The organism is Pelomonas sp. Root405 (assembly GCF_001425165.1).
In the GTDB taxonomy this organism is placed as follows: Bacteria; Pseudomonadota; Gammaproteobacteria; order Burkholderiales; family Burkholderiaceae_C; genus Pelomonas.
The window spans coordinates 620,169-730,727 of record NZ_LMDU01000001.1; the positions used below are offsets into that span (position 1 = coordinate 620,169).

The following is a 110,559-nucleotide window of genomic DNA, read 5'->3' on the forward strand; positions in this document are numbered from 1 at the left end:
CTGGGCGTCGAACTGCTGCTGCAGTGCGTCTCGCATGTGCTCGAGGTGACCGCCGAGCAGGCCGATCTCGTCCTGACGCTTGTGGTCGAGCTTGGCGCTGAAGCGGCCCTCGGCCAGGTCGTTGGCAAAGCCGCCCAGCTCACGCAGCGGGCGGAACAGGCGCGAGTTCAGCAGCCACAGCACCAGCGCCAGCGAGGCCAGCAGCTGCCCGCCGACGGTGGCGCCGTAGAGCCAGCGCTGGCGCAGCACGGCCGTCTTGCTGAGGTGGTCGTCGATCTCGATCTGGATGTGGCCGATGCGTGTGGCGCCGCGCAGGATGTCGCGTTCACCGGTCAGCGTGTCGCCCCGGCGCCGCTCGGGCAGATGGCTCTCGATGAAGGGCAGGCCCTGCGACGCATCGCTGACGCTGACGCGCACGACCTCCGGCGACTTGACGATGGCCGACACGACCTCGCGCGCGGCGACGGCGTCGAGGTTCCACAGCAGCTCGGGCAGGCTGCTGGCCAGCACGTCGAGCTTGGCGTCGAGGTCGCGCTGCAAGGACTGCTCGGCCACCTTGGATTCGCGCAGCCCGATGAAGAGCCCGCCAACGATGAGCGCCGGCAGCAGCAAGCCGATGCTGGCGCCGAGGGCCAGTGCGGCAAAGAGCGATGACGAGGGCTTGCGGCTCAAGATGCGGTCATGCTGCCACAACAACGTGCTGCGCAAAGCAAACCGCGCCACGGCGCACAGGCGGCGTGACGCGGCTGATGGAACATGGCCGTATCAGCCCTTGCCCAGCAGTTGGGGCTTGAGTGAGGAATCGACCGGCTTGTCGCCCAGCCAGATCTTCAGGATGGCGTTGTAGAAATTGACATCCTTCATCGGTTCGCCCAGCGGCTTGCCGTTGTAGGTCATGACGGTGCCGGTATCGGGAACCCAGTCCACGGTGATGACATCGCCCTTCTTGCCCTGGGGGATGCTGACGAAGGCGTCGCCGAACTGGGCAAGCTGGTTCACGTATTTGGAGCGCTCGGCCTTGTCGGTGTTGGCCGTGATGCCGGCCATGAAGGCCTGCCCCAGGTCATCACCGGTCACCTCGCGCAGCAGGCCGAGGCTGAAGCGGCGCGGGCCCTGGGTCTCCAGCACGCCGGCTGCGGTGTCCTTCTTCTCGGGCAGGTACAGAACGAGCGAATAGACCTTGACGACGATGCGCGTGCGCACGCCGGCGCCGTTGACCTTGAGCTCCTTGCCGGCGACCCTGACCGTGTCATCAAACTTCAGGCCGCCGACTTCGATGGCCTGTGCTGCGCCGCCCAGCCCCAAGGCGAGGCCCAGGCCGGCAATCCATCGGATGGCGTTGTGCGTCTTCATGCAGTCTCCTGATCTTTTGGGGGGGTGGGGTGTCCGCGCTTCAGCGCGAGGCCTCAAGCTTGAAGAGGCTGACGACCTCTTCGAGGCCATGGGCCTGAGCGCGCAGCGAGTCAGCTGCGGCGGCGGCTTCTTCCACCAGCGCGGCGTTCTGCTGCGTGCTCTTGTCCATGTCGTGGATGGTATGCGTGACGCGCTCGATGCCGGTGCTCTGTTCAGCGCTGGCGTGAGTGATCTCGCCCATGATGTCGGTCATCCGTTGCACGCTCGCCACCACGCCCTGCATGGTGCTGCCGGCCTTGGCCACCAACTCGCTCCCCTGGGCCACCTTCTCGACCGAGTCGCCGATCAGGCGCTTGATCTCCTTGGCGGCATCGGCGCTGCGGCCGGCCAGCGAGCGCACCTCACCCGCGACGACCGCGAAGCCGCGGCCCTGTTCGCCGGCGCGGGCTGCTTCGACGGCGGCATTCAGCGCCAGGATGTTGGTCTGGAAGGCGATGCCGTCGATGACGCTGATGATGTCGACGATCTTCTTGGACGACGCATCGATGCTGCCCATGGTCGTCACGACCTTGGCCACCACCGCGCCGCCTTCACCGGCCACCTGGGAGGCGGCCTTGGCGAGTTGATTGGCCTGCTGGGCGTTTTGCGCGTTCTGCTGCACCGCGTCCGTCAGCGTCTTCATGGCCGACAGGGTTTGCTCCAGTGACGCCGCCTGCGCCTCGGTGCGCACCGACAGGTCCATGTTGCCGCTCGCAATTTCGCTGGAGGCCGCGGCGATGGACTCGGTGCCCTCGCGCACGCGGCCGACGATGCCCTTGAGGCTTTCGTTCATGTCGTGCAGGGCCTGCATCAATTCGCCGGTCTCGTCGCGGCTGCGCACCTCGATCTCGCTGGTCAGGTTGCCGGAGGCCACCTTGCGCGCCACGCTCACCGCGCCGCGCAGCGGCACGACGATGCCGCGCGTGACCAGCACGCCGGTCAGCACGCTGGCGATGATGGCCGCCACGGCCAGGCCGGCCAGCAGCAATTCGGTCTTGCGGGCCACGCCATTGGATTTCAGGCCGGCGGCATCCATCGCCGCATTGCGGGTCTCCACCAGCTTGTCCAGTGCGGCCAGGTACCGGATCTGGGCCGCGCGTACCGAGAACTGGAACTTCAGCGGCGCGCCCTCGGTATCGCCCGAGGCCACCGTCTTCACGAAAGAAGCCTGCGCCGGCACGAACTTGGCACGGGCCTCCTTGACGACCTTGAGTTGCTCCAGGCTGGCCTCGTCGCGCAGCAGCGGCTCCAGTTCGGCCATGGTCTTCTCGTGAGCGGCCATCAGGGCGGCAACCGTATCCAGTTCCTTCTTGATCTGCTCCTCGCCCGTCATGATCAGCGTCGTCATCATGCTGCGCGAGGCGTCGCCCAACTCCGCCTTGGCCTTGTTGGCCAGCGCCACCGCCTTGTAGTCACTGCTGATCAGCTGGCTGACCTCGCGATTGAGCGTCTGGATGCCGTAGTAGCCCAGCCCGGCCATGGCCATCAGGCAGGCGATCACCACCGTGAAACCGGCGGCGAGGCGCGCGCCGATGCGCATACGGGACAGGAAGTTCATGGGCGCCTTCGTTGGATGTGAGAACGCCGCTGTTGCTGGAAGCGCAGACGCGGCTGTAACAGCCCGAAATTTCAGCAGAAATCGCCGCGCCCCATTCGTTATGAGCGCGCTGTCAAAAAGGCTTGCCGTGATATGTGCGGCAAAACCCTGCCGCGCGTCCCAGCTGTGGCGGCGTCTCCCTCTGGCGCCGGCCGCCAAGTCATGCGCGCAGACCGCTGCCCTCTGGGCGCGTCACTTCAACTGAAACTTTTCAATGCGCCAGCAAGTCCTTATTTTTCAACGTTATTTTTTCTTCGGCTGTATATATAAACAGTTGTCGCTAAGTGATTGATTTCATTGAAAAAACTTGTGCGCAACCTTGACCCGGTGGGGTGCGGCACTTAAAGTGGGAGGAAGTGTCGTACGGTGGTGAAAAGTGTCGGAAATAGTCTTTCAGGGGGCCTCCAACTTGGCGTTAGACGCCAAGGGTCGTCTGAGTGTGCCCAGCCGACACCGCGAGGTACTGCAGCTGATCTGCCAGGGCCGGCTGACCGTCACCAAGCATCCCGACGGCTGCCTCATGCTGTTCCCGCGCCCGACCTGGGAGGCCTTCCGCGACAAGGTGGCCGCGCTGCCGATGTCCGCCGCCGGCTGGAAGCGTGTTTTTCTCGGTAACGCGATGGACGTCGACATCGACTCGGCGTCGCGCGTGCTGATCTCGCCCGAACTGCGCAAGAGCGCCGGTCTGACGAGCGATGTGATGTTGCTCGGCATGGGCAGCCACTTCGAGCTGTGGGACGCGCAGGCCCACGCCGCCCACGAGGCCGAGGTGATGGCCGGGCCGCTGCCCGAAGCGCTCAAGGACTTCAGCTTCTGATGGGCGCCGACGTGAACCCGAGCGCCGAGTTCCGCCACACCACCGTGCTGCTGAACGAGGCGGTCGACGGTGTGCTTGCGCGCCCGGACGGCGTCTACGTGGATGGCACCTTCGGTCGCGGCGGGCACTCGCGCGCGTTGCTGGCCAAGCTGGCGCCGCAAGGGCGGCTGATCGGCATCGACCGCGACCCCGAGGCGGTCGCTGCGGCGGCCGCCATCCAGGACCCGCGCTTTTCCATCTGCCACAGCGCGTTCGCCGACATGGCCGATCAACTCGCGGGCATGGGGGTTCATCAGGTGGATGGTGTGCTGCTGGACCTGGGTGTGTCCAGCCCACAGATCGACAACCCCGAGCGCGGCTTCAGCTTTCGCTTCAGCGGCCCGCTGGACATGCGCATGGACACGACCCGTGGCATCAGCGCGGCCGACTTCCTGGCGCGCGCCGACGAGCGCGAGATTGCACGGGTGATCAAGGACTATGGCGAAGAACGGTTTGCTTCACAGATTGCAAAGGCGGTTGTTGCTCGCCGGGAAGCCGGCACGCCGCTCACGCGCACCGACGAACTGCGCGAACTCGTGGCTCGCACGGTCAAGACCCGCGAGCCCGGCCAAGACCCGGCCACGCGTACCTTTCAAGCCCTTCGGATTCATGTCAATGGCGAGCTTGAAGAACTTGAGCAAGGGCTGAGCGCGGCGCTGCGCCTGCTGGCTCCCGGCGGGCGGCTGTCCATCATCAGCTTCCACTCGCTGGAAGACCGCCGCGTCAAGCAATTCATCGCCGAGCACAGCAAGGCCGTGTTCGACCGCCGTGCGCCTTTCGCGCCAGCCGCGCCGCTGATCCTGAATGCGCTGGACCGCATCAAGCCCAGCGACGCCGAGGTGGCCGCCAATCCGCGTGCGCGCTCCGCCGTGCTGCGCATCGCCGAGCGCACCGACGCGCCCCTTCCGCCGGTCACGTCGCGGCGCTGACATGGCAAAGCTCAACCTCATCCTCATCCTGGCCGTGCTGGCCACCGGCCTCGTGCTGGTGCACAACGCCTACGAGGCGCGCCGCCTGTTCGCCGAACGCGAGCGCACCAAGGCCGAGGGTCAGCGGCTGGCCGCCGACGCCGAGCGCCTGAAGGCCGAGCGCCATGCCCAGGCCACCAACCTGCGCGTCGAGCAGGTCGCGCGCGAGCGCCTGGGCATGCGGTTGATCTCGCCGGCCGTGGTTGCCTCAGGGGTGCCCCAGTGATCAAGGCGCCCAAGTCCGGCGCACGCTCCCTGGGTTCGGGCCGCGGCGTCACCTACTCCACCAGCCCGCTGCTGGCGTCCAAGACGCCGCCGTGGCGCTCGCGCTTTCTGGTCGCCCTCGTCGGCTTGGCTTTTGCCGGCCTGCTGGGCCGCGCGGTCTATGTGCAAATCCTGCACACTGAGTTCTTCCAGAAGCAGGGTGAGGCCCGCTACGCCCACACGCTGGAGCTGCCGGCCAGCCGGGGCCGCATCAACGACCGCAGCGGCCAGGTGCTGGCTGCGAGCGTGGCGGTGCCATCGATCTGGGCCATTCCCAAGGAAGTCGACGCCGACCCCGAGAAGCGCCAGGCTCTGGCCAAGGTGCTGGGCATCAAGCGCAGCGAGCTCGAAGCCAAGCTCAACCCCGAGACGCGCTTCGTCTGGCTCAAGCGCCTGGCCGATGACGAGACCGCCGCCAAGGTGAAGGCCCTCGGCCTCAAGGGCATCTTCCAGGACCGCGAGTACCGCCGGAAGTATCCCGAGGGCGAGGCGGCGGCCCATGTCGTCGGCTTCACCAATGTCGAGGACCGCGGCCAGGAGGGCATCGAGCTGGCCTTCCAGAAGGAGTTGCAGGGCCGCGACGGTTCGCGCTCCGTCGTGCGCGACCGCCTGGGCCGCGTCGTCGAGGATTTCGGCGACATCGTGCCCGCCGCCAATGGCAGCGACATCGATTTGTCGGTCGACTCCAAGGTGCAGTTCTTCGCCTACCAGCGCATCCGCGACGCGGTGGCGGCCAACAAGGCCAAGGCCGGCTCGGTCGTGGTGCTGGACGTGCAAAGCGGCGAGGTGCTGGCGCTGGCCAACTTCCCAAGCTATGACCCGGGCAACCGCAAGAACCTGTCCGGCGAGCAGTTGCGCAACCGCGCGCTGACGGATGTCTTCGAGCCGGGCTCGACGATGAAGCCCTTCATCGCCGGCCTGGCGCTGGAGACGGGCCGCGTCAAGCCGCAGACCCTCGTCGACACCGGCAATGGCCGCTATCCCTTCCAGGGCGCGGTCATCAGCGACACCAAGCCGCACGGCATGATCACGGTGCACGAGGTCATCCAGATGTCCAGCAACATCGGCACGACCAAGCTGGCCATGCAGATGCCGCCGCGCGAGATGCACGAGATGTTCACGGCCATCGGCCTGGGCCAGCGTCCGCAGATCAGCTTCCCCGGTGCGGTCTCCGGCAAGCTGCGGCCCTACAAGACCTGGCGGCCCATCGAGCAGGCCACGATGAGCTATGGCTACGGCCTGTCGGCGTCACTGTTCCAGCTGGCGCGTGCCTACACGGTGTTTGCGCGCGACGGTGAGATCATCCCGGTCAGCATGCTGCGCCAGCCGCATGACCACCCGGTGCCGGGTATCCGCGTTTTCAGCCCCGAGGTCGCGCGCGACGTGCGCAGCATGCTGCAGGACGCTGCCGGCCCCGCCGGCACCGCGCGGCTGGCCCAGGTGCCCGGCTACAGCGTGGGCGGCAAGAGCGGCACGGCGCACAAGCAGGAAGGCCGCGGCTACACCAACAAGTACCGCTCCTGGTTTGTCGGCGTCGCGCCCATCAACAAGCCGCGCATCGTCGTCGCCGTCATGGTCGACGAGCCCACCGCCGGCGTCTATTACGGCGGCGCCGTCGCCGGCCCGGTGTTCAGCCAGGTCACCGCGCAGACCTTGCGCTTGCTGAACGTCGCGCCCGACCTGGACGTGAAAAGCCAGATCGTCGCCAACCAGAAGGCCGTGCCGGTCGAGGAAAGTTTCTGATGCTGACTCGACTCAAGTCCCCCGAAGCCGCCGCCCGCTGGCTTGCCGAATGGTGCACCGGCACGTTGCGCACCGACAGCCGCCAGGTCCAGCCCGGTGATGCCTTCATCGCCTGGCCCGGCTATGCGCGCGATGGCCGCGAGTTCGTCGCCGCCGCGCTCGCCGCCGGCGCGGCCACCTGCCTGGTGGAGGATGCCGATGTCGAGCGCTTCGGCTTCGTCGATGCCCGCGTCGCGTCGCTGCCCGGCCTGAAGGCCCGTACCGGCGAGATCGCCGCGGCCTTCTTCGGCAAGCCCACCGACACGCTGGACGTCATCGCCGTCACCGGCACCAACGGCAAGACCTCGTCGGCCTGGTGGATCGCGCAGGCGATGGCGCAGCTGGGCAAGCGCTGCGGCGTGGTCGGCACGCTGGGCATCGGCGAGCCGCCCAAGCTCGACTACAACGGCCTGACAACCCCTGACCCCGTGCTGCTGCAGGCGGCGTTTGCGCGCATGCGCGACGACGCCTTCGCGGCCTGCGCCATCGAGGCGTCCAGCATCGGCATCGTCGAGGGCCGCCTGGCCGGCAGCGCCGTGCGCGTGGCCGTGTTCACCAACTTCACCCAGGACCATCTCGACTACCACCGCACGATGGACGCCTACTGGGCGGCCAAGCGGGCGCTGTTCAGCTTCCCCGGCCTGCGCGCGGCGGTCGTCAACCTCGACGATCCCAAGGGCGCCAGCCTCGCCGCCGAGCTGGCCTCGCTGGATGTCTGGACCACAGGCGTCGACCGCACTGATATGCCGATGAAGGCACGCCTGTCGGCCCGCGACCTGCACTACACCGGCGATGGCCTGGCCTTTGCCCTGCAAGAGGGCGCCGAGTCCCTGCCCGTGCAGACCAGCCTGATCGGCGACTACAACGCGGCCAACCTGCTCGGCGTGGCCGGTGCGCTGCGCGCGCAAGGCGTCGCGCTGGCCGATGTGGCCCGCGTGCTGGGCCGTGTGACGCCGGTGCCGGGCCGCATGCAGCGCGTCGGCAATGGCCGCGAACTGCCCCAGGTCGTGGTCGACTACGCCCACACGCCGGACGCACTCGACAAGGCCTTGTCCGCCCTGCAAGGCCTGGCCCGCGCACGTGGCGGCGAGCTGGTCTGCGTGTTCGGCTGCGGCGGCGACCGTGACCGCGGCAAGCGGCCGCAGATGGGCGCCATCGCCGCGCGCCTGGCCGCACGCATCGTGCTGGCCAGCGACAACCCGCGCACCGAGCCGCCCGCCCAGATCCTGGCCGACATTGCCGTGGCCGCCCCCGATGCCGTCGTGCTCGAAGCGCGCGAAGAGGCCATCCGCTTCTCGATCACGCAAGCCGGCTCGCGCGACATCGTGCTGATCGCCGGCAAGGGCCACGAGGACTACCAGGAAGTGAATGGCGTGCGACGGCCCTTCTCCGATGTGGCCGAGGCGCGCGCGGCGCTGCTGGAAAGGGCGGGGCTGTGAGTCATTTCCTCACGCTGGCCGAGGCGCAGGCGCTGCTGCCGGGATCGATCCTGGTCGGCGACGGCGCGACCGCTTTTGCCCGCGTGCACAGCGACACCCGCACGCTGCGCGCGGGTGACCTCTTCGTCGCGCTGCGTGGCGAGCGCTTCGACGCCAACGACTTCCTCAGCGAAGCCCAGGCCGCGGGCGCCGTGGCGGCTTTGGCCGAGCGCAACCTGGGCGCGCTGCCGGGCCTGTTGGTGCCCGACGCCAAAGCCGCCCTCGGCCAGCTCGCCGCCGCCTGGCGCCGCCAGCAGCAGCTGCCCGTCATCGCCGTCACCGGCAGCAATGGCAAGACGACGACGACGCAGATGATCGCCAGCATCCTGCGCGCCTGGGTCGGTGATGCCGCATTGGCGACGGAAGGCAACTACAACAACGACATCGGCGTGCCGCTGACGCTGCTGCGCCTGCGCCATGACGATGAGTTGAGCCACCGCGCCGCCGTCGTCGAGCTGGGCATGAACCACCCCGGCGAGATTGCGCCGCTGGCGGCGATGACGCAGCCGACCGTGGCGCTGGTCAACAACGCCCAGCGCGAGCATCAGGAATTCATGGCCACGGTCGAGGCCGTCGCCCGCGAGAACGGTGCCGTCATCGAGGCGCTGGGCCTGACCGGCTGCGCCGTCTTCCCGGCCGAGGACGCCTGCGCGCCGATCTGGCTGGAGCTGGCGGGCTCGCGCCCGCACCTGAGCTTTGCCTTGCGCGGCGAGGCGGACGTCACCGGCGAGGCCGCCTGGATGGGCACGCACTGGGCGGTCGAGATCCACACGCCGGCGGGCAGCGTACCGGTCGCCCTGCAGATGGCCGGCGAGCACAACGTGCGCAACGCGCTGGGCGCTGCTGCCTGTGCGCTCGCGGCCGGGGCCCCGCTGACAGCCATTGGCCAGGGGCTGGAGTCCTTCCGCGCCGTCAAGGGTCGCTCCGAGCTGAAGCGCGATGCGCGCGGTCGCACGTTGATCGACGACAGCTACAACGCCAACCCCGACAGCGTGCGCGCCGCCATCGACGTGCTGGCCGGCATGCCTGGCGACGGCTGGCTGGTGCTGGGCGACATGGGCGAGGTCGGCAACGACGGCCCGGCCTTCCATCGCGAGGTCGGCGCCTATGCGGCCGAGCGCGGCATCGCCCACTTCTGGACCGCCGGTGCCGCGGCTCGCGATGCCGCTGCGGCTTATGGCTCGAACGCCCGCGCCTTCGACGACACGGGCGCGCTGATCGCCGCGCTCGCCGAGCAACCCGACGCGGCCCAGACCCTGGTCAAGGGCTCGCGCTTCATGAAGATGGAACAAGTGGTCGCCGCACTGCAGAAGAACAACACCGCCAACGGAGGCGCGCATGCTGCTTAGCCTGGCCCAGTGGCTGCAGGGGCTCTACCCCGACCTCGGCTTTCTGCGCGTCTTCCAGTACATCACCTTCCGTGCGGTGATGGCGGCGATGACCGCGCTGCTGATCGGCCTGGCCTTCGGGCCCTGGGTCATCCGCAGCCTGACCGCCATGAAGATCGGCCAGCCCGTGCGCAGCTACGGCGTGCAGGCGCATCTGGCCAAGGCCGGCACGCCGACGATGGGCGGCGTGCTCATCCTCATCGGCATCGGCGTCTCGACGCTGCTGTGGTTCGACTGGAGCAACCGCTTCGTCTGGGTTGTCATGCTCGTCACGATGGGCTTCGGCGCCGTCGGCTGGGTGGACGACTGGCGCAAGGTCGTCGACAAGAACCCCGAGGGCATGCGCAGCCGCGAGAAGTTCTTCTGGCAATCGCTGATCGGCCTGGTCGCCGCGCTCTACCTCGCGTTCAGCGTGTCGGAGACGAGCTTCCTCGGCGTCGTGCAGCTGTTCTTCCGCTGGGTCTCCAGCGGCTTCTCGACCGAGCTGCCGCCCAAGGCCGACCTGCTGATCCCCTTCTTCAAGACCATCAGCATGCCGCTGGGCGTGTGGGGCTTCGTGGCGCTGGCCTACTTCGTCATCGTCGGCACCAGCAATGCGGTGAACTTCACCGACGGGCTGGACGGCCTGGCCATCATGCCGGTCGTGCTGGTGGGCTCGGCCCTGGGTCTGTTCGCCTACCTGACCGGCTCGTCGGTGTTCTCCAAATACCTGCTGCTGCCCTACATCCCGGGCGCCGGCGAGCTGCTGATCTTCTGCGCCGCGATGGCCGGCGCGGGCCTGGCCTTCCTGTGGTTCAACGCCCACCCGGCGCAGGTGTTCATGGGCGACGTCGGCGCGCTCGCTTTGGGCGGCGGCCTGGGCACACTGGCCGTCATCACGCGCCAGGAAATCGTGCTCGGCATCATGGGCGGCATCTTCGTGGCCGAAGTGTTGAGCGTGATGCTGCAGGTCAGCTGGTTCAAGTTCACGAAGAAGAAGTTCGGCGAGGGCCGGCGCATCTTCAAGATGGCTCCGCTGCACCACCACTTCGAGAAGAGCGGCTGGAACGAGACCCAGGTCGTCATCCGCTTCTGGATCATCACGATGCTGCTGTGCCTCGTCGGCCTGGCGAGCTTGAAGCTGCGGTAGCCGCATGAAGCTGGACCTGCCGCAATTCGCCCAACAGCGCGTGCTCGTGCTGGGCCTCGGGGACTCCGGTCTCGCGATGGCCCGCTGGTGTGCGCGCTTCGGCGCGCAGGTCACCGTGTGGGACTCGCGCGAGCAGCCGCCGCAGTTGGCCGCGCTGGGCGCACTCGGTGATGCGGCGGCCTCCATCACCGGCGAGCTGACGGCAGAGATCGCGGCGGGCTTCAACGCGGTGCTGAAGAGCCCCGGCCTGTCGCCGCTGGACGCGCGATTGGCAGCGGTCTATGCGCACGGCCCCGCGGTGCGCGGTGAACTGGATCTGTTCGCCGACGCGTTGGCGGCGGCCAAGGCGCAGCACGGCTATTCGCCTGCCGTGCTTGCCATCTCGGGCACCAACGGCAAGACGACGACGACCTGCATGACCGGCCTGCTGGTCGAATGCGCGGGCAAGCGCGTGGCCATCGCCGGCAACATCGGCCCGACACTGCTGGACACGCTGACCGAAGCGCTGGACAAGGAGCCAGATCCGGCGCCGGTCGCGACGCCGGTGGAAGTCACCGCAGCCGAGGTCGACGACGCGCCTGTCGAGGAAGAAGGGGCGGATGAAGCTGCCGTGCTGCCCGATGAGGATGCGCCGCTGCCCATCGATCCGCCGCCGCCACGCGGCCCGGTGTTCGAGACGCTGCCCGAGGTCTGGGTGCTGGAGCTGTCCAGCTTCCAGCTCGATGGCGTCGTCAGCTTCGAGCCGACCGCCGGCGCCGTGCTGAACCTGACCCAGGACCATCTCGATTGGCATGGGGACATGGCCGGCTACGGCCGGGCCAAGGCGCGCGTCTTCGGCCGCGAGTCGGTGCTGGTGGTCAACCGCGATGACGCCGAGGTCGAAGCGCTGGTCCCCGCGCCCGTCTTGGTCAAGGGCAGCCGCGGCAAGCCCGGCCGCACCGTGTCACGCCGGGTCGTGCGCTTCGGCCTGAACCCGCCGCGCTCGGCCGGCGACTTCGGCCTGGTCGACGAGGGCGGCCTGACGTGGCTGGTGCGCGCGCTTGAGCTGGACCCGACGATCAAGCGCAAGAAGGGTGAGGAAGCCGAGCCCCTCATCATCCAGCGACTGATGCCGGCCGACGCGCTGCGAGTGCGCGGCCGGCATAACGCCGCGAATGCACTGGCTGCGCTGGCGCTGGCGACGACCGCCGGCTGCGAGCTGGCACCGATGCTGCACGGCCTGCGCGAGTACCGCGGCGAGCCGCATCGCGTCGAGCCGGTCGGCAGCATCGACGGCGTGGAGTTCTTCGACGATTCCAAGGGCACCAATGTCGGCGCCACCGTCGCTGCGATTTCGGGTCTGGGCGCCGACCGCACACCGGCCAAGCTGGTGCTCATCCTTGGCGGCGACGGCAAGGGCCAGGACTTCGCACCGCTGGCGGCGGGCGTCGAGCGTCATGTGCGCGCCGTTGCGTTGATCGGCCGTGACGCCGCGCAGATCGAAGCGGCGCTGGCCAACACCGGCGTTCCGATGCAGCACCACGCCACGCTCGAAGCGGCAACCGCCTGGTGCCTGCAGCAGGCGCAGCCAGGCGACAGCGTGCTGCTGTCGCCGGCCTGCGCCAGCCTGGACATGTTCCGCAACTACGCCCACCGCGCCGAGGTCTTTGTCGCGACGGTGCAGCAGCTGGCCGACGAGCGCGGGGTGGCCCTGTGATCGCCGTCTTTACCGAGCGTCTGCAAGGCCTGTTCAAGCGCGGCGGCGACGACGCCGGCGCCGCCGTGCCGGTGCGCGACTGGGTTTCCACCTCCGCCGGGCGCCCCACGCAGCTGCAGGGTTTCGACATCACGATGGTCTGGGTCGTGCTCACACTGATGGCCGTGGGCCTGCTGATGGTCTATTCAGCCTCCATCGCGCTGCCCGACAACCCGCGCTTCGCGAAATACCTGCCCACGCATTTCCTGACGCGCCACATGGTGGCCATCGGCTTCGCGCTGACCGCCGGCCTCATCACGGTGCAGATCCCCGTTGCACTGTGGGAGCGTTATGCGCCCTGGCTCTTCGTCATCTCGCTGGTGCTGCTGGTGATCGTGTTGATCCCGGGCGTCGGCAAGGTGGTCTATGGCGCCCGGCGCTGGATTCCGCTGGGCGTCATGAACTTCCAGCCGTCTGAGCTGGCCAAGTTCGGCATGGCGCTGTACGCGGCGAACTACATGATGCGCAAGATGGATGCGCGGGAGAACTTCTTCCGCGCCGTCACGCCGATGGCGATCTCGCTGGCCTTCGTCGGCCTGCTGCTGCTGGCCGAGCCCGACATGGGCGCCTTCATGGTGATCGCGACGATTGCGATGGGCATCCTCTTCCTGGGGGGCGTCAATGGCCGCATGTTCCTGCTGATCACGCTGGTACTGGTGGGGGCCTTCGTACTGATGATCAGCTTCAGCGAGTTCCGCCGCGAGCGCATCTTTGCCTACCTCAACCCCTGGGATGAGAAGTATGCGCAGGGCAAGGCCTACCAGCTGACCCACAGCCTGATCGCCTTCGGCCGCGGCGAGTGGTTCGGCCAGGGCCTGGGCGGCAGCGTCGAGAAGCTGCACTACCTGCCCGAAGCCCACACCGACTTCCTGCTCGCCGTCATCGGCGAGGAACTGGGCTTTGCGGGAGTGGCCGTGGTGATCCTTGCGTTCTTCTGGTTGACCCGCCGCTGCTTCCTGATCGGCCGCCAGGCCATCGCGCTGGACCGCGTGTTCGCGGGCCTGTACGCGCAAGGCATCGGCATCTGGATGGGCGGCCAGGCCTTCATCAACATGGGCGTCAACCTGGGCGCGCTGCCGACCAAGGGGCTGACGCTGCCGCTGATGAGCTTTGGTGGCTCGGCGATCTTGATGAACTGCGTGGCGTTGGCGGTGGTTCTCCGCATCGACCTGGAGAACAGGCAGCTGATGAGAGGAGGGCGTTCGTGAGCGGTCGCCACCTCGTCGTCATGGCCGCCGGCACGGGCGGCCACGTCATTCCCGGTCTTGCGGTGGCCGAGGAAATGCAGCGCCGCGGCTGGACCGTGTCGTGGATCGGCACGCCGCACGGCATGGAGAACCGCCTGGTGCCAGCGCGCGGCATCGAGCTGGACGCGCTGCCCTTCGCGGGCCTGCGTGGCAAGGGGCTCAAACACACGCTGCGCGGCATCGTCGGATTCTTCAAGTCGCTGGGCCAGGCGCGGCGCGTCTATGAGCAGCGCCATGCGACGGCCGTGCTCGGCATGGGGGGCTATGTCTGCGTGCCCGCCGGCCTGACAGCCGCGCTGACCGGCCGGCCGCTGATGTTGGTCAATGCCGACGCGGCGATGCTGAAGAGCAATGCCGCGCTCAAGCCGTTTGCGCGCCGCATCGCCTTCGGCTTCGACGGTGCGGCCGCGGCGTCGACGCGCGGTGCCATCGTCAGCGGCAACCCGGTGCGCGCCGAGATCGAGGCATTGCCGCTGCCGGCCGAGCGCTTCGCCGACCGCATTGGGCCGCTGCGCCTGCTGGTGCTGGGCGGCTCGCTCGGCGCGCGCGCGATCAACCAAGCGCTGCCCGAGGCGCTGGCGCTGTGGCCGGAGGAGCAGCGCCCGCAGGTGCTGCACCAGTCGGGGCAGGACCACCTGGGCGCCGTCTGGCAGGCCTACTCCGACGCCGGCCTGTCGGCCGAAGTGCGGCCCTTCATCGACGACATGGCGGCGGCACTCGCCTGGGCCGACGTCGTCGTCTGCCGCGCGGGCGCCATCACCGTCAGCGAGCTCTGCGCAGCCGGCTGTGCCGCGGTGCTGGTGCCGCTGGTCGTCAGCACCACGTCGCACCAGCGTGACAACGCCGTCTTCATGGCCCAGCACGGCGCCGCCATCCACCTGCCGCAGACCGAGCTGACGCCGGCCAGTCTGCACGAGCTGCTGAGCGCCCTGGACCGGAGCGCGCTGCTGGCGATGGGCGAGAAGGCTCGCGCGCTGGCCAGGCCCCGCGCGGCCGCTCGGGTGGCCGACGAAATCGAAGGAATGTTGAAGTGAAGCACGCGGTTCAACGGCTGCATTTCGTGGGCATCGGCGGCGCCGGCATGAGCGGCATCGCGGAAATCCTGCACAACCTTGGCTTCACGGTCAGCGGCTCGGACGCCGTCGAGAGCGCGACGACCGAGCGGCTGCGGGCCCTGGGCCTGCGCGTCGAGATCGGCCATGCGGCGCCCAACATCGGCGAGGCGCAGGCCCTGGTGACGAGCACCGCGGTTGCGGCTGACAACCCCGAGGTGCAGGCCGCACGCGTGCGCCAGCTCCCCGTCGTGCCACGCGCCATCATGCTGGCCGAGCTGATGCGGCTGCGCCGCGGCATAGCCATCGCCGGCACGCACGGCAAGACGACGACGACGTCTCTCGTCACCGCCATCCTCGTCGAGGCGGGCCTGGACCCGACCTTCGTCATCGGCGGCAAGTTGAACGCCGCCGGCGCCAACTCGCGCCTGGGGCAGGGCGAGTTCATCGTCGTCGAGGCCGACGAAAGCGATGCGTCCTTCCTGAAGCTCAGCCCCGTGCTGGCCGTCGTCACCAACATCGACGAGGACCACATGGACACCTACGGCCATTCGGTCGAGCGCCTGCACGAGGCCTTCGTCGAGTTTCTGCATCGCATGCCTTTCTACGGCGCGGCGGTGGTCTGCGCGGACGACCCCGGCGTGCAGGCTGTGCTCGGCCGCATCGAGCGCCCGGTCGTCAGCTACGGCCTGTCGGCCGGCGTCAGCGTTCGCGCGGTCGACGTGCAGGCGTTGGCCGATGCGCAGATGCGCTTCACCTGTCAGCGCGAAGCATGCGAAGACATCGAGGTGCTGTTGAACCTGGCTGGCGAGCACAACGTGCGCAACGCGCTTGCGGCCATCGCCATCGCGACCGAGCTGGACTGCGCGGACGCCGACATCCTGAAGGCGCTGGCCAACTTCTCCGGCGTGGGTCGCCGCTTCGAGAAGCACGGTGAATGGCCGGCGGCGGATGGCGGGCGCTTCGCATTGATCGACGACTACGGCCACCACCCGGTGGAGATGGCCGCCGTGCTCGCCGCCGCCCGCGGCGCCTACCCGGGCCGCCGCCTCGTGCTGGCCTTTCAGCCACACCGCTACACGCGCACGCGGGACTGCTTTGCCGACTTCGTGCGCGTGATGCGCGGCGCCGATGTCGTGCTGCTGACCGAGGTGTATTCGGCGGGCGAGGCGCCCGTCGAAGGCGCCACTGGCGCGGCGCTCGCCGAGGCCGTCGGCACGCCGCATTTCGTCCCCGGTGTGGCCGACATGCCGGCCGCGCTGGCGGCGCTGACGCGCGACGGCGATGTCGTCATCGGCATGGGCGCGGGCTCGATGAGCTCGCTGCCGGGGCGGGTTGCCGCGCATTTCCCTGAAGGAGCTTCGGCATGAACCCGCCGATCGACCTGAACATCGATGCCAAGAGCCTCGGCCGCGTCGCCGTGCTGCTGGGCGGCCACAGCGCCGAGCGGCCGGTGTCGCTGATGAGTGGCGGCGGCGTGCTGGCCGCGCTGCAGGCTGTCGGCGTCGATGCCCACGCCTTCGATCCCGCCGAGCGACCGTTGCAGGCGCTGAAGGACGAGGGATTCGCGCGTGCCTTCATCGCACTGCACGGCCGCGGCGGCGAGGACGGCACGATCCAGGGCGCGCTTGAATGGTTGGGCATCCCCTACACCGGCTCCGGCGTGACGGCTTCCGGCGTCGCGATGGACAAGACCATGACCAAGCGGCTGTGGGCCGTTGAGGCCCTGCCGACGCCGCAATATCTGGCGCTGTCGCGCGCCGAGCTGACGCGCGAACGCATCCGAACGATTCCCGACGAGCTTGGCCTGCCCGTCGTCGTGAAGCCGCCGCATGAGGGCAGCAGCATCGGCATCACCAAGGCGGCCGGCTACTCGGACATGCAAGGCGCCGTCGAGCTGGCGCTCGGCTTTGACGACGAGTTGCTGTTCGAGCAGTGCATCGAAGGCCCCGAGGTCACCTGTGCCGTGCTGGGCCAGGGCACCGATGCGGTCGCGCTGCCAGTCGTCGAGATCCGCGCGGAGGGCGGCGACTACAGCTACGAGAACAAGTACGTCTCCAACGACACGAAGTACCTGTTCGGTACGTTGCCCGCTGCGCTGGAAACCGAAATCCGGCAACTGGTGCTGCACGCCTACCGCCTGCTCGGCTGCCGCGGCTGGGGCCGCGCCGATCTGATGCTGCGCAAAGCCGACATGAAGCCCTTCCTGCTGGAGATGAACACCAGCCCGGGCATGACCTCGCACTCCCTCGTCCCCAAGGCCGCGCAGGCCGTGGGCATCGACTACCCGCACCTGTGCCTGTGGCTGCTCGCCCAGGCGCGGCTCGACCGCGCGTGATCGACTGGATGAACTCCGCCGCCGCCACCGCGCTGCCGTCCGACGTCCGCTTGATGAATGCGGTGTCGGCGCTGCTCGTGTCGGCCCTGTTGGCGACGGCGGCCTGGGCCGCCATCCGCTGGGTGGTTGGCCTGCCGGTGTTCAACTTTCGTGCTGTCCAGGTGGAAGGCGACGTCAGCCGCAACAGCGTCGCGTCACTGCGCGCCAATGCCCTCTCGCGTCTGCAAGGCTCCTTTCTCAGCATGAACTTGGCAGAAGGTCGCGCTGCCTTCGAGGCCGTGCCCTGGGTAAGGCATGCGCAACTCACGCGCGTCTGGCCGATGCGGCTCAAGGTCACGCTGGAAGAACACCGCGCCGCCGCTTACTGGGAGGCGCGTGCCGATGGCGCTGACTCGGCGACGGAGTCGGCGGCCGAGCGCGCGCTGGTCAACAGCTTCGGCGAGGTCTTCCACGCCAACCTCGGCGATGTCGAGGACGAGGCCTTGCCGGTACTGGCCGGCCCGGCCCATGCGGCCGACAGCATGCTGAGGATGTGGCGCGCGCTCTCGCCCGCCGCGCAGACGCTTGGCGAAAGCATCGAGCGCCTGGACCTGTCGGGGCGCGGTTCCTGGCGCGCGAGCTTCGGCAACGGCGCCGTCGTCGAACTCGGCCGCGGCAGCGAGCCCGAAGTCGTCGATCGGTTCGGCCGCTTCGCCCGCTCCATCCCGCAGGTCAGCACGAACTACGGCAGCCCGCTGCTGTCGGCCGACCTGCGCCATCCCGACGGGTATGCGGTCAGGCTGCGCGGCGTGACGACCCAAACACCGGGTAAACCCGTAAATAAGAAACGCTGAGGACGATATGGCCAAGGAATACAAGGATTTGGTCGTCGGGCTGGATATTGGGACTGCCAAGATCATGGCGGTCGTCGCCGAGGTTTTGCCGGGCGGGGATTTGCGCATCGCCGGGCTCGGTGTTGCGCCGTCCAACGGCCTCAAGCGTGGGGTTGTCGTCAATATAGATGCGACCGTGCAGTCCATCCAGCAGGCCCTGAAAGAGGCCGAAATGATGGCCGACTGCAAAATATCCCGGGTTTACACGGGGATCACGGGCAGCCATATCCGCGGCCAGAACTCCACCGGCATGGTCATCGTGCGCGACAAGGAGGTCACGCCGGTCGACGTGACCCGGGTTGTCGAAACCGCAAAGGCCATCAATATCCCCAACGATCAGCGCCTGTTGCTGGTCGAGCCGCAGGAATTCGTCATCGACGGCCACGAGGTGAAAGAGCCCATCGGCATGAGCGGCGGGCGGCTAGAGGTCAAGGTCCATATCGTGACCGGCGCCCAAAGTGCGGCGGAAAACATCGTCAAATGTGTACGCCGTTGCGGTTTGGAGGTCGACCAGCTGGTTTTGAACCCGAGCGCTTCCAGCCATGCGGCGCTGACGGCAGACGAGCGCGACCTGGGGGTGGCGCTGGTGGATATCGGCGCCGGCACGACCGATGTTGCGATATTCACCGGCGGCTCCATCCGGCATACCGCCGTCATCCCCATCGCCGGCGACCTGATCACCAGCGATATTGCGATGGCGCTGCGCACGCCGACCAAGGACGCCGAGGAAATCAAGGTCGAATATGGCGTGGCCAAGCAACTGCTGGCCGACCCGTCGGACCAGGTGGAAGTGCCCGGCTTGGGCGACCGCAGCCCCAGGATGCTGTCCAAGCAGGCGCTGGCCGGCGTCATCGAACCCCGCGTCGAGGAAATCTTTTCCTTGGTTCACCAGGTCATTCGCGAGAGCGGGTATGAGGAATTGCTGTCCAGCGGCATCGTCCTGACCGGCGGTTCGGCCGTCATGCCGGGCATGGTGGAACTGGCCGAGGACATTTTCCTCAAACCTGTCCGGCGCGGTCTGCCGACCTATTCCGGCGCGCTTTACGACATGGTCGCCAACCCGCGTTCGGCCACCGTCATGGGATTGTTGGAGGAGGCTCGGCTGTCGCGCAGCCGGGGTTTCAAGGCCGCGCAGCAGGCCGGCTCGGTGCAAACCCTGCTCGGTCGCATCAAGGATTGGTTCATGGGGAATTTTTGACCCCCCAAAACCATGACTTGCCATGAAAAATTTGTTTCAGCAACTGGTTATTTTTTTTGTGCCACGGCACAATTGCCGCAGTTAGGAGATTGATATGCCCATCGAGATGATCGAAGAGTTTGACCAAGGCACCCAAATCAAGGTGATCGGGGTCGGTGGCGGCGGCGGCAATGCCGTCGACCACATGATCGCCCAGGGTGTTCAAGGTGTTGAATTCATCTGTGCCAATACCGACGCGCAGGCGCTGAACCGCTCCAAGGCGGACCAGTTGCTGCAACTCGGCACCTCGGGTCTTGGCGCTGGCGCCAAACCCGAAATGGGCCGCTCGGCCGCCGAAGAGGCCGAAAATCGCATTCGCGAATCCATCGCTGGCGCCAATATGCTGTTCATCACCGCCGGCATGGGCGGCGGTACCGGCACGGGCGCTGCCCCGGTGATTGCGCGCGTCGCCAAGGAAATGGGCATCCTGACCGTCGGCGTCGTCACCAAACCCTTTGAATTCGAAGGCGGCCGGCGTGCCAAGGCGGCTGACGCCGGCCTGGCGGAACTCGAAGCCAATGTCGACTCGCTGATCGTCGTGTTGAACGACAAGCTGCTTGATGTGCTGGGCGACGACGTCACGCAGGACCAGGCCTTCGCGCACGCCAATGACGTGCTGAAGAACGCCGTTGGCGGCATTTCCGACATCATTCACATTCCCGGCCTGGTCAACGTCGACTTCGAAGACGTCAAGACGGTGATGAGTGAACCGGGCAAGGCCATGATGGGCACCGCCCAGGCTGGCGGCCCGGACCGCGCGACCAAGGCTGCCGAGGCGGCCGTGGCCTGTCCGCTGCTGGAAGGCATCGACCTGTCCGGTGCGCGCGGCGTGCTGGTGCTGATTGCCGCGAGCCGTGCCAACTTCAAGCTGAGCGAGTCGCGCAACGCGATGAACGCGATCAAGCGCTACGCCTCGGATGAAGCCCACATCATCTACGGCACGGCCTACGACGAAAGCCTGGGCGACCAGCTGCGCGTCACCGTCATCGCGACGGGCCTGACGGCCGGCCGCGCCCGCCAGCAGGCGCCGCTGCAGGTCATCCAGACCCAGCCGGTCGTGCGCAATGGCACCGATGGCATGCCCGTGCTGACGCAGGCCGTTTCCATGGCGACACCCAATGCGCAGCAGGCCAATGTCGGCCTGGGCCTGGGCGATTTCGCCAATGCCAACGTGCCGAGCGTCTGGCGCCATGGCCGCTCGGGCAGCGCGGCCGCCAAGGTCGAGGCACTGTCGTCCAACGGCATGGACGAGATCGAGATCCCGGCCTTCCTGCGCAAGCAGGCCGACTGAGCGAACCTGCTCAACAAACGGGGCGAGCCGCAAGGCTTGCCCTTTTGCTTTGTCAGGACGCGCTGGCGACGCTGGCCGGCCGAGCCGCCGCCGAGATCAAGGCCAGCACGCCGCCGCCCGCCAGCACCAGCGCTAACGCGTCCATGCGCGCACCGGGCAGCGTCGCCGCAGCCGTCGTCAGCAGCGCAGCCGCTGCCATCTGCAAGAAGCCCAGCAGCGCCGATGCCTGGCCGGCCTGGCTCGCGAAGGGCGTCAACGCCAGCGCCGTGCCGGTGGGTGACACCAGCCCCATGCCGAACAGGAAGATGCCGACGGCTATGGCAAAGCCGACCAGGCCGGCGGCACCGCCCACCAGCATCGCCAGGCCGCCCAGCGTTGCCAGCGCGGCACCGATGCGCAGCACCACGGGAGCGCCCCAGCGGGCGGACCAGCGCGGTGCCGTCTGGCCGGCCGCGAAGACGACGAATACCGAGCTCGCGAAGAACAGGCCGACCTGCAGCGCCGAGAACCCGAAGTCGCCCGCCAGCACCAGCGGGGCCGTGCCGAAGAAGGCGAACAGCGCGCCGAGGATGGCGGCCGTCGCCAGCGCCGGGCGCATGTAGCGCGCATCGCCGAGCAGCGCGACATAGCCACGCACCAGCGCGCCCACCGGCTGGTGCCGGCGCCGCTCGGCGGGCAGGGTCTCGCCGACGATGCGCGCATAGGCCAGCGCCAGGGCCAGCCCCGCCATCACCAGCACGACGAACAACGCGCGCCACCCCCAGGCTTGCTGCACCAGGCCACCCAGCAGCGGCGAGAAGCCCGGCGCCGCGGCCATGACCACCATGATGCGGCCGAGCAGTGCGGCCAGTTGCGGCCCTTCAAAGCGATCCCGCGCGGCGGCGCGCGCCAGCACCGAGGCGGCAGCTGCGCCAACCGCCTGCAGCGCGCGGCCCGCCAGCAGCAGCGGCAGTTCGCCTGCCAACGCGCAGACCAGGCTGCCGGCGATGAACACGGCCAGCCCACCCAGCACGACAGGCCGGCGGCCGATGCGGTCGGACAGCGGCCCGACGATCAACTGCGCCAGCGCGAACACCGCCAGGAAGAGGCTGAGCACGGCCGTCATCGCCGCTTCGCTCGACCCCAGCGCCTTGGCCATCACCGGCAGGGACGGCAGCAGGATGTTGGTAGACAAGGTGGCCAGCGCGGCCAGTGCGGCAAGCGTCAGCAGCCAGGGGCGCGGGACTGCGCTCATTGCGACCGCCCGGCGGCGACGAAGTCGACGCTGCGGGCAATGACGTCGGCGTCGGCGAGCAGGCGCCGGTGTCCCATGCCCGTGACCGTATCCAGCTGCGAACCTTGCCAAGCGGCATGCAAGGCCTGCGACGCCGCGAATGGCACGGTGCGGTCCTCGGGGTCGTGCACGATGAGGCCGGGGTGGCGCAGGCCGTGCTGCAACCGCTCCAGATCGACATAGGTCAGGCGCGTGCCGATGAAGCCCTCGACCCAGCCGGCGAACGCCGCGGCGTCCTCCGGCCGCAGGCCCTGCGCTTTGGCGATGCCCTTGACCATCGGCGTCAGCGACGACGGCCCGGCCAGGTGCACGCTGCGCCTGACCTGCTGGCCGTGGGCGAAGGCCAGCAGCGCGGCGGCCGAGCCCATGGAATGGCCGATGACGGCATGGACCTTGCCGATGGCCGTCATCACTGCCCGCAGCGCACGGCCGGCGTGGACGACGCTGGACGCATGCCCGCCGGAATCCCCGTGGGCCGGCAGGTCGAACAGGGTGACCGAGAAACCGGCCTCGACCAGGGGCTGGGCAAAGCCCAGCAGGTGGGCACCACGGCTGTTCCAGCCATGTACGAGCACGACGCGCGGCCCCGCGCCCAAGGTCCAGCGCGCCAGCTTGATGCCTTCATGGCGCAAGGGCGGCTCGGCTGCGCCGGCCAGCAGGGCGCGCTCACTGGCGCTCAGCGCGATGCGCTCCGGCGTTGAGAAGGCGTGGCGCGCGGCTGCCAGGCGGCCGTCGAGAGGCGCCGTCATCGGAGCGGCAAGGGCAGGGGACTCGACCATGGCGTTCTCCTTTCGAAGCTCTCAGGCGGCGTAGGCCGGCGCCGGCGTGGACAGGCTCTGCTTGACCTGGCGGCTGAGCTCGTCGGCCAGCACTTCGAAGGCGCCGGCCTCGATGCCATCGAGGGCCAGGCGGGCGACCTCGGCGGGCGAGGACTTGGGCGCGTCCAGGCCGCGCGTCATGTCGGTGTCCATGTAGCCGACGTGCAGGCTGGTCACCAGCGTGCCCTGCGCCTTCAGCTCGTTGCGCAGGCCATTGCTCAGGGCCCAGGCCGCCGATTTGCTGGCGCTGTAGGGCGTCAGGCCGGGCAGGGTCAGCCAGCTGAGCACGGACAGCACGTTCAGCACCGCGCCGCCGCCGTTGGCTTGCAGTGCTGGTGCAAAAGCCTGGGTGAGCGCCCAGACGCCGAAGAAGTTGGTCTCGAAGTGCTGGCGTGCCGTGGCGATGGCGTCGGCGGCGAGCACACGCGCACCCAGGGAGACGCCGGCGTTGTTGATCAGCAGCGTCACGTCGGTGCACTGCAAGGCGGCTGCAGCCACCTGGGCCGGGTCGGTCACGTCCAGTGCCACCGGCACGACGCCGGGCAGCTCAATGCTGCCGGGGTCGCGCGCGGCGGCATAGACCTTGGCAGCGCCCGCGGCGAGCGCGGCTTGGGCAAAGGCACGGCCGAGGCCGCGGTTGGCGCCGGTGACGAAGACGACGGCGTTCTTAAGCTGCATGGTGTTTCCTTCACGTCTGTTTATTCATGTCGACTGACATGATTGAGTTAAATGTCGTTCAACATATAAAATCAGTCAAGCCCACCCGCGAGAAACCCGAGGAGACCGCCATGAAGGTCAGCCGTGCCCAGGCCGAAGAAAACCGCGAACGCATCCTCGACAGCGCCGCGCAGCTGTTCCGCGAGCGCGGCTTCGACGGCATCGGCCTGAACGACCTGATGCAAGCCGCCGGCCTGACGCGCGGCGGCTTCTACGGCCATTTCGAGTCCAAGGAAGACCTCGCCGCACAGGCCAGCCGACGCGCGCTGGCGGCCAACCGCGAACAGTGGCAGCAGCAGGCCGAGCGCAATCTCTCGGGCTGGGTCAAGGCCTATCTGTCCGACGCGCACCGCGACCACATCGGCGCGGGCTGCGGCCTCGTCGCTCTGGCGGGCGATGCAGCTCGTGGCGGGCCGGCGGTGCAACAGGCGTTCGCGGAGGGCGTCGAGAGCATGGCGGCGACGCTGGCGGCGCAGATGCCGGGCGCTGATGACGCGGAACGCCGCAGCCAGGCATTGGCGATGCTGTCGACGCTGGTCGGGTCGCTGCTGCTGTCCCGTGCGGTCGGCGATGTGGCGCTGTCGCGCCAATTGCGCGATGCCGCGCGCAAGAGCCTGCCGGTCGGCGCCGGCTGAACGGTCGCACAGGCCGCCCGGGCGGTCATGCGGCGGTGGGACGGCGGCCACCCCCTGTGGCATGCTCGCGCCCCATGTCAATGCCTAGAAGACTTCATAGGGATGCGTGAGTTAGGCCACACGCTGCGCCGTTGGCTGTTGCTGCTGCTCTTGACGGCCTGTCTGCCGGCGCTGGCGCAGCGCCTGCCCCAGCCCAGCACGCGCATCGCCGGCGACGATTCGGCGCCCGCGGAACTCGCGACCAGTGCCTGGACGCGCGCCCAGCTCGACGCCTGGTGGGTCGCGTTGCGGCAGCACACGGTGGCGGGCGGCGCCCATCTGGCCCTGCCTGCAGAACTGCTCCCGCCTAGCGACGCGGCGGCCTGGCAGCCGGTGGCCATGCCCGACGTGCGTCCGCGCCCGGGCGCCGCCATCGTCAGCAATGCGCGTGGCTACGAGATGCGCTGGTATCGCCTGCATGTGCCGGCCGGCGGCGAAGAGGCGATGGCCCTGTACATGCCCCGCCTGGTCACGCTGTCGGCCGCCGTGCTGGCGCGCACGGACCAGGGCTGGCAACTGCTGCTGGACAACCAGCATGCCGAGCGCGAGCAATGGGTGCAGCCCATCTGGCTGCCCCTGCCCGGCGTGGGGGCGCAGGGGCTGGACATCGTCGTCGCGCTGCCGGTGCCGGCGGGCAGCTTCCACACCGTGTCGCGCATGTGGGTGGCGCCGCGCGACCAGTTGGAGAAACGCTGGCTGTGGCGGGTGCGTGCGCAGACGGGCCTGCCGCAGGCCGTCAGCCTGACGCTGGCCGTGCTTGGCCTGTTTGCGCTGACGCTTTGGGTGCGCCGGCCCGCCGAGGCCATCTACGGCCTGTTCGCGCTGGGTTCGGCGGCCTGGCTGGTGCGCAACCTGCACTATTACGTCAGCCTGCCCGCGTCGCCGGTGGGGCAGGACTGGTTCTGGTGGGCCACGCATGCCTCCATGGGCTGGGTCATGCTGACGGCGCTGCTGTTCGCGCTGCGCTTCGCGAGCCGGCGCATCCAATGGCTGGAATGGGCGCTGATCGCCAGCGTGGTGACCGTCAGCACGCTGAGCATGCCGCTGTGGCTGCGACAGCTCGACATGGTGGTCTTGCAATACGCCGTGACGGCCGGTGTGGCCGCCATCGGCACGGCCTGGGTCGCCTGGCTCGCCTGGCGCGAGCGCCGCACCGAGCTGCGCGTCATGGCGCTGGCCTTGATCATCGGCGTGGTCATCGGCGCCCACGACCTGGCCGTGCTGGCGGGCTGGGCCTGGCCGGAGCATTTCTTCCTGATGCCGTTCGCGACGCTGATCGTCATGCTGAGCTTCCTGCACGCCGTGCAGCGCCGCTATGTCGGTGCCGTCGAGCAGGTCCAGGCCGAGAACAGCCAGTTGCAGGAGGACCTGGACGAACAGGTGTCCGTGCTGCATGCCCAGAACGCCCAGCTGCGCGAGGCCGAGCGCCAGCAGGCGCTGCTGCTGGAGCGCCAGCGCATCATGGCCGACATGCACGACGGCCTGGGCTCGTCGCTGTTGTCGGCGCTGGTGGCGATGGAGCAGGGCAGCATGTCGCACGAGCAATGTGTGGAGGTGCTGCGCGAATGCGTGGACGACCTGCGCCTGGTGATCGACTCGCTGGAGCCGGTCGGCCATGACCTGGTCTCGCTGCTGGCGACCATGCGCTACCGGCTCGGCAAGCGCCTGCAGATCGGCGGCCTCAAGCTCGACTGGGACGTGCAGGACCTGCCGCCGCTGCCCTGGCTGGAGCCGCCCGACGCCCTGCACGTGCTGCGCCTGATGCAGGAGGCGCTGAACAATGTGCTCAAGCATGCCCAGGCCAGCCGCGTGCGCATGGTCACGCGCCACCACGACAGCTATGTCGAGATCCGCGTCGAGGACGACGGCGCCGGATTCGACCTGCAGACCATCCAGCACGGCCGTGGCCTGAAGAGCCAGATCAAGCGCGCCCAGCGCCTGGGTGGCAAGTTGCGCATCGAGTCCAGCCCCGGCATGGGCACGCGGCTGTCGCTGCGATTGCCTGTGGAGCGAAAGGCCTAGGGTCTTCCCCGACAATTGCGCGCATGGTCAAGCAACGCACCCTGAAGACGATCACGCGCGCCGTCGGCGTCGGCATCCACAGCGGCCAGAAGGTCGAGCTGACCTTGCGCCCGGCGCCGGTCGATACCGGCATCGTCTTCCGCCGTGTCGACCTGTGCCCACCCGTGGACATCCCGGTCGGCGTCATGTCGGTCAGCGACACGCGCATGGCCACGACGATCAGCCCGGGGGGCGATCCGGGCGGCCCCAAGGTGCAGACCATCGAGCACCTGCTGTCCGCCTGCGCGGGCCTGGGGCTGGACAACCTCATCATCGACATCAACGCCGACGAAGTGCCGGTGCTGGACGGCTCGGCGGCCAGCTTTGTCTTCCTGCTGCAGTCGGCCGGCATCGTCATGCAGGACGCGCCCAAGCGCTTCCTGCGCGTGAAGAAGCCTGTCGAGGTGCGGCAGGGCGAAGGCAAGAAGCTGATGTGGGCGCGCCTGGAGCCTCACCACGGCTACACGCTGAGCTTCGAGATCGAGTTTGACAACCCGGCCGTGGCGGCCACCGGCAGCCAGTTCGTCTTCGACATGGGCTCCGGCACCTACAAGAAGGACATCGCCCGCGCCCGCACCTTCGGCATGACCTCGGACATCGACCTGATGCGCTCGCGTGGCCTGACGCTGGGCGGCTCGATGGACAACGCCATCGTCGTCGACGACTACAAGGTGCTGAACGCCGGCGGCCTGCGCTACGACGACGAATTCGTCAAGCACAAGATCCTCGACGCCATCGGTGACATGCAGGTCGCCGGCATGCCGCTGCTGGCCGCCTACACGTCCTTCAAGGGCGGGCACGCGCTGAACAACAAGCTGCTGCGCGCGCTGCTGGCAGACGAGTCGGCATACGAAGTCGTCAGCTTCACCGACGAGCGCGAGGCGCCCAAGGGTTTCGCCGAGCTGGCGCCGGCTTGGTGATCAGATGCTGATCGCCCGCCTCGTCATCGGCCTGCTGCTGTTCTCGGCCGTGGTCTGCTTTGCGCTCTCCATCGCCACCGGACAGCTGCGCTGGCGGCGGATGGGCATCGTCATCATGAAATGGACGCTGATCGCCGGCCTGGCCTTTTTCGCCGTGCTGATCCTGGAGCGGTTGGCGCTGCTGTTGTGAAGGGCGTCACGCCTGGTGATGCCGCCCCCTCGGCTTGCGGGGATGGCAGCGCAGGGCGACGTGTTCAGAATGACTTCATGGTCGCTGATCGAGTAGCAGCGGCCTAGCCCGGGTAGAGCAACAAAGCCTGGGCGCCACGCGCGGAGATGGCCGGGGGGCCGGGGAAGCGCAGTGGGTTTGACAGAGAGAGATCGTTGGACGTGATTGGGCCGCTCCTGCCGGGGCGGCCCTCTTTTTTGCGCGCACGCCACAGCGCGCGGCTGTCGGCAAGCTGTCGCCGTGGTGCCGGTCAGGCGCCCGCGCCCAGGTAGCGACCGCGCAGGTGGGCTTCGAAGTGGGTGGGGTTCAGCGCCTCGCCGCTGGCCCGCTGCACCAACTCGGGCGTTTCATGGCGGCTGGCCGCCTGCCAGACGTTGGTCGCCAGCCAGTCGAATACGCCGCCCAGCTCGCCGCGCGCGATCTGCTCGTCGAGCGCCGGCTGCCGGGCCCGCATCGTGGCGAACCACTGCGCCGCGTACATCGCGCCCAGCGTGTAGCAGGGGAAGTAGCCGAACAGCCCGGCGGGCCAGTGCACGTCCTGCATCGGGCCGTCCTTGAAGTTGCCACGCGTGTCCAGGCCGAGCAACTCGGCCATCTTCGCGTCCCACAGCCCGGGGATGTCATCGACCTCGGCAGCGCCCTCGATCAGCGCGCGCTCGATGTCGAAGCGCAGCAGGATGTGGGCGGGGTAGGTCACCTCGTCGGCATCCACGCGGATCAATCCGGGCTGTACCCGGGTCAGCAGCTTGTGCAGGTTGCCCGGCTCGAACGCGGGCTGGTGGCCGAAATGCTTGACCAGCAGCGGCGACAGCAGGCCCGCGAACGCGGGGTGGCTGCCCAGCTGCATCTCGAAGCTCAGGCTCTGGCTCTCATGGATGCCCATGGAGCGCGCGCGGGCGATGGGCTGGCCCAGCAGTTCGCGCGGCAGGCCCTGCTCGTAGCGGCCGTGGCCGGTCTCGTGGATGGTGCCCATCAGGCTGGGCAGGAAGTTGTCTTCGCGGTAGCGCGTCGTCATGCGCACGTCCTCGGGCACCCCGCCGCAAAACGGATGGGTGCTCTCGTCCAGGCGGCCGGCGCTGAAGTCGAAGCCCATCAGCTGCATCGCATCCAGGCCGAGCGCCTTCTGCGCTGCCGTTGGGAAGGGGCCGACCGGCTCGATGACGGTCTCGTTGGCCTGCCTGGCGATGACATCGCGGATGAGCCCTGGCAACCAGCTGCGCAGCGGCGCAAACGCACGCTCGACATCGTTGGCGCGCATGCCGGGTTCGTACATGTCCAGCAGTGCGTCGTACTTGGACAGACCCGTGCTTTGCGACAGCAGTTCGGCCTCCTGGCGTGCAATGGCCAGCACCTCGCGCAGGTTGGGCGCAAAGCCGGCCCAGTCGTTGGCCTGGCGCTGGCTGCGCCAGGCATGCTCGCAGCGGTTGTTGGCCAGGCTCTTGGCCTCCACCAGCGCCTGCGGCAGCGCATTGGCCGCGCGCCAGGCACGGTGGATCTCGCGCAGGTTGGCGCGCTGTGTGTCGTCCAGCGGTTCGGCAGCGGCGGTATCCAGCAAGCCGGCCAGCGCCGGGTCGGTGGCCAGCTGATGCATCAGGCCGTCCATCTCGGCCAGGGCCAGGCTGCGCGCCTCGTTGCCCTTGGCCGGCATGTTGGCGGCCTGGTCCCATTGCGCAATCGCCTGCAGGTGGCCGAGGCGGTGAAGGCGCTGCTGGCGAGCGGCGAGGTCTTGGTAGGCGGGAGTGGTGTTCATTGCAACCAGGTTTCCGGGATGAGCCACAACAAGGCGGCGGTATAGATCAGAAAGCGCAGGAACTTGCCGAGCGCCATCCAGCCCACGCAGGGCCAGAACGGCAGTTTCAGCCAGCCGGCGACAGCGCAAAGCGGGTCGCCGACGATGGGCAGCCAGCTCATCACGCAGGCCTTGGGGCCGAAGTGCTGCAGCCAGCGCATCGCGCGGGAATGCGAGGGCTCGCGGTGCTTGACGGCCTCGACCGCCTTCTCGACGCCATAGCCCATCCACCACGACACCGCGCCACCCAGCGTATTGCCGACGGTGGCCACGGCGATGACCGCCCAGAACATGCCCGGGTCGGCCTTGACGACGAGATAGACGGCCGGCTCCGAGCCCAGCGGCAGCAGCGTCGCCGACACGAAGCTGATGACGAAGACGGCGACCAGGCCGATTTGGGGCAGAGCCAGGGCGGCCAGCAGGCCGCTGATGAACTGCGAGAGCCAAGCTTCCATCGCGGCATTGTCGATGCGGCCGGCTGGCTACAATCGCGCCTCATTTTTGAGCAGACCTCCGTGCACATCGGCCCCCACCTCCTCCCCAACCGGCTCTTTGTGGCGCCGATGGCGGGGGTGACGGACCGGCCCTTCCGCCAGCTCTGCCGGCGCCTCGGCGCGGGCTATGCGGTCAGCGAGATGGTGACGTCACGCAAGGAGCTGTGGAACAGCCTCAAGACCTCGCGTCGCGCCGACCACAGCGGCGAGCCGGGGCCGATTGCCGTACAGATCGCCGGCACCGATGCGGCCATGCTGGCCGAGGCCGCGATGCACAACATCGACCGCGGCGCCCAGATCATCGACATCAACATGGGCTGCCCGGCCAAGAAGGTCTGCAACAAGTGGGCGGGCTCGGCGCTGATGCGCAACGAGGCGCTGGCGCTGGAAATCGTCGAGGCGGTCGTCGCCGTGTGCGCGCCGCGTGGCGTGCCGGTCACGCTGAAGATGCGCACCGGCTGGAGCGCCGACGAGCGCAACGCGCTGCGCCTGGCGCGCCTGTTCGAGGCCGCCGGCATCGCCATGCTGACCATCCACGGCCGCACCCGCGAGCAGGGCTACAACGGCCTGGCCGAGTACGACACCATCGCCGCGGTGAAGGCTGCGCTGGCCATTCCCGTCGTCGCCAACGGCGACATCGATTCACCGGAGAAGGCGCGCGACGTGCTGGCCTACACCGGCGCCGATGCGCTGATGATCGGCCGCGCGGCGCAGGGCCGGCCCTGGATCTTTCGCGAGGTGGCCCATTTTCTGGCGACAGGCGAACACCTAGCCGCGCCGACCGTCGCGGAGGCGCGCGACTGGTTCACCGAACACCTGCACGACCACTACGGCCTGTATGGCGAACTCAGCGGCATGCGCAGCGCGCGCAAGCACATCGGCTGGGCCGTGCGCGGCCTGCCCGGCGGCGAGGACTTCCGCCAGCACATGAATACCCTGGAGCACTGCCAAGCGCAGTTGCAGGCGCTCCGCGACTGGTTCGACGAACTCGGCCAGACCCATGACCGCCTGCCCCGCGCCGCGGCCGCCAACGACGACGAAGCGCAGGCCGACGAAGCCTGTGTCGCCTAACCACGCTCCTGTCATGAGTGCCCAGAAGAACACCACGCCCAACCCCATCGACGCCTGCGTGCGCGACAACCTCGAAGCCTTCTTCCGTGACCTGGACGGCCAACAGCCGCATTCGATGCACGAGATGCTGATCAAGCTGGTGGAGAAACCGCTGTTCGAGATCGTCATGCGCGAGGCCGGCGGCAACCAGAGCAAGGCCGCGCAATGGCTGGGCATCAACCGCAACACCTTGCGGCGCAAACTCAACGATCACGAACTCGGCTGAACATGACCCAACTCACCGCCCTGCTGTCCGTCTCCGACAAGACCGGCATCCTCGAATTCGCCAAGGCACTGCACGCCCTGGGCGCCCGGCTGCTGTCGACCGGCGGCACCGCCAAACTGTTGGCCGAGGCCGGCCTGCCGGTGACCGAAGTGGCCGAGCACACCGGCTTCCCGGAGATGATGGACGGCCGCGTGAAGACGCTGCACCCCAAGATCCATGGCGGCCTGTTGGCGCGCAGCGACCTGCCCGAGCACGTGGCCGCGATGCAGCAGCACGGCATCACGCGCATCGACATCCTGGCCGTCAACCTCTACCCGTTCGAAGCCACGGTGGCCAAGCCCGGCTGCACGCTGGAAGACGCCATCGAGAACATCGACATCGGCGGCCCGGCCATGGTGCGCAGCGCGGCCAAGAACTGGCGTGACGTGACGGTGCTGACCGACGCGGCCCAGTACGCCGGCGTGCTCGACGAGCTCAAGGCCAACGGCAGGACCAGCGACAAGACGCGCTTTGCCTGCAGCGCCGCCGCCTTCAACCGCATTGCCCAGTACGACGCCGCCATCAGCAACTACCTGTCGGCGCTGAACGAAGACGGCAGCAAGGCCGAGTACCCGGCGCAGATGAACGCGACCTTCGTCAAGGTGCAGGACCTGCGCTACGGCGAGAACTCGCACCAGAGCGCGGCGCTGTACCGCGACCTCTATCCGGCACCCGGCTCACTTGTCACGGGCAAGCAGCTGCAGGGCAAGGAGCTCAGCTACAACAACATCGCCGACGCCGATGCGGCCTGGGAGTGCGTGAAGAGCTTCGACACCCCGGCCTGCGTCATCGTCAAGCATGCCAACCCCTGCGGCGTGGCGATTGCGGCCAGCGCGGCCGAGGCCTACAGCAAGGCCTTCAAGACCGACCCCACCAGCGCCTTCGGCGGCATCATCGCCTTCAACCGCGAGGTGGACGGCGCGGCCGCCCAGCTCGTCGCCAAGCAGTTCGTCGAGGTGTTGATGGCGCCGGCTTTCAGCGCCGAGGCGCTGGACGTCTTCAAGGGCAAGGCCAATGTGCGACTGCTGCAGATCGCGCTGCCGCCGGGCGGCCCGCGCCCGTGGGATCAGGGTCGCAATGCCGGCGACAGCAAGCGCGTCGGCTCGGGCCTGCTGCTGCAGACCTCGGACAACCACTTCCTGAAGAAGGAAGACCTCAAGATCGTCACGACGCTGCAGCCCACGGCCCAGCAGCTCGACGACCTGATGTTCGCGTGGACCGTCGCGCAGTACGTCAAGAGCAACGCCATCGTCTTCTGCGGCGGCGGCATGACCTTGGGCGTCGGCGCCGGCCAGATGAGCCGGCTGGACTCCGCCCGCATCGCCTCGATCAAGGCCCAGCACGCCGGCTTGGCGCTGACGGGTTCGGCCGTCGCCAGCGATGCCTTCTTCCCCTTCCGCGACGGCCTGGACGTGCTGGCCGATGCGGGTGCCAGCTGCGTCATCCAGCCGGGTGGCTCCATGCGCGACGACGAAGTCATCGCCGCTGCCAACGAACGCGGCATCGCCATGGTGCTGACGGGCGTGCGGCACTTCAGGCACTGAGCGATGGCAAGCCGGCCGACGCCGGGTAGCCCGGGCGAGCAGGGCGACGCGAGCGAGGAGGGGAGCTGGCCCGGTGACGGCGGCCCCACCCACCGCTTGCGCGACGACGGCCGGATGCGCTCGGTGGTGCTGACTGCGCTGTCGGCCAGCGAAACGGCGGCCTGGCACACCGACCTCGTCACGCGCGAGCGCTGGTGGTCGGAGCAGATGTTCGCCCTGCACGGCCTGTCGGCCGATGCGCCCGTGCCGGCCGACTACATGGAACTGGTCCTCCCCAAGGACAGGTCGGCCGTCGAGAACGCGTTCCGCGAGTCCATCACGCAAGGCTCGCACCGCGTGCAATACCGCGTCGTCTGGCCGGACGGCTCGGTCCACTGGCTCGAAGGCCGCGGGCATGCGCACCGCCGGCAAGGCCAGCCGGCCGAGATCAGCGGCGTGTGTCAGCTCATCGACCACCGAAAGCGCGAGGAGGCCGACCTGGCCTTCCTGGCCGCCGCCAGCCTGGAGTTCGCGCGCAGCATCGACTATGAGGACACCTTGCGGCGCATCGCTGCGATGGCCGTGCCCCATTTCGCCGACTGGTGCGCGGTCGACCTGCTTGACGACGAAGGCCTGCTGCGCCGCGTTGCGGTGGCGCATGTCGACCCCGCCAAGGTCGAACTGGCACAGACCCTGCACCAAGCCTACCCGCCCACACCGGACGACTCGAGCGGCGTGTGGCAGGTGCTGCGCAGCGGCCAGCCCGAGCTGGTGGCGCAGATCCCCGACGACATGCTGGTGCAAGGCGCTGCCGATGCCGCCCACCTGGACATCCTGCGCCGGCTGGGGCTGCGGTCCTACATGGGCGTGCCGATCACCATGCAGCAGGGCGTGGCCGGCGTGCTCACCTTCGTCTCGGCCGAGTCCAGGCGCGTCTACGGCAGGCGCGACCTCGACGTCGCGACCGACCTGGCATCGCGCGCGGCGGTCGCGATCAGCAATGCGCGGCTGTTCCAGGAGTTGCAACGCTCCCAGCGCCGGCAGGCCTTCCTGCTCAGGCTCACTGATGTGTTGCGCGCCAACGGCAGCACCGCGCAGGTGCTGGAGCAGGTCAGCGAGATGGTGGGCCGGCATTTCGGCGTCAACCGCGTCGGCTACGGCCATGTCGACGAGCACCTGGACCGCATCGACTTCGACATCTGCTGGACAGACGGCAGCGTGCCCCCGCTTGGCGGCCGCTTTCCGGCAAGCGCCTTCGGTCCGCAGGTCATCGCCAGGCTGCGCGCCGGGCACACGGTGGTCATCGCCAATGTGCGCGACCACCCGCTGACCAGCGAGCCCACGACGGTCGAGACCTCGCATGAGGTGGACACCCGCGCCATCCTGGTGGTGCCGCTGTTCAAGGCGGGCCGGCTGCGCACCATCGTCTATCTCAACCAGCGGCTGGAGCGCCACTGGGCGAGCGACGATGTGACGCTGATGGAGGAGGTGGCCGAACGCACCCGCGAGCTCATCGAGCGCGGCCGCACCGAGGACGCGCTGCGCGGCAGCGAGGCGCGCTGGCGCGGGCTGTTCGAGCGCATGAACGAAGGCTTCTTCGTCGCCGAGGCCATCCGCGACGAAGCCGGCGAGATGGTCGACTTCTGGTTCCTGCAGGCCAACCCGGCCTTCGAGAAGCTGACCGGCGTCGCCGCAGCGGCCGCCATCGGTCGGACCGTCAGGGAGGTCATCCCGGGCGTGCCGCAAGGGCTCATTGACACCTATGGCCGCGTGCTGGCCGACCAGGCGCCGCACGAGTTCGAGGTGCACGTGCCGGCGTTGGACAACCGCTGGTACGAAGCCCGGGTGATGCCGCTCAGCGCCGAGCAGTTCTCGGTGCTGTTCGTCGAGATCACCGACCGCAAGCGCGCCCAGCAGGCGCTGGAACAGAGCGCGCGGCGCTATCGCACGCTGTTTGATTCCATCGACGAAGGCTTCTGCCTCATCGATGTGATGTTCGATGCCACGGGCCGGGCCGTCGACTACCGCTTCGCCGAGGTCAACCCGGCCTTCGAGCGCCAGTCCGGCCTGGTGGCCGCCCAAGGCCGAACGGTGCGCGAGCTGGTGCCCGACATCGAGACGGCCTACATCGACACCTATGCCCGGGTGGCGCTGACCGGCGAGTCGCTGCGCTTTGAAAGCCATGCCGCCTCGCTGCAGCGCTGGTTCGACGCCTTCGCCTTCCGCGTCGGTGAGCCGCAGGACCGCCGCGTCGGCCTGCTGTTCACCGACATCACCGCCCGCAAGCGCATCGAGGCCGCGTTGCGCCTGGCCGATGCACGCAAGAACGAGTTCCTCGCCACGCTGGCGCATGAGCTGCGCAACCCGCTGGCCCCCTTGCGCAACGGCTTGATGATCCTTCGCAACGCCAACGCAGCCGATGCAGCGGCGATCCGGGCGCGCGAGGTGATGGACCGCCAGCTGTCGCACCTGGTGCGGCTGGTGGACGACCTGCTGGATGTGTCCCGCGTCAGCCAGGGCAAGGTGACGATGAAGAAAAGCGCGACCTCGCTGCAGGCCGTGGTGGAGACGGCGCTGGAGACTGCGCGCCCCCTCATCGACGCGGCCGGCCACCAGCTCAGCGTCGAGCTGCCGGCCCAGCCCGTGCCGCTCGACGTCGACCCGACGCGCATCGCCCAGGTGCTGTCCAACCTGCTGAACAACGCCGCCAAGTACACGCCCGCCGGTGGCCGCATCCAGCTGCGTGCCACGGTGAGCGAGGGGCCGACCTTGCGCATCGAGGTCGAGGACAACGGCCTGGGCGTCCCGGCCCACATGCTCGACGACATCTTCGAGCTCTTCACGCAGGTGGGCAGCGCGCTGGAGCGGGCGCAGGGCGGCCTGGGCATCGGGCTGTCGCTGGCCCGGCGGCTAGTCGAGCTGCACGGTGGCAGCATCCACGCACGCAGCCCGGGCCCCGATGGCGGCAGCGTCTTCGTCGTCGAGCTGCCATTGCCGCCTGACGTGGACTTGCAACAAGGGTCGGTCGGCGCCGCCAGCGATGTGGCGGGTTCGGGCGAGCAGCAGCGCTGCATCCTGGTGGTGGACGACAACGTCGACGCGGCCGAGAGCCTGCAGATGCTGCTGGCCCTCAGCGGCCACGATGTCCATGTCGCCCATACCGGCGCCGCAGCGTTGGCGGCTGTGGCCAGGCATGCGCCGGACCTGGTCTTCCTCGACATCGGCCTGCCCGACATCACGGGCTACGAGGTCGCGCAGGGCATCCGCGCCCAGCCACAGGGCGCCGGCATCGTGCTGGTGGCGCTGACCGGCTGGGGCAGTGCGCATGACCAGCAGCGCGCGCGCGAGGCCGGCGTGGACCTGCACCTGACCAAACCGGTCGCGGCCAAGGACCTGGCGCATGCGCTGGGTTTGCAGCGCGGCGGCTAGCTTAGACGCCGGCCTCTAGACCGCCGCCGGCAGCGCGAATCGCGGCGCCCTTGGGTTAGCCTTCCGCACTCCAACAGAGTGCCGGAGACAAGCCCATGGACACCGCGCTGCAGGAACGCCTTCATCTGGCGCTGCTCGCACAGCGCCGCGCCTTCGAGGCCGAGCGCATGCCGACCTACGAGGTGCGCCGCGCCCGCCTGCAGCGCCTGCTGGCCATGACGCGCCAGCATGGCGAGGCGCTGGCCAGCGCGATGGCGCAGGACTTCGGCCACCGCGCCCGCCAGGAATCGCTGCTGGCCGACATCTTCACCGTCGAGGCCGGCACGCGCCATGCGCTCAAGCATCTGCGCGGCTGGATGAAGCCGCGGCGGGTTTCGACGCCACTGCACTTCCTGCCCGGCCGCAATGTTCTGATGCGCCAGCCGCTCGGCGTCGTCGGCATCGTCTCGCCCTGGAACTATCCGTATTACCTGGCCATGGAGCCGGCCGTCGCGGCACTGGCCGCCGGCAATCGGGTGCTGATCAAGCCCTCCGAGCTGACGCCGGCCACGTCCGAGCTGATGGCCCGCATCGTGGCCGAGCGCTTCGCGCCCGAGGAGATGCAGGTCATCACCGGTGACGCCGAGGCCGGCAAGGCCTTCACCGGTCTGCCGTTCGACCACCTCTTCTTCACCGGCTCCACCGCCGTCGGCCGGCATGTGGCGCAGGCTGCCGCGAAGAACCTGACGCCGGTGACGCTGGAACTGGGCGGCAAGTCGCCGGCCATCGTCGACCGCAGCTGCGACCTGCAGCTGACCGCCTCGCGCCTGGCCTTCGGCAAGCTCTTCAACGCGGGCCAGACTTGCGTGGCGCCCGACTATCTGCTGGTGCCCAGGGAGATGGTCGAGCCGCTCGCCCAGCAGATCCTGGCCGAGATGCGCCGCATGTACCCGCGCATCGCCGGCAATGCCGACTACACCAGCATCGCCACGCCGCGCCATCACGCGCGGCTGCAGGGGCTGATCGCCGATGCAGCCCAGCGCGGCGCGCGGGTGCTGCGCAGTCATGACGAGCAGCCTGCCGACCGCCGCATCGTGCCGGCCCTGCTGCTGGACGTGCCGGCCGACGCCACCGTCATGCAGGAAGAAATCTTCGGCCCGCTGCTGCCCGTCGTCGGCTACGAGCGCGTGGACGAGGCGCTGGCCCACATCAACCGCGGTGACCGGCCGCTGGCCCTGTACTGGTTCGGCCAGGACGGCGCGGCGCGCGACCACGTGATGCGCGAGACCCATGCCGGCGGCGTCACCGTCAACGACTGCCTGTGGCACCTCGGCCAGGAAGACCAGCCCTTCGGCGGGGTCGGCGCCAGTGGCATGGGCTCGTACCACGGCGAATGGGGCTTTCGCACCTTCAGCAAGGAGAAGCCGCTCTTCATCCAGTCGCGCTTTGCCGGCACCAAGCTGTTCCAGCCGCCCTATGGTGCGACCTTCGAGCGCCTGCTCAATCTGTTGAAGAAAGTGGTGTGATGCAACGCCGTGGATTGTTGAAGTTAGGCCTGGGCGCTGCCGTCCTCATCGGCGTGGCCGGTGCAGGCATCGCGCTGGTCAAGCCGGGCCTGGTGGACGGCAAGCTCAGCCCCGGCTCGCGCGAGCTGATGCGCGCCGCCGCGCAGGCGGTGCTGGGCGACCTGCTGCCCGCCGCAGGGCCGGCGCGCGAGGCCGCCCTGGACGCCCAGCTCACGCGGCTCGACACCTTCATCGCCGGCATGCCGGCGCACACGCGCAAGGAGCTGTCCGATGCGCTCGGCCTGCTCGGCACCGCGGCGGGCCGCTATGCCCTCGTTGGCCTGTCCAAGCCCTGGGGCGAAGCCAGCACCCAGGACGTGCAGCAGGCGCTCGACGCCATGCGCCTGTCGTCGTCCAACACCAGGCAGCAGGTCTATCACGCGCTGCGCGACCTGAACGCCATCGCCTTCTTCACAGAGCCGGGCAACTGGCAGACCGCGGGCTACCCGGGCCAGCGCCACATCCCATGAGCTCTTTGCCTGATCCCATCCTTGACGGCCTGCAGCGTGGCTGGAAGGTGCACGGCGGTCCGCATGCGGCGCTGCCCGCAGCGCTGGACTGCGACGTCGCCATTATCGGCAGTGGCGCCGGCGCCGGCATCACGGCCGAGATGCTGGCCCGCGCCGGCCTGAAGATCGTCATCGTCGAAGAAGGCCCGCTGCGCTCCAGCAGCCAGTTCAAGCAGCGCGAGCTTGACGCCTACACCGAGCTCTACCAGGAGTCCGGCGGCCGCAAGACGGTCGACCAGGCGATGAACATCCTGCAGGGCCGCTGCGTCGGTGGCTCGACGACGGTCAACTGGACCGGCTCCTTCCGCACGCCACCCGACGCGCTGGCGTACTGGGGCGACAAGTTCGGCCTCACCGACTTCAACGAGGCCGCCATGGCGCCCTGGTTCGACCAGGTCGAGCGGCGCCTGAACATCGGCGACTGGCTGACCGAGCCCAACGAGAACAACGACGTGCTGCGGCGTGGCGCCGACAAGCTCGGCATCCCGACCAAGATCGTGCGCCGCAACGTCAAGGGCTGCTGGAACCTCGGTTCCTGCGGCATGGGCTGCCCGACGAATGCCAAGCAGTCCATGCTTGTCAGCACACTGCCCGCGGCCCTGGACCTGGGCGCCACGATGTTGGTGCAGACGCGCGCGACGCGCTTCGAGCTGCAGGGCGGCCAGGTCACGGCGCTGATCGCCGAGCCGGTGGCACTGGACGGTGGCGTTGCCGGTGCGCCGCTGCGCATCACCGCCAAGCACTATGTCGTGGCCGGCGGCGCCATCAACTCGCCGGCCCTGCTGATGCGCTCGGGCGCGCCGGACCCGCACAGCCTGCTCGGCAAGCGCACCTTCCTGCACCCCACCGCCGGCGGCGTCGCGCTGTTCGACCACGAGGTGGCCGGCTGGTCCGGTGCGCCGCTCTCGGTGTTCAGCGACCACTTCCTGCACCAGGGGCCGGTGGACGGGCCGGTGGGCTACAAGCTGGAGGTCGCGCCCATCCACCCGGCCTTTGCGCTGACCAATGGCGGCGGCATCGGTGCCGAGCTGGCCCAGCGTGCGCGTGACATGCCACGCACCCAGCTGATGATCGCCCTGCTGCGCGACGGCTTCCATGCCGAGTCGGCGGGTGGCGCCGTCAAGCTGCGCGGCGACGGCACGCCGCAGCTGGACTACGCGCTGACCGACTATCTGCTCGAAGGCACGCGCCGCGCCTACGTGACCATGGCCGAGATCCAGTTCGCCGCCGGTGCCAAGAGCGTGCGCCCCGTGCACGAGCAAGCCGAGGCCTATGCCAGCCTGGCGGCGGCCAAGCAGGGCATCGCCGCGCTGACGATGAAGCCCTTCCTCGCCACCATCGGCAGCGCCCATGTGATGGGCGGCTGCACGCTGGCGGCCGACGCGGCCCGCGGCGTCGTGCGTCCGGACGGCCAGCATTGGCAGCTCGCCAACCTGTCGGTGCACGACGGCTCGCTGTTCCCGACCAGCCTGGGCGCCAACCCGCAGCTGACGGTCTATGGCCTGGCCGCGCGGCTGACGAGCGGGCTCATTCAACGGCTGGGTGGCAAGCCGCTGCCTCTCGCCTGAACATGATCCTGGAGATCGCCCAGCTGCAGGTTCGTGCCGGGCAGGACGCCGCGTTCGAGACGGCCTTCGCCGAGGCGCAATGCATCATTTCGGCCATGCCCGGCTACCTCGGCCATGAGTTGCAGCGCTGCCTGGAGCGGCCCGGCCACTACATGCTGCTGGTGCGCTGGCGGACCGTCGAAGACCACGAGATCGGCTTCCGCCAGTCGGCCCAATACCCGCAGTGGCGTCAACGGCTGCACCACTTCTACGACCCCTTCCCGACGGTGCTGCATTACGAGCGCATTGCCGGGGCCGGCCTGGCGCACGGCTGACCGGTGCGAACATGCGCACATGCCCAGCGCGCCCCTGATCCGTCACGCTACCCCTGAAGACGCCGCCGCGCTCGCCGCCTTCGCTACCCAGGCCTTCACCGACACCTACCTCGGCCTCGACGACCCGCAGGAGATTGCCGACTACGTCGCTGAGCACTTCCAGCCCGAGGTCATGGCCGGCGTCATCCGGGACCTGGCCTGCACGACGCTGCTGGCCTGGGTGGGCGAGCAGTTGGCCGGTTATGCCATCGTGCGCGACACACCGCCACCGAACTGCGTGACGGCGCCAGCGCCGCTGCAGCTGTGGCGCCTCTACTTGGGCCAAGGTTTCATCGGTCAGGGCCTGGGTGCAGCGCTGATGGCCGAGGTGCATGCCCAGGCCCGACGGCGCGGCGCGCGCACGCTGTGGCTGGGGGTCTATGACCGCAACGTGCGCGCCGTCGAGTTCTATGGGCGCTTCGGCTTCGCCCAAGTCGGCACCAGCCAATTCCTGTTTGGCGGCCGCTACTACGCCGACCCCATCTACGCCGTCACCGTCAAGGAGTTCCCATGATCGAAGGTTCCTGCCTGTGCGGCAGCGTCCGCTGGCGTTTCAACGGCCAGCCCGATGGCGCGACCGCCTGCAACTGCACCGCCTGCCGCCGCTACGGCACGCTGTGGGCTTACGACCATGTGGACGAAGGCATCCACGTGAGCGGCCCGACGCAGGCCTATGTGCGCGGCAAGGCGCTGGAGTTCCACTTCTGCCCGACCTGCGCCTGCGTGACGCATTGGCGTGGCCTGCGGCTGGAGGACGACGGCCGTCGCCGCATCGCCGTCAACCTGCGCCTGGCCGAGCCGGCCGCCGTGGCCGACATCCCCATCGACCACTTCGACGGCCTGGACAGCTTCGACGACCTGCCGCGCGACGGCCGCTGCGTGCGGGACTACTGGTTCTAGGCGCCGCCTGAGGGGCGGCACCCATAATCCCGCCCATGACGCCAGCCGCCTTCACCGGCCAGTTGCTCGCCTTCATCGCCCGGCTCATCACGGGCGCGCAAGGCCACTGGAAGGGCTGCCCGCCAAAAGCCGAGCAGCGCATCTACATCGCCAACCACCAGAGTCACTTCGACCTCGTCCTGATCTGGGCCGCCTTCCCGCATGAGCTGCGCGCCCAGACCCGCGCCATCGCCGCGCGCGACTACTGGACCAAGAGCGCCTTCAGGCGCTGGCTGACGACCGAGGTCTTCAACGCCATCTACGTCAGCCGCAGCCGCGCAACGCCGGATGAAGACCCGCTGGAGCCCCTGGTCGAGGCGCTGGCCAACGGCGACTCGCTGGTCATCTTTCCCGAGGGCACCCGCTCCAGCAAGGGCAACCCGATGCCGTTCAAGTCCGGCATCTTTCACCTGGCCGAGCAGTTCCCGCATGTGCAGCTGATCCCCACCTGGATCGACAACGTGCAGCGCGTCATGCCCAAGGGCGAGGTCGTGCCGGTGCCCATCCTCTGCACCGTCACCTTCGGCGCGCCCATCCAGTTGCAGCCCGGCGAGAACAAGGCCGACTTCCTGTGCCGGGCCCGCGAAGCCGTCATGGAGCAGCGCCCCGATCCGGCCCTGGTCGGCCGGCCCGCAGAGGCCGACGCATGAAGTGGCTGAAAGGATTGGACGCCAGCGAGCAGGTGGCCCTGCTCTTCGTCGTGCTGTTCGGCTTCCTGCTGCTGCTGACGGTCGGCCTGTTCCTGAACTCGCTGCGCGAGCGCGAGGACGAGGAGGCCAGGCGCGCTTCCGAGCTGACCTGGGAGCGCGTGCGCCGCGACCTGCGCGCGGCCTGGATCGGTGGCTGCATGTTCTGGGTCGCGTGGATCTCCGGGCCCATGGGCGCGACGCTGCTGTTCGCGCTGTTCTCCTTCCTGGCGCTGCGCGAGTTCATCACGCTGATGCACACCCAGCGCAGCGACCACCGCACCCTGATCGTTGCCTTCTTCGGGCTGTTGCCGGTGCAGTACATGCTGTGCGGCACGCGCTTCTTCGACCTGTTCACGGTCTTCCTGCCGGTCTACGGCTTCCTGGTGCTGCCCATCGTCAGCGCCCTGGCCGACGACCCCAGCCGCTTCCTCGAACGTAACGCCAAGATCCAGTGGGGCGTGATGGTCTGCGTCTACGGCCTGTCGCATGCGCCGGCCCTGCTGCTGCTGGACTTCCCCGGCTACACCGGCCGCGGCGCCTTCCTGCTGTTCTTCCTCGTCATGGTGGTGGCCGCCTCGCAGATCGCGCAGGAGATCGCGACCCGCTCGCTGCGCCGCCGGCCGGTGGCGCGGCGCATCAGCCGCAGCTTCTCGATGCGCGCTTGGTGGATAGGCACGCTGACCGGCTCGCTCGCCGGTGGCCTGCTGTTCTGGATCACGCCTTTCAAGATCGGCCAGGCGCTGGCCATGGCCTTCATCACCGCCGCCGCGGCGGGCTTTGGCGGCCTGGTCATGAAGGCGCTGAAGAAGGACGCCGGCGTGCGCTACTGGGGCAACCGCAGCTCCATCACGGGCGCGGTCGGCCTGCTGGACCGCATCGCCGTACTGTGCTTCGCCGCACCGGTGTTCTTCCATTCGGCGCGCTGGTATTTCGCCGGGGCTGCACGCTGATGCGCATTCTCGGCATTGACCCGGGTTTGCAAACGACGGGATTCGGCGTCATCGAAGCCGACGGCCCGCGCCTGACCTACGTAGCCAGCGGCACCATCAAGACCAATGCCGTCGCGACCGGCGACCTGCCGGCGCGGCTGAAGATCCTGTTCGACGGCATCCGTGAGGTCGTCACGCGCTACCAGCCGCAATGCGCGGCGGTCGAGATCGTCTTCGTCAACGTCAACCCGCAGTCAACGCTGCTGTTGGGGCAGGCACGCGGCGCGGCCATCACGGCGCTGGTGTCGGCCAACCTGCCGGTCAGCGAGTACACGGCATTGCAGATGAAGAAGGCCATCGTCGGCCACGGCCACGCCAAGAAGGAGCAGATCCAGGCCATGGTGCAGCGCCTGCTGACCCTGCCCGGCCTGCCCGGCACCGACGCGGCGGACGGGCTGGGCATTGCCATCATGCACGCCCACGCCAGCGTCAGCTTTGAGGCCATGAGCCGCAGCACGACATTGCAGCGCCGCCAGCATGCCCAGTTCAAGGGCGGAAGGACGTACTGAGAGCAAAACGGCCCGCCGAGGCGGGCCGTTCAAGCACGGTGCGGTGAAGCTTCAGGCCTTGCGGCGGCGGGCCATCCAGCCCACCAGGCCCAGGCCGGCCAGCATCAGGGCGTAGGTCTCGGGTTCGGGGACAGCAGCGGCAAAACTCAGCGTTGCGGTGCTCGAATCCATGCCTTGAACGTAGGTCAAATACGGCGTGTCGATGCCCAAGCCATCGAACAAAGACACCTCACGCGGGGTGCCGCTGCTGCTCGTCTCGAAATAGGCGTTCAAGCCAACCAACTGGCCAGCATTGAAGCTGACCGTCGGCGGCCATCCTTGGGCGGCGCCAGCGAGGTTGAAGCTGCTGCCTGCGAAACTGAAGTTGAGCGACTGCAGCGGTAGTTCCAGAGTCGAGGCATCCAGGTTTGCGTCGTCGAAGCTGAACTGGCCGCTCACCGTCTGGCCGGCAAGGAGCCCGCCTTCAATGGTTCCGCTGAGGTCGTACGTGACCGTGGCTGCGTGGACGCCGTAAGCGGCCAGCAGGGCCAATCCGAGGAGGGTCTTGCGAATCATGATGGGTGTTTCCGTTCTCAGAATTTGAAGCTGCTAGCGCCCAGTGCGCCGCAATTGACATTGCGCAGTTGCAGCAGCAGACGACGTGATTGCGGGCCGGCACTGCCGTCGGCATCGATATAGATGACGGCATTGTTGGTCGACATGCTGCAGCTGACGTGACCGCTGGTCAGCGGGTCGGCGACAGCTGCACCCAGTGAGCGCAGCACATTCCCGATTACCAGCGTGTCCTGGCCAGGTACGAAATCGGTGATGGTGTCTCCGGCATCGAGCAGGGTGTTGTAGACGAACTGGTCAACACCCCCACCGCCGGTCAGCGTGTCGGCGCCCGCGCCGCCTTCGATGATGTCGTCGCCCGCCGTGCCGACGATGGCGTCGCGACCGCCGGTGCCACCGAGCTTCTTGACGATGTTCAAGCCAATCAGCATCGGGTCATGGTCCGACGCCCGGAACACATTCGGCTGGTACCAGTCATTGCCGGCCGCCTTGTCCTCGAGGTTGTAGTCGGTCCACTCCGGCTCGTCGGCATTGATGTGCCAGCTGGTGGCGCCCACTGTCTTGGCGGCGATGCTGGCGGTGCCCAGGCCGTGGTCGAGGCGGCCGGCGCCGGCGTCGAAGACATAGCTGTAGTCGTCGGGTTCGAACTTGGCGACCAGGTCGACGATGCCGCCATTGATCAGCAGCTCGATGGGGTCTTCCTTGGCGTAGGCGTTCATGTCGCCGACAAGGATGACGTCTTCCGTCTGCGCCGTCGCCTTGACGGTGGGCAGCCAGGCCAGCAGGCGCTGGGCCTGGTCCTTGCGCGTCTGGTTGTGGCAGCCCTGCAGGTCGCCCTGGTCGGCGTTCAGGCCCGAGCCGCAGCTGCCCTTGGACTTCAGGTGGTTGACCATGACGGCGAACTTCTCGCCGTTGGCGGTGACAAAGCCCTGTGCGAAGGTCGGGCGGCTGTTGACCGAGTTGGTGTCCGACATCGACGCGCCGACCAGGCCGAGCTTGGCCGGCTTGTAGATCATCGCGACGCGAATGGCGTCGGTGCCCGTGCCGGCGGCCGGCAGCGGCACGGCGGCATAGGTGTTGGCGCCCAGGGTGGCGTTCAGGCCGTTGACCAGGTCCTGCACGGCGAAGTTGCTGCCGCTGTTCTGGATTTCCATCAGGCCGACGACGTCGGCGTTCATGCCGGCCAGCATGCCCAGGATCTTGGTGCGCTGGCGGGTGAACTCCGCCAGCGTGTTGGCGCCGCGGCAATCGCCGCCGCAGCTGGGACTGCCGGCCACGAAGGCGCCACCGCTGCCGCTGGTGAAGTAGTTCAGCACGTTGGCGCTGCCGACGCGCAGGTTGCCGCCGACGGCCGGCGCCAGCGCCGGGCGGGCAATGGGGCGCGCGAACACGGGTGCCGCGGTCGGGTGGATCTTGTACGACAGCGGGCCGCTCGCCGAGTCGGTCGACGGGCCGAAGTCGACGACGCCGGTCACGCCCTCGACGGTGTCACCGCCGCGCACCGTGCCGTCCTGCCAGAGGTAGGGCGTCGGGTTGGGGAACTTGAGGGCGCTGCCGTCGTCCAGCACGAGGCTGCGGGCCAGGTTGGCCGTCAGCAGGGCGTGTGCGGCCGGGCCAGGGCGCAGCACGTTGGTGGGTGTCAGCGTGCGGCCGCCGGCCGACGCCGTCAGCTGGCCCCAGCTGCCGACGAAGTTGGTCTGGTTGATGGTCAGCGTGTCGGTGATGTTCACCAGCATGCCCTCGTAGCGCTCCATGTCGGCCTGGACGGCGAGCGTGGCCAGACTGACATTGACCGGCTGCGGCAGCTGGTTGCCCGAGCTGACGACGGTGACCGCCGAGACGCTGCTCAGCTCGGTCAGCGGGTTGGCCTGGCTGGCCGCGCTGGTCGACACCGAGTACTCCTGCACCTTGGCCGAGACCGTCACCTTGTCGCCCACGGCGACGGTCGGCGCCGTGCTGGTGAAGACGAAGACGCCGTCGGACGTGGCGGCGTCGCCGTCGCCGTCCGGGTCCTGCAGGTAGAAGCCGTTGTTGATCAGCTTGGTGACGATGCCGCTGGTGGTGACGCTGGCGCCATCCATCGAGCTCTTGGCGCCCGCGCCCTGGATGGCCGGGATGCTGACCACGCCGCTGACGGTCAGCTTGAAGCTGCAGCTGGCCGTCTGCGCCTCGTCGTTGTCCCACTTGAGGCTGAGGTTGTAGCTGCCCGCGGCCAGCGTGTTGGCGACGCCAAAGCTCTGCGTGGCGACCACGTCGTCGGCGCTGGAGGCGACGAAGCTGTCGAGCGTCACGCCGGCGGGCAGGCTGCCAACGACAGTGGCAGACATCACGCGGCTGTCCGTGTCCTTGGCGCCGACCGAGAAGCCCGAGGCGGTGCCGTTGACGGCGACCTGGTCAGGGCAGCTCGGCACGATGGGCGCGTTGCCGCCGCCACCGCCGCCGCACAGGTTGAGCGCGCTGCTGGTGTTGCGCGGTGCCGGCGCGCCACGGGCGAAGTCGGCGACGTTGCTGTCGCTGTCGGTGCAGCCGCTGGCGGCACGGAACAGCGCCATCGTGCTGGTGGCGGCGATGGACGCGGCGCCCTCGGCGAAGTTGGCCGTGCCGTAGCCGAGCAGGTCGACGATCAACGCCTTCTGCGTGTCGGAGCAGACATTGGAGCCGCCGTTGCAGCCGATGGTGCCGGCCTGGCTGGCGAGGATGACCTTGCCATTGGTGCCCGACAGGTCGGTGGAGCCGGTGGCGTCGGCCGTGATCAGGTCGGCGCCGTTGGCGCTGGTGGGGCCGAGCTTGACGAGGTAGTACTGGCCCGGCTGAAGCATGACGCTGGTCAGCGGCACGGCGACGAAGTTGCCGGTGCCCGTGGCGCTGGCGTACTGCACCGACATGCCGGCCAGCGACACCGGCGCGGCGCCGGCGTTGAACAGCTCGACGTAGTCGTTCTTGTAGACGTTGCCGTTGCCGCCATAGACCTGGCTGATGACGACGCCGTTGGCCGAGGCCAGCACGGCGGGCGCGGCGAAGGCCGCAGCGAGGAGGGACACCAGAGGTTTGAGGCGCATGACTACCTAGTAAGAATTCACCACGATGGGCGGGGATGCTAACGACCACCTGTGACGGTTTGACCCGCCGCATTCAGGGGGGTGACCTCGGGCATCATGCGGGCCCATGTCGCCTGCACTGCTTTTGCTCGGGGTTCTCACCTACTTCGCCCTGCTGTTGGTGCTGGCGCGGTGCGTCTCGCACGGTTCCGGGGCTGAGGGTTTCTATGTGGGGGGCAGGGAAAGTCCCTGGCCGGTCGTCGCCTTCGGAATGATCGGCACCTCGCTGTCCGGCGTCACCTTCATCAGCGTGCCGGGCTCGGTGGCGGCCAATGGCTTCACCTATCTGCAGATCGTCATCGGCCAGTTGGCGGGCTATGCCGTCATCGCCTTCGTGCTGCTGCCGGCCTATCACCGGCTCCAGCTGGCCTCCATCTACGGGCTGCTCGGCGACCGGCTCGGCCCGGCGGCGCAGCGCCTGGGCTCGGCCTTCTTCATCCTTAGCCGCACGCTGGGTGCGACGGCGCGGCTCTACCTGGTCGTCGCGGTGCTGCACACGCTGATCCTGCAGCCGCTGGGCGTGCCCTTCGCCGTCGGCGCGGCGGTCGTGCTGATCATGATCCTGCTGTACACCGTCGAGGGCGGCGTCAAGGCGCTGGTGTGGACCGACACGCTGCAGACGGCCGGCATGCTGACGGGGCTGTTCGTCTGCATCGCGCTGCTGTGGCGGCCCGATGCGCTGTCGCTGCTGGACGCGGCCGACCTGTCGCGTGTCTGGGTCGGCGACCCGCTGAGCCGCGACTTCTCCGTGAAGGCGCTGCTGGCCGGCATGTTCATTGCCATTGCGATGACCGGGTTGGACCAGGAAATGATGCAGAAGAGCTTGTCGGTGGCCAAGCTGCGCGACGCGCAGAAGAACCTGCTCGTGCTGGCCGTGCTGATGCTGGTCGTCGTCGGCGCCTTCCTGCTGCTGGGCGGGTTGCTGACGCTGTTTGCGCAGGCACAGGGTTTGGCGGTGAAGGGCGATGCGCTCTTCCCTACTGTCGTCATGCAGCACCTGCCGGCCTGGGTGCAGATCGTCTTCGTGCTGGCCCTGGTGTCGGCCCTGTTGCCCAGCGCCGACGGTGCGCTCACCGCGTTGACGGCCAGCACCTGCCTGGACCTGCTGCGCGTGCCGCGTGAGGACACGCGCACGCGGCGGCGGGTGCACTACGGCTTCGCGCTGCTGTTCCTGGCGCTGGTGCTGGGCTTCAAGGCGCTGGACAGCACAAGCATGATTTATCTGATCCTCAAGCTCGCGGGCTACACCTACGGCCCGCTGCTGGGGCTGTTCGCGTTTGCGATGTTCACGCCAAGGGTGGTGTCGGGGCGGGCGCTGGTGGCGGTGTGCGTGGTGGCGCCGTTGCTGTGCGCGGTGCTGGACTTTGGGCAGCCTTGGGGCGGGTATCAGATTGGGCTGGAGTTGCTGTTGCTGAATGGGTTTTTGACCTGGGCCGGGCTGTGGCTAACCGGAGCACGAGGATCGGTAGCGACATGACGGCTCGCCATCATCATCTCCGCCATGTCGCCCTGTGTGGCGCCCTGCTGCTCTTGCTCATGGCGCTCGCTTGGACGACAGGGACCGAACTTAGCCTGCTCGACAGAGCTCTCAGCACCGCACCGTTCGCGCTTGCCGGCACCTTCGTGTTCAATCGCTTCCAGCGCAGCCGCCAGAACCGGGGGTGCAAGGACAGTGAACTCGATGCGGTGCCCGCCCAGTCAGGCATTCAGCTTGCCAATACCGTCTCCCTGCTAGCGCTGATTTTTGGCCTCGCCTGTGCAGCCGTTGCCGTCATGGCGCCAAGTCACTTGGCAGCTGTGGTCTGGATCGTGCCGGTTCTGGCCGGAAGCATCGGCATCCACCTTGAGGCAGTCAGCTGACGGTCTGGCTCGCGCCCTGCGCGTCATTGACGCGCGGCGACACTGTCCCCCGCATGTCCGTTTCCGTTCCCGCTTCTCCCGCCACGCTCTCCCGCATGCTCGCCGCCTTCGTGCGCGAGCACTGGCGCGCCTACCTTTCGGCCGGCGCGATGCTGTCCTGCATCGCCGCGCTGACCGTCTGGATCCCCCGCCAGGTCGGCCATGTCGTCGACGAACTCGTCGCCGGCGGCCTCCAGGGCGATGCGCTGTTGAAGCAACTCGCGCTGCTGGTGCTGGCCGGCCTCGTCATCTACCTGCTGCGCGCCGGCTGGCGGCTGACGCTGTTCAAGGCGTCCTTCCGCCTCGGCGCGCGGTTGCGCACGCGGCTGTATGCGCGCCTGGCGCTGCAAGGCCCGGCCTACTTCCAGTCTCAGCGCACCGGCGACCTGATGGCACTAGCGACCAACGACATCGACACGGTCGAGCAGGCCGCCGGCGAGGCGATGCTGGCGGGCTTTGACGGCACGCAGACGCTGGTGCTGGTGCTTGCGATGATGACGTTAGGCATTGACTGGCGCCTGGGCCTCGCGGCGCTCGTCCCTTTCCCGCTGATGGCGCTGGCCTTCTGGTGGATTTCCAACCACCTGCACCAGGCCGCGCAGGACTCGCTGGGTAGCTTCAGCGGCCTGAACCAGCAGGTGCAGGAGAGTTTGTCCGGCGTGCGCACCGTGCGGGCGCTGGGGCTGGTTGCGCGCAGCGAACAACAGTTCGGCGAGCTGGCCGACAAGGCCGCCGAGGCGAGCTTCCGATCACAGCGCTGGGAGGCCGCCTACGAGCCTGCTGTCGGCATGACGCTGGGCGCCGCGACGGCCATTGCGCTGGCGATGGGCGGCTGGCTGGTCGCGCGCGGCGAATTGAGCATCGGCCAGCTGACGGCCTTCACGATGTACCTCGGCCAGCTGATCTGGCCGATGTTCGCGGCCGGATGGGTGTTGGCCCTGCTGGAACGCGGCCGTGCGGCCTGGACGCGGCTGGCGCCGGTGCTGGACGCGCCGTTGACACTGGCCGACGAGGGCAGGGCGGTACTTCCCGCCGACACCACGCTTCGCGCGGAAGGCCTCACCTTTTCCTTTCCGGGCGCCAAGCGCCCGGCGCTCGAAGGCGTCGACCTGGCGCTCGCGCCCGGCAAGACGCTGGGCATCGTCGGCGCGACCGGTGCGGGCAAGTCCACCTTCGTGCGCCTGTTGCTGCGCCAGGCCGAGCCCGACGCCGGCCGGCTGACGCTGGGCGGCATCGCGCTGCCCGAACTGCCGCTCACAACGCTGCGCGCCCACATCGCCTGGGTGCCGCAGGAGCCCTTTTTGTTCTCCGCCTCGGTGGCCGACAACATCGCGCTGGCCAAGCCGGGTGCGACGGCCGCGGAGGTCGAGGCCGCCGCGCGCTTGGCCGCCGTGCACGACGACATTGCCCGCCTGCCCAACGGCTATGCGACCGAGGTGGGCGAGCGCGGCGTGACCTTGTCGGGCGGCCAGCGCCAGCGCGTCGCGATTGCCAGGGCGCTGCTGAGCGATGCCCCGCTGCTGGTGCTGGACGACGCGCTGTCGGCCGTCGACACCGGCACCGAGACCGACATCCTCGACCACCTGCGCGAGCTGCGCAGCACGCGCCCCGACCGCAGCGTCATCGTCATCGCGCACCGGCTGTCAGCCGTGATGGATGCCGATGAAGTGATCGTGCTCAAGCAGGGCCATGTCATCGAGCGCGGCTCTCACCAGCAACTGCTGCAGCTGGCTGGCTGGTACGCCGCCCAGTGGCGCTACCAACAGATCGAGGCCAGCCTTGAAGCCGCCTGAGACGCCCAAGAAGATCGAGAAACCTTGGCAGAGCGTTGGCCTGCTGATGAATTCGGCCCGACCCGAGCGCGCCCACTTGATCCGCGGCGGGCTCTGGCTCGCCGCCGCCGCCGGCCTCGAAGTGCTCGCCCCCATCCTCGGCAAGCGCTACATCGACCACCATCTGCTGCCGCGCCAGTTCGACATCACCGAGATGGCCACGCTGCTGATGCTGATGCTGCTGACCGGCTGGGCGGCGAGCTGGATCCGCTATGCCCAGCTGTCGCGCATGGCCGGTGTGGCCCGGCGCTCGGTGCTGCGGCTGCGCGAGCGCGTCTATGCGCATGTGCTGGCGCTGCCGATGGCCTTCTTCGACAAGGCCATCACCGGCCAGCTCGTCAGCCGCGTGACCAACGACACCGAGGCGGTGAACCAGCTCTACCGCCAGGTGCTGTACGTGATGCTCGACTCGACCATCGTTGTCATCGGTTCGCTGGTGGCGATGGCCTTCCTGGACTGGCGGCTGATGCTCATCGTCGCGACGCTGGTGCCGGCCATGGTGGTCATCATCCTGGCGTACCAGAAGCTGTCGGCGCCTGCAGTGGCGCGCACGCGCCAGCTGCGCAGCGACATCAATGCGCAGATGGCCGAGAGCATGGCCGGCATGGCGGTGCTGCAGGCCAGCGGCGCGGCCGGGCGCTTCGGCGCGCGCTTCGAGACGACGAATGCCGAACACCGGCTGTCGCGCATCGCCGAGCTGCGCGCCAATGCCTGGCTGCTGCGGCCGGCGCTGGACCTGATGAATGTGCTGCTGCTCGTCACCGTCATCTACAGCTTCGGCCAGCGCCAGCTGACCGGGCCGATGGGCGTGCTGGAGGTGGGCCTGCTCTATGCCTTCCTCGCCTACATCGCCCGGGTCGTGGAACCGCTGATCCAGATCACCATGCAGTTCGGCCAGTTGCAGCAGGCCATGGTGGCCGCGTCGCGCGTGCGCACGCTGCTGGAGGAGGACGAACACCGCGGGCCGGCTCAGGACGGCCGAGAAATCACCCAGGGCGGCATCCGCATCGAGGGCCTGACCTTCGGCTATGCCCCGTCGCGGCCGGTGCTGCATGGCGTGGACGTGGACATCGCGCCAGGCAGCTTTGTCGGCATCGTCGGCCACACGGGCAGCGGCAAGAGCACGTTGCTGTCGCTGCTGCTGCGCTTCTACACGGCCCAGGCCGGGCGCATCACGGTGGACGGCCAGCCGCTGGCCAGCGTGCCCGATGCTGCCTTTCGCGACGCCGTGGGCCTGGTGCCGCAGGAGCCCTATCTGATGTCGGCCAGCGTGCGCGACAACATCGCGATGGGGCGGCCGGGCATCGGCGAGGAAGACATCCAGGCCGCGGCCCAGGCGGCGCGCGCGCATGACTTCATCACCGCGCTGCCGCAGGGCTATGACACCCAGCTGGGTGAGGGCGGGGCCCGCGTGTCCACCGGCCAGAAGCAACTGCTGGCAATGGCGCGGGCGTTGGCGGGCTCACCGCGCATCCTGTTCCTGGACGAAGCCACCAGCAACATCGACAGCGCCACCGAGCAGCGCGTCGGCGAGGCGCTGACGGCGCTGCGCGGCCGCGTGACGGTGGTAGCCATCGCCCACCGGCTGTCGACCATCCGCGCGGCCGACCAGATCCTGGTGCTCAACCACGGCCACCTGCAGGAGCGCGGCACACACGAGGCGCTGATGGCGCTCGACGGCGGCCTGTACCGCCGGCTGGTGGAGCTGCAGACGCTGGAAGAGACGGACGCGGCCGAGCTCAGCGAACCAGAGGCCTGACGCGCGTGAAGCCGCCGTCCACAGGCAAGACCTGGCCCGTCAGCCGGTCGGCCGCGTCGGACAGCAGCCAGGCCATCACGCCGGCCACCTGCTCGGGCGTCTGCACACCGCCCAGCGGGTACTGCTTGCCGGCGCCTTCGCGCATGGCGGGCTGCTTGAGCATGGCAGCAGTCATCGGCGTGTCGGTCATGCCGGGTGCGACCGCATTGATGCGCAGGCCCTGCGGCGCATAGGTCGCCGCCGCGCTGCGCACCAGGGCCTCGATGCCGCCCTTGGCCGCGGCAATGGCCTCGTGGTTGGCCACGCCGATGCCGGCCACCACCGAACTGACAAGCACGGCAGCGCCCGGCTGCGCGGGTTCACGCAGGGCCTCCACCCAGGCGCCCAGCGTGAACAGCGCGCTTTCCAGGTTGATGCGCAGCACCTCGCGCACAGCTTCAGCCCGGCTGCGGTGCAGCGGCGCGATCAGCGTGCTGCCCACGCAATGGGCCAGCCGCGTGGGCACGCCGAGCGCCTCGCGGCACTGCGCGACGGCGGCGGCTGCGCCCTCGGGCGTCGTGGTGTCGGCCTGGATGTGCAGCGCGGCCGGCACCTCGGCCAGCGCGGCTGCATCGCGGCCGACGGCGGCAACCTGCCAGCCTTGTGCGTGCAGTTGGCTGCACAGGGCGCGGCCGATGCCGCCGCGGGCGCCGGTGACGAGAACGATGGGGCTCATGCGGGCGTCTCCGAAGCGGGGCGGGCAAAGCTCGTCAGGTAGTTGACCGAGGTGTCGCGCGTCCAGCTGGCGCGGTGCAGCAGCGGCAGATAGCGCATGCCCAGCCGCTGCAGCGGCCGCAGGCCGGCGCGCGTGGCAGCGGCCTCCAGCTCGGCCGGCGTGACGAACTGGCGCCAGCGGTGCGTGCCCACCGGCAGCACGCGCAGGATGTACTCCGCGCCGGCAATCGCCAGCAGCCAGCTGCGCGCGGTGCGGTTGATGGTGGAGGCGATCAGCAGCCCGCCCGGTGCCACATGGTCGGCCACCTGCGCCAGGAAGGCCGGCACATCGTCGACATGCTCCACCACCTCCAGCGCCAGCACGATGTCGAAGCGCTCGTCGGGCTGCAAGGCCACGGCCGGCTCGCCGACGCGGTAGTCCAGCCCGGGCAATATTTCAGATAGATCGCCAGCATGGCGGCGCGCCGCGCCGATGTTGCCGGCCGAGGCGTCGATGCCCACCACGCGCAGGCCGTCGCGGGCCAGCGGCTCGGCCATCAGGCCGCCGCCACAGCCCACGTCCAACAGGCTCAGGCCCGCGCGCTCGCCGTGGTGGCGGCGGACGGCCTCCCGCACCCAGGCCAGGCGCAGTGCATTGGTCACGTGCAGCGGCCGCATCGGCCCGCGCGGGTTCCACCAGGTTGCGCTCCAGGCGTCGAAGCGGGCGATCTCGGCGGGGATGACCGTGCTGCGCGCGTCAGACATGGCGACACACCGACACCGCCTGGGCGGAGCCCCATCCCACCACGGTACACCACAGCCGCAGCAGCAACCCCGGCGCGCGGTCGGCATGCGCCGCTGCGGCTTCGTCCCGGTGGTGGGCCTCGTCCTGACGGCAGGCCTCCAGCTCGGCGCGCAGGCGGCCCCAAGCGGCATCGCCCGCCAGGCGGTCGATCTGTTGCTGGTAATGAACGTCCACAAAGGTCTCGACCGCCGCGATGGTGGCGTAGACGGCGCGCGGCCCGAACAGCGTGGGCAGGGCGCCGGTCAGCCAGCCGCTCAGTCGCCACAGCGGCAGCAGGCGGCTGCGCTGGCCCGCCGGCAGCCAACCGTTGATGACGGCGAGGTGGCGCTGCTCGGTGGCCAGGTGCCGCCGCGCGAAGTCGCGCAGCGCCGGGTCGCGGCTGAGCGCCAGCACGCCGCGATAGATGCAGACGGCACCGGTCTCGCCGGCATGGTCGGTGCGCAGGTCGGCCGCGAGTGCGGGCGGCAGCGCTGCCCGCTCCAGTACGGCGCTCATGGCGCCCGCCTCCACATCCGGCGCGCCACCAGGAACGCGCCATAGGCCGCATCCAGCAGCGCCACCACCGGCCGGTGGTCGAGCCAGCGCGCCAGCCACGCGGTGCGCGGCAGCGCGGCCCACATGGCGATGAAGGCGGCGGCCCCGCCCACCAGCGAGCCATCGGCGCGGCGCACATGCAGCCGCGCCAGGGCTGCCGCGCGGCTCAGGCCGGGGCCGAATGCGGCGGGCTCGCAGGCCGCGGCATCCACCCACTGCACGGCGTCGGCGCCTGACTGGCGGCGGTACATCGCGATCTCGCGACTGCAGACCGGGCAGCCGCCGTCGAAATAGACCGTGGAGCGGGTGTCATACGGCGTGGCTTGGCGAGACATGGCCGGCATGGTGCCTGCGTCGCCACAACCCTGCCGCCGCTCGGGTATGTCGCGCCGGGTCAGGCCTGGCGCGCTTCCAGCACCGTCAGGCTGCCGCGCAGCGAACGCAACGCCTGTTCCATGGGCGTTTCGCCCGGCGCCGGCAGCAGGCGGGCCTCGCGGCTGGCCAGCACGTCTTCGCGCAGCGTCAGCCCGGCGCGTGCGAACTGCGGCCTGAGCACCGCCGAACGCTCGCGCAGCAGCTCGCGCGTGGCTTGGTAGGCGTGCTCGGCGAGGTGACGGCGCTGGCTGTAGCTGAAGGTGTTGGCCATGAACAGCTCGGCATCGCGCGGGTCGGGCTCGAACAGCAGGATGTCGGTCTGCGGATGCGTCAGCTCATAGCCCTTCATGCCGAGTTCCAGCCGTGAGTGGATCAACGAGCGGAAGGTCTGCGACAGCACCAGCGGCAGGCCGCCGTCCACCAACCGGTGGATGCGCGGCTGCAGCGCACGCAGGGCCGGGCGGCCGAGCTTGCTGGCCAACTTCTTCGCCCGGCGCGAGCGTGCGTCGCGCGGCGACAGGCGGTTGCTCTCGTAGGGCACCAGCGGGTTCAGGCAGATCAGCAGATCTAGCCCGCGGTCCAGCAGCACGGAGGCGTGCAGCGTCTTCTTCAACGCGCCGTCGACGTAATGCCGGCCGTCGATCTCGACCGGCGGAAACAGGCCCGGCAGCGCGGCGCTGGCCTGCACGGCCTGGGAGATGGGCACATGGTCCCAGCCCTCGCTGCCGAAGGGGATGGCGTCGCCGCTGTCCAGGTCGGTCGCGACCAGCACGAGGCGGTGGCGCAGTTCGCGGAAGTCGTTCGTGCGGCCGGGTTCGGCGAAGACCTGGGTCAACGCCTCGCCGAAACGCTCGCTGCTCAGCAGGCCGGTGGGCAGCACGCGGCCGAGGCGCTCGATGGCACCGAGCACGGAGCGGCCCTCCAGCAGCACCTCCCGCGCGGCGTCGGCCAGCAGGCCGGGGAGCAGGCGCAGGCGCTCGCCGAACTCCGGCCACGCGGGCTGCAGCAGCTCGGCGGGGTCGAAGCGGTCGGGGGCCTCGGCGGTGTTCTCGATGAAGGCGGCGCAGAGCTGGCGCGGCGTCATGCCGTTGGCCAGGCCGGCGGCGATGAAGCCGCCGGCGCTGACGCCGATGTAGCCGTCGCAGGCGGTGAAGTCGAGGCCTTGAACAGCCTCCTCCAAAGCACAAAGGGCGCCAACTTCATAGATGGCGCCCAGTGGGCCTCCGCCTGCCAGGGCCAACCCGATCCGTGGTTGGCGCATGGTCAGAGAGAACTAGCTCGGGTCAGGCCTGAGCAGCCGGCGCGGCGGCCGGTGCAGTTGCAGCCTTCTTGGCAGCCGGTGCGCGCTTGGCCGGGGCGGCCTTCTTGGCCGCGGGCGCCGCAGCCTTCTTGGCCGGGGCCACGGCCTTCTTGGCGACGGCCTTGACGGCTGCCTTCACGGGCGCCGCCTTCTTGGCCACAGCCTTCTTGGCCGGTGCGGCCTTGGCGACCACGGCCTTCTTCACGGCGGCAGCCTTCTTGACCACGGCCTTCTTGGCCTTGGCAGCGGGGGCAGCCTTCTTCAGGCCGGCCGACACGGCCAGGTCGTCGATGCGCTTGATCAGGCTCTGCACGTCGCTGGCGGACGGCACGTTCAGCGTCTTGAGCGCCTTGGCCACGCGCTGCTCGAAGATCGATTCGAGCTTGTCCCAGTGCTGGCCGGCCTTGGCGCCGACATCACCGGCCACGCCGCTCATCTTGCTCGCCACGGCGCTGAGCTTTTCTTCAGCGGCGGATTGGGTCTTCTTCTGCAATTTGAGTCCTTCCGAAACGAGGGCCTCGAAAACCTTGCCACCCTCGCCCTGGGCCTTGGAGAAGGATGCCAGGCCGGCGGCCCAGATCTGCTGGGCGCTGTCCTTGACGTTCTGTGCCATTGCGCTGTCGAGCAGGCCAGCGGGGAAGCCGGTGGCGGCCGCAGCCTTCTTCTTGTCAGCCATCTTCTGGAGCTTCTTGACCATGGGTTGTCCTTGCGAGTTAGCGAATTGCCGACGCACTGTAGCGGCGGCATCCCGCGCCAGCACGGCCATTCCTAGTGAGTGCGCTCTACGCAAAGCGACGCCTGTCCTCGGGAAAGTGCCCAGCGGGGCGCCGGGGTCGCTGGTCAAGAATCAGCGCGATCCCATCCAAACAAGCAGGAGACCCGCATGCAGTATTTCGTCACTGGCGCCACCGGCTTCATCGGCAAGCGACTCGTCAAGAAGTTGCTGGCGCGGCGCGGCAGCACGGTCCATTTCCTGATGCGTGAGGAGAGCGCGGGCAAGCTGCCCGACCTGCTCGCCTACTGGGGCGTCTCCAAGACCCGCGCGATTCCCGTCTACGGCGACCTGACGGGCAAGAAGCTCGGCGTGGCCAGCGATGTCATCAAGAGCCTGAAGGGTCAGATCGATCACCTCTACCACCTGGCCGCGGTCTACGACCTGAGCGCCGATGAAGAGGCGCAGGTCGCCGTCAACATCGAGGGCACGCGCAGCATGGTGGAGTTTGCGCAGGCCATCGACGCGGGTCACGTGCACCATGTGTCGTCGATTGCGGCGGCCGGCCTGTACGAGGGCGTGTTCCGCGAGGACATGTTCGAGGAGGCCGAGAACCTCGATCACCCCTACTTCATGACCAAGCACGAGAGCGAGAAGATCGTGCGCAAGGAATGCAAGCGGCCGTGGACGGTCTACCGCCCGGCGCTGGTCGTCGGCGACTCCACCTCCGGCGAGATGGACAAGGTCGACGGGCCTTACTACTTCTTCAAGCTGATCCAGCGCATGCGCCAGATCCTGCCGCCGTGGATGCCCAGCGTCGGCCTGGAGGGCGGCCGCATCAACATCGTGCCGGTGGACTTCGTTGTCGACGCGCTCGACCACATCTCGCACAAGGTCAGCAAGGGCCACGGCTGTTACCACCTCGTGGATCCGCAGGGCTACCGCGTCGGCGATGTGCTGGATATCTTCAGCAAGGCCGCGCATGCGCCCAAGATGAATCTGTTCATCAACGCGGCGCTGCTGGGCTTCATCCCCAAGAGCGTCAAGAAGGGCCTCATGGCGCTGGCGCCGGTGCGCCGCATCCGCAACGCCGTCATGAAGGACCTCGGCATCCCCGAGGACATGTTCACCTTCATCAATTACCCGACGCGCTTCGACTGCCGCGACACCGAAGCCGCGTTGAAGGGCTCGGGCATCGCCTGCCCCGACCTGAACGACTATGCCTGGCGGCTGTGGGATTACTGGGAGCGTCATCTCGACCCGGCGCTGTTCATCGACCGATCGCTGCGCGGCGCGACCGGCGGCAAGGTGGTGCTGGTGACGGGTGGCTCGTCCGGCATAGGCTTGGCCGCGGCCATCAAGTTCGCCGAGGCCGGCGCCATCACGCTGATCTGCGCGCGTGACGAGGTCAAGCTGGCCGAGGCGGTCAAGGAGATCAAGGACAAGGCCGGCAAGGACGCGCAGATCCACAGTTATGCCTGCGACATCGCGGACGAGGCCGGCTGCGCCGGGCTGATCGCCTGGTGCAACGAGAACTTCGGCGGCGTCGACTTCCTCATCAACAACGCCGGTCGCTCCATCCGCCGCGCCATCGAGAGCAGCTACGACCGCTTCCACGACTTCCAGCGCACGATGGACCTGAACTACTTCGGCTGCCTGCGCGTCACCATGGGCCTGCTGCCCGGCATGGTGGCCAAGAAGAAGGGCCATGTCGTCAACATCAGCTCCATCGGCGTGCTGACCAACGCGCCGCGCTTCAGCGCCTACGTGGCCAGCAAGGCCGCGCTGGACGCCTGGACGCGCTGCGCCTCCAGCGAGTTCGCCGACACCGGCGTGACCTTCACCACCATCAACATGCCGCTGGTGCGCACGCCCATGATCGCGCCGACAGCGATCTACAAGAACGTGCCGACGCTGGCGCCCGAGGAGGCTGGCGACATGATTGCGCAGGCCTGCATCAACAAGCCGGTGCGCATCGCCACGCGCTTGGGCATCTCGGGCGAGATGCTGCATGCGGCCGCGCCGCGCATCGCGCAGATCGTCATGAACACGACTTTCCGCATGTTCCCCGACAGCTCGGCCGCCAAGGGCGACAAGTCGGGCAAGCCGACGCTGTCGCCCGAAGCCATCGCGATGCAGCAGATGATGCGAGGCATCCATTTCTAGCAAAGCGGCGCATCAAGCTACTGCGCGCGCACATGGCGGGCCTGCGCTGCTCGCCGTACGCGAGTACGGCTGCGCTGCTCGACCCACCCTGAGCCCGCTCGCTACGCTTGCTGCACCACTTTGCCCGGCCGCGTGCCGCCTGGGGGCGTCCGCGGCCGATCTGTCTGACGGAGAGTTTTCATGCTTCGAGGTCAACGTGTCGGCCTGCGCTATGTGACCGAGGACGACCTGCCGTGGCTCAAGCGCACGACGGGTGACCCGCTGGTGCGCGGACCCCATCTCGGCTCGCGCATGACGACGCCGCATGCGGTGGACCAGCGCTGGAAGGACAACGGCTTTGCCAACGAGGACGCCGAACGCCTGCTGATCTGCCACTTGATCGATGGCAGCGTCATCGGCGACGTGGTGCACTTTGCCGCGGCCCGCTACACGACGGCGCGCGAGATCGGCTGGACGCTGGCCGACGTGGCCATGCGCGGCCAGGGCCTGGCCAGCGAGGCTGCAGCTCTGCTGGTGGACTACCTGTTCGAGAACTGGCCGGTGAACCGCTTGTCCTGCGGCATGTCGGTGCACAACCATGCCTCGCGGCGCGTGGCCGAGAAGTGCGGCTTCAAGCACGAGGGCATTCAGCGCGGCATCGTCTTCGTGGCCGGCGAGTATGTGGACTGCCATGCCCTGGCGCTGCTGCGCGGTGACTGGCTGGCGATGAAAGGCAGGCGCGAGTGAAAAACGACAAGGAGTTCGACCTCATCGTCTTCGGCGCCACCGGTTTCACCGGCCGGCTCGTCGCCGAGTACCTGCACCTCAGCGGCGCCGACGGTGCGCGCTGGGCGATTGCCGGCCGCAGCCTCGACAAGCTCGCGAAAGTGCGCGACGAACTGCACTTGCCGCCGTCCGTCGCGCTGCTGAAGGCGGATGCGGGCGACGCCGCTGCGTTGAAGGCGCTCGTCGCTCGCACCCGCTGCGTCATCACCACGGTCGGCCCCTACCAACTGCATGGCGAGCCGCTGGCAACAGCCTGCGCTTCAGGCGGCACCGACTACGTCGACCTCTGCGGCGAGCCGCTGTGGATGGCCCGGATGATCGAGAAGCTCACGCCGCTGGCGCAGAAAAGCGGCGCGCGCATCGTCTTCTCCTGCGGCTTCGATTCCATCCCCTTCGACCTCGGCGTCGTCTATCTGCAGGCCGAGGCGCAGCAACGCTTTGGCGCGCCGCTGGCCGAGGTGCGCGGCCGCGTCGCGCGGCTCAAGGGCACGTTCTCCGGTGGCACCTTCGCCAGCATGATGGAAACCATCGAGGCCGTGCGCCGCGAACCCGGCCTCATCAAGCTGATGACCAACCCCTTCGCGCTCGCCGGCGGCTTCAAGGGCCCGCGGCAACCCAACGACCAGGGTGCCGACTTCGACGCCTGGGCCGACGCCTGGGCCGGCCCCTTCGTCATGGCCACCATCAACACCAAGAACATCCACCGCAGCAATGCGCTGCGCGGCCATCCCTGGGGCGAGCGCTTCGTCTACAGCGAGAAGCTGCTGACGGGCAAGCCTGGCGTGGGCGACAAGGGCCGCAAGAAGGCCAAGGCGCTCGCCCGCTTCACGCAGCTGCAAAACCTGGCGCTGGGCTTCGGGCCGACGCGCGCGCTGCTGCGCCGCTTTGTGCTGACCCAACCTGGCGATGGCCCCGACAAGGCCGCGCGCGAGGAGGGTCGCTACGAGGTCTGGTTCATCGGCAAATCGGCCAGCGGTGAAACGCTGCGCGCTGTCGTCAAGGGCGACCGCGACCCGGGCTATGGCTCCACCTGCAAGCTCATCAGCGAGGCGGCGCTGTGCCTGGTGCAGGACGTCGGCCGCGACGCCACGCCGGGTGGCGTCTGGACGCCCGGCAGTGCAATGGGGCTGGCCCTTGTGCGGCGCCTGCACGAGCGCGCTGGACTGACTTTCGAGATGGCCGCTTGAAGCCGCCACGCTGGGCTATTGCCCAGCCGCGCATGCACTGGACGCTGGCAGCCAATCTGGCCGAAACCGTGGCGGCGCTTGAAGCCGCAGCTGCTGCTGGCGCCGATGGCTGCGTCTGCACGGAGCTGGCCTTGACGGGTTTTCATCGACGTCTGCCCGAGGTGCTGGCTACCGAAGCGCTGACCCTGGCAGAAGCGCAGCTGCGCGCCACCTGTGCACGGCTCGGCATCGCGGCAGCGATTGGCGTGCCGACATGGGCTGAGGACGGAGCGCTGCTCAACAGCCATGTCTACATCGATGCCGCGGGAAGCGAGGTGGGCCGTGTGCACAAGCGTGGGCTCACGCCGAGCGAATCCAGCTTCTTCGCACCTGGCGGCGCACGCGCTTGGACGGCCATCGGCGGTGTGCTGGCAACCTCGGTGCTTTGCCGTGAGATGCTGGACATCGATGCGCTGCTGCCCGAGCTGGCTGCCGGACGGACGGCCGGCATACGAGTCATCTTCTGGCCGAGCTACATCAGCGATGCCGATGACGCGGCGCTGTGTGATGCCTATCGCCATGGCGCCGAGGCGCTGGCCCGGGGGCTGGGCGCCTGGGTGCTGCAGAGCAACTGGCCCGAGGGCCTGAACCTGCCCGGGCAGCGCGGCTTTGGTGCGAGCGTCGTCATCGCTCCCGACGGACGCCGCGTCATGACGCTGCCGCGTGACGAAGCGGCGCTGACCGTCGTGGATCTGGCTTAGGCCGCGCGCCGGATCAGGGCCGCATAGCAACCGCGCCGCGCGAAATGGGCGTGGATGTAGTCGACCTCTGGCTGGGCCAGCAGGCGCTCGACGAGGCCTTCGATGGCCGCGCCGTCGACGATGTCGGCATCGACCATCAGACCCGCGGCGTCGAAGGCGCGCAGCGACAGCAGGCGCCGGCGCAGCGCGTCGGGCACGGTGTCGACGGCGTCGAAGGGCGCGCCCGCCTGCTCGCGCACGAAGATGGCGTGGCGCGAGCGGTAGGGCGTGTCGGCGGGCTGGTGCTCGTGATTGAGCAGCAGCACGGTCTCGTCGGCCGTCGTGTCGCGCAGCTCGACGCGGTCGGGCAGCCCGGCGCCGCGATGGCGCATGGCGCCATGGGCGGCGAGTTCGACGTCGCTCAGGCCGAAGAGATGTTCAAAGGGTTGGGCGGACAGCCCGGTGATGCGAAAGGACATGGCGTGCTCCTGGTGGGATGCTCGCCATTCTTCAGATGCAGCAGGCTCGCGTCTGGCCGAAATCGGACTTGCAGTCAGTCCCGACCGGCGGGCCGCTCGTAGCCGTTGTCGACCCAGGCTTCGGCGGCGCCCTGGCTGAGCTTGAAGCCGGCCGACACCTTCACCTGCGCCAAGCGCTCGCCGGCGGCATCAAAGGCGTTGAGCCACGCGTAGGGGTCGTCCTCCGCGGGCACGATCTCCAGCGTGATCTTCAGCCAGTTGCCGTCACGGGCGACGTAGAGCGCCTTGTTCAACTGCGCGTGCAGCTGCTGCTCATGGCGGCGGATGACCTCGGACGCTGTCTTGACCAGCGTGTTGAAGGCGTTGACGTCCAGCGGCTTGGGGTTCTTCTTGTCGCGGCCCATCGTCCAGGGACCAACGAGGGCCGGCTCGCTTTCGCCAGCCTTGAACATGGCGACGGCCCAGCCTTCGTCGTCTTCGTTCTTGATGACCTGGGCGGTCCAGCCGTTGTCGCGCCACAGGCGCGCTTCAAAAACGGGCTCGTCCAGATCACTCATGCCTGGAGTCCCTTGGCGAGCAGCTCCTCGACGAGGCCGTTGATGCCGCCTTCATGGCTGGCGGCGCGCTCGCGCAACTGCTCGGTCAATGCAGCGGGCAGCTTGCAGGCAAAGGGAACGAGGCCGGCGGCGGCGTCCAGCTTGCGCTGGGCCTTGCGGTCGGGCACTGCAGCAGCGGCGGCGCCAAAGCGGCCGGGCGTCGCCTTGCCGCGCATGGCGCTGTCCAGCTTCAGGCCGGCGAGGCGTTCCAGATCGGTTTTCTTCATGTTCATGGGTCTGATTGTCCTTGGTCAGGACACCGGCCCCGTGAACGATCAACCGTTGCGTGCGGGCATGACAGCGGGCGCGCGCGTCACACGGGTCTTGCCGCCGGTCGTCACGAGGATGACGGGGTCGCCACTGTTGAAGCTCTCGGCGCCCTTGGCCTGGATGACGGAGCGGCGCTCGCCGTTGCGCAGCTGGACGATGATTTCCAGCGCATCCTCGCGAGTGGCCGAGCGCTCGATGGCATTGCCGATGACGGCACCCGCCACCGCGCCGAGGACGCCGACGATCTGGCCCTCGCGGCGACCGCCGACCGAGCTGCCGGCGATGGCGCCGGTGACGCCGCCGGCCACGCCGCCGATGCCGCTCTGCGAGCCGTCCACCGTCACCGGGCGGGACGACAGCACGGTGGCGTCCTGCACCTGCGACAGCCGCTGCGCATCACCGCGCTGGACGACGTCGGGGCTGGTCGTCGAGCAGGCAGACAGCATCAAGGCCGCGGCCAGGGTGAGGGAAGTCATGAGCTTGGACATTCGGTTCTCCTTGGGCGAAACAGCAGGCCCAACGCCGCCAATTGTCCCGCCGTTGACGGCTCGACGCCCTCGACTACAACTCTTTACCGTTGCCGGTCAACGGGAATGACGCGAGTCATCCATGCAGGCGTGAGCTGCGCGGCACGCTGGCCAGCAGGAACTCCATCTGGTCGGCCAGGATGCGGCGGCCGCGCAAGATCATGTCTTCGTGCAGGCTGGGCACGTAGGGCAGGTAGAGCAGGCTCATGTTCGCCTCTTCCGGCATGCGGTTGCCCTTGCGGCCGTTGCAGGGCCGGCAGGCGGTGATGCAGTTCATCCAGCTGTCGTAACCGCCGCGCGACGTGGGGTGGATGTGTTCGCGCGTCAGGTCTTCGGGCAGGCAGTGGTGGCCGCAGTAGGCGCAGATGAAGCGGTCGCGCACGAACAGTTTGCTGTTCGTCAGCGCGGGCGCCTGGCGCCAGGCCCGGCTAGGCACCGCGCCGCGCACGGCAATGATGGGATGGACCTCGATGCGCGACTGCCGCCCGCTGATGCGCTGCCAACCGCCACGCAGCACCTGGCAGGGGTCGCCCAGCGTCCAGGCGACGCCGTCGCAGGCGTAGATCACGGCCGCTTCGCGGGTCGTGATCCAGGCTTGCGGCCGGCCAGAGACATCGAGTTGGAGCACATCCACAGAAGTCAACCTCCGGCGCGGAGACTACTGCAGAAGCGGCATGCGGCTCAAGCGTCGGCCCATGACAGCGTGGCGGTTCGCGCGACCGGGGACGAGGACTGGGGTTTGCACTAGGTTGTTGGAAGTATTAGGCACATCACCCTAGGAAATCGCGGGGTGATGCTGGCGCTGCCGCGGGAGCGACCTGCAAAATAGAACGACCGTTCGTTTTATTCCTGACTTGCTCCCGCCCGTGTCCACGCTGCCAACCACCGCCAAGAAAATCGCCCCGCTGCGCGTTGCGAAGCCGGCGCGCGTTGCGCGCTCGCTGCAGAAGGGCCAGCAGACCCGCGCCGCCATCCTCGACGCGGCCCTGGGCCTGGCCTCGCACATGGGCCTGGAAGGCCTGTCCATCGGCGCGCTCGCCGATGTGACGGGCATGAGCAAGTCGGGCGTGTTCGCCCACTTCGGCTCGCGCGAGGAGCTGCAGATCGCGGTCGTTACCGAATACCACGCCAAGTTCGAGGAAGAAGTCTTCTTCACCGCCATCCGCGAGCCGCGCGGCCTGCCGCGGTTGCGCGCGATGTTCGAGCGCTGGGTGCGCCGCGTGTCGGTCGAGGTCGACTCGGGCTGCATCTACATCAGCGGCGCCGTCGAATTTGACGACCGGCCCGGCCCGGTGCGCGACGCGCTGGTCGCCATGGTCAAGGCCTGGCATGGGGCGCTGCAGAAGGCCATCCAGCTGTCCATCAGCGAAGGGCACTTGAAGCCCGACGCGGATGTCGAGCAGATCTGCTTCGAGCTGCACGGCCTGATCCTGTCGCTGCACCACGACGCGCGCTTCATGCGCATCCCCGGCGCGCTGGCCCGCGCCGGCACCGGTTTCGACCGGACCATCCAGTTCTATGCCACGCCGGCCGGCCTCGATCTCGAGCAGCGCCGCAAGGCTCCCAAGAACGGCGCTGCCAAGCGCTGAACCGACTCACCATCACCGTAGTTCCAGGAGTACCCGATGCCCCAGTACACCCCGCCCTTGCGTGACATGCAGTTCGTCATGCACGAGCTGCTGAACGTCGTCGACGAGCTGAAGATACTGCCCGGCCACGAGGACATCGACGCCGACACGATCAACGCGGTGCTCGAGGAAGGTGGCAAGTTCGCCGCCGAAGTCATCGCCCCCATCAACCTCAGCGGCGACGCCGAGGGCTGCACGCTGGACAAGACCACGCACGAGGTCAAGCCGCCCAAGGGCTTCAAGGAAGCCTACAAGCAGTACGTCGAAGGCGGCTGGCCGGCGCTCTCCTGCGACACGCAGTTCGGCGGCCAGGGCCTGCCGCATCTGGTGAACCAGTTCTTCTACGAGATGCTGAATTCGGCCAACCAGGCCTGGACGATGTACCCCGGCCTGAGCCACGGCGCCTACGAGGCGCTGCATGCGCACGGCACGCCCGAGCAGCAGGCCACCTACCTGCCCAAGCTGACCAGCGGCGAGTGGACCGGCACCATGTGCCTGACCGAGCCGCACTGCGGCACCGACCTCGGCATGCTGCGCACCAAGGCCGAGCCGCAGCCCGACGGCAGCTACAAGCTCACCGGCGCCAAGATCTTCATCTCGGCCGGCGAGCACGACATGGCCGACAACATCATCCACCTGGTGCTGGCCCGCCTGCCGGACGCGCCGCAAGGCAGCAAGGGCATCTCGCTCTTCGTCGTGCCCAAGTTCAATGTGAACGCCGACGGCTCGCTGGGCTCGCGCAACGGCATCTTCTGCGCCGGCCTGGAGCACAAGATGGGCATCCACGGCAACGCCACCGCACAGATCGTGCTGGAGAACGCCAACGGCACGCTGGTGGGTCAGCCCAACAAGGGCCTGGCCGCGATGTTCGTCATGATGAACGCCGCCCGCCTGGGCGTCGGCAACCAGTCCCTCGGCCTGACCGAGGTGGCCTACCAGAATGCCGTGGCCTATGCGAAGGACCGCCTGCAGATGCGCGCGCTGTCCGGCCCCAAGGCGCCCGACAAGCCGGCCGATCCCATCATCGTGCACCCTGACGTGCGCAAGATGCTGCTGACCGCCCGCGCCTTCGCCGAAGGTGGCCGCATGCTGCAGGCCTACACGGTGCTGCAACTCGACAAGGCGCTGAAGAGCGACGACGAGGACGAGCGCAAGGAAGCCGACGCCGAAGTCGCACTGCTGACGCCCATCATCAAGGCCTTCATCACCGACAACGGCTGGCTGGCCACGTCGCACTGCATGCAGGTGTTCGGCGGCCACGGCTACATCCACGAGTGGGGCATGGAGCAGTACGTGCGCGATGCCCGCATCAACATGATCTACGAGGGCACCAACACCATCCAGTCGCTGGACCTGCTGGGCCGCAAGGTGCTGGGCAACAACGGTGCGACGCTGAAGATGTTCGGCAAGAAGATCGCCGCCTTCATCGAGGAAGAGGGCACGAACGAAGCCATGCAGGAGTTCGTGAACCCGCTCGCCGACCTCGGCGACAAGGTCAACAAGCTGACGCAGGAACTGGGCATGAAGGCCTTCGGCAACCCCGATGAGGTGGGCGCCGCGGCAGTGGACTACCTGCGCGTGGTCGGCCACATGACGTTTGCCTTCTTCTTCGCCCAGGCTGCCAAGATCGCACTGGCCAAGAAGAACAGCGGCGACCCGTTCTACACGGCCAAGCTGGCGACGGCGCGCTTTTACTTTGCCAAGCTGCTGCCCGAGACGGCCAGCCTGATCCGCACCGCGCGTGCCGGTCTGGCGCCGCTGATGGAAATGGAAGAAGCGCTGTTCTGAACTGCCTGATGAACGACAAGGATGCCCCGATGAAAGTCCTGTTCGCTGCTGCCCTGCTGTTGCCCGCGTTTGCCTTGGCGCAGACTTCACCCGTGGGCCTGTGGAAGACCATCGACGACGACGGCAAAACCGCGAAGTCGCTGGTCCGCATCAGCGAACAGGGGGGCACCCTCGTCGGCAGCATCGACAAGCTGCTGGACCCGAAAGACCCGGGTGACGCCAAGTGCGACCTGTGCAAGGACGACCGCAAGGACAAGCCCGTCGTCGGCCTGCAGATCATCCGCGGCGTGAAGGCCGAGGGCGATGGCGTCTGGGGCGGCGGCGAGATCCTCGACCCGAACAACGGCAAGACCTACCGCACCCGCTTGAAGCCAGTGGACGGTGGCCGCAAACTCGAGATGCGCGGCTATATCGGCCCGTTCTATCGCAGCCAGATCTGGCTGCGCGTGGAGTGATGCAGCATGGGTGAACTTGCAGGTCGCGCCTGGCAGGGCCTGAGCACCGGCACGTCGGGCGCGCGCTGGTTCTGGCACCGCCAGTTCAAGAAGCCCTTCTTCGGGCGCTTCATGAAGCCCTGGCGCTGGCCGCAAGGTGTGGCGACGGACGGCTGGGAGCGGCTGAGCTTCGCCAGCGGCAGCCATGCCACCCTGGCCGCCGTGCTCAAGCGCACGCCCGTCGACACGCCACGCGGCGTGGTCGTCTGCGCCCATCCGATGGGGCTGGCAGCCAAGGGCTTCTGGCTGCGCAACGGCCATGCCGATGCGCTGCTGCAGGCCGGCTTCCATGTGCTGGCCTTCGACTACAACGGCTTCGGCGACAGCCCGTCGACGAACTTCGACTGGCCGGCCGACAGCCTGGCCGCTGGTCGACAGGCGCGGCAGCGCTTCCCGGGCTTGCAGGTGCATGCGCTGTGCGCGTCCTTCGGGGCGATGCACACGCTGAACGCCCTCGGTGCGTCCGACTTCCCGTTCGACCGCATCGTGGCCGAAGGTTGCGCCTCCAGCCTGCCCGAGTTCTGGAAGAACTACCCCTTCGCCCACGCGGTGCTGCGCCTGAGCAGCCTCGTTGCGCCGGAAGGCGAGCGCCGGCTGCGGCCGGAACTCGCGATGGCGAGGCTGCCCGCCCATGTGCGCGTGCTGCTTGTGCACAGCCACGGCGACCCGTGGACGCCGACCAACCATGGCGACCGCCTGGCCGCCGCAGCGCCGGCCGGCGCGCGTGTCGAGCGGCTGACGCTGACAAAGGCCGATCACACGCACGGCATGCGCGACGAGCGCGAGGCTTATTGGCCGGCCGTGCACGATTTTCTGACCGCGGCCTGAGCCGCAGTCCCCGCTTCAAACAGGAGACCCCATGAGTTCCAAGTTTCAAGTCCGCAAGGTTGCCGTCCTCGGCGCCGGCGTGATGGGCGCGCAGATCGCGGCCCATCTGGTCAACTGCAAGGTGCCAGTGGTGCTGTTCGACCTGCCGGCGAAAGAAGGCCCGAAGAACGGCATCGTGACCAAGGCCGTCGACGGCCTGAAGAAGCTCAAGCCCGCGCCGCTGGGCGACGCGTCGGAAGCCGCGCTGATCCAGCAGGCCAACTACGAAGAGCACCTGCAAGTGCTGCGCGGCTGCGACCTCATCATCGAGGCCATCGCCGAGCGCATGGACTGGAAGCTCGACCTGTACACCAAGATCGCGCCGTTCGTGGCACCCCACGCCATCGTGGCCTCCAACACCTCGGGCCTGAGCATCACCAAGCTCAGCGAGGTGCTGCCTGAAGAAATCAAGCCGCGCTTCTGCGGCATCCACTTCTTCAACCCGCCGCGCTACATGGCACTGGTCGAGCTGATCAACACGCCGACCACGCAGCCGGAAATCCTCGACCAGCTTGAAGCCTTCGTCACCACATCGCTGGGCAAGAGCGTCGTGCGTGCCCACGACACGCCCAACTTCGTCGCCAACCGCGTCGGCATCGCCGGCATGATGGCCACGATGATCGAGGCCGAGAAGTTCGGCCTGTCGGTCGACGTCGTCGACGACCTGACCGGCAAAAAGCTGGGCCGCGCCTCGTCGGGCACCTTCCGCACCGCGGACGTCGTCGGCCTGGACACCATGGCCCACGTCGTCAAGACGATGCAGGACAACCTGAAGGACGATCCGTTCTACTCGACCTACGCCACGCCCAAGGTGCTGGCCGGCCTGATCGAAAAGGGCGCGCTGGGCCAGAAGACCGGCGCCGGTTTCTACAAGAAGGTGGGCAAGGACATCCAGCGCCTGGACTTCGCGACCGGTGAGTACGTCGCCGGCGGCAAGAAGGCCGACGAGATCGTCGCCCGCATGCTGAAGAAGCAACCGGCCGACCGCCTCAAGCTGCTGCGCGAAAGCACCAACCCGCAGGCCCAGTTCCTGTGGGCCATCCTGCGCGACAGCTTCCATTACGCCGCCGTACACCTCAACACCGTGGCCGACACCGCGCGCGAGATCGACTTCGCGATGCGCTGGGGCTTCGGCACCACGCAAGGCCCGTTCGAGCTGTGGCAGGCCGCCGGCTGGAAGCAGGTCGCCGAGTGGATCTCCGCCGATATCGCCGAAGGCAAGACGCTGTCCAGCGCGCCGCTGCCGGCTTGGGTGACGGAAGGCCCCGTGGCCGAAGCCGGTGGCGTGCACACGCCGGCCGGTTCGTGGAGCGCCGCTGAAGGCAAGTTCAAGCCGCGCAGCGAGCTGCCGGTGTACGCCCGCCAGTCCTTCCGCGAGTCGCTGCTGGGCACCGGCGCCGCCGACCCGCTGAAGTCGGGCACCGAGCTGTTCAAGAACGACGAAGTGCGCGTCTGGACGCTGGACGGCAATGTCGTCATCGCCTCCATCACCGCCAAGCTGCACCTGATCAGCCCGGCCGTCACCGAGGGCCTGCTCAAGGCCGTCGAGATCGCCGAAGCCGACTTCAAGGGACTGGTGATCTGGTCGCCGGACGACGTGTTCTCGGCCGGCGCCAACCTCGAGAGCCTGATGCCCGTCTTCATGAAGATGGGCAGCAAGGGCATCGCGCCGGAAGAGAAGAAGCTGCAGGACATGATGCTGCGCCTGCGCTACGCCAGCGTGCCGGTCGTCGCCGCGATGCGCGGCCTGGCGCTGGGCGGTGGTGCCGAACTGGCGGTGCACTGCGCGCGCCGCGTCGCTCATGTGGAAAGTTATGTCGGCCTGGTGGAGGTCGGCGTGGGCCTGATCCCCGGCGGTGGCGGCCTGACCTACATCGCCCGCCGCGCCGCCGAGATGGCTGCAGCCGGCAACGCCAATGCCGACATCCTGAGCTTCCTGAAGGACGGCTTCCTGACGGCCGCCACGGCCAAGGTCGCGACATCCGCGCACGAGGCGAAGAAGAACGGCTTCCTGCTCGACAGCGACGTCATCGTGCCGCACAAGGACGAACTGCTGCACGTGGCCACCGCCACGGCGCTGGGCATGGCCGAGGCCGGCTACCGCCCGCCGCACAAGGCGCTGTTCCCGGTCGCCGGCCGTAGCGGCATCGCGACGATCAAGGGCCAGGTGGCCAACATGCGCGACGGCGGCTTCGTCAGCGAACACGACTTCCACTTGGCTGCGGCGATTGCCGACGTGGTCTGCGGTGGCGAGGTCGAGGCGGGCTCCCTGGTGACGGAGGAGTACCTGATGGCGCTGGAGCGCAAGCACTTCTGCTCGCTGCTGGATAACCCCAAGACGCAGGAACGGATCATGGGCATGCTGCAAACGGGCAAGCCCGTCCGCAACTAAGGTCCGACGTGAACCGGCTTCAACGCACCCTCGCCAAGCTGGACGGCCTGCCGTCTGCGCTGCGTGGACCTGCACGCAACTTCGCGCTGCGGCGTGCCGTGCCCTTCACGGGCACGGCGTCGCTGGATTTCGTGGCGCTCACGCCTGAGCGCAGCGAGATCCGTGTTGCCAACAAGCGCCCCGTGCAGAACCACATCAAGGGCGTGCATGCGGCCGCGATGTCGCTGCTGGCCGAGACGGCCACCGGCATGGTGGTGGGCATGAATGTGCGTGACGACTGCCTGCCGCTGTGCAAGTCGCTGCAGGTGAACTTCCGCAAGCGTGCGACCGGCGGCCTCACGGCCAAGGCGCACCTGACGGACGCCCAGCGCGCCAGCATGGCGAGCGACACCAAGGGTGAAGTGCGGGTCGCCGTGACCGTAACCGACGAAGCCGGCATCGAGCCGATCGAGTGTGAATTTGTCTGGGCCTGGGTGCCCAAAGAAAAGCCCCAGGCCTGAGTAAAGGAAAGACCATGAGCAAGCAAGTTCAAGACGCCTACATCGTTGCCGCCACCCGTCTGCCCATCGGCAAGAGCGGCCGTGGCTACTTCAAGAACACCCGCCCCGACGAGATGCTCGTCAAGGTCATGCAGGCCGTGCTGGCACAGGCGCCGGGCCTGGACCCGGCCGCGATTGAAGACGCCATCGTCGGCTGCTCCTTCCCCGAAGGCGAGCAGGGCATGAACATCGCCCGCGTCGCCTCGGTGCTGGCCGGCCTGGGCCCGACCATCGGCGGCGTGACGATCAACCGCTACTGCGCATCCGGCATCACCGCCGTGCAGATGGCGGCGGACCGCATCCGCGTCGGCGAGGCCGACGTGATGTTCGCCGGCGGTGTCGAGTCGATGTCCATGATCCCGATGGGCGGCAACAAGCCCAGCCTGTCGCCGCTGATCTTCGAGAAGGACGAGAACATCGGCATCGCCTACGGCATGGGCCTGACGGCCGAGAAGGTCGCCGCGCAGTGGAAGATCAGCCGCGAAGCGCAGGACGCGTTCTCGGTGGAATCGCACCGCCGCGCGGTGGCCGCCATGGCCGCCGGCCACTTCGATGCCGAGATGACGCCCTTCGACGTCGTCGAGCGCACGCCCAACTTGGCAGACGGCACCGTCAACACCAAGACGCGCACCGTCAAGCTCGACGAAGGCGCCCGCCCCGACACGTCGCTGGAAGGCCTGGCCAAGCTCAAGCCCGTATTCGCCGCCAAGGGCAGCGTGACGGCGGGCAACAGCTCGCAGACATCCGACGGCTCGGGCGGCCTGCTGATCGTCAGCGAAGCCGCGCTGAAGCGCTACAACCTGACGCCACTGGCCCGTTTTGTCTCCTTCGCCGTGCGCGGCGTGCCCCCGGAGATCATGGGCATCGGCCCCATCGCTGCCATCCCCGTGGCACTGAAGGCCGCCGGCATCACGGCCGCCGACCTGGACTGGATCGAGCTGAACGAGGCCTTCGCCGCGCAGTCGCTGGCCGTGCTGAACGACCTCGACAGCAAGGGCATCGAGCTGGACCGCGCCAAGGTCAACCCCAACGGCGGCGCGATTGCGCTGGGCCACCCGCTGGGCGCCACCGGCGCCATTCGCGCGGCCTCGGTCATCCATGGCTTGCGCCGCACCGGCGGCAAGTACGGCATGGTGACGATGTGCGTCGGCGCCGGCCAGGGTGCCGCCGGCATCTTCGAGCGCCTGTAAGCCATGGACCGCCGCCGCGCGCTCAAGACCTCTGCGGTGTTGCTCGCGGCGGCACCGTTGGCTGCCTGCACCGGCAGGCTGAAAACCTTCACCACCTGGAAGCAGGCCCAGCAGGCCGTGCTGGACCTGCTGTTTGCGCCCAAGGTCGTGCAGGGCAATGCGTGGAACCTGAGCCAGGTGATGCAGCATCTGGCGCAGAGCATCGAATACTCGATGCAGGGCTATCCGGCGCTCAGGGGCGCCTGGTTCCGGTCCTCGGTGGGCTCGGCTGCGTTCGCGATGTTCAACGCCCGCGGCACGATGAGCCATGACCTCGCCGAGCCCATTCCCGGCGCCCCGGCGCTCGACGCCGCGCAGACGTTGCGGCTGTCGGTGCAGCGCCTGCTCGATGCGATGGATGCCTTCGCGCAATTCAGCGGCACACTGCGGCCTCATTTCGCCTACGGTGAGCTGACCAAGCCGCAGTACGAGCGAGCCCATCTGATGCACCTGGCGAATCACTGGACGCAGTTCCACGCCAAGACCGCAGTCGCGTGAAGGACCTCAAATGACCATCAAGAGCTACACCGTCAACGGCGTCGCGACCCTCGAGATCGCTCGCCCCGAGAAGAAGAACGCCATCACCCAGGGCATGTACCAGGCCATGGCCGATGCGCTTCGTGCCGCCGATGCGGACCCCGCCGTGCGCGCCGTGCTGATCACCGGCCAGCCTGGCATCTTCACGTCGGGCAACGACCTGGAAGACTTCATGAGCGCGCCGCCGCGCGGCGAGGATGCACCGGTCTTCCAGTTCATGCATGCCCTGGTCGACAGCGGCAAGCCCGTCGTCGCGGCTGTCACTGGCGCGGCCATCGGCATTGGCACGACCATGTTGCTGCACTGCGACCTGGTCTTCGTTGCCGACGATGCGCGCCTGGCCATGCCCTTCGTCGGCCTGGGCCTGGTGCCGGAGTTCGCCTCCAGCCATGTCGTGCCGCAGTTGATGGGCAACCGCCGGGCGGCTGAGAAACTGCTGCTGGGCGACCCGTTCACGGGTGAGCAGGCGGTGGAATGCGGCATCGCCAACCGCGTGCTGCCGGGCAGCGAGGTGGTCAACCACGCCCGCCGCATCGCCGAGCGCTTCAACACGTTGGCGCCGGGCGCCGTGCGCGAGAGCAAGAAGCTGATCCGCGATCCGCAGCGTGCGGCCGTCAAGGAAGCCATCGCGCGGGAAGCCGAGATCTTCGGCGCACGCCTGCGCAGCCCCGAGGCGATGGAGGCCTTCCAGGCCTTCTTCCAGAAACGCGCGCCGGACTTCACCAAATTTTCCTGACTGTCTCCAAGATCGCGCTCGGGCCCCTGCTTGTGCTGCAGGGCCGGCGCGTTCGGGCAACCGCGCTGCGCCTGCCTGAAGCGGCCGGCCCGCGGGCGGCGGACGGCACGGCGCTGCGCCTGCTCATCGTGGGCGACTCGTCCGCGGCCGGCGTGGGTGCATCCCATCAGGACGAAGCCCTGGCCGGCCAGCTCGCGCGCCTGCTGGCGACACGGCTCGGCAAACCGGTGGGTTGGCAGCTGGTTGCCTGCAGCGGTCACCGCAGCGAACAGGCATTGGCCGCACTACAGGCCACCGACCTCGCACCCGCCGACGTGCTGATCACGGCCCTGGGCGTCAACGATGTCGTCGACCAGGTCGCGCCGCAGCGGGCAATCGCGGCGCTGGACGGCATTCACGCCCTGGCCGCGTCGCGCGCGGGTGTACGTCTGGCCCTGCACTGCGGCGCACCGCCGATGCAGGCGTTTCCGCTGCTGCCGCAGCCCTTGCGCTGGTTCTTTGGCCGGCAGGCAGCCCGCTTCAACGCGGCGTTGGCGCAGGCGATGGTTGGCCGTGCGCACCGGCGTGTCGTGCTGCTGCCCGAGGCCATGCAACGCGATGCCGCCGCGCTGATGGCCGAGGACGGCTTCCACCCCGGCCCGCGCGGCTATGCGCTATGGGCGAAGGCGCTGGCCGATCAGATCGAGGCCGGGCTCAAGCCCTGATCAGCACGCCGCTCCAACGGTTGCATTGGTCAGCCGCCCTCAGGCAGCAACCGTCCGAGGCTTGCCTTCGCGGTCGATGGCCACATAGGTCAGGTTGGCCTCGGTCACCTTGACGACGTGCAGGTTCTCCGGGTCGCGTTCGGCCATGACCTCCACATGCACCGTGATCGACGTGCGGCCGATGCGTGTCACCGTGGCATAGAAGCTCAGCAAGTCGCCGATGGAGACCGGCTGCTTGAAGACGAACTCGTTGACGGCCACCGTCGCGACGCGGCCGCGTGAGATGCGGGCCGGCATGATGGAGCCGGCGATGTCGACCTGGGCCATGATCCAGCCGCCAAAGATGTCGCCGTTCGCATTCGAGTCGGCCGGCATCGGCATCACCCGCAGCACCAGTTCGCGGTTGCCGGGCAGGGGTTGAATCGGGCTTAGGTCCTGGGTCATGGCATCCATGGGGTACAACAGTTCGGCATTCATTCTCGGTCCTGCGCTTGCGATCCCTCACTTCAGCATCATCCGTGCCACCTGCCGGCACTGCCCCCACGCCTCGCGGCGACTGGGGCACCGTCAGGCGGCTGCTGCCCTATCTCTGGCTCTATCGCTGGCGGGTCGGCTTGGCGCTGGCCTTCATGGTCGGCGCCAAGGTCAGCAACGTCGGCGTGCCGCTGCTGCTGAAGAACCTCGTCGACAACCTCGATCTGAAACCCGGCCAGCCCCAGGCCATGCTCGTCGTGCCGCTGGGCCTGCTGCTGGCCTACGGCGCGCTGCGGCTGTCGACCTCGCTGTTCACCGAACTGCGCGAGCTGATCTTCGCCAAGGCCACCGAGGGCACCGCGCGCAGCATCTCGCTGCAGGTGTTCCGGCACTTGCACGAGCTGAGCCTGCGTTTCCACCTGGAGCGCCAGACCGGCGGCATGACGCGCGACATCGAGCGCGGCACGCGGGCCGTGCATTCGCTGATCAGCTATTCGCTCTACAGCATCGTGCCGACGCTGATCGAGGTGGTGCTGGTGCTGACGCTGCTGGGCGTCAAGTTCGACGTCTGGTTCGCCGGCATCACCGTTGCGGCGCTGGTCGTCTACATCGGCTTCACCGTTGTCGTCACCGAGTGGCGCACCAAGTTCCGCAAGGTGCTCAACGAGCTGGACTCGGTGGCCCACAGCAAGGCCATCGACTCGCTGCTGAACTACGAGACGGTCAAGTACTTCAACAACGAGGGCTTCGAGGCGACGCGCTACGACGAGAGCCTGGAGAAGCTGCGCAAGGCCCAGCTCAAGAGCCAGACGACCTTGTCCATGCTCAACACCGGCCAGCAGCTGATCATCGCCACGGCCCTGGTGCTGATGCTCTGGCGGGCCACGCAGGGCGTCGTCGACGGGCGCATGAGCCTGGGCGACCTGGTCATGGTCAACGCCTTCATGATCCAGCTCTACATCCCGTTGAACTTCCTGGGTGTCATCTACCGCGAGATCAAGCAGGCACTGACCGACATCGAGAAGCTGTTCGGCCTGCTCGACCGCGAACGCGAGATCGCCGACGCGCCCGGCGCCGCCGAGCTGCAGGTGCGCGGCGGCAGCGTCGTCTTCGACGATGTGCGCTTTGCCTACGACCCGGTGCGGCCCATCCTGCACGGCGTCAGCTTCGAGATCCCGGCCGGCAAGAAGGTGGCGGTCGTCGGCCCCAGTGGCTCGGGCAAGAGCACGCTGGCGCGGCTGCTCTACCGTTTCTACGACATCGATGGCGGCCAGATCCGCATCGACGGCCAGGACATCCGCACGGTGACCCAGTCCAGCCTGCGCCGCGCCATCGGCATCGTGCCGCAGGACACCGTGCTCTTCAACGACACCGTGGCCTACAACATCGCCTACGGCCGCCCGGGCGCCAGCCTTGAAGAGGTGGAAGGGGCCGCGCGCGCGGCCCACATTCACGGCTTCATCAGCGCCACGCCGCTGGGCTACGACACCATGGTTGGCGAGCGGGGGCTGAAGCTGTCCGGCGGCGAGAAGCAGCGCGTGGCCATCGCGCGCACGTTGCTGAAGAACCCGCCCATCCTCATCTTTGATGAGGCGACGTCGGCACTGGACTCGACCAACGAACGCGCCATCCAGGCGGAGCTGGAGTCGGTGGGTCAGAACAAGACCGTCCTGGTCATCGCGCACCGGTTGTCGACGGTCGTCGACGCGCACGAAATCCTGGTGCTGGAGCAGGGCCGCGTCATCGAGCGCGGCCGGCATGACGCGCTGTTGGCGCGCGGTGGGCGTTACGCCGAGATGTGGCGGCTGCAGCAGTCCGCCGACTGACGGCGATCAATGCGGCTTTTTCGGCTTGTCGAAGCTCTTGGGCCGGTAGACGTTGCCGTCCCACTCGCCGTCCACGCGGCCATCGCCCTGCTGGGCCGACTGCCGCGCCTTGCGGATGACGCGTTCGGCCTCAAGGGCCGCCGCACGGGTTTGGCGCTGGCGGCGCCGCCAGCCGGTGGCGCGGTCTATCTGGCCGCGGACCCAGCCGCCCAGCCTTGCCAAGGCGGCATCCGTCCGGGCACGCGCGCGGTAGGGCAGGGCCATGTGCACCGCCAGTGCGATGCAGGCGGCAAGGCCAAGGGCGGCGAGCACGGTGCTGAACATGGCTTGAGTTTGACCTAAACCGCCGTCCGGGGCCACCTGCGTTGGAGGGATGTCAGGCTTTCTCGCCGGCGTTCTGGCGAATGGCCCACAGCGCCAGCATGGCGTCAGGAATCTTCCGGCTTGCCGCGTCCCGCTCGGCGGCGCTGCCCTCGGCCAGGCCGCCGTCCTCGCCGGCCAGGGCAGCAATCGGCGCCAGCAGCTCGGCCGTGTCATCGGCGTCGAACAGCGGGCCCCAGGCCTCGGGCGCCAAGTCCACGGCCAGCAGGAAGCCGGCCGCCCAGTCCTCGGCGTCGGCGTACTCGGTGTCCTCGTCGTCGCCGTCGGCGAAGCTGAAGATGGGCTCCCAGCCCTGCGGATGCTGGGTCCAGGCGGTGGCGATGGACTGCAGCTGCCGCAGCACCAGCATGACGACCTTCTTGCGCTGCTTGCCGCTGGCGAACGGCGCCGGGTCGTGCTCGCCGTCGCCGCCCCAGATCAAGGGCAGCCAGGCCTCGCCGGGCAGGTCGGCGAGATCCAGCCCAGGCGTCAGCAGCAGCGCGGCCAGGTAGCCGTCCAGCGCCTCGATGTTCATCGCGGCGTCGGTCGGCAGCGCGCCCAGCAGCTCGTCGAGGTCGTTGAGTTCCTCGTCGGACAGCGGACGGTTGTCGGAGGCAGGGTTGTAGTGGGGATAGTTCATGCGCGTGGTCCGTTCAGCCGTGCCGGCCGTGGCGGCTCTTGGGTTTCTTGCTGTCGACCTCGGTCAGCTGGGCCTTCAGCAAGGCCATCAACACGCGGGCGTTGGCTTCCGTCATGAGGATGACGGTGCTGGGTTCGATGCCTTCGATGGGCGTCTTGGGCGCCACCGTCGCGTCCACCTTGAACATGAGCTGGCCATGCTGGTTGGCGGACGCGGCCTTGAACTTTTGAATCTCGATCTGATGCGTCTTCATCCCCTCATCTTGCCATTCCCCGCCAGCCGACATAAGGTCGCCCCATGGCGCGGCCTGCTCGACTCGAGATTGCCGGCGCGGTCTACCTGATCGGCGCCCATTGCCCGTCCGAGACCGGGCGGCTTGCGTTCGCCGACGACGCGGACCGCGCCGAGATGCGCGCACTGCTGGCCCAGGCGCTGCACCGCTTCGATGCCCAGCCCCTGGCCTATGCGCTGATGCCCGAGCATTACGACCTGCTGCTGTTCACGCGGCGCGCCAACCTGTCGCAGCTGATGCGCCATGTGAACGGCGTCTACACCCAGCACCAGCAGCGCCGCCACCGCTTCAGCGGCCCCTTGTTCCAGGGGCGGTTCCATGCCGTGCTGGTCGACCGCGAGCGCCATCTGCTGGATGCCTGCCGCTATGTCGACTTGAATCCGGTGCGTCTGCGCCTGGCGCGGGGTGCGGCCGACTGGCCGGGCTCCAGCTTCCGGGCCCTGGCCGGCATGGAGCCCGCGCCCGAATGGCTGGACGTCGATGGCCTGCACACCCATCTGCTGGGCCGCCCGGCGACCACGCCCGCCCAGCACCGCCTGGCCGGCGAGCGCTATGCGCGGCTGGTGGCCTCCGAGCCCGGCCTGCAACTGTGGCCGGGCCGGCTGCGCGAGCAGATCTTCCTGGGCGATGCCGACTTCGCTGCGCGCATGCGTGCCGCTGCGGGCGCGCCGCGCCGCGCGGCTCGCCCCGCGTTCGGCGAATGGCTGAGGCGCGCCGGCGGCATCCGCGAGCAGGCGCTGTGGCTGGCCCACACCCAGGGCGGCGTTGCGATGACGGAGCTGGCAGGCCAGCTCGGCCTGTCGGTGTCGCGCATCAGCCGGCTGATCGCCGCTGCGGAGCGCGCGGTTTGAAGCGCCGCGCGCTGCTGCTGGCCGGCTTGCCGCTGTCGGTCCGTGCCGACGCCTACGCCGGCCCCATCTTCGACGCCCACCTTCACTACAACGATGACGCCCAGGCGCCCCATCCGCCGGCCGATGTGCTGGCGCGCATGGCGCGGGCCGGCGTGCGCGGCGCCCTCGTCAACAGCCGGCCCAATGACGGCACGCTCCGGCTGGTCGCGGCGGCCGGCCCGCAGTGGGTGCCCTTCATCCGCCTGTACCGCAACCGCGCCGACTACACCGGTTGGTTCGCCGACGACAGCATCCGCCGCATGGTGCTGGACCTGCTCTCCAAGGGCAGCCCGGCCGGTCCTTTCCGTGGGCTCGGCGAGTTCCATCTCTACGACAGCGCCAATGCCGATGGCCCGACTGCCATCGCGTTGATGAAGCTGGCCCGCGAGCGCGGCCTCACGGTGTTGGCGCATGTGGACGATGTCGCCGTCGACAAGCTGCTGGGCCACGCGCCCGGTGCCTCGCTGATCTGGGCCCACACCGGTATCTCCGGCGAGCCGCTGTCGCGGGTGCAGGAGTTGTTCACCAAGCACCCGGGCCTGCGCGGCGAGCTGTCCTACCGCCCGGGCATCACGTTCGACGGCAAGCTCAGCGACGACTGGCGCGCGCTGATGACCCGCCATGCCGAGCGCTTCATGATCGGCTCCGACACCTGGGTCACGCCACGCTGGCAGCATTACGAAGGACTGTTCGCCGACTACCGCGCCTGGCTGGGCCAACTGCCGCCCGAGGTCGCGCAGCGCATCGCCTGGGGCAACGCGGCCGAACTCTTCAAGCTCACAGCTGCTTGAAGCGGTGCGCGTAGGCCGGGCTGACCTCCAGCGTCTCCGGCCTGTCCTTCAGCGCGATGCTGAGCTTGCCGCTCAGCGAGCGGCTGACCGACTTGATGGCGCGCGCGTTGACGATGGTCGAGCGGTGCACCTGCCAGAAGTGCTCGCCGTCCAGGCGCGCGACGAGGTCTTTCAGCGGCACGGAGATCAACGCCTCGTTGTCGGCCGTGACGACGGCGACGTATTTGTGGTCGGCGCGGAAATAAGCGACGTCCTCGACGGTGATCAGCTGCAGCTCGCGGCCGCGCTGCACGGTGATCCAGCGCAGCGGTTCGGCGGCGGCAGCGCTCGCCGTGCGGGCGGCCAGGCCGCCGAGGTCGGCCGGCGGCTGGGTCAGGCGCTCCTTCAGGCGCAGCAGCGTCTTGGCCATGCGCACGGGGTCCAGCGGCTTGAGCAGGTAGCCGACGGCGCCCTCGTCGAAGGCCTGCACCGCGTAGCGCTCATGGGCCGTGATGAAGACGACATGGGCACGGCGGCCGATGAGCTGGGCCACCGCCAGGCCCGACAGCCCCGGCATCTGCACGTCCAGGAAGCAGACCTCGGGCGCCAGCTGCTCGACCAGGCGCAGCGCCTCGTGGCCGTCGCGCGCCATGGCGACGATGCGCGCCTCGGGCCACTGGCGCAGCAACTCCTCCCGGATCTCGGCGGCCAGCAGGGCTTCGTCTTCGGCAATCAGGACGCGGGTCATGTCGGCACGGGCCAGGTCAAGGTGAAGGCGGGCAATTCTTCAGCAAGCAGTTCGAGGTGCGCTTCGGCGCCATGCACGGCGCGCAGGCGCTGCGCCAGTTCAGCCACGGGCACACGCATCGCTGCGCGCTGCACATCCGGTCCCAGCGCCTGCAGGCGCAGCTCGGCCCGGCCGGGGCTGTGCTGCAGCGACAGGCTCCACAGCGTCGTACCTTCGTCCAGCAGCGGGCGCGCCAGGGGCAGCAGCACCATCGGCGCAAGCGGCCAGTCGGCGGGCTCGGCGAGGCCTGCCAGATGCAGGCGCTCGGTGTGCTGCGCGTCGGTGCTGACCAGCATGGCATAGGCGCGCAGCGCGGCGATCTCGCGCGCCAGCGTCGACACCTCGGCCTCGACGTGCGGCTGCAGCGCGCGCAGCAGGTCGATCAGCGCCGCCAGCCGCGCCTGGGCACGCTGCGGCTGCGTCAGCAGCTCGGCGTCGATGGCGGCCAGGCGTTCGGACAGCAGGGCCGGGTCGACGCGCGCCTGCAGCGCCAGCAGCTGCGTGGCCGCGAGCTGGCGCCCGCGCTGCGCCGCTGCGTCCTGCAGCGCGGCCAGGTGGGCCTGTGCGCGCTGCGAGAAGCGCAGCTGCACGTAGACAGCCACGCCCAGGCCATGCCAGATCAGCGTCGTGCTGGCGAGCCCAAAGTCGTTCTCCCAGGTCCACCAGTCGGCCTTGCCGAGCAGCGGATACAGCTGCGGCGCGATGACCCAGATGCCGCCCCCCACCGTCAGCACGACGACGCCCATGTAGGCCGGCCAGGCCGGCAGCCGGCCGGCGTCCACCAGCGCGTCGGCCAGGCGCAGCAGCAGCACGGCCGGCACGCCGAACTGGATGACGTTGTAGGCCAGCGCGTTCAGCAGCTCGGCGCCGAACAGCACGCTCGACAGCGGCGTGCCATTGGCCACCAGCGTGGCGGTGCCGACCAGCAGCATCCAGCCGGCGTCGCCGGGCTTCAGCGTCAAGGCCATGGCAGGTGGACGCGGGCGATCAAGCCGCGTGGCTGGTTCAGGTGCAGGCTCAGGCGCGCTTCGCTGCCATGCGCCGCCGCCAGCCGCGCGCGCAGCGTGGCCAGGCCGGTGCCGCTCCCGCTGGCACTGCCCATGCCGGCGCCGGTGTCGGCCACTTCCAGCCGCAGCAGGCCGGGCTCGTCGGGGTCGAGCAGGGCGCGCACGCAAATCTCACCACCTTCCACTTGCGGCCCGATGCCGTGCTTGATGGCGTTCTCGGCCAGCGTCAGCAGGCAGGTGGACGGCACGATGACGTCGTCGAGCCCCGGTGCCACCTCGAAATGCAGCGTCAGCCGGTCCGGCCCGATGCGCCGCTGGTGCAGGGCCAGGAAGGCGGCGACCAGTTCAAGTTCGCGAGCCAGCGGCGTTTCGGCCTGGCGCAACTCGGGCAGAGCGGCGGCCAGGTAGCGGCGCAGGTCGGCCAGCATGGCGTGCGCGGCGGCGGTGTCGGTGCGTGCCAAGCGGCGCAGGTGGGCCAGCGTGTTGAACAGGAAATGCGGCTCGACCTGGGCCTGCAGCAGCGCCGCACGGGCCGCGTCGAGCTGGCGCGCCTGGTCCTGCTCGGCGCGGCGCAGCGTCTCGGCGGCAGCCTGCCCATGCTGGCCGCGCTGGCGGTACTCCAGGCCGAGGCAGACGCAGCTGGCGAAGGTCAGCAGCACCTGCAGCGTGTAGGCGCTGATCTCGCCGTGCGGCGGGCCGATGGTGCGCAGCCAGCTGTTGATCTGCAGGAAAACCAGCGTCAGCCCGCCAATCTGCAAGGCGAGTCCCCAGCGCCTCGCGGCCGGTTCGCACGGCAGCCAGCGCTGCGTCAGCGCCGCGCCCAGCCACAGCCCCCACAACAGCAGCGCCAAGCCGAAGCCACCGCTCATGCTGGGCTTGACGGCGCAGCCGTGGTCGCCCGGGCCATCGGGCCACAGTGAGCAACGCACGGCACCGGGCAGCATCAGGGCCAGTGCGAGCAGGGCGCTCAAGGCGGCTGCGGCCAGCATGGCACGCCAACGCGGCAGCGCGACGGTGTCGCCTGGGCTTGGCGGGGCGGCTGGTGGCATGGTTGGGGCGGGTATCAGCGTGGCGTGGCCTGGGCCAGGGTGGCCGAGGCGGCGGCCGCGACGGTGGGGGGCGTGGGCTCGGCGAAGCGGATGTTAAGGACGTAGCGCTGCGGCGTGCCGCGCTCGCAGTCCAGCGCTTGCAGGGCGATGCGCACGGGGCTGCGATAGACGCGCGAACCGTCCAGCGCGATGAGCTGGGCGCGGCCGTCGGCACCCACCTCGAACTCGACGCGCACTTCGCCGTCGAAACCGATGCGCTGCTTGGCGCTGGCCAGGTATTCAGTCAGCTGCTCGCCCACCTGCGGGCAGGCGGCGGGGGCGGCAAAGGCGGGGGCGGCGGCAAGCAGCAAGAGGGGCAGCAGGGGCTTCATGGCGATCTCCATGGCGGTTGGCGACAGACGCAAAGTTAAAGATCGTTACGAGCCTGGTCAGCTGGCGCCGGACGAAGCCCAGGGTTCACCCGACGAAGCCGGGCCACTGCCCGACGGCGCGACGGCACCATGACTTACGACAGACCGCCAGCGCCGCCCGCCGGAGCGCTTAAGCTGCTGGCCCAGTCGAACGAGGAGACGACATGCGCCTGCTAGCCCTGACCGCCCTGCTGCTGGCCGGCCCCACCTGGGCCGCCGACATGAGCCCGCCGCCGCAGGTCAGCGCCGCTGCGGCCGATCCGCTTGCCGCGCCGCGTCAACTCATTGCGGCCCGCGACTGGGCGGGCGCGCTGGCCACGCTACGCGCCCAGCCGCAGGCAGCCAGCGCCGACTGGCACAACCTGGTGGGCTATTCGCTGCGCAAGCAGGCGGCGCCGGACTTGGCCAGGGCCGAGAGCCATTACCTCGAGGCGCTGCGCATCGACCCCGGTCACCGCGGCGCCAGCGAATACCTCGGCGAGCTCTACCTGATGAAGGGCGACCTGACCGGCGCCGAGAAGCGCCTGGCCGTGCTGGCCCAGCTCTGCCCGGGCGGCTGCGAGGAACGTGAGGACTTGGCCCGCGCGGTCACGGCCTTCAAGGCCAAGAAGCCTTAAGCGCCGCCGCCCGTGCTGCGTCAATCCGCTTTCGTCCAGGCCTTGCTGGCCCGTCCCTGGCTGCTGGCCCTGGTCGGCTTGCCGCTGGCGCTGCTGCTCGTCGGCATCATCGTGGCCATCATCCTGTGGCAGCAGCTGCCGGCGCTGGATGTGCTGACCGACTACCAACCCCACCAGCCGCTGCGCGTCATGAGCGCCGACGGTCAGCTGCTGGGCGAGTTCGGCGCCGAGCGCCGCCGCTTCGTCGCGCTCAAGGACATCCCCAAGCCCATGCAGGACGCGCTGCTCGCCGTGGAGGACACCGACTTCTACCAACACTCGGGCATCGACTACAGCGGCATCGTGCGCGCGATGTGGCGCAACCTGACCCATCGCGGCCCGCTGCACGGCGCCTCCACCATCACGCAGCAGCTGGCGCGCGACACCTTCCTGACCAAGCAGCAGCGCTGGTCGCGCAAGATCGTCGAGGCCCTGCTGGCGATCAAGATCGAGGGCGCGCTGAGCAAGGCGCAGATCCTCGAGATCTACATGAACCAGATCTACCTCGGCAACCGCGCCTATGGCTTTGCGGCGGCGGCCGAGCGCTATTTCGGCAAGGAGCTGCGCCAGCTCAGCACGGCGCAGATGGCCCTGCTGATCGGCCTGCCCAAGGACCCCAACCGCCTCAACCCGGCCGTCTACCCCGAGCGCGCCCGGCGCCGCCAGGCGGTCGTGCTGGAGCGGCTGGCCGTCGTTGGTCTGGTCACCCCTGAGCAGGCCAAGGCCGCGCGCGAACAGCCACTCAACATCCAGCGCCCCAAGCGCGCGGCCGGCGTTGCCGACCACGCCGCCGAGATGGTGCGCCAGGAAATGCTGACCCGCTTCGGCGAGGCCGCCTACACGCGCGGGCTGACGGTCACGACGACGCTGCTCTATGCCGAGCAGTCGGCGGCGCAGGAAGCGCTGCGCAGTGCCCTGTTCGAGCTGGAGCGCCGCCAGCCCTTCCGCGGGCCCGAGGCGACCATCGACCTGCCGAAGGATGCAGGCGAACGTGACGACGCGCTGGACGCCGCCTTCGATGCCCACCCCGACCTCGGCGAGCTGCGAACCGCGGTGCTGCTGTCACAGGACAAGAGCACGGCCGGGCTGGTGCTGGCCGATGGCGAGCGCATCGCCATCAAGGGCGCCTCGCTGCGCCCGCTGCAGAGCCTCAAGCCTGGGGCGGTACTGCGGGTGCTGGAAGGCAAGGGCGGCCAGTGGCAGCTCAGCCAGACGCCGCAGGCTGAGGGCGCCGTCGTCACGCTGGACCCGACCACCGGCGCCATCCGTGCGCTGGTGGGCGGCTTCGACTTCACGCGCAACCAGTTCAACTCCGCCACCCAGGCCTGGCGCCAGCCGGGCTCGGCCTTCAAGCCCTTCATCTACTCGGCGCTGATCGAGCAGGGCGCCTGGGCCGGGACGCTGGTCAGCGACGAGCAGGTCTTCATCAACGACTGGGCGCCGCGCAACTACGACGGCCAGTATGAAGAGGCGCTGACGCTTCGCCAGGGGCTGGCTCGCTCCAAGAACATGGTGACCATCCGCGTCGCCCAGGCGCTGGGCCCGCAGCGCGCCCGCGCCTGGGCCGCGCGTTTCGGTTTCGAAGAGGACAAGCAGCCGCTGAACCTGACGATTGCGTTGGGCACCGGCGCGGTCACGCCGCTGCAGATGGCCCAGGGCTATGCCGCCTTTGCCAACGAGGGCCAACTGCCCAGCGGCTGGCTGATCCAGCGCGTACAGGACGCCCAGGGCGAAGTCATCTTCAAGGCCGAGCCGCCGCCGCTGCGCAAGGCCATCAGCCCGCGCAATGCCTTCATGACCGCGCAGCTGCTGGCCGCCGTCACCCGCGAGGGCACCGGTGCGCGGGCCAGCTCGATCCTTGGCCGCTGGGACCTGCACGGCAAGACCGGCACGACCAACGACGCCATCGACGCCTGGTTCTGCGGCTTTCAGGCGACGCGCGCCGGTGCGGTATGGATCGGCTATCCGCAGCCCAAGTCGCTGGGCGAGCGCGAAAGCGGCGGCGGCCTGGCCCTGCCAGTCTGGGCCGCGACCATGGCGGTTGCGCTCAAGGGCCAGCCCATCACCCAAATCGAGCCGCCCAGCGACGGCCTGGTGCAGCAGGACGGCAACTGGTTCTATGCGGAGTTCGCCGGCGACATGGCGATTGCGCGCATCGGCCTGCCGGTGGTGCCGCCCGAGGAGGCGGCGTCGGATGTCGCGCCGTCGGAACCGCCGATCAACCAGTAGCGCTCACGGCAGCCACATCAACCCAGATACGGCCCCTTGACCTCGCCCCAGCCCCACTTGGGCATCGGCGCATCGGCATCCACCACCGCGCCGGGCTGGGAATTGATGACCGCCAGCCGCGAACCCCATTCCAGGTAGCCGACCAGGGCCGAGCGGAACTCCGGGTCGTCCGGCATGGCCAGCTCGTCGGCCGTGTCGAGCAGCAGCGCCACCCAGGCGCGACGCTGGTCCTGGGCCAGGTGGCGGTTCAGGTGCTGGCGAATCATGTGCGCATGGCCGCCGTGCTGCGCGGAATAGGCCTGCGGCCCGCCCAGCACTTCGGCCAGGAACGCTGCGACATGGGCCGGATGCTCACCGTCCATGTGGGCGAAGACGGGCGCCAGCAGCGCATCGTCCTTGACGCGCTGGTAGAAGCGCTCGGTCAGCCGCTGCAGGGCAGGCAGGCCGCCCAGCCAGTCGTAGAGGGTGGGGACGGGGGTGTCGCTCATGGAGGTGGTGTGAGTCGGGTCGCGCCGGACATGGGGCCGGCTGCGGCCGCTGCAAGCCGGTGTTTGCCCGCGGTCATCCACAGCGCAAACGCCAGCTCGCCCACCAGGACCGGCAGCATGACGGCCGGGAACAGCAGCTTGGCGAAGGCCGGCGCCAGCAGCAGCGCGAAGCTGTTGAGCAGATAGGCCAGGCCGGCGACCAGCAGCAGCCAGCCTAGCGCGCGCGGCAGCAAGCCGCTGCGAGCGATCAGCCAGCCGCGGATGACGCAGGCGAAGCCGAAGAAGATCAGGCCGATGCCGAAACCCTGCCCGTGCAGCTGGACGGCCAGCATCGCCAGCGCCTCGCGCTGGCCAGGCAGGAAGGCGGCGGCGATGGCCGGGCTGGTCAGGAGGTCCAGCGTCGTCAGCAACTGCACGCGGTTGGCGACCAGGACGGCCGTCTGCACGAGGTTCAGGAAGGTCGCGGTCAGTGCCAGCGTCTCGTTGACGGGGCGTAGCAGCCGCCACAGCACCACGATGACGGGCAGGTCCAGCAACTGCATCAGCAGATCGGCCACCAAGCCGAGTCGCCACAGCTGCGGGTTGGCCGCGATGCGCTCGGCCGTCGCAGCCGCGTCGCCGGGCACGACGAGGCTGCCGCGCACGTGGGTTTCCGCCCACAGTCCCAGGGCAATGATGGCCAGGTAGCACAGGCCGGCCAGGCGCAGCTCGCGTGGGCTGACCACGCTCATGCGGGCCTCGCCGCCTGCCAGGCCCAGCGGGCGGCACCGCGCAAGGCCCAGGACAGGCCGGCAATGACGGCGCCGATGGCGGTGGGCAGCACGGCGCCGAAGGTCCAGCTCATGCCGAGGACGAAGCCGAGCAGGCTCTCGGGCCGGTGCGCCGGCAGCAGCAGCGCGACCAGCAGCAGCGTGAAGAAAATGATTTCGGTCAGCGCCTGCAGCTTGAGGCCGAAGGCCAGCGACAGCGCCGCACCCAGCAGCAGTGGCAGCGCCAAGCCCAGCGCAACGGGGCGCCAGTCGCGTGCCGCCACTCCCGGCCGCGGCAGGCGGCCAGCCGCCCAGGCGGCCAGCGCCGGCACGATGAGCAGCCCCCAGGCATTCGAGATTGCCGGCATGGCGGCGCTTTGCAGCAGATGGTGGCTGACGATGCCGCCATGCAAGGCCTCCCAGCCCAGGTGGAGGCCTTCAGCCAGCAGGGCGAGGGCAGCGAATATCAGGCGGCGCGATGTCGAAACGTAGGGCATGGGCAGAGTGTGGCTTGGGCAGCGTTGCAGCTTGACAGCCGTGGCGCCGCGCCGCACTGCGGCTGCGACCGGCGGCGCCGATGAAGCGACCAGCCGGCGTGCCGGCCGACAGACGGCGCTGCGATTAACGCAAGCAACGCTGGGTAACAGCTGCGTTGTGGGCGTGGCCCTAGAGTTCGCTTATTCGTCACGACACTGGACCTCGCCCATGCGCCAACGCTTCTCGACCGTCTCTGTCTCGGCCCTGCTGATCCTGCTGCTGGCCGGCTGTGCTTCAGTGCGAGATGGCCGGCCGGTGGGCGAGCGGCGTGATCAGCGCATGGCGCAGTCACCGTCGGTGGCCGGGGTGGCCGAGGAAAGCTTTGGCAAGTCGGCCTGGGGCGCCAAGGGCGACTTCACGCTCAGCGGCCAGCGCGTGCGCTATGAGCGCGGGGCGGACAAGCTGGCGCTGTTCGAGCCGCTGGCCCCCAGCGTGCGCACGCCGCTGCGCTTCAGCTGGGCCGGGCCCGCGGGCGACAGCGCCAGCGTCTGCGAGGGCTGGACGCCCGAACAAACCGCCAATGGCCGGCTGGCCGACAGCAAGCCCTGGGTGCTGAGCTGCAAATGGGGCAGCGCGCCGGCCGCCATGCTGCAGATCGGCGAGGGCCAGATGCGCCGCGGCAAGCTCAGCCGCGAGGGCGCCTACCGCCGCGGCGAGCTGACGCTGGGCTTGCGCTCGGCGCATCTGTACGAAGGCAATGCCCAGCCGCAAACCGCGGCGGTCGGCTACGAGATGCTGCATCAGGGCACGGTGGTCGGCAGCCTGGACCTGAGCGGCAGCGTGCCGCGCCTGCGCCGCCCCGACCCGGGCACGCCGCTGGGCCGTGCCGTGACCGAGGCGGCGCTGGCGCTGGCGCTGGTCTCGGAGCCCGCTCCCCGTTGAGCTGCCGGGCCGGGCATGCCGCCAGTCACGGGTGCCGACCGGCATGCGCCTGGCACGCCTCCTAGACTGCCGTTTTTCGACTCGACCCGAGAAGCGGTGTATGCAATATCGATGGGCGCTGGGCGCGGCACTGCTGGCTGTGCTGAGCGGTTGCGGCGTGGTGCGGGAGGCACGCATGGCACAGCCGGCGTCGCTGGCAGCAGTGAAGGAGGAATCCTTTGGCAAGCCGGGGTGGGGGCGGCGCGGCGAGTTTGAGCTGGCCGGCCAGCGCGTGCGCTATGACCGCGGTGCAGACCGGCTGTCGCTGTTCGACACGCTGACGACGGGGCGCGCGCCGCTGCGCTTCACCTGGTCGACCCCGGCAGGGGACAGCGAGGCCGATTGCACGGCGCGCCAGACCGAGGTCACGGCCGGTGTGCTGGCCCTCGCCACCAAACCCTGGACGTTGAACTGCCGCTGGCGCGGCGCCTCCGACGCGGTGCTGCAGATCGGCGAGGGCCGCGTGCAGTGGGGCCAGCAGACGCGCGAGGGCAGCTACCAGCGCGGTGCGTTGAACTTGACCCTGCGCTCGGTGCACCAGCTGGAAGGCAGCGCGCTTGCGACAGCTGGGGCGGTCGGCTACGAGATGCTGCATGGTGGCCAGGTTGTCGGCAGCGTCGACCTCAGCCGCGGCGTGCCATATCTGCGCCGGCCCGACCCCGGCACGGCGCTGGGCCAGGCGGTCACCGAGGCGGCGCTGGCGTTGGCCCTGGTCTGGGAACCGCAGGGCTAAGGCTTTTCCGCGAGTGCCTTCAGGTTGGCCAGCCCGGCGTCGAAATCCGGCCCGACCATCTTGTCCATGAACAAGCCCATCCAGCGGTAGACCGGATTGCCGCCCATGTCGCCGTTCATCGTCCACGTCACTTGCGTGGCGCCACCGTTGGCCTCCAGCCGGAAGTCGCCGGTCGACGTCGTGCCGAAGTCAGGGAAGAAAAGTTCGTAGCCAAGGCGCTTGGGGGGCTCGGCCGTCGTGAACGTCATGCGGCCGTCGCCCTGGCTCTTGCTCTTCCAGGACCAGACGGCGCCGCTGCCCGATGCCGGGCCGCTGTACTCGATGGCCATGGCCGGGTCGCGCTGGTTCCAGGCGCTCCATTGCTGCCAGCCGCGCGGGTCGGCGATGAGCGCGTAGATCTTCTCGGGCGGCGCGCTGATCGTCAGCGTGCGCGACACGGTGAACTTCGGCGAGATCAGCAGGCCGCCGAGACCGACCAGCAGGCCCAGCGCAACGATGCCGATCAACAGAACCTTGAGGGCTTTCATCAGGACGCTCCCGGCTTTGAGGTGGCCGCACTGTGGGCGCCTCCACCAGGCCACACAATCCGCACAAAACCTTCCTATCCCTTCATGAAGAACGCCGCCGACCTCGCCGCCACCTACGCCGACCAGGGCTTTCTTGTCATCCCGGGCTTCAAGTCGGCCGCCGACATCGCCGCGCTGCGTCAGCGTGCCCTCGAGATCGTCGATGCCTTCGACCCCGGCGAGCAGCGCCCGGTCTTCACCACCGAGGAGCAGCAGCGCCATGTCGACGACTACTTCATCGACAGCGGCGACCAGGTGCGCTGCTTCTTCGAGGAGGAGGCCTTCGACGCCGAGGGCCGCCTGCGCGTCGACAAGCCCCTGGCCATCAACAAGATCGGCCACGCGATGCACGACCTCGATCCGGTCTTCAGCGCCTTCTCCAAGGGTGAGGCGCTGCGTGGCGTGGCGGCCCAACTCGGGCTGATGCGACCGCAGGTCTGGCAGAGCATGTTCATCTTCAAGCAGCCCGGCATCGGTGGCGAAGTGCGCTGGCACCAGGACGCGAGCTTCTTCGAGAGCGACCCCATCACCGTGACGACCTTCTGGTTCGCGCTGGAGGATGCGACGCTGCAGAACGGCTGCCTGTGGACCGAGCCCGGTGGCCACAAGGGCCGGCGCGGCGTGCTCCGTGAGCGCTTTTTGCGCGAAGGCCGCAAGGCCTGGATGGAGCAGATCGACCCGACGCCGTGGCCGGCGGCCGACTCGGCCGAGGCCATCCCGCTCGAAGTCGAGGCAGGCTCGCTGGTCGTCTTCCATGGCCTGCTGCCCCATTACTCGGCCGCCAACCGCTCCAGCAAATCGCGCCATGCGTACACGCTGCACGTGACGGATGCGGCCAGCCGCTATTCGCCGCGCAACTGGCTGCAGCGTGACGAGACGTTGCCGGTGCAGGGTTTCTAGCCGAAGCGCTCACAGCGCTCACATCTGCGTACATCTGGCGTCGCTTGTCCTACAAGCGGAGGGTGCCTGCACCGGCACGGTCGCCGCAGTCCACGGCCCAAAGTCGCTCCTACCGTAAACGTCAAGAACGACGCACAGGAGGCCGACATGAAATTCCCGAAATCGCTGCATGCCGAGGGTTGGGCTGACCACATCGACAAGACCAAGTCGGACAAGTCCGTGGCCGCCTCGCCGTTGCACGCCGCCAAGGCCGCACCCGGTGGCATGCGCATGAACAACCCGCCCCGGGTGGCGCCCTCCCTGTCGGCCACGCCCCCTGTCGCATCGCCGCGCGTCGAGCCCATGGCCGCCGCCCGCCCGCAACCGCGTACCGTCGCAGTGCCACCGCAGCGTGAGAACCGCTTGAGCTGGATGATTGGCGCTGGCGCCGGTGTCGCCATCCTGGCGGCAGTGGCGATCTGGGCGATGAACAGGCCGGCCGACACGTCCGCTGTGCCGCCCGCCATCGTGACGGGCAGCACCACGCCTCAGGCCGAAGTGGCCGCCGCGACGCCGCTGGTGGATGCCGCGCCTGCAGCGACCGAGGCCGATGCGTCCGCTGCGGCACCCGCCACGACGGTGGCAGCCGCCCCGACGCCGGCGGAGCCGGCAACCCCCGTCGTGGGCCTGCCCGTGACGACCTCCAGGCCGGCGCCTGAATCCCGCACCGTGGCCCAGGCGCCTGTGCCAGCCGCCCGCCCCGACATGGTGGTGCGAGCCGCACCGGGCAGCGCGGCGTCACTGCCGCCGACCACGACGCCCTACCTGCAGCCCCCCACGCCCATCGCGGCCGCGCCGGCGACGGACGCGCAGCCGCTCGGCGTGTCGCCCGGCACCGAGCCCATCGTGATGCCGCCGACCGCTGCCGGTCCGGTGGCGCTCACCACACCGCAGGCCGCCGTGCCGCCCCAGCCGTCGACGACGCCCGCAACGGTGATCCCGCCGGTGGCCGCGCCCTCGACGTCGCCCGGGACGCCGCCGCTGGCCCAGGCTCAGCCGCAGCCGCAGCCGCAGCCCCAACCGCAGGTCCAGCCCGCGCCCGAGGACACCGGCATCACGGTGCAGGTGCGCATGGCGCTGGCGGCCGACTCGACACTGTCGGCCGTGCCCATCGCCGTCAGCACCGACCGTGGCGTCGTCAAGCTCGAAGGCCAGGCACCTGACGCGCCGACCCGCGAGCGCGCCACCGTCGTCGCGTCATCGGCCACGGGCGTGAAGGCGGTCGACAACCGGCTGACCGTCGCTCCCACGACCCAGGTGAGCCAGGCGCCTGTGACCCTTCAGTAAGCGCCGAGCACCAAAGCAAAAGGCGCCCTTCGGGGCGCCTTTTTGCGTGGTGGGCGGATGTCGTGGTCAGTGGCAGAACTGCGTGCGGGCCGGCGCCAGTTCGGCGTCGATCAACGCCTCTTCGGTCACTTCGCGGGCGGCTTCCAGTTGCAGGCAGAGTTCGGTGATGCCGTCCTCACGCCCGCCGATGACCTCGGGCAGCGGCGCTGCGGCGATGTCGGTGGGCAGGTCGGCAAGGGCGCCGATGAGCTGGAACAGCAGCTCCAGGCTGGCTTCGCCGTCCTGGGGCAGGTCGCGCGCCGCGCCGAGGCTGCGGGCCAGGTACCAGCAGGCGTCGGCGGCGTTGTCGCAAGCCTGGGCCTTCAGTTCCAGCGCACGATGGCGCGCATCGGCTTCGCCCTGCGCGTTGGCGATCTCGTAGGCGCCCAGGTCCGCCGGGACGGCGTCATCAAGCGAGAGCGCGGCAAAGTCGAGTGCGTGGGCCATGGTGCTGCTGGGTTTTGAGTCAGAGCCATCCTAACGGCGGGTCGGCTGGACAAGTGCCCCCCGACCCCGGGCGGTGTGAAGCAATCGCCGGAACTAAGTCACGGCGACATGCCTATTCAACGCTTCTTGGTCGGGCGGGTCCAGCTACCGAGTGCAACCTGTTTGCCACGCGCCACGGCCAGCTCACCGGCGCCGACGTCCTTGGTGATGGTGGAGCCGCCGCCGACGGTCGCGCCATTGCCCAGCGTGACCGGCGCCACCAGTACGCAGTTGGAGCCCACGTGCACGTCGTCGCCGATGGTCGTGCGGTGCTTGTTGGCGCCGTCGTAGTTGGCCGTGATGGAGCCGGCGCCGTAGTTGACACGCTCGCCCACCGTCGCGTCGCCCAGGTAGGCCAGGTGGTTGGCCTTGGCGCCCTTGGCCAGTGTCGAGTTCTTGACCTCGACGAAGTTGCCGATGTGGACCTCGGCACCGAGCTGGGCACCCGGACGCAGGCGCGCGAACGGGCCGATCAGCGCACCTTCGCCGACGCTGGCGCCTGCCGTCTCGCCGTCGATATGGGTGAACTCGTGGATGCGCGCGCCGGCAGCGATCTTCACGTTGCGGATGACGCAGTTGGCGCCGACACGCACGCCGTCGCCCAGTTCCACATGACCTTCGAAGACGCAGTTCACGTCGATCTCGACATCCTGGCCATGCGTCAGCGTGCCGCGCAGGTCGAAGCGCGCCGGGTCGGCCAGGCGCACGCCGGCGCGCATCAGGCCTTCGGCCTGCTGGGCCTGGAAGGCGCGCTCCAGCTGCGCGAGCTGCACCGGGTCGTTGACGCCCAGTACCTCGGTTTCGCTGCCAGCCTTGATGCCCAGCACGGGCAGGCCTTCGGCCACGGCCATCGCGACGATGTCGGTCAGGTAGTACTCGCCCTGGGCGTTGTTGTTGCTCAGCTGGCCAACCCAGCGCTTGAGGGCGCCGGTGGGCGCGGCCATCATGCCGCTGTAGCCCTCGTGGATGAGGCGCTGTGCGGGCGTGGCGTCCTTGTGCTCGACGATGGCGAGCACGCCGCCGTCGTCGGGGTCGCGGATGATGCGGCCGTAGCCGGTGGGGTCGGCCAGGTCGACCGTCAGCAACACCAGGGCATGGCCGGCGCAGGCGTCGATCAGGGCCTTGGCGGTGGCCGTCTGGATGAGCGGCACGTCGCCGTTGAGGATCAGCGTCGTGCCTTCGCCCTGCAGCGCCGGCACCACCTGCTGGATGGCGTGGCCGGTGCCCAGCTGGGGCGTCTGGCGCACGAAGGAAATGCCATCAGCCTGGACAGCGGCTTCGACCTGATCGGCGCCATGGCCGGTGATGACGATGCGGGCCTGGGCAACCAGCGGCTCACCGCTCTTGAGCACATGCGCCAGCAGCGAGCGGCCGGCCAGCTTGTGCAACACCTTGGGCGTTGCGGACTTCATGCGGGTGCCTTTGCCCGCCGCCATGATCACGATATTGAGCGCCATGCCTGCCTTGCGACTTCATTTCCACGAAGCCGCGATTATGGTCAGCGGCAGGGCGCGGCGCTGCCTGGCCGTCCGCTAACGAACGGCCTGCACGGACACGCGATGCGATTTCGGGTTGACCTGGGGGAATTCGGCCAGCGACGCGTCGAACAGCGGCGTCAGCAGGGCCTCGCTGCCCATGGTCATGCCTTCGTTGCTGGCATGGGTCTCGTACAGCGCTTCGCCGGTCGCGCGGTCGCGCAGCAGCAGGGCCACGGCGCGGTCGTAGCGGCGGTCGAAGAAGGGGTCATGGCGCCAGCCCCAGGGGCCGCGGCCGATGTAGCCATAGCGCGGCGACAGCAGCCGGCCACGCCAGCGCCACCACATCGGGTCGTCCCAGGGCACCGGGTCGTAGGCAGTGACGCGGGCCCCGAGCGTCACCAGCACATCGGCGCTCTTGGCGTCGGCGGCGGGCTTGAAGCCGGCTCTTTCCAGCGCGCCCCTGGCGGCTTCCTCCAGCGCGGTCTGGCGCTTGGCGGCCTCGTCGTTCTGCTGCTGCGAGGGCAGGCGGTCGAAGGCGTAGGTGCCCGGCCTGCGGTCGGCCGGCCAGGCGCCATAACTGGAAACGTCAGCGGAGATGGTGTACGGGCCGGCGCAACCGGTCAGTGCGGCGACCGACGCGGCGGCAAGGGCGGTAAGGATCAGGCGGCGATTCATGGCGGCACCCTCATCGTTGTGATGCCGTGATTCTGAACTGGCCGCTTTGCCCTTGTGTAAATCAGCGTTGCAGCGTGATGACGGCGGCCGGTGCCGGCGTCGCGCAGCTCTCGTGGTCGTCGAAGGCGATGTCGCCATCGGGCTCGGCCTGGCCGGTGGCGCGCATGGTCTCGAACGGGAACAGCTTCTTGTCCATCATGTGCGACGGCACGATGTTGCCCATGGCGGTGAAGATGTTGTCGATGCGGCCGGGGTAGCGCTTTTCCCACTCGTTGATCATGGCCTTGACCTGCACGCGTTGCAGGTTCTCCTGGCTGCCGCAGAGGTTGCACGGAATGATCGGGAACTCGCGATGTTCGGCCCAGCGGGCCAGGTCGGGCTCTTTCACATAGGCCAGCGGCCGGATGACGACGTTCTTGCCGTCGTCGCTGACCAGCTTGGCCGGCATGCCCTTCATGCGGCTGCCGAAGAACATGTTCAGGAACAGCGTCGTGACCATGTCGTCGCGGTGATGGCCCAGCGCGATCTTCGTGGCCCCCAATTCGCCTGCCACGCGGTACAGGATGCCGCGGCGCAGGCGCGAGCACAGGCTGCAGGTGGTCTTGCCCTCGGGGATGAGTCGCTTGACGATGGAATAGGTGTCCTGGTTCTCGATGTGGAAATCCACGCCGCGCGAACGCAGGTAGTTGGGCAGCACCTCTTCCGGGAAGCCGGGCTGCTTCTGGTCGAGGTTGACGGCGACGAGGCTGAACTTGATCGGCGCGCGCTGCTGCAGGTTCAGCAGGATGTCCAGCATCGCGTAGCTGTCCTTGCCGCCTGACAGGCAGACCATGACCTTGTCGCCGTCCTCGATCATGTTGAAGTCGGTGATGGCCTGACCGACCTGGCGATGCAGGCGCTTGGACAGCTTGTTGATCTCGTGCGCGGCCTTCTTGTCGGCGGCGGCTTGATCGATATCGATGACTTCGGACATGTTGTTCACCATGCACCCAGTTCGGTGCTGATTGCGACTTCACAGTCGGGAAAGATTTCGAGCTTGGTCAGCTTCAGGCGCACGCCGACGACGCCGGGCAGGCCCATCAGGCGGTTGCAGAGCTTGCCGAGCAGGGCCTCGACGAGGTCGGTGTGCTCGGCCGTGCACTCGTCGATGATGGCCGCGCGCACGCGGCGGTAGTCCAGCACGTGGCCGATATCGGCGTCCCGCGCAACCACGGGCAGCGCGCCAAGGTTGACGTCGGCGTCGACCTGGATGGGCTGCGGACCGGTGCGCTCGAAGTCCAGCACACCGAGGTTGGCGCGAAAGCGCAGGCCCTGCAGGTGGATGACCTGGCGGTTGTTGTGGCGCTGCGGCGCCGCGGCCACCTGCGGGCGCAGCGACTGCTCGATCTGCTTGGCCGCCTGCACGCCGTCGGCCAGCGCCGTCTGCACGCAGGGGTGCCAGCGGCCGCTGGCATCGCCTGCGACAAAGGCGCGCTGGCGGGCGTGGGCGTCAAGCAGCGCGAAGGCGGAGGGCTCAGGCTCGAAGCCCAGCAGCGCGGCGGCGTGGTCGAAGCGCTCGGTGCCCACGGTGACGCCATCCGCATCGGGAAGCAGCGCCTCCGGCAGCGGCGTCGACAGGCGCCGCGTGATGCGCGGATGCGCCTCGATGCGTTCGACCAGGTGCGTCTGCGCGCGCCAGCCGCCGCGAGCCCACACGGTCACGTCGAAGTCGCGCTCGGCCAGGAAGAGGGCGTTTTCCGCCGCGTTGTCGCCGGCGCCCAGCAGCAGCACGCGGCCGGGCGCGAGCGTCGCGCGCTGCGCGGTCAGCGACACGGCATCCAGCACGCGGGCATGGGGCGATGCGAAATAGCGCGCCGGGCGCAGCAGGCGCAGCCCGGTGGCGATCAGCAGAGCACGGGCCTGCACGCGCTCGCCACCGGCAAGCTGCAGCGTCCAGCCGTCCGCCGAATGGCGAGCCGACTCGACCTGCGCGCCCAGCCGCAGCGCCAGGCCCGGCGTGGCGCTGGCCTGGGCGGCGTATTGGTCCGCCAGGTCGGCCAGGCGCGCGGCCGGCTCGCCCAGCACCCAGTCCTGCGCAAAGTCGAGCGCTGCCAGGCCCGCGCACAGGCGCGGCGCCCGCTCGACGAGCAGGGTCGTCAGGCCGAGCTGGCCCAGCCATGACGCCGCGCTGCAGCCGGCGGGGCCGCCGCCGAGGATGGCTACGTCGATGGAAAGGGGGCTGGGCATGGGTGCGGCGGGAACAAAGCCGCGAATTATCCCAGCCGGCCCCGTTTTGCGCGCACCCGCTTCCAGACGCGCCACCCCAACAGCACGGCAAGCAGGGCGCCGTAGATGGCCGGCTCGGCAAAGTCGCTCTTGCCGGCGCGCATCCAGATGAAATGCAGCAGCGCAATGACCGCCACGGCATAGACCGCCTTGTGCAGCGCCTGCCAGCGCTTGGCGCCGAGGGCCTTGATGGCCTTGTTGAAGCTGGTGGCCGCCAGCGGCAACATCAGCACCCAGGCGGTGAAGCCCATCAGGATGAAGGGGCGCTTGGGGATGTCCGCGACGATTTCGGCCAGGTCCAGCCCCATGTCCAGCCAGCCATAGGCCAGCAGGTGCAGGCTGGCATAGAAGAAGGTGAACACGCCCAGCATGCGGCGAAAACGCGCCAGCGCGGCCAGGCCCGTCAGCTCGCGCAGCGGCGTGATGGTGAGCGTCAGCCACAGGCCGCGCAGCGCCCAATCGCCCAGGCCGCGGATCAGCGCCTCGGCCGGGTTGGCGCCCAACTGGTTGGCGAAGGCTGCGAAGACCAGCCAGCCCAGCGGCGCCAGGCACAGCAGGAACACCACCGGCTTGGCGGCACGGTGGAGCAACGCCGCCGACAGGGCCCGCTGCATCGTCAGAAGTTGCGCTTCAAGTCCATGCCCGCGTAGAGCTGCCCGACCTGCGCTTCGTAGCCGTTGAACATCAGCGTCGGGCGCTTCTTGGCGAACAGCCCGTCCTCGCCGATGCGGCGCTCGCTTGCCTGGCTCCAGCGCGGGTGGGCGACGCCCGGGTTCACGTTGGAATAGAAGCCGTATTCCTGCGGCGCCGACTGTTCCCAGCTGCTGACCGGCTGTTTCTCGACGAAGCGGATCTTGACGATGCTCTTGGCCGACTTGAAGCCGTACTTCCAGGGCAGCACGATGCGCACCGGCGCGCCGTTCTGGTTGGGCAGCACCTCGCCGTACATGCCGAAGGTCAGCAACGCCAGCGGGTGCATGGCTTCGTCCATGCGCAGCGCCTCGACGTACGGCCAGTCCAGCACGCCGGAGCGCAGCCCCGGCATCTGCGCGCGGTCGGCCAGCGTCGTGAACTCGACGAACTTGGCCTTGCCCGTGGGCTCCGCCCGCTTGATCAGTTCTGACAGCGAATAGCCCACCCAGGGGATGACCATGCTCCAGCCCTCGACGCAGCGCAGCCGGTAGATGCGCTCTTCCATGGCGCTGAGCTTGAGCAAGGCATCGATGTCGTAGCGGCCCGGCTTGGCGCATTCGCCTTCGATCACCACTGTCCACGGCCGGGTCTTCAGCGTGTGGGCGCGTGCCGCGGGGTCGGACTTGTCGGTGCCGAACTCGTAGAAGTTGTTGTACGAGCTGGCGTCAGCGTAGCTGGTGGGCTTGTCGAGCACGACGGCACCGGCCGCGGCCGAGCGGGCGCCGGGCAACTTGGCCAACTTGCCGCCCCCCGGGGCGGACTGAGCCAGCGCCAGCGGCGAGGCCGCCGCCAGGCCCAGGCCGGCAAGCGCCGTGCGGCGGTTGAGGTAGACGGCGCGTGGCGTGATCTCGCTTGAAACGGGCTCGTGGGGGGCGGGGATTCGGATCAGCATGGAGGCTTTCAAGAGCGGAGGGCTGGCATCTGTGTCGGGCCGGTACGGGCGCAACTTACACCGGCAGCGGTAGTCATGTCGGAGGGCGGCAGAAATCCCGGGTTGCCAAGTTGCCCACGGTGCGGCTTTTTAAGATGCGCCCACAAGACCAAGGGGGGTGCTGTATGGCAAGGCATACGAAGAGACGCGGCCGCAGGATGCAACGCCCGTTGAGCGCGGCTGTCAGGCTGCTGCTGTTGGGCGTGGCTTTGCTGGCTACGCCGTGGCTGCTGGGCCAGTCGCCGCTTGGCAGCGGGCTGACGGTGTTGCGACCGCTAGGTTGGACCATGGTGGTCGCCTCTGCCTTGTTCTTCGTGCTGGCGTTTTGGGGCAATCGAAATGCCCGCAAGGCGGCCCGGCCCCGTGTGGCACCGGAGCCGGAGCCTCGGCGCGACCCTTTGCTGGCTGAGGCGTTGCCGAAGCTTCAGCAGACGCAGCCCGTCAACCCGCTGGTGTGGAGCCACGTCGTGTTCGACGCCATCGAGTGGCGGCGGTTCGAGGCCGTCGTGGAGGCGCTGTTCCAGCAGGCGGGCTTTGAAACCAGGTCTCAAAGCCATGGCGCCGATGGCGGCGTGGACGTGTGGCTGTATTCGCGCGCCGTGCCTGACCGCCCGGTGAGCGTCGTTCAATGCAAGCACTGGCAGGGCCGGCGCGTGGGCGTGGACAAGATCCGCGAGCTGCGTGGCGTGATGGCCGCGCACGACGTGAAGCGCGGGCAGTTCGCGACGACGTCCACCTTCACGCCGGATGCGATCGCGTTTGCGCGCGAGAACAGCGTCAACCTGCTCGACGTGGACGCCTTGCTCGCGTTGATCGCCCAGCGCACGCCCGAGCAGCAAATGGCCTTGCTGGCCGTGGCGCATGAGGGCGACTACGCGCGGCCGAGCTGCGCAAGTTGCGGCAGCAAACTGGTGGAGCGCACGGCCAAGAATGGCGGCAGCAGGTTCTGGGGCTGCCCCGGCTTCCCTCGCTGCCGCACGACGCTGCCAATGCGGTCGTCCTGAATCAAGCGCGAGGTCAGCGGAAGTCGCGGCTCTCGGTCGGCAGCCGGCCGAGCAGGGGGTTCAGGTTGGTGAAGCCATGGGCCAGCAGATGCCGCACATCCCCATCCCCGCGCTGCCACACGCCTTCCACCGCCAGCAGCCGCGCGCCGAGGATGGTGCGGCGGTGCTCCTCGTAGACCTTGGGCCAGACGATGACCTGCACGTTGCCGGTCTCGTCTTCCAGCGTGACGAAGATCGTGCCTTTGGCGGTCTGCGGCTTCTGCCGCCCGGTGACGATGCCGCAGGCCTTGGCGCGGCGACCGCTCTTGACCTTGTCGAGTTGCGCCGCGCTCAGCAGGCCCTGCTTTGCCAGGCGCGGGCGCAGCAGCGCCAGCGGATGGCGGCGCAGCGTCAGGCCGGTGGCGGCGTAGTCCCACAGCACCTCCTCACCCTCGGCGGCGGCGGGCAGTTCGAGGTCGTCCTCGGGCAACAGGCTGCCCTGCAGCATGACGGGCATCGCATGCAGGGCCGAGGCCTGCCAGACCTGCTGGCGGCGGTGGCCGGCGAGTGATGTGAGCGCATCGGCGGCGGCGAGCTGCTGCATGTCCTGCTGCGTGAGGCGGGCGCGCAGGGCCAGGTCTTGCGGGTGGGCAAAGGGGCCGTCGCGTTCGCGGGCCTTCTCGATGCGCTCGGCCGCATCCGTGCCGAGGCCGCTGACGAGGCGCAGGCCCAGGCGCACGGCAGGCTGGGGGCCGCCGCCCACAGCTTGGGCGGCGCCGTCGCCGACCGCGGGCGCCAGCAAGGCATGGCGGGTCTGGCCTGCGCGCAGCTCCAGCGAGCTGTCCTTGGTGCTGTGGTTGACGTCGATGGCGCGCACCTCGATGTCATGCCGGCGCGCGTCCTGCACCAGCTGGCTGGGGCTGTAGAAACCCAGCGGCTGCGAGTTCAACAGCGCGCACAGGAAGGCTGCTGGCTCGTGGCATTTGAGCCAGGAGCTGACATAGGTCAGCAGCGCGAAGCTGGCGGCGTGGGACTCGGGGAAGCCGTACGACGAGAAGCCCTTGATCTGGTCGAAGATGCGCTTGGCGAAGTCGTCGGTGTAGCCGCGCTCGCGCATGCCGTTGACGACCTTGTCGTAGTACTTCTCCAGCACGCCGGGGCGCTTCCACGCCGCCATGGCGCGGCGCAGCTGGTCGGCCTCGCCGGGGGTGAAGCCCGCCGCAATGATGGCGACCTGCATCACCTGCTCCTGGAAGATGGGCACGCCCCGCGTGCGCCAGAGGGCTTCCTTGAGCGCCTCGCTGGGGTACTCCACCTGGTCGGCCGGCAGTGCCCGGTTCTTCAGGTAGGGGTGCACCATGCCGCCCTCGATGGGGCCGGGCCGCACGATGGCGACTTCGATGACGAGGTCGTAGTACTCGCGGGGCTGCAGCCGCGGCAGCATGGACATCTGCGCGCGTGATTCGATCTGGAAGACGCCGACGGTGTCGGCCTTGCAGATCATGTCGTAGGTGGCGGTGTCGTCGTCGGGGATGGTCAGGTCGATGGCGGTTCCGCGCATCGGGTTGACGAGATCGAAGCAGCGCCGGATGGCGCTGAGCATGCCCAAAGCGAGCACGTCGACCTTCATCATCTTCAGCTCGTCGATGTCGTCCTTGTCCCACTCGATGACGCTGCGTTTCTCCATCGTCGCGTTCTCGATGGGCACGAGGCGCTCCAGCAGGCCCTCGGTCAGCACGAAGCCGCCGACGTGCTGGCTGAGGTGGCGCGGCAGGCCGTTGAGCTGGCGGCCCAGAGTGATGAGCTGCTGCAGCCGCGGGTCGTCGTCGGCGAGCCCCATCTGCTGCAGCAGCGCGGCGCGGTGTTCCTCCGGCAGCACCTGGGTGGACCAGCCGCTGTGGTCGCTGCTCATGAGGTCGAGCTGCGCCTCGCTGAAGCCGAGGGCCTTGCCGACATCGCGGATGGCGCTCTTGGGGCGGTAGCAGATGACGACGGCCGTCAGCGCGGCACGGTCGCGCCCGTACTTGTTGTAGAGGTACTGGATGACCTCCTCGCGGCGCTCGTGCTCGAAGTCGACATCGATGTCCGGCGGCTCGTTGCGCTCCCGGCTGATGAAGCGCTCGAACAGCAGCGTGCTGCGTGCCGGGTCCACCGAGGTGACATGCAGGCAGTAGCAGACGATGCTGTTCGCCGCCGAACCGCGGCCCTGGCAGAGGATCTTGATGCTGCGCGCGAACTCGACCACGTCGGCCACGGTCAGAAAGTAGTGCTCGTAGCCCAGGTCCTCGATCAGTCCGAGTTCGTGCTCGATGCGCGCCTGCCAATGTGCCGGCACGCCATCGGGCCAGCGTTTGGCCGCGCCCTGGTAAGTCAGGTTGCGCAAATGCTGGCGTGGCGTGAGGCCCTTCGGCACCACCTCGCTCGGGTACTGGTAGCTGATTTCGTCCAGCCTGAACGTGCAGCGCGCCGCGACGTTCAGCGTCTCGGCCATCAGCTCGGGCGGGTAGATGCGCGACAGCCGGTAGCGGCTGCGCAGGTGCCGCTCGGCATTGGGCTGCAGGTCGAACCCACAGTCGGCCACCGTCCGGCCCAGGCGCGTGGCGGTCATCACGTCCTGCAGCGCCTTGCGCGAGCGCACGTGGAAGTGCACGTCACCGGCGGCGACCAGGGGCAGGGCGGTGATCTCGGAAAGTACCTGCAGCCGCTGCAACCACAGCGCGTCGCTCGCCTCGCGCAGCAGCTCGACGCCGATCCACGCGCGCCCGGTGAAGTGCTGCAGCGCCCACTGTGCCGGGGCCAGCAGCTCGGCATCGGTGGCCTCACGCGGCAGCACCAACAGCGCCAGGCAGTCGGCCAGCGTCTCGGGGACGATCTGGCGCCAGTGCAGCGTGTACTCGCCCTTCACGGGGCTGGCGCGGCGCAGCTGCGTGATGAACTGGCTGAGGTTGCCGTAGCCGTTGAGGTTCTGCGCGATGAGCACGAGTTTGAAGCGCGCTGTGCCGGCGCAGCCATCGGGGCCATCGCGGACGAGGAATTCGCTGCCGATCAGCAGCTTCATCAGCGGGGGTTGCTCGATGTCCTCGTCCGGCTCGCCGGCTTCCTTGGCGGCCTCCTTCAAGGCGTGGTGGGCGGCCTCGCGCATCTCGCGCAGCTGCTTGTGTGCGCGCACGACGCCCGCCAGCGAGCATTCATCGGTGATGGCGAGCGCCTCATAGCCCATGTCGACCGCGCGGCCCACCAGCTCGGACGGCTCGGACGCGCCGCGCAGGAAGCTGAAGGCTGACAGGCAGTGCAGCTCGGCATAACGTGGCACCAGGGTGGTGGCGCGGTCCGGCAACGCGTCGCGCAAGCCGTCGGCAGCGCGACGCAATTCGGCGTCCGAGGCGATGCCTTGCTGGCGCAGCATCGCCAGGCGCTCGTCGCGGTCTGACATGGGCGGGCTCATGGGTGCGCCCTGCGCTTGGGATGGTCCCGCGTGGCCTTCATGCAAACACCCCATGCAGGAACCACTCTGACGCCGAAGAGGCGGCATCGGGAAATCGCTCGTGATAGATCCACAGCAATCCGCGCGCCGCGCTGCGGTAGACGTAGTAGTCGCGCGTCTGCAGGCGGTGGCGGCCTTCCCACCAGCCGGCCTCGATGCGGTGCGGCCCGCTGATGCGTGCCAGCGGCCCGGCATACACCGGCTGCTCCTGGGCATCGCAGCGCAGCGGTTGCGGCGGCTCGACCAGCCAGGTCGGCTGCGGCCCGGGCGGCGGTCGCACGGCCGCCGCCGGCGGCGCCGGCCAGGGCTGCCAGCTTTGCATGCGGGCCAGTCGGTGGTCCTCATGCAGCCGGCCTTCACGCACCTGGCCAGCGCCCAGGCGCACGGACAACCGCTCCAGCAGCGCATTCGTCGTCGCGCGCTCCTGCGGATCCGAGGGGCCGGGCAGCAGGCTGCTGCTGGCTTCTTCCAGCGGCAGCACGCCATCGGCGCTGAGGCTGATCTCGCCGGCCGGTGCGGCCAGCGTCGTGCGGGCCAGGTGCTCGCCCAGCAGACGCGTCAGACGGCGCAGGTCGCGCGTCGTGTCGGCTGTGGCGATGCTCAGCTCGCCGCTGCCGGCTACATCACGCGCACGCATCGCATCGTGTTGCCAGGCCAGGCGCAGCGTGCGCACGCCGGCATGGCGCGCGGCCAGGAAGGCGCAGAGCTGGCGCAGCAGCGTCTCGGCGAAGTGCAGCAGCACGGGCGCATGCTCGACCCGCCAGGGCAGCTCCAGCCGTGCGTCGAAGCGCTCGGGCAGCGTCAGCCAGTCGTGCACCTCGGGCAGGTCGCCATAGGCCCGGTCCAGCGCGGCCAGCAGCGCCGGGCCGAAACGCTTGGCCAGCGCGGAGCGCGGCAGCCGGCGCAGCTCGCCCAGGCGTGTGCAGCCCAGCCGGGACAGCATGGCGTGATGGGCTTGAGCGGCGCTCAGTGCCGCCAGTGGCAGTGCGTCCAGGCGCTCATTGAGCGGGCCGTGCCGCGGCGCTGGCGCCGCACGCGCCAGCGCCAGCGCCGCCAGCGCGGTCGGTGCCCAGGCCATGGCGCCCAGCCCCAAGCCGATCAATGCCGACTCGGCCTGGAGCTTCTGGCGCAAGGCACGGGCGCCGCCGAACAGGCGCAGGCTGGCCGCCACCTCGGCGACGACGGCTTCCTCCAGCCGTGCGACGCGTGGCGTGAAGCTCAGCGCCAGCCAGCCCAGCGCGTCGACATCGCCGGCCGGCGCATCAGGCGTGCTGCACAGGGCGAGCCAGCGCATGGGGGCGCTCCGACGGGGGGCTGACCGGCGTGGGCGCGGGCACGGGTTCGGGTGCAGGCAGGGGCTTGCGCCTGGCCGCCGTCAGCAGCGGTTCGACCGCGCCCGGCACGGCGGGCAGCGTCAGCCAGCCTTCGTGCGCGGGCCCGCGGCGCTTGAGCAGGTGCACCTGCAGATCCCAGCTGTCGCCGGGCTTGACGACGAGTCGCAGCGGCGCGGCCGAAGACTGCTGGCCGGCGCGCTCGGGCCGCATCAGGAAGATGGGGGCGTCAGAGCTCAGCGCGCTGACCTGCAGCCGACGGATCTGCTCGGGCCGCGCCTCGGGCAGCCAGGCCAGCACGGCGACGCGCGACTTGATGGCCTGCTCGGCGGCCCAGAGCGCCTCGGCCGGCGTCCCGGTGGACACCCAGATCAGCGCCGACGGCGGCAGGCCGAGGGCTTGCAGGCCGGGCAGGTGCGGCGTCTGCGGCGGGTTGACGAGCAGCAGCGCGCGCATCGCCGCCACGGAGGCCGTCTTGCGCGGGCGCCGGCCCACCTGCGGCGTGGACGACGGCCCCTGGCTGGCCCACCAGGCGTGCAGGCCGGGCGCCAGCAGCCGCCACTCCAGCACGCCGGGCTGCGGTGTCAGCAGCTCCACGGCCGATCGGGTCGGCCAGCCGCCGCCGGGCAGTTCGGCATCCAGAGCCGCAAAGCCGCTGGACAGGGTCGGGTCGGCCGCGGTGCTCAGGCTGCTGCCTCGCCAGAGGCGGCCTTGCAATTGGGCTTCAAACGGCAGCTTGCCGAGGGGGGGCTTGGGCGGCAGGCGCCCCCCGGAGAGCGGGCTGACGGTGGGGGAAAGAATGGCGGACAACATGGCCAGACAGACAAGCAAGAGGAAAGAAATCGAGCTTGAATGAGAGCACAATACTGTATTTATATCCAGTATTTTTTGGCAATCAACCTGGCGCGGCGCTAGCATTCCGCAGCTTTGCCCAGGTGAACTGCGACTTCCAGGAGATTCCCTCATGCCGATGAACGACTATCTGGTGCTCTCCCGCGGCCAATGGGATGAAGACGCGAGCCCGCAGGCCGTGCAGGCTGCCATCGACGCCTTCTATGTCTGGTACGAGCAAGGCCTGGCCGAGGGTCGGCTCAAGCCGGGCAGCCGCCTCGAACCCGGTGCTCGCATCGTCGCCAAGGGCGGCCTCGTCACCGACGGCCCCTTTGCCGAGACCAAGGAGTGGGTCGGCGGCTACTGGTTCATCGTCGCGGAAACGCTGGAGCAGGCTGCGGCGATTGCCCTCGAAAACCCCTGCCTGCAGTTCGGCCTGACGCTGGAAATCCGCCCGCTGGACGGCACCCGTGCCGATGTGACGGTACCGACCAACGAGACGCCTGCGACCTGGCGTTAGGAAAATCCGTCGCCGTCGAAATCTACTGCGTCTTCGTCCCGCGCAAGGCTTGGCGGCGCATCTTTGGGTTTCATGGCTTCCAACTGTTCACGCAGCTTGGCAACCTGGTCCAGCCAGTAATTGGGCGTGCCGAACCACGGGAAGGCGAGCGGGAAGGCCGGGTCGCCCCAGCGGCGGGCCAGCCAGGCGCTGTGGTGAATCATGCGCATGGTGCGCAGCGGCTCGATGAGGCGCAGCTCGCGGTCGTCGAACTCGGCGATCTGTTCGTAGCCGTCGAGCACGGCGTTGAGCAAACGCCGCGCGGCGTCGGGTTCATCCGTGGAGCCCGGCAGCAGCATCCACAGGTCCTGCACGACCGGGCCGGTGACGGCGTCATCGAGGTCGACGAAGTGCGGTCCGCGGTCGGGCGTCCACAGGATGTTGCCGGGGTGGCAGTCGCCGTGCAGGCGCGTGAGCTGCAGGTCGGGCAGGCTGTCGAAGGCAGCCTGGATGGTGTCGATGCAGCGGCGCGCGGCGTCGTCCCACTGCGGGGCGATCTCGGCCGGGATGGCCTCGTGTCCGATGAGCCAGTCGCGTGCGGCCTGCGCCGGCGCGGCGCTGGCCCAGGCCAGTCGCTCGGCGAAGGGGCGCTGACGGCCGACGCCATGCAATCGCGCCAGCAGTCGGCCGATCCAGCGCAGCACCTCGGGGTCTTCCAACTCCGGCCCGCGTCCGCCCTGACGCGGCGTGACGGCCAGGCGTTGGCCTTGGAAGTGGAACAAGGTGGAGCCCCCACCGAGTGTCCAGGGCGCCGCGACGGGCACCTCCGCGGCCGCAAGCTCCGCGGCGAAGGCGTGTTCTTCGAGGATCTGGGCATCGCTCCAGCGCCCCGGGCGGTAGAACTTGGCGACGGCCGCCGAACTGCCGAACTGGTCGTCCTCCAGATGCAGCATCAGCACCCGGTTCTCAAAGGAATTGAGCTGCAGCAGCCGGCCGTCGGCGCGCAGGCCGGCGGCGTCCAGGGCGTCGAGCATGAACTCCGGCGTCAGGTCGCCGAAGCTGAGGTCAGGGGTCGCTTGATGCATCCGGCGAGTGTCGCCGGGATGATTCAACCGCGTCGGGGTCGCTGTGTGGCGTAGCGCGGTGCGTCGACGACCACGCCGACGATGTCGTCGAGCATGGCGTCGTCATCGGCGTCATCGAGCACGGGCAGGCTGCGCGGGTTGTAGCGCGAGGTGTCGATGTTGCGCGAGGGCAGGCGCCGCGCCGGTGACGGCGGTGCGGGCTGGGCCGGCATGCGCGGGTGGCGTTCGCCGAAGCTGTCGCCCCCGCTGCCGCCGAAGACGCCGGCGTCCTGCCACAGTGGCAGGGGCTGGGAGAACTGACCCCAGTCGCTGCCGAACTCTTCCTCTGTGGCGCCGCCACGGCGACGTGGCAGGCCGGGCGTCGCGGCCGGCGCCGGCAGCGGGCCGCGAGGGTTGCTGCCCTGCGGCACGAGCAATTGCAGTTCGGCGACGCTGGGCAATTGATCCATCGCACAACGCAGATAGCGCACGCGGCAGGCCGACAGCACGGCGTGCTTGATCTGCAGCATGCGTGGCGTGACACCGCGCTCGCCTTCCAGGTCGATGGCGGCCAGCACACGACCATTCGGGCTGCAGACGGCAAAGGTCACATGCGAGGCGCCGAGCAGGTCGAACCAGTAGCGCACTTCCTTGGCCTCGGTCGGCTGACAAAAGCGGACCAGCGGCAGCTTGGACAACACGACGTGGTGGGGGAGGGCCTCGCGCAGCAGGCGGAAGACGCGCCGTTCGTCGGTGGTGAACACCGGCCTGGCCGTGAGTGACCACTCCGCAGGCAGACCTTTATTGGCGTACGCCGGCCGCCGCAAGGCCCAGATCAGGCTGATGGCCAGACCCAGGACGCAAACAGCCAGGGCGGCGATCCAATAAATGGCGTACGGCATATCCCTCGGGGATTCGGCTGGGACGCCGACCTGTCTTTTAGCGGCGCAATGGACGGGCAATGTAGCGCAACGTCCCTAAAAGCCATTACTCGCTAGTCCCGATTCCCCCAGCCTAAGGGGGGGTGCCGAGCGCTTCAAAAACGCTTCAAACCGGCACTTATTCCTTCGCCGCCCGCCCCGGAGACTCGAAATGGGCCTTGACTTCGGCCACGCTGTCGACGAAGTCGCTCAGCGTCTGCGCCTGGCGTTTGAACTGGAAATCCAGTTCGCCGAGATGTCGGTTCAGCGCTTGTTCGACCTGTGAGCCGACCGTGTTCGGCGGCAAGCGCAGCCAGGCTGCCGATTCGCCACCATCGCGCTCGACGATGGCGCCGGCTGCCGTCGCGATGCGCAGCATGGGCCGGTTCTCGCTCAGTGCATGGATGAAGAGGGTGTCGATGCCGCGATTGCGCGCGTGCAAGGCAGCGGCCTCGAACAGACGCCGACCCAGGCCGCGGCTGCGCGACTGCGGCAGGACGGACACGCCGAACTCGGCCATCGTGCGGTCTGGTTCCCCCGCCACCGGCTGACCGAAGGCCAGGTGAGCCATGGCGATCAGCTGCAGCCGGCGGTTGAAGATGCCGAGCACCTCGTCGCGGCCGAAATCGATGCTGAGCGCGTATTTGCGGATCTGTTCGTCAGACGCCGGATAGCCGAAGCGCAGATAGCGGTCCTGCGCTTCGAGCGCGAGCAGGTGGTCGATGATGCGACGGCGGTGGCGCCGGGCCAGCGAGCGGATCGGCACCCAGGTCGACAGCCGCTCCAATGCCGCGCGGGCGCCGGCGAGGGGGCTGGCCGTCTCGGCCACCGCCACCGCCGGTGCGTTCGGGTCAGGGCCGAAGACCGACAGCTCGTGATCCCAGTCCGCCGTCAGTTCGGCGGGCGGGTTGACGGGAGCTGGGGGTTGGGTGGGCATGGCATGGGCCGTATGCGGTCTCGCAAGCGTAACGCGTCGGCGGCTTTCAAACCATGGCTCATGCTGCTACACTCGCGGGCTTTTCCGTCAAAGGCTGCGGGAAAGGGCCGTGCAGAAATGCGTAGGCGGCTGCGCCGAGAGGCTGTGCATCAGACACAGCACCGAAGCCGGTCAAATTCAGCCATACATTGCCGGCTTCAGTATTTGGAGGCCGGCACAGCGAAAGCAACTCATGAAGACCTTCAGCGCCAAGCCGGCCGAGGTGACGCACGAGTGGTTTGTGATTGACGCCACCGACAAGGTGCTCGGACGTGTTGCCAGCGAAGTGGCACTCCGTTTGCGCGGCAAGCACAAGGCCATTTACACGCCTCACGTGGACACCGGTGATTTCATCGTCATCGTCAACGCCGAAAAGCTCCGTGTCACCGGCAACAAGGCCACCGACAAGGTGTACTACCGTCACAGCGGCTTCCCCGGCGGCATCTACGCCACGAAGTTCAAGGACATGCAAGCCAAGCATCCCGGCCGCGCGCTGGAAAAGGCCGTCAAGGGCATGCTGCCCAAGGGCCCGCTCGGTTACGCCATGGTCAAGAAGCTGAAGGTCTACGCAGGCCCGACGCACCCGCACACCGCCCAGCAGCCCAAGGCTCTCGAGATCTAAGGAACGGCCATGATCGGAAACTGGAATTACGGTACGGGCCGTCGCAAGTCGTCGGTCGCTCGCGTCTTCATGAAGAAGGGCACGGGCCAGATCATCGTCAACGGCAAGGCCATTGACACTTACTTTGGTCGTCAGACCTCGATCATGATCGCCAAGCAGCCCCTGCTGCTGACGAACAATGGCGAAGCGTTCGACATCAAGGTGAACGTGCACGGCGGTGGCGAGTCCGGCCAAGCCGGCGCGCTGCGCCTGGGCATCACCCGCGCGCTGATCGACTACGACGCGACCCTGAAGCCCGAACTGAGCCGCGCCGGCTTCGTCACGCGTGACGCGCGTGAAGTCGAGCGTAAGAAGGTCGGCCTGCACGGCGCTCGTCGCAGGAAGCAGTTCAGCAAGCGTTAATTGCTGCTCGACTCGACAAAAGGCCGCCGCGATGCGGCCTTTTGTTTTTGCGCGGACAATCCCCATATTCGTCTCTGGACAGATTCACAGGAGCCTCGCCATGAGCGCCGTGCTTGATACCCCCGTCACCGCAATTTCCGATATCCCAGTGCCCCTGGTGTTCACCGACAGCGCCGCCGACAAGGTGCGCGACTTGGTGGCCGAAGAAGGCAACCCGGAGCTGAAGCTGCGCGTCTTCGTGCAAGGCGGCGGCTGCTCGGGCTTCCAGTACGGCTTCACGTTCGACGAGGCCGTCAACGACGACGACACGCAGATGCAGAAGAACGGCGTGACGCTGCTGATCGACTCGATGAGCCTGCAATACCTGATGGGCGCCGAGATCGACTACAAGGAAGACTTGCAGGGCGCCCAGTTCGTCATCAAGAACCCGAATGCCACGACCACTTGCGGTTGCGGGTCGAGCTTCTCGGTTTAAGAAACTAGGCGGGGTACAACGCCCCGAGCACCCGGAGCCCAGCGGCTCCCGTGACGGCCGGCAGATTGCCCGGCCGTTTTGTTTTGAAGCGCATGGCCAGCCAGGCGAATGCAGCCGCTTCGACCTGATCGACCGGCAGCCCGCGTGCTGCGCTGGACTCCACGGTGACGCCTGGCATCAGGTCGGACAGGCGCTGCATCAGCCGCCCGTTGCAGGCGCCGCCGCCGCAGGCGATCAGGGACCTGGCGCCCGGCATCTCCGCGCGCAGCGCGTCCGCCACGCAGCGCGCACTGAGTTCCAGCAGCGTCGCCTGCACGTCTTCCGGCGCGAGGCCGGGCATCAACCGGGCCTGCAGCCAGCCGAGATGGAAGAGATCGCGGCCCGTGCTCTTGGGCGGCCGCTGCGCGAAGAAGGGCTCGGCCAGCAGCGTTGCCAGCAATGCCGGCGACACGCGACCGGTGGCGGCCCAGGCGCCATCGGCGTCGTAGGCCCGGCCGAGGTGGCGCGCGATCCAGCCGTCCATCAGGCAGTTGGCGGGCCCGCAATCGAAACCGCCTGTGCGCCCATCGGCAAACAGCAGGCTCA

The 110,559-nt window shown here is 68.8% G+C and carries 111 protein-coding genes and 1 pseudogene (2 of these 112 running past the window's edge); 64 read left to right on the forward strand and 48 right to left on the reverse strand.

The window, feature by feature from the left end:
* From ASC81_RS02730 to ASC81_RS02740, 3 genes are all read right to left on the reverse strand, one after another.
* Positions 1-672: the start of an ATP-binding protein gene (locus ASC81_RS02730; RefSeq protein WP_156391680.1), read on the reverse strand. Its footprint begins 1,647 nt before the window's first position; only the first 672 of its 2,319 coding nucleotides appear in the window; its start codon is at positions 670-672; the stop codon falls past the left edge of the window.
* Between the two features lie 93 nt (positions 673-765).
* Positions 766-1,353, reverse strand: coding sequence for a chalcone isomerase family protein (locus ASC81_RS02735; RefSeq protein ID WP_082536208.1), 588 nt, complete (start codon positions 1,351-1,353; stop codon positions 766-768).
* A 40-nt stretch (positions 1,354-1,393) separates the two neighbouring features.
* Positions 1,394-2,950, reverse strand: a complete 1,557-nt coding sequence (locus ASC81_RS02740; RefSeq protein WP_056262390.1) for a methyl-accepting chemotaxis protein — start codon at positions 2,948-2,950, stop codon at positions 1,394-1,396.
* Between the two features lie 424 nt (positions 2,951-3,374).
* Between ASC81_RS02740 and mraZ the strand changes: the two genes are divergently transcribed.
* From mraZ to ftsZ, 15 genes are all read left to right on the forward strand, one after another.
* Positions 3,375-3,806 (forward strand): division/cell wall cluster transcriptional repressor MraZ, encoded by a 432-nt coding sequence (mraZ, locus tag ASC81_RS02745; protein ID WP_056264202.1) that lies wholly within the window; start codon positions 3,375-3,377, stop codon positions 3,804-3,806.
* Positions 3,806-4,774 carry a 16S rRNA (cytosine(1402)-N(4))-methyltransferase RsmH gene (gene rsmH / locus ASC81_RS02750; protein ID WP_056262393.1) on the forward strand — a complete coding sequence of 323 codons (969 nt, stop codon included), beginning with the start codon at positions 3,806-3,808 and terminating at the stop codon, positions 4,772-4,774. The genes mraZ and rsmH overlap by 1 nt, the downstream gene beginning before the upstream one ends.
* Position 4,775: 1 nt before the next feature.
* Positions 4,776-5,039, forward strand: a complete 264-nt coding sequence (ftsL, locus tag ASC81_RS02755; RefSeq protein ID WP_056262396.1) for a cell division protein FtsL — start codon at positions 4,776-4,778, stop codon at positions 5,037-5,039.
* The gene (locus ASC81_RS02760) at positions 5,036-6,820 is read left to right on the forward strand and encodes a penicillin-binding protein 2 (protein ID WP_056262398.1); all 1,785 of its coding nucleotides are present in this window, start codon (positions 5,036-5,038) and stop codon (positions 6,818-6,820) included. Before ftsL ends, ASC81_RS02760 begins: the two co-directional genes overlap by 4 nt.
* Positions 6,820-8,298, forward strand: coding sequence for a UDP-N-acetylmuramoyl-L-alanyl-D-glutamate--2,6-diaminopimelate ligase (locus tag ASC81_RS02765; protein WP_056262399.1), 1,479 nt, complete (start codon positions 6,820-6,822; stop codon positions 8,296-8,298). The genes ASC81_RS02760 and ASC81_RS02765 overlap by 1 nt, the downstream gene beginning before the upstream one ends.
* Positions 8,295-9,686, forward strand: a complete 1,392-nt coding sequence (murF, locus tag ASC81_RS02770; protein ID WP_056262403.1) for a UDP-N-acetylmuramoyl-tripeptide--D-alanyl-D-alanine ligase — start codon at positions 8,295-8,297, stop codon at positions 9,684-9,686. The genes ASC81_RS02765 and murF overlap by 4 nt, the downstream gene beginning before the upstream one ends.
* Positions 9,676-10,854 carry a phospho-N-acetylmuramoyl-pentapeptide-transferase gene (gene mraY / locus ASC81_RS02775; RefSeq protein WP_056262405.1) on the forward strand — a complete coding sequence of 393 codons (1,179 nt, stop codon included), beginning with the start codon at positions 9,676-9,678 and terminating at the stop codon, positions 10,852-10,854. The genes murF and mraY overlap by 11 nt, the downstream gene beginning before the upstream one ends.
* A 4-nt stretch (positions 10,855-10,858) precedes the next feature.
* On the forward strand, positions 10,859-12,550 hold the full coding sequence (gene murD, locus ASC81_RS02780; protein ID WP_056262408.1) for a UDP-N-acetylmuramoyl-L-alanine--D-glutamate ligase: 1,692 nt from the start codon (positions 10,859-10,861) through the stop codon (positions 12,548-12,550).
* On the forward strand, positions 12,550-13,797 hold the full coding sequence (gene ftsW, locus ASC81_RS02785) for a putative lipid II flippase FtsW (protein WP_369820840.1): 1,248 nt from the start codon (positions 12,550-12,552) through the stop codon (positions 13,795-13,797). Before murD ends, ftsW begins: the two co-directional genes overlap by 1 nt.
* Positions 13,794-14,870 (forward strand): undecaprenyldiphospho-muramoylpentapeptide beta-N-acetylglucosaminyltransferase, encoded by a 1,077-nt coding sequence (murG, locus tag ASC81_RS02790; protein ID WP_082536210.1) that lies wholly within the window; start codon positions 13,794-13,796, stop codon positions 14,868-14,870. Before ftsW ends, murG begins: the two co-directional genes overlap by 4 nt.
* The gene (gene murC / locus ASC81_RS02795; protein ID WP_056262413.1) at positions 14,867-16,258 is read left to right on the forward strand and encodes a UDP-N-acetylmuramate--L-alanine ligase; all 1,392 of its coding nucleotides are present in this window, start codon (positions 14,867-14,869) and stop codon (positions 16,256-16,258) included. Before murG ends, murC begins: the two co-directional genes overlap by 4 nt.
* The gene (locus ASC81_RS02800) at positions 16,255-17,226 is read left to right on the forward strand and encodes a D-alanine--D-alanine ligase (RefSeq protein ID WP_156391682.1); all 972 of its coding nucleotides are present in this window, start codon (positions 16,255-16,257) and stop codon (positions 17,224-17,226) included. The genes murC and ASC81_RS02800 overlap by 4 nt, the downstream gene beginning before the upstream one ends.
* Before the next feature lie 8 nt (positions 17,227-17,234).
* A complete protein-coding gene (locus ASC81_RS02805) occupies positions 17,235-18,059 on the forward strand; it encodes a cell division protein FtsQ/DivIB (RefSeq protein WP_056264215.1) in 825 nt (274 codons plus the stop codon).
* Between the two features lie 7 nt (positions 18,060-18,066).
* Entirely contained in the window at positions 18,067-19,296 is a 1,230-nt protein-coding gene (gene ftsA / locus ASC81_RS02810; protein ID WP_056262417.1) for a cell division protein FtsA, read from the forward strand.
* Between the two features lie 94 nt (positions 19,297-19,390).
* On the forward strand, positions 19,391-20,626 hold the full coding sequence (gene ftsZ, locus ASC81_RS02815) for a cell division protein FtsZ (RefSeq protein WP_056262419.1): 1,236 nt from the start codon (positions 19,391-19,393) through the stop codon (positions 20,624-20,626).
* Positions 20,627-20,678: 52 nt separating this feature from the next.
* Here ftsZ and ASC81_RS02820 read toward each other — a convergent pair whose 3' ends face one another.
* Genes ASC81_RS02820 through ASC81_RS02830 form a run of 3 tightly spaced genes read right to left on the reverse strand, consistent with a single transcriptional unit; the run spans position 20,679 to position 23,395 of the window.
* A complete protein-coding gene (locus ASC81_RS02820; protein ID WP_056262422.1) occupies positions 20,679-21,860 on the reverse strand; it encodes a Bcr/CflA family efflux MFS transporter in 1,182 nt (393 codons plus the stop codon).
* On the reverse strand, positions 21,857-22,678 hold the full coding sequence (locus ASC81_RS02825; RefSeq protein ID WP_082536211.1) for an alpha/beta fold hydrolase: 822 nt from the start codon (positions 22,676-22,678) through the stop codon (positions 21,857-21,859). Before ASC81_RS02825 ends, ASC81_RS02820 begins: the two co-directional genes overlap by 4 nt.
* Positions 22,679-22,699: 21 nt before the next feature.
* Positions 22,700-23,395 (reverse strand): SDR family oxidoreductase, encoded by a 696-nt coding sequence (locus ASC81_RS02830; RefSeq protein WP_056262428.1) that lies wholly within the window; start codon positions 23,393-23,395, stop codon positions 22,700-22,702.
* Positions 23,396-23,505: 110 nt separating this feature from the next.
* On the opposite strand from ASC81_RS02830, the gene ASC81_RS02835 reads away from it, so the two are divergent.
* From ASC81_RS02835 to ASC81_RS02850, 4 genes are all read left to right on the forward strand, one after another.
* On the forward strand, positions 23,506-24,069 hold the full coding sequence (locus tag ASC81_RS02835) for a TetR/AcrR family transcriptional regulator (RefSeq protein WP_056262431.1): 564 nt from the start codon (positions 23,506-23,508) through the stop codon (positions 24,067-24,069).
* 102 nt (positions 24,070-24,171) lie between these two features.
* Positions 24,172-26,130, forward strand: coding sequence for an ATP-binding protein (locus ASC81_RS02840; RefSeq protein WP_056262434.1), 1,959 nt, complete (start codon positions 24,172-24,174; stop codon positions 26,128-26,130).
* A gap of 23 nt (positions 26,131-26,153) precedes the next feature.
* The gene (gene lpxC / locus ASC81_RS02845) at positions 26,154-27,089 is read left to right on the forward strand and encodes a UDP-3-O-acyl-N-acetylglucosamine deacetylase (protein ID WP_056262438.1); all 936 of its coding nucleotides are present in this window, start codon (positions 26,154-26,156) and stop codon (positions 27,087-27,089) included.
* Positions 27,090-27,093: 4 nt separating this feature from the next.
* Complete coding sequence (locus ASC81_RS02850) at positions 27,094-27,279, forward strand: hypothetical protein (RefSeq protein ID WP_056262442.1); 186 nt, start codon at positions 27,094-27,096, stop codon at positions 27,277-27,279.
* Between the two features lie 289 nt (positions 27,280-27,568).
* Here the strand turns inward: ASC81_RS02850 and ASC81_RS02855 are convergent, their stop codons facing one another.
* Positions 27,569-29,068 (reverse strand): carboxypeptidase M32, encoded by a 1,500-nt coding sequence (locus ASC81_RS02855; RefSeq protein WP_056262445.1) that lies wholly within the window; start codon positions 29,066-29,068, stop codon positions 27,569-27,571.
* Positions 29,065-29,562, reverse strand: a complete 498-nt coding sequence (locus ASC81_RS02860) for a YqaA family protein (RefSeq protein WP_056262449.1) — start codon at positions 29,560-29,562, stop codon at positions 29,065-29,067. Before ASC81_RS02860 ends, ASC81_RS02855 begins: the two co-directional genes overlap by 4 nt.
* A 60-nt stretch (positions 29,563-29,622) precedes the next feature.
* Between ASC81_RS02860 and dusB the strand changes: the two genes are divergently transcribed.
* The 13 genes from dusB to ruvC all read left to right on the forward strand — a co-directional run bounded on the left by dusB (position 29,623) and on the right by ruvC (position 43,028).
* Positions 29,623-30,672 carry a tRNA dihydrouridine synthase DusB gene (dusB, locus tag ASC81_RS02865; RefSeq protein ID WP_056262452.1) on the forward strand — a complete coding sequence of 350 codons (1,050 nt, stop codon included), beginning with the start codon at positions 29,623-29,625 and terminating at the stop codon, positions 30,670-30,672.
* A 13-nt stretch (positions 30,673-30,685) separates the two neighbouring features.
* Positions 30,686-30,937: a helix-turn-helix domain-containing protein gene (locus ASC81_RS02870; RefSeq protein ID WP_056262454.1), complete on the forward strand. Its 252-nt coding sequence runs from the start codon at positions 30,686-30,688 to the stop codon at positions 30,935-30,937.
* Between the two features lie 2 nt (positions 30,938-30,939).
* Positions 30,940-32,520 carry a bifunctional phosphoribosylaminoimidazolecarboxamide formyltransferase/IMP cyclohydrolase gene (gene purH / locus ASC81_RS02875; RefSeq protein WP_056262457.1) on the forward strand — a complete coding sequence of 527 codons (1,581 nt, stop codon included), beginning with the start codon at positions 30,940-30,942 and terminating at the stop codon, positions 32,518-32,520.
* A 3-nt stretch (positions 32,521-32,523) separates the two neighbouring features.
* Positions 32,524-35,928 (forward strand): ATP-binding protein, encoded by a 3,405-nt coding sequence (locus tag ASC81_RS02880; RefSeq protein WP_056262461.1) that lies wholly within the window; start codon positions 32,524-32,526, stop codon positions 35,926-35,928.
* A 95-nt stretch (positions 35,929-36,023) separates the two neighbouring features.
* On the forward strand, positions 36,024-37,433 hold the full coding sequence (locus ASC81_RS02885; protein WP_056262462.1) for a coniferyl aldehyde dehydrogenase: 1,410 nt from the start codon (positions 36,024-36,026) through the stop codon (positions 37,431-37,433).
* Entirely contained in the window at positions 37,433-37,942 is a 510-nt protein-coding gene (locus ASC81_RS02890; RefSeq protein ID WP_056262465.1) for a hypothetical protein, read from the forward strand. The genes ASC81_RS02885 and ASC81_RS02890 overlap by 1 nt, the downstream gene beginning before the upstream one ends.
* Positions 37,939-39,549, forward strand: coding sequence for a GMC family oxidoreductase (locus tag ASC81_RS02895; RefSeq protein ID WP_056262468.1), 1,611 nt, complete (start codon positions 37,939-37,941; stop codon positions 39,547-39,549). The genes ASC81_RS02890 and ASC81_RS02895 overlap by 4 nt, the downstream gene beginning before the upstream one ends.
* A gap of 2 nt (positions 39,550-39,551) precedes the next feature.
* A complete protein-coding gene (locus ASC81_RS02900) occupies positions 39,552-39,863 on the forward strand; it encodes an antibiotic biosynthesis monooxygenase (protein WP_056262473.1) in 312 nt (103 codons plus the stop codon).
* A gap of 19 nt (positions 39,864-39,882) precedes the next feature.
* A complete protein-coding gene (locus ASC81_RS02905; protein ID WP_156391684.1) occupies positions 39,883-40,416 on the forward strand; it encodes a GNAT family N-acetyltransferase in 534 nt (177 codons plus the stop codon).
* Positions 40,413-40,802: a GFA family protein gene (locus ASC81_RS02910; protein WP_056262482.1), complete on the forward strand. Its 390-nt coding sequence runs from the start codon at positions 40,413-40,415 to the stop codon at positions 40,800-40,802. Before ASC81_RS02905 ends, ASC81_RS02910 begins: the two co-directional genes overlap by 4 nt.
* A 35-nt stretch (positions 40,803-40,837) precedes the next feature.
* Positions 40,838-41,491, forward strand: coding sequence for a 1-acyl-sn-glycerol-3-phosphate acyltransferase (locus tag ASC81_RS02915; RefSeq protein WP_056262485.1), 654 nt, complete (start codon positions 40,838-40,840; stop codon positions 41,489-41,491).
* A complete protein-coding gene (locus ASC81_RS02920; protein ID WP_056262488.1) occupies positions 41,488-42,480 on the forward strand; it encodes a phosphatidate cytidylyltransferase in 993 nt (330 codons plus the stop codon). The genes ASC81_RS02915 and ASC81_RS02920 overlap by 4 nt, the downstream gene beginning before the upstream one ends.
* A complete protein-coding gene (gene ruvC, locus ASC81_RS02925; protein ID WP_056262491.1) occupies positions 42,480-43,028 on the forward strand; it encodes a crossover junction endodeoxyribonuclease RuvC in 549 nt (182 codons plus the stop codon). Before ASC81_RS02920 ends, ruvC begins: the two co-directional genes overlap by 1 nt.
* Before the next feature lie 51 nt (positions 43,029-43,079).
* Here ruvC and ASC81_RS02930 read toward each other — a convergent pair whose 3' ends face one another.
* Together ASC81_RS02930 and ASC81_RS02935 are read right to left on the reverse strand one after the other, a co-directional pair.
* A complete protein-coding gene (locus ASC81_RS02930; RefSeq protein ID WP_200946680.1) occupies positions 43,080-43,559 on the reverse strand; it encodes an FxDxF family PEP-CTERM protein in 480 nt (159 codons plus the stop codon).
* 41 nt (positions 43,560-43,600) lie between these two features.
* The gene (locus ASC81_RS02935; protein ID WP_056262496.1) at positions 43,601-46,639 is read right to left on the reverse strand and encodes an ExeM/NucH family extracellular endonuclease; all 3,039 of its coding nucleotides are present in this window, start codon (positions 46,637-46,639) and stop codon (positions 43,601-43,603) included.
* Between the two features lie 106 nt (positions 46,640-46,745).
* On the opposite strand from ASC81_RS02935, the gene ASC81_RS02940 reads away from it, so the two are divergent.
* Genes ASC81_RS02940 through ASC81_RS02955 form a run of 4 tightly spaced genes read left to right on the forward strand, consistent with a single transcriptional unit; the run spans position 46,746 to position 52,168 of the window.
* The gene (locus tag ASC81_RS02940) at positions 46,746-48,155 is read left to right on the forward strand and encodes a sodium:solute symporter (protein ID WP_056262500.1); all 1,410 of its coding nucleotides are present in this window, start codon (positions 46,746-46,748) and stop codon (positions 48,153-48,155) included.
* Entirely contained in the window at positions 48,152-48,538 is a 387-nt protein-coding gene (locus tag ASC81_RS02945) for a hypothetical protein (protein ID WP_156391686.1), read from the forward strand. The genes ASC81_RS02940 and ASC81_RS02945 overlap by 4 nt, the downstream gene beginning before the upstream one ends.
* 53 nt (positions 48,539-48,591) lie before the next feature.
* Complete coding sequence (locus tag ASC81_RS02950) at positions 48,592-50,370, forward strand: ABC transporter ATP-binding protein (protein WP_056262506.1); 1,779 nt, start codon at positions 48,592-48,594, stop codon at positions 50,368-50,370.
* Between the two features lie 46 nt (positions 50,371-50,416).
* A complete protein-coding gene (locus tag ASC81_RS02955; protein WP_056264217.1) occupies positions 50,417-52,168 on the forward strand; it encodes an ABC transporter ATP-binding protein in 1,752 nt (583 codons plus the stop codon).
* Here the strand turns inward: ASC81_RS02955 and ASC81_RS02960 are convergent.
* The 6 genes from ASC81_RS02960 to ASC81_RS02985 are packed head-to-tail and all read right to left on the reverse strand — an operon-like array spanning position 52,149 to position 56,572.
* Positions 52,149-52,883: an SDR family NAD(P)-dependent oxidoreductase gene (locus tag ASC81_RS02960; protein WP_056262508.1), complete on the reverse strand. Its 735-nt coding sequence runs from the start codon at positions 52,881-52,883 to the stop codon at positions 52,149-52,151. The two genes, ASC81_RS02955 and ASC81_RS02960, sit on opposite strands and share 20 nt — an antisense overlap.
* Complete coding sequence (ubiG, locus tag ASC81_RS02965) at positions 52,880-53,626, reverse strand: bifunctional 2-polyprenyl-6-hydroxyphenol methylase/3-demethylubiquinol 3-O-methyltransferase UbiG (RefSeq protein ID WP_056262511.1); 747 nt, start codon at positions 53,624-53,626, stop codon at positions 52,880-52,882. The genes ASC81_RS02960 and ubiG overlap by 4 nt, the downstream gene beginning before the upstream one ends.
* Positions 53,619-54,161 (reverse strand): demethoxyubiquinone hydroxylase family protein, encoded by a 543-nt coding sequence (locus ASC81_RS27460; protein WP_056264220.1) that lies wholly within the window; start codon positions 54,159-54,161, stop codon positions 53,619-53,621. The genes ubiG and ASC81_RS27460 overlap by 8 nt, the downstream gene beginning before the upstream one ends.
* On the reverse strand, positions 54,158-54,535 hold the full coding sequence (locus tag ASC81_RS27465) for a DCC1-like thiol-disulfide oxidoreductase family protein (protein ID WP_056262514.1): 378 nt from the start codon (positions 54,533-54,535) through the stop codon (positions 54,158-54,160). The genes ASC81_RS27460 and ASC81_RS27465 overlap by 4 nt, the downstream gene beginning before the upstream one ends.
* A gap of 59 nt (positions 54,536-54,594) precedes the next feature.
* Positions 54,595-55,836, reverse strand: coding sequence for a patatin-like phospholipase family protein (locus ASC81_RS02980; RefSeq protein ID WP_056262516.1), 1,242 nt, complete (start codon positions 55,834-55,836; stop codon positions 54,595-54,597).
* A gap of 22 nt (positions 55,837-55,858) precedes the next feature.
* A complete protein-coding gene (locus tag ASC81_RS02985) occupies positions 55,859-56,572 on the reverse strand; it encodes a phasin family protein (protein ID WP_056262519.1) in 714 nt (237 codons plus the stop codon).
* Between the two features lie 186 nt (positions 56,573-56,758).
* Between ASC81_RS02985 and ASC81_RS02990 the strand changes: the two genes are divergently transcribed.
* The 4 genes from ASC81_RS02990 (at position 56,759) to ASC81_RS03005 (ending at position 61,445) form a co-directional block, all read left to right on the forward strand.
* Positions 56,759-58,753, forward strand: coding sequence for an SDR family oxidoreductase (locus tag ASC81_RS02990; RefSeq protein ID WP_056262522.1), 1,995 nt, complete (start codon positions 56,759-56,761; stop codon positions 58,751-58,753).
* 180 nt (positions 58,754-58,933) lie between these two features.
* On the forward strand, positions 58,934-59,479 hold the full coding sequence (locus ASC81_RS02995) for a GNAT family N-acetyltransferase (RefSeq protein WP_056262525.1): 546 nt from the start codon (positions 58,934-58,936) through the stop codon (positions 59,477-59,479).
* The gene (locus tag ASC81_RS03000) at positions 59,476-60,705 is read left to right on the forward strand and encodes a trans-acting enoyl reductase family protein (RefSeq protein ID WP_056262528.1); all 1,230 of its coding nucleotides are present in this window, start codon (positions 59,476-59,478) and stop codon (positions 60,703-60,705) included. The genes ASC81_RS02995 and ASC81_RS03000 overlap by 4 nt, the downstream gene beginning before the upstream one ends.
* Positions 60,702-61,445 carry a nitrilase-related carbon-nitrogen hydrolase gene (locus ASC81_RS03005; protein WP_156391688.1) on the forward strand — a complete coding sequence of 248 codons (744 nt, stop codon included), beginning with the start codon at positions 60,702-60,704 and terminating at the stop codon, positions 61,443-61,445. The genes ASC81_RS03000 and ASC81_RS03005 overlap by 4 nt, the downstream gene beginning before the upstream one ends.
* Here ASC81_RS03005 and ASC81_RS03010 read toward each other — a convergent pair.
* From ASC81_RS03010 to ASC81_RS03030, 5 genes are all read right to left on the reverse strand, one after another.
* The gene (locus ASC81_RS03010; protein ID WP_056262532.1) at positions 61,442-61,903 is read right to left on the reverse strand and encodes a DUF1203 domain-containing protein; all 462 of its coding nucleotides are present in this window, start codon (positions 61,901-61,903) and stop codon (positions 61,442-61,444) included. The two genes, ASC81_RS03005 and ASC81_RS03010, sit on opposite strands and share 4 nt — an antisense overlap.
* Positions 61,904-61,977: 74 nt before the next feature.
* Positions 61,978-62,460: a hypothetical protein gene (locus ASC81_RS03015; protein WP_056262535.1), complete on the reverse strand. Its 483-nt coding sequence runs from the start codon at positions 62,458-62,460 to the stop codon at positions 61,978-61,980.
* Positions 62,457-62,732: a hypothetical protein gene (locus ASC81_RS03020; protein ID WP_056262537.1), complete on the reverse strand. Its 276-nt coding sequence runs from the start codon at positions 62,730-62,732 to the stop codon at positions 62,457-62,459. Before ASC81_RS03020 ends, ASC81_RS03015 begins: the two co-directional genes overlap by 4 nt.
* A 42-nt stretch (positions 62,733-62,774) precedes the next feature.
* Positions 62,775-63,257, reverse strand: a complete 483-nt coding sequence (locus ASC81_RS03025; RefSeq protein ID WP_235533550.1) for a glycine zipper 2TM domain-containing protein — start codon at positions 63,255-63,257, stop codon at positions 62,775-62,777.
* A gap of 115 nt (positions 63,258-63,372) precedes the next feature.
* Positions 63,373-63,930 carry an HNH endonuclease gene (locus tag ASC81_RS03030; RefSeq protein WP_056262540.1) on the reverse strand — a complete coding sequence of 186 codons (558 nt, stop codon included), beginning with the start codon at positions 63,928-63,930 and terminating at the stop codon, positions 63,373-63,375.
* A gap of 241 nt (positions 63,931-64,171) precedes the next feature.
* Here ASC81_RS03030 and ASC81_RS03035 point away from each other — a divergent pair, with 241 nt between their 5' ends.
* Genes ASC81_RS03035 through ASC81_RS03080 form a run of 10 tightly spaced genes read left to right on the forward strand, consistent with a single transcriptional unit; the run spans position 64,172 to position 74,210 of the window.
* The gene (locus ASC81_RS03035) at positions 64,172-64,885 is read left to right on the forward strand and encodes a TetR/AcrR family transcriptional regulator (protein ID WP_235533583.1); all 714 of its coding nucleotides are present in this window, start codon (positions 64,172-64,174) and stop codon (positions 64,883-64,885) included.
* 36 nt (positions 64,886-64,921) lie between these two features.
* Entirely contained in the window at positions 64,922-66,712 is a 1,791-nt protein-coding gene (locus ASC81_RS03040; RefSeq protein ID WP_056262545.1) for an acyl-CoA dehydrogenase C-terminal domain-containing protein, read from the forward strand.
* A gap of 29 nt (positions 66,713-66,741) precedes the next feature.
* On the forward strand, positions 66,742-67,167 hold the full coding sequence (locus ASC81_RS03045; protein WP_056264227.1) for a DUF2147 domain-containing protein: 426 nt from the start codon (positions 66,742-66,744) through the stop codon (positions 67,165-67,167).
* Between the two features lie 6 nt (positions 67,168-67,173).
* Positions 67,174-68,034, forward strand: coding sequence for a S9 family peptidase (locus ASC81_RS03050; RefSeq protein WP_056262547.1), 861 nt, complete (start codon positions 67,174-67,176; stop codon positions 68,032-68,034).
* Between the two features lie 31 nt (positions 68,035-68,065).
* Positions 68,066-70,465, forward strand: a complete 2,400-nt coding sequence (locus tag ASC81_RS03055) for a 3-hydroxyacyl-CoA dehydrogenase/enoyl-CoA hydratase family protein (protein WP_056262551.1) — start codon at positions 68,066-68,068, stop codon at positions 70,463-70,465.
* 8 nt (positions 70,466-70,473) lie between these two features.
* Positions 70,474-70,965 (forward strand): DUF4442 domain-containing protein, encoded by a 492-nt coding sequence (locus tag ASC81_RS03060; protein ID WP_056262554.1) that lies wholly within the window; start codon positions 70,474-70,476, stop codon positions 70,963-70,965.
* A gap of 14 nt (positions 70,966-70,979) precedes the next feature.
* Positions 70,980-72,194 (forward strand): acetyl-CoA C-acyltransferase, encoded by a 1,215-nt coding sequence (locus ASC81_RS03065; protein WP_056262556.1) that lies wholly within the window; start codon positions 70,980-70,982, stop codon positions 72,192-72,194.
* A gap of 3 nt (positions 72,195-72,197) precedes the next feature.
* A complete protein-coding gene (locus ASC81_RS03070) occupies positions 72,198-72,731 on the forward strand; it encodes a DUF1569 domain-containing protein (RefSeq protein WP_056262560.1) in 534 nt (177 codons plus the stop codon).
* A gap of 10 nt (positions 72,732-72,741) precedes the next feature.
* Positions 72,742-73,506, forward strand: a complete 765-nt coding sequence (locus ASC81_RS03075; protein ID WP_056262563.1) for an enoyl-CoA hydratase — start codon at positions 72,742-72,744, stop codon at positions 73,504-73,506.
* A 32-nt stretch (positions 73,507-73,538) separates the two neighbouring features.
* Positions 73,539-74,210: an SGNH/GDSL hydrolase family protein gene (locus tag ASC81_RS03080; RefSeq protein WP_235533551.1), complete on the forward strand. Its 672-nt coding sequence runs from the start codon at positions 73,539-73,541 to the stop codon at positions 74,208-74,210.
* Positions 74,211-74,249: 39 nt separating this feature from the next.
* On the opposite strand, the gene ASC81_RS03085 is transcribed toward ASC81_RS03080, so the two are convergent.
* Entirely contained in the window at positions 74,250-74,654 is a 405-nt protein-coding gene (locus tag ASC81_RS03085) for an acyl-CoA thioesterase (RefSeq protein ID WP_082536313.1), read from the reverse strand.
* 74 nt (positions 74,655-74,728) lie between these two features.
* Between ASC81_RS03085 and ASC81_RS03090 the strand changes: the two genes are divergently transcribed.
* Positions 74,729-76,510, forward strand: a complete 1,782-nt coding sequence (locus ASC81_RS03090; protein ID WP_235533552.1) for an ABC transporter ATP-binding protein/permease — start codon at positions 74,729-74,731, stop codon at positions 76,508-76,510.
* Positions 76,511-76,516: 6 nt separating this feature from the next.
* On the opposite strand, the gene ASC81_RS03095 is transcribed toward ASC81_RS03090, so the two are convergent.
* The 3 genes from ASC81_RS03095 to ASC81_RS03105 are packed head-to-tail and all read right to left on the reverse strand — an operon-like array spanning position 76,517 to position 77,763.
* The gene (locus ASC81_RS03095) at positions 76,517-76,834 is read right to left on the reverse strand and encodes a hypothetical protein (protein WP_056262569.1); all 318 of its coding nucleotides are present in this window, start codon (positions 76,832-76,834) and stop codon (positions 76,517-76,519) included.
* Positions 76,835-76,886: 52 nt separating this feature from the next.
* Positions 76,887-77,510 carry a UPF0149 family protein gene (locus ASC81_RS03100; RefSeq protein WP_056262572.1) on the reverse strand — a complete coding sequence of 208 codons (624 nt, stop codon included), beginning with the start codon at positions 77,508-77,510 and terminating at the stop codon, positions 76,887-76,889.
* Between the two features lie 13 nt (positions 77,511-77,523).
* Positions 77,524-77,763, reverse strand: coding sequence for a hypothetical protein (locus ASC81_RS03105; RefSeq protein WP_056262574.1), 240 nt, complete (start codon positions 77,761-77,763; stop codon positions 77,524-77,526).
* A gap of 44 nt (positions 77,764-77,807) precedes the next feature.
* On the opposite strand from ASC81_RS03105, the gene ASC81_RS03110 reads away from it, so the two are divergent.
* Together ASC81_RS03110 and ASC81_RS03115 are read left to right on the forward strand one after the other, a co-directional pair.
* Positions 77,808-78,653, forward strand: a complete 846-nt coding sequence (locus ASC81_RS03110; protein ID WP_056262577.1) for a transposase — start codon at positions 77,808-77,810, stop codon at positions 78,651-78,653.
* On the forward strand, positions 78,650-79,483 hold the full coding sequence (locus tag ASC81_RS03115) for an amidohydrolase family protein (RefSeq protein ID WP_056262578.1): 834 nt from the start codon (positions 78,650-78,652) through the stop codon (positions 79,481-79,483). Before ASC81_RS03110 ends, ASC81_RS03115 begins: the two co-directional genes overlap by 4 nt.
* Here the strand turns inward: ASC81_RS03115 and ASC81_RS03120 are convergent.
* Genes ASC81_RS03120 through ASC81_RS03135 form a run of 4 tightly spaced genes read right to left on the reverse strand, consistent with a single transcriptional unit; the run spans position 79,470 to position 82,676 of the window.
* Positions 79,470-80,210 carry a LytTR family DNA-binding domain-containing protein gene (locus ASC81_RS03120; RefSeq protein WP_056262581.1) on the reverse strand — a complete coding sequence of 247 codons (741 nt, stop codon included), beginning with the start codon at positions 80,208-80,210 and terminating at the stop codon, positions 79,470-79,472. The genes ASC81_RS03115 and ASC81_RS03120 overlap by 14 nt on opposite strands.
* Positions 80,207-81,217: a histidine kinase gene (locus tag ASC81_RS03125; protein WP_056262585.1), complete on the reverse strand. Its 1,011-nt coding sequence runs from the start codon at positions 81,215-81,217 to the stop codon at positions 80,207-80,209. Before ASC81_RS03125 ends, ASC81_RS03120 begins: the two co-directional genes overlap by 4 nt.
* A complete protein-coding gene (locus ASC81_RS03130; RefSeq protein WP_082536214.1) occupies positions 81,208-82,305 on the reverse strand; it encodes a sensor histidine kinase in 1,098 nt (365 codons plus the stop codon). The genes ASC81_RS03125 and ASC81_RS03130 overlap by 10 nt, the downstream gene beginning before the upstream one ends.
* A 14-nt stretch (positions 82,306-82,319) precedes the next feature.
* Positions 82,320-82,676: a hypothetical protein gene (locus ASC81_RS03135; protein ID WP_156391692.1), complete on the reverse strand. Its 357-nt coding sequence runs from the start codon at positions 82,674-82,676 to the stop codon at positions 82,320-82,322.
* A gap of 203 nt (positions 82,677-82,879) precedes the next feature.
* Between ASC81_RS03135 and ASC81_RS03140 the strand changes: the two genes are divergently transcribed.
* Together ASC81_RS03140 and ASC81_RS03145 are read left to right on the forward strand one after the other, a co-directional pair.
* Positions 82,880-83,332 carry a lipopolysaccharide assembly protein LapB gene (locus tag ASC81_RS03140; protein WP_056262592.1) on the forward strand — a complete coding sequence of 151 codons (453 nt, stop codon included), beginning with the start codon at positions 82,880-82,882 and terminating at the stop codon, positions 83,330-83,332.
* A 12-nt stretch (positions 83,333-83,344) separates the two neighbouring features.
* A complete protein-coding gene (locus ASC81_RS03145) occupies positions 83,345-85,600 on the forward strand; it encodes a penicillin-binding protein 1A (RefSeq protein WP_235533553.1) in 2,256 nt (751 codons plus the stop codon).
* A gap of 17 nt (positions 85,601-85,617) precedes the next feature.
* On the opposite strand, the gene ASC81_RS03150 is transcribed toward ASC81_RS03145, so the two are convergent.
* Genes ASC81_RS03150 through ASC81_RS03160 form a run of 3 tightly spaced genes read right to left on the reverse strand, consistent with a single transcriptional unit; the run spans position 85,618 to position 87,334 of the window.
* On the reverse strand, positions 85,618-86,088 hold the full coding sequence (locus ASC81_RS03150) for a group II truncated hemoglobin (RefSeq protein WP_056262594.1): 471 nt from the start codon (positions 86,086-86,088) through the stop codon (positions 85,618-85,620).
* Positions 86,085-86,819 (reverse strand): DUF4386 domain-containing protein, encoded by a 735-nt coding sequence (locus ASC81_RS03155; protein ID WP_056262598.1) that lies wholly within the window; start codon positions 86,817-86,819, stop codon positions 86,085-86,087. Before ASC81_RS03155 ends, ASC81_RS03150 begins: the two co-directional genes overlap by 4 nt.
* Entirely contained in the window at positions 86,816-87,334 is a 519-nt protein-coding gene (locus tag ASC81_RS03160) for a hypothetical protein (RefSeq protein WP_156391695.1), read from the reverse strand. The genes ASC81_RS03155 and ASC81_RS03160 overlap by 4 nt, the downstream gene beginning before the upstream one ends.
* Before the next feature lie 208 nt (positions 87,335-87,542).
* Between ASC81_RS03160 and ASC81_RS03165 the strand changes: the two genes are divergently transcribed.
* Both ASC81_RS03165 and ASC81_RS03170 read left to right on the forward strand, forming a co-directional pair.
* Positions 87,543-88,256 carry a hypothetical protein gene (locus ASC81_RS03165; protein ID WP_056262604.1) on the forward strand — a complete coding sequence of 238 codons (714 nt, stop codon included), beginning with the start codon at positions 87,543-87,545 and terminating at the stop codon, positions 88,254-88,256.
* 100 nt (positions 88,257-88,356) lie between these two features.
* Positions 88,357-89,028, forward strand: coding sequence for a hypothetical protein (locus tag ASC81_RS03170; RefSeq protein WP_056262605.1), 672 nt, complete (start codon positions 88,357-88,359; stop codon positions 89,026-89,028).
* Here ASC81_RS03170 and ASC81_RS03175 read toward each other — a convergent pair.
* The gene (locus tag ASC81_RS03175) at positions 89,025-89,555 is read right to left on the reverse strand and encodes an SRPBCC family protein (protein WP_056262608.1); all 531 of its coding nucleotides are present in this window, start codon (positions 89,553-89,555) and stop codon (positions 89,025-89,027) included. The genes ASC81_RS03170 and ASC81_RS03175 overlap by 4 nt on opposite strands.
* Positions 89,556-89,639: 84 nt before the next feature.
* Between ASC81_RS03175 and ASC81_RS03180 the strand changes: the two genes are divergently transcribed.
* Complete coding sequence (locus ASC81_RS03180; protein ID WP_056262611.1) at positions 89,640-90,494, forward strand: phytanoyl-CoA dioxygenase family protein; 855 nt, start codon at positions 89,640-89,642, stop codon at positions 90,492-90,494.
* Between the two features lie 147 nt (positions 90,495-90,641).
* Positions 90,642-91,820, forward strand: a complete 1,179-nt coding sequence (locus ASC81_RS03185; RefSeq protein ID WP_056262612.1) for a BON domain-containing protein — start codon at positions 90,642-90,644, stop codon at positions 91,818-91,820.
* A 66-nt stretch (positions 91,821-91,886) separates the two neighbouring features.
* On the opposite strand, the gene ASC81_RS03190 is transcribed toward ASC81_RS03185, so the two are convergent.
* From ASC81_RS03190 to msrP, 8 genes and pseudogenes are all read right to left on the reverse strand, one after another.
* Positions 91,887-92,306, reverse strand: coding sequence for a hypothetical protein (locus tag ASC81_RS03190; protein WP_056262615.1), 420 nt, complete (start codon positions 92,304-92,306; stop codon positions 91,887-91,889).
* 116 nt (positions 92,307-92,422) lie between these two features.
* Complete coding sequence (glmU, locus tag ASC81_RS03195) at positions 92,423-93,802, reverse strand: bifunctional UDP-N-acetylglucosamine diphosphorylase/glucosamine-1-phosphate N-acetyltransferase GlmU (RefSeq protein ID WP_056262618.1); 1,380 nt, start codon at positions 93,800-93,802, stop codon at positions 92,423-92,425.
* 75 nt (positions 93,803-93,877) lie between these two features.
* Positions 93,878-94,498, reverse strand: a complete 621-nt coding sequence (locus tag ASC81_RS03200) for a DUF4136 domain-containing protein (protein WP_056262621.1) — start codon at positions 94,496-94,498, stop codon at positions 93,878-93,880.
* A gap of 61 nt (positions 94,499-94,559) precedes the next feature.
* Positions 94,560-95,471 (reverse strand): tRNA 2-thiocytidine(32) synthetase TtcA, encoded by a 912-nt coding sequence (gene ttcA, locus ASC81_RS03205; RefSeq protein WP_235533554.1) that lies wholly within the window; start codon positions 95,469-95,471, stop codon positions 94,560-94,562.
* Between the two features lie 5 nt (positions 95,472-95,476).
* Entirely contained in the window at positions 95,477-95,860 is a 384-nt protein-coding gene (locus ASC81_RS27700) for a dihydroneopterin aldolase (protein ID WP_056264239.1), read from the reverse strand.
* 33 nt (positions 95,861-95,893) lie between these two features.
* A pseudogene (locus ASC81_RS28225) lies at positions 95,894-96,724 on the reverse strand (FAD-dependent oxidoreductase); the annotation flags it as partial.
* Positions 96,725-96,750: 26 nt separating this feature from the next.
* Positions 96,751-97,377: a sulfite oxidase heme-binding subunit YedZ gene (locus ASC81_RS03215; RefSeq protein WP_056262626.1), complete on the reverse strand. Its 627-nt coding sequence runs from the start codon at positions 97,375-97,377 to the stop codon at positions 96,751-96,753.
* 2 nt (positions 97,378-97,379) lie between these two features.
* Positions 97,380-98,348 (reverse strand): protein-methionine-sulfoxide reductase catalytic subunit MsrP, encoded by a 969-nt coding sequence (msrP, locus tag ASC81_RS03220; protein WP_056262629.1) that lies wholly within the window; start codon positions 98,346-98,348, stop codon positions 97,380-97,382.
* A 197-nt stretch (positions 98,349-98,545) separates the two neighbouring features.
* Between msrP and ASC81_RS03225 the strand changes: the two genes are divergently transcribed.
* A complete protein-coding gene (locus ASC81_RS03225) occupies positions 98,546-99,391 on the forward strand; it encodes a restriction endonuclease (RefSeq protein WP_056262632.1) in 846 nt (281 codons plus the stop codon).
* 13 nt (positions 99,392-99,404) lie between these two features.
* Here ASC81_RS03225 and ASC81_RS03230 read toward each other — a convergent pair whose 3' ends face one another.
* Genes ASC81_RS03230 through ASC81_RS03240 form a run of 3 tightly spaced genes read right to left on the reverse strand, consistent with a single transcriptional unit; the run spans position 99,405 to position 104,995 of the window.
* Positions 99,405-102,803: an error-prone DNA polymerase gene (locus ASC81_RS03230; RefSeq protein WP_235533555.1), complete on the reverse strand. Its 3,399-nt coding sequence runs from the start codon at positions 102,801-102,803 to the stop codon at positions 99,405-99,407.
* Between the two features lie 49 nt (positions 102,804-102,852).
* Positions 102,853-104,148, reverse strand: coding sequence for a hypothetical protein (locus ASC81_RS03235; RefSeq protein ID WP_056262634.1), 1,296 nt, complete (start codon positions 104,146-104,148; stop codon positions 102,853-102,855).
* Positions 104,117-104,995, reverse strand: a complete 879-nt coding sequence (locus tag ASC81_RS03240; protein ID WP_235533556.1) for a recombinase RecA — start codon at positions 104,993-104,995, stop codon at positions 104,117-104,119. Before ASC81_RS03240 ends, ASC81_RS03235 begins: the two co-directional genes overlap by 32 nt.
* 154 nt (positions 104,996-105,149) lie before the next feature.
* Here ASC81_RS03240 and ASC81_RS03245 point away from each other — a divergent pair, with 154 nt between their 5' ends.
* Entirely contained in the window at positions 105,150-105,536 is a 387-nt protein-coding gene (locus ASC81_RS03245) for a YciI family protein (RefSeq protein WP_056262641.1), read from the forward strand.
* Here ASC81_RS03245 and ASC81_RS03250 read toward each other — a convergent pair.
* The 3 genes from ASC81_RS03250 to ASC81_RS03260 form a co-directional block, all read right to left on the reverse strand.
* The gene (locus ASC81_RS03250; protein WP_056262644.1) at positions 105,533-106,600 is read right to left on the reverse strand and encodes a serine/threonine protein kinase; all 1,068 of its coding nucleotides are present in this window, start codon (positions 106,598-106,600) and stop codon (positions 105,533-105,535) included. The genes ASC81_RS03245 and ASC81_RS03250 overlap by 4 nt on opposite strands.
* 23 nt (positions 106,601-106,623) lie before the next feature.
* On the reverse strand, positions 106,624-107,481 hold the full coding sequence (locus tag ASC81_RS03255; protein WP_056262646.1) for a DUF2726 domain-containing protein: 858 nt from the start codon (positions 107,479-107,481) through the stop codon (positions 106,624-106,626).
* Positions 107,482-107,638: 157 nt separating this feature from the next.
* Positions 107,639-108,436 (reverse strand): GNAT family N-acetyltransferase, encoded by a 798-nt coding sequence (locus ASC81_RS03260; protein WP_082536217.1) that lies wholly within the window; start codon positions 108,434-108,436, stop codon positions 107,639-107,641.
* 232 nt (positions 108,437-108,668) lie between these two features.
* On the opposite strand from ASC81_RS03260, the gene rplM reads away from it, so the two are divergent.
* The 3 genes from rplM to erpA all read left to right on the forward strand — a co-directional run bounded on the left by rplM (position 108,669) and on the right by erpA (position 109,974).
* On the forward strand, positions 108,669-109,097 hold the full coding sequence (gene rplM, locus ASC81_RS03265; RefSeq protein ID WP_056203159.1) for a 50S ribosomal protein L13: 429 nt from the start codon (positions 108,669-108,671) through the stop codon (positions 109,095-109,097).
* 9 nt (positions 109,098-109,106) lie between these two features.
* A complete protein-coding gene (gene rpsI, locus ASC81_RS03270) occupies positions 109,107-109,499 on the forward strand; it encodes a 30S ribosomal protein S9 (protein WP_056262649.1) in 393 nt (130 codons plus the stop codon).
* Positions 109,500-109,599: 100 nt separating this feature from the next.
* On the forward strand, positions 109,600-109,974 hold the full coding sequence (gene erpA / locus ASC81_RS03275) for an iron-sulfur cluster insertion protein ErpA (RefSeq protein ID WP_056262653.1): 375 nt from the start codon (positions 109,600-109,602) through the stop codon (positions 109,972-109,974).
* 4 nt (positions 109,975-109,978) lie between these two features.
* Here the strand turns inward: erpA and ASC81_RS03280 are convergent, their stop codons facing one another.
* On the reverse strand, positions 109,979-110,559 hold the 3' portion of the coding sequence (locus ASC81_RS03280) for an anhydro-N-acetylmuramic acid kinase (protein WP_082536218.1). 511 nt of this gene lie beyond the right edge of the window; the window shows 581 of its 1,092 coding nt (coding positions 512-1,092); its start codon lies off the right edge, out of view; the stop codon is at positions 109,979-109,981.

Coding starts and splice junctions, on each gene's coding strand:
- ASC81_RS03255 (WP_056262646.1), bottom strand. CDS start 107,481: ATGCCGTACGCCATTTATTGGATCGCCGCCCTGGCTGTTTGCGTCCTG.
- ASC81_RS03170 (WP_056262605.1), top strand. CDS start 88,357: ATGCAATATCGATGGGCGCTGGGCGCGGCACTGCTGGCTGTGCTGAGC.
- ASC81_RS02940 (WP_056262500.1), top strand. CDS start 46,746: ATGTCGCCTGCACTGCTTTTGCTCGGGGTTCTCACCTACTTCGCCCTG.
- msrP (WP_056262629.1), bottom strand. CDS start 98,348: ATGCTGATCCGAATCCCCGCCCCCCACGAGCCCGTTTCAAGCGAGATC.
- ASC81_RS03095 (WP_056262569.1), bottom strand. CDS start 76,834: ATGTTCAGCACCGTGCTCGCCGCCCTTGGCCTTGCCGCCTGCATCGCA.
- ASC81_RS03075 (WP_056262563.1), top strand. CDS start 72,742: ATGACCATCAAGAGCTACACCGTCAACGGCGTCGCGACCCTCGAGATC.
- mraY (WP_056262405.1), top strand. CDS start 9,676: ATGCTGCTTAGCCTGGCCCAGTGGCTGCAGGGGCTCTACCCCGACCTC.
- ASC81_RS03110 (WP_056262577.1), top strand. CDS start 77,808: ATGGCGCGGCCTGCTCGACTCGAGATTGCCGGCGCGGTCTACCTGATC.
- ASC81_RS03055 (WP_056262551.1), top strand. CDS start 68,066: ATGAGTTCCAAGTTTCAAGTCCGCAAGGTTGCCGTCCTCGGCGCCGGC.
- murD (WP_056262408.1), top strand. CDS start 10,859: ATGAAGCTGGACCTGCCGCAATTCGCCCAACAGCGCGTGCTCGTGCTG.
- ASC81_RS02950 (WP_056262506.1), top strand. CDS start 48,592: ATGTCCGTTTCCGTTCCCGCTTCTCCCGCCACGCTCTCCCGCATGCTC.
- ASC81_RS02905 (WP_156391684.1), top strand. CDS start 39,883: ATGCCCAGCGCGCCCCTGATCCGTCACGCTACCCCTGAAGACGCCGCC.
- ASC81_RS03150 (WP_056262594.1), bottom strand. CDS start 86,088: ATGAGCGACACCCCCGTCCCCACCCTCTACGACTGGCTGGGCGGCCTG.
- ASC81_RS02805 (WP_056264215.1), top strand. CDS start 17,235: ATGAACTCCGCCGCCGCCACCGCGCTGCCGTCCGACGTCCGCTTGATG.
- ASC81_RS02765 (WP_056262399.1), top strand. CDS start 6,820: ATGCTGACTCGACTCAAGTCCCCCGAAGCCGCCGCCCGCTGGCTTGCC.
- ASC81_RS03225 (WP_056262632.1), top strand. CDS start 98,546: ATGCAACGCCCGTTGAGCGCGGCTGTCAGGCTGCTGCTGTTGGGCGTG.
- ruvC (WP_056262491.1), top strand. CDS start 42,480: ATGCGCATTCTCGGCATTGACCCGGGTTTGCAAACGACGGGATTCGGC.
- ubiG (WP_056262511.1), bottom strand. CDS start 53,626: ATGTCTGACGCGCGCAGCACGGTCATCCCCGCCGAGATCGCCCGCTTC.
- ASC81_RS02955 (WP_056264217.1), top strand. CDS start 50,417: ATGAATTCGGCCCGACCCGAGCGCGCCCACTTGATCCGCGGCGGGCTC.
- ASC81_RS02840 (WP_056262434.1), top strand. CDS start 24,172: ATGCGTGAGTTAGGCCACACGCTGCGCCGTTGGCTGTTGCTGCTGCTC.
- ASC81_RS02820 (WP_056262422.1), bottom strand. CDS start 21,860: ATGAGCGCAGTCCCGCGCCCCTGGCTGCTGACGCTTGCCGCACTGGCC.
- ASC81_RS02740 (WP_056262390.1), bottom strand. CDS start 2,950: ATGAACTTCCTGTCCCGTATGCGCATCGGCGCGCGCCTCGCCGCCGGT.
- ASC81_RS02825 (WP_082536211.1), bottom strand. CDS start 22,678: ATGGTCGAGTCCCCTGCCCTTGCCGCTCCGATGACGGCGCCTCTCGAC.
- ASC81_RS02945 (WP_156391686.1), top strand. CDS start 48,152: ATGACGGCTCGCCATCATCATCTCCGCCATGTCGCCCTGTGTGGCGCC.
- ASC81_RS03215 (WP_056262626.1), bottom strand. CDS start 97,377: ATGCAGCGGGCCCTGTCGGCGGCGTTGCTCCACCGTGCCGCCAAGCCG.
- rpsI (WP_056262649.1), top strand. CDS start 109,107: ATGATCGGAAACTGGAATTACGGTACGGGCCGTCGCAAGTCGTCGGTC.
- ASC81_RS03045 (WP_056264227.1), top strand. CDS start 66,742: ATGAAAGTCCTGTTCGCTGCTGCCCTGCTGTTGCCCGCGTTTGCCTTG.
- ASC81_RS03245 (WP_056262641.1), top strand. CDS start 105,150: ATGCCGATGAACGACTATCTGGTGCTCTCCCGCGGCCAATGGGATGAA.
- ASC81_RS02900 (WP_056262473.1), top strand. CDS start 39,552: ATGATCCTGGAGATCGCCCAGCTGCAGGTTCGTGCCGGGCAGGACGCC.
- rsmH (WP_056262393.1), top strand. CDS start 3,806: ATGGGCGCCGACGTGAACCCGAGCGCCGAGTTCCGCCACACCACCGTG.
- ASC81_RS03250 (WP_056262644.1), bottom strand. CDS start 106,600: ATGCATCAAGCGACCCCTGACCTCAGCTTCGGCGACCTGACGCCGGAG.
- ASC81_RS02915 (WP_056262485.1), top strand. CDS start 40,838: ATGACGCCAGCCGCCTTCACCGGCCAGTTGCTCGCCTTCATCGCCCGG.
- ASC81_RS02870 (WP_056262454.1), top strand. CDS start 30,686: ATGAGTGCCCAGAAGAACACCACGCCCAACCCCATCGACGCCTGCGTG.
- ASC81_RS02995 (WP_056262525.1), top strand. CDS start 58,934: ATGCTTCGAGGTCAACGTGTCGGCCTGCGCTATGTGACCGAGGACGAC.
- ASC81_RS03050 (WP_056262547.1), top strand. CDS start 67,174: ATGGGTGAACTTGCAGGTCGCGCCTGGCAGGGCCTGAGCACCGGCACG.
- ASC81_RS03070 (WP_056262560.1), top strand. CDS start 72,198: ATGGACCGCCGCCGCGCGCTCAAGACCTCTGCGGTGTTGCTCGCGGCG.
- ASC81_RS03100 (WP_056262572.1), bottom strand. CDS start 77,510: ATGAACTATCCCCACTACAACCCTGCCTCCGACAACCGTCCGCTGTCC.
- ASC81_RS02880 (WP_056262461.1), top strand. CDS start 32,524: ATGGCAAGCCGGCCGACGCCGGGTAGCCCGGGCGAGCAGGGCGACGCG.
- ASC81_RS03125 (WP_056262585.1), bottom strand. CDS start 81,217: ATGGCCTTGACGCTGAAGCCCGGCGACGCCGGCTGGATGCTGCTGGTC.
- ASC81_RS02860 (WP_056262449.1), bottom strand. CDS start 29,562: ATGGAAGCTTGGCTCTCGCAGTTCATCAGCGGCCTGCTGGCCGCCCTG.
- ASC81_RS03105 (WP_056262574.1), bottom strand. CDS start 77,763: ATGAAGACGCATCAGATCGAGATTCAAAAGTTCAAGGCCGCGTCCGCC.
- ASC81_RS03160 (WP_156391695.1), bottom strand. CDS start 87,334: ATGCCCTACGTTTCGACATCGCGCCGCCTGATATTCGCTGCCCTCGCC.
- ASC81_RS03010 (WP_056262532.1), bottom strand. CDS start 61,903: ATGTCCTTTCGCATCACCGGGCTGTCCGCCCAACCCTTTGAACATCTC.
- lpxC (WP_056262438.1), top strand. CDS start 26,154: ATGGTCAAGCAACGCACCCTGAAGACGATCACGCGCGCCGTCGGCGTC.
- ASC81_RS02980 (WP_056262516.1), bottom strand. CDS start 55,836: ATGCGCCAACCACGGATCGGGTTGGCCCTGGCAGGCGGAGGCCCACTG.
- ASC81_RS27465 (WP_056262514.1), bottom strand. CDS start 54,535: ATGTCTCGCCAAGCCACGCCGTATGACACCCGCTCCACGGTCTATTTC.
- ASC81_RS03130 (WP_082536214.1), bottom strand. CDS start 82,305: ATGCCACCAGCCGCCCCGCCAAGCCCAGGCGACACCGTCGCGCTGCCG.
- ttcA (WP_235533554.1), bottom strand. CDS start 95,471: ATGTCCGAAGTCATCGATATCGATCAAGCCGCCGCCGACAAGAAGGCC.
- ASC81_RS02990 (WP_056262522.1), top strand. CDS start 56,759: ATGCAGTATTTCGTCACTGGCGCCACCGGCTTCATCGGCAAGCGACTC.
- ASC81_RS03190 (WP_056262615.1), bottom strand. CDS start 92,306: ATGGCCCACGCACTCGACTTTGCCGCGCTCTCGCTTGATGACGCCGTC.
- ASC81_RS02885 (WP_056262462.1), top strand. CDS start 36,024: ATGGACACCGCGCTGCAGGAACGCCTTCATCTGGCGCTGCTCGCACAG.
- ASC81_RS03165 (WP_056262604.1), top strand. CDS start 87,543: ATGCGCCAACGCTTCTCGACCGTCTCTGTCTCGGCCCTGCTGATCCTG.
- ASC81_RS03085 (WP_082536313.1), bottom strand. CDS start 74,654: ATGACCCAGGACCTAAGCCCGATTCAACCCCTGCCCGGCAACCGCGAA.
- ASC81_RS03020 (WP_056262537.1), bottom strand. CDS start 62,732: ATGAACATGAAGAAAACCGATCTGGAACGCCTCGCCGGCCTGAAGCTG.
- erpA (WP_056262653.1), top strand. CDS start 109,600: ATGAGCGCCGTGCTTGATACCCCCGTCACCGCAATTTCCGATATCCCA.
- ASC81_RS02850 (WP_056262442.1), top strand. CDS start 27,094: ATGCTGATCGCCCGCCTCGTCATCGGCCTGCTGCTGTTCTCGGCCGTG.
- ASC81_RS03200 (WP_056262621.1), bottom strand. CDS start 94,498: ATGAATCGCCGCCTGATCCTTACCGCCCTTGCCGCCGCGTCGGTCGCC.
- ASC81_RS02890 (WP_056262465.1), top strand. CDS start 37,433: ATGCAACGCCGTGGATTGTTGAAGTTAGGCCTGGGCGCTGCCGTCCTC.
- ASC81_RS02920 (WP_056262488.1), top strand. CDS start 41,488: ATGAAGTGGCTGAAAGGATTGGACGCCAGCGAGCAGGTGGCCCTGCTC.
- ASC81_RS03135 (WP_156391692.1), bottom strand. CDS start 82,676: ATGAAGCCCCTGCTGCCCCTCTTGCTGCTTGCCGCCGCCCCCGCCTTT.
- ASC81_RS03140 (WP_056262592.1), top strand. CDS start 82,880: ATGCGCCTGCTAGCCCTGACCGCCCTGCTGCTGGCCGGCCCCACCTGG.
- ASC81_RS03175 (WP_056262608.1), bottom strand. CDS start 89,555: ATGAAAGCCCTCAAGGTTCTGTTGATCGGCATCGTTGCGCTGGGCCTG.
- ASC81_RS02985 (WP_056262519.1), bottom strand. CDS start 56,572: ATGGTCAAGAAGCTCCAGAAGATGGCTGACAAGAAGAAGGCTGCGGCC.
- ASC81_RS03120 (WP_056262581.1), bottom strand. CDS start 80,210: ATGACCCGCGTCCTGATTGCCGAAGACGAAGCCCTGCTGGCCGCCGAG.
- ftsZ (WP_056262419.1), top strand. CDS start 19,391: ATGCCCATCGAGATGATCGAAGAGTTTGACCAAGGCACCCAAATCAAG.
- ASC81_RS02735 (WP_082536208.1), bottom strand. CDS start 1,353: ATGAAGACGCACAACGCCATCCGATGGATTGCCGGCCTGGGCCTCGCC.
- glmU (WP_056262618.1), bottom strand. CDS start 93,802: ATGGCGCTCAATATCGTGATCATGGCGGCGGGCAAAGGCACCCGCATG.
- ASC81_RS02800 (WP_156391682.1), top strand. CDS start 16,255: ATGAACCCGCCGATCGACCTGAACATCGATGCCAAGAGCCTCGGCCGC.
- ASC81_RS02855 (WP_056262445.1), bottom strand. CDS start 29,068: ATGAACACCACTCCCGCCTACCAAGACCTCGCCGCTCGCCAGCAGCGC.
- ASC81_RS03015 (WP_056262535.1), bottom strand. CDS start 62,460: ATGAGTGATCTGGACGAGCCCGTTTTTGAAGCGCGCCTGTGGCGCGAC.
- ASC81_RS03065 (WP_056262556.1), top strand. CDS start 70,980: ATGAGCAAGCAAGTTCAAGACGCCTACATCGTTGCCGCCACCCGTCTG.
- rplM (WP_056203159.1), top strand. CDS start 108,669: ATGAAGACCTTCAGCGCCAAGCCGGCCGAGGTGACGCACGAGTGGTTT.
- ASC81_RS03180 (WP_056262611.1), top strand. CDS start 89,640: ATGAAGAACGCCGCCGACCTCGCCGCCACCTACGCCGACCAGGGCTTT.
- ASC81_RS03025 (WP_235533550.1), bottom strand. CDS start 63,257: ATGTCCAAGCTCATGACTTCCCTCACCCTGGCCGCGGCCTTGATGCTG.
- ASC81_RS03260 (WP_082536217.1), bottom strand. CDS start 108,436: ATGCCCACCCAACCCCCAGCTCCCGTCAACCCGCCCGCCGAACTGACG.
- ASC81_RS02895 (WP_056262468.1), top strand. CDS start 37,939: ATGAGCTCTTTGCCTGATCCCATCCTTGACGGCCTGCAGCGTGGCTGG.
- ASC81_RS03040 (WP_056262545.1), top strand. CDS start 64,922: ATGCCCCAGTACACCCCGCCCTTGCGTGACATGCAGTTCGTCATGCAC.
- ASC81_RS02910 (WP_056262482.1), top strand. CDS start 40,413: ATGATCGAAGGTTCCTGCCTGTGCGGCAGCGTCCGCTGGCGTTTCAAC.
- ftsL (WP_056262396.1), top strand. CDS start 4,776: ATGGCAAAGCTCAACCTCATCCTCATCCTGGCCGTGCTGGCCACCGGC.
- ASC81_RS02830 (WP_056262428.1), bottom strand. CDS start 23,395: ATGCAGCTTAAGAACGCCGTCGTCTTCGTCACCGGCGCCAACCGCGGC.
- purH (WP_056262457.1), top strand. CDS start 30,940: ATGACCCAACTCACCGCCCTGCTGTCCGTCTCCGACAAGACCGGCATC.
- ASC81_RS27460 (WP_056264220.1), bottom strand. CDS start 54,161: ATGAGCGCCGTACTGGAGCGGGCAGCGCTGCCGCCCGCACTCGCGGCC.
- ASC81_RS02835 (WP_056262431.1), top strand. CDS start 23,506: ATGAAGGTCAGCCGTGCCCAGGCCGAAGAAAACCGCGAACGCATCCTC.
- ftsA (WP_056262417.1), top strand. CDS start 18,067: ATGGCCAAGGAATACAAGGATTTGGTCGTCGGGCTGGATATTGGGACT.
- ASC81_RS03155 (WP_056262598.1), bottom strand. CDS start 86,819: ATGAGCGTGGTCAGCCCACGCGAGCTGCGCCTGGCCGGCCTGTGCTAC.
- ASC81_RS02935 (WP_056262496.1), bottom strand. CDS start 46,639: ATGCGCCTCAAACCTCTGGTGTCCCTCCTCGCTGCGGCCTTCGCCGCG.
- ASC81_RS03230 (WP_235533555.1), bottom strand. CDS start 102,803: ATGTCAGACCGCGACGAGCGCCTGGCGATGCTGCGCCAGCAAGGCATC.
- ASC81_RS02960 (WP_056262508.1), bottom strand. CDS start 52,883: ATGAGCCCCATCGTTCTCGTCACCGGCGCCCGCGGCGGCATCGGCCGC.
- ASC81_RS03235 (WP_056262634.1), bottom strand. CDS start 104,148: ATGCGCTGGCTCGCCCTGTGCAGCACGCCTGATGCGCCGGCCGGCGAT.
- ASC81_RS03185 (WP_056262612.1), top strand. CDS start 90,642: ATGAAATTCCCGAAATCGCTGCATGCCGAGGGTTGGGCTGACCACATC.